The organism is Pseudidiomarina woesei (genome assembly GCF_001418345.1).
GTDB lineage: Bacteria > Pseudomonadota > Gammaproteobacteria > Enterobacterales > Alteromonadaceae > Pseudidiomarina > Pseudidiomarina woesei.
Window position 1 is genome coordinate 1 of sequence record NZ_LIPW01000002.1, and the last position, 115,343, is coordinate 115,343.

A 115,343-nucleotide genomic window follows, 5' to 3' on the forward strand; every position below is an offset into this window, starting at 1 on the left:
TTGGAGACTACAACGTTGATAGGCGGGGTGTGGAAGCGTAGTAATGCGTTGAGCTAACCCGTACTAATTGCCCGTGAGGCTTAACCATACAACACCGAAAGTGTTTAGGGCTAATGTAGCCCGGCGTTTGACGCCGGGGACGCAAGTTCGAGCTTCTATTAAAATACGTTCCTGTAGGGTGCGCATTCATACGAACAATCAGCGCGTTTATATTGTTTAACAGTTTATGCCTGGCGGCCATAGCGAAGTGGAACCACCTGATCCATTCCGAACTCAGCAGTGAAACGCTTCAGCGCCGATGGTAGTGTGGGAGTTCCCATGTGAGAGTAGGACACCGCCAGGCTTTAATTACGACGAGACCCCGAGCTAATGCTCGGGGTTTTTTCGTTTTTGGCTTTGAAAAGAGCGTTGTTCGTTATTGGTACGCTGCGCTGTTCGTACGCTGCGCTGTTGGTCACGCCCTCCGCCCCACTAATATCTAATATCCAACAGCTAATATCGCTTTTGCTCTTCAATTGGCTTCGGTTTTGTTGTTAAATCGGTAGATAATAAAAATAGAAGGGCGGTAATCATGCTTTTTCGAGTGCTTGGAACACTACTATTGTTAGCTTTAATGAGTGGTTGCACTACAATGGCTGAGCGCTCAATGCTCGATCGAATACACGACAAAAAAGCTCAATTGTCACAAGTATGGATGGGCTACGATGCGGAGCAAAGACGGATTGGCTTCATCGATTCAGAAAAGTTCATCTACTTAAAGGCACATGAATTACCTAACAACGGTTTTGATGAAGTAGAGAAAGAACTCTGGAAAAGCGAGAAGGCATATGCTCAGTTTAATGGCCTTTTTCATATCAACGCTCAAATCACGCCAGAAATTAGAGCAACTATTGTTGAAGCAGGGGCTCGAAAAAACTATTTAGCGCTAAGCGCATTGATTCTTCATGAAGATTTTCATGGCTTTCAACGCGATTATTTTGTGGATAATAGGTCGGATACCCTGGCTTACGCTGATATCGGTGAACTTCCCCCATATGAAGTCTTTGCTGCAGTGCGGTTCGAACGTAGGCTATTGCAAAGCATATTAGAACGATTTGATGAAACTGATGTTCGTAATGAACTCATCACGTCTTATGTCGCGCACCGAAACGTACGGAATCAATTGATGCCCAAAAGCTTTTCAATAAATGAAAATGCAATTGAACGTTCAGAGGGCACTGCGACCTGGTTTGAATTTTATGCCATGAAAGCACTCGGTTTTTTAGACGATGTTGTGCCGGTATTGATTCGTCGATTACAATCCAGTAGCGAAGAAAGAGGCGGAGATTTATCTGCTCGCCTTTATTCTCAACGCTTATACGGAACTGGCGCTGCAATTAGCGAAATAGCGCATCGTTTAAATATTCCTGATTGGCAGCAAGCAATCGAACTTGGAAAGTCACCCTTTGATATTCTAAATGAGCACTATGCTGTTAGCTCTGAGAAAGCATTGCAGATTTATCAGGTCTTACAAACAAGCCAAGCGTATCGAAATGAATTGATAGTTTCAAAGCGCTTTGAGGTTCCGATAGCTCCCCTGCAACGTTTAAAAGACATAGCTGATGAATATGCGTTCAAAGTCACGTTTGAGCTCGATAATACTTCCAGTGATGAATTTGATTATGGTTTTGCAGCTAAACAACTTGTTAGCCTTCCTGAAGGCCTTTTACTCCCTAATATACATCGATTCAACGCCAGTTCAGATAATGTGAGAATTAGTGTTGAGGGTGAAAATGTTCTATTGCATAAAACAGGGAACCAGTCGTCTGAAGTTGGGGTAAACAGATCAACCTTTGCGTTATTTGTGAACACGATAAAAATCCATGACAAACCTTTGAGCTTGGGAAGCTACAGTGCTCGCGCAGAAGATATAGAAGTAGTAGGCTGCCATTTTGAAGGGGATGCAACGATACGTATTACTGTCGATAAAGCAGACGTCGGACTTTCAACAATTAAAAATGAATCTGGAGATTAATTGTTAGGTCTTGAAGTGAAGTTCTGATTTTCTGCTGCGATAATCTCGTTGGGTTTTGAAGCGAAGAGCCTTATAATTATTCGATGAATCAAACTTACTTTTCAACTGACCTCAAACCATTACATAGCTTCCGTTTGCACGGCAAAGCGCATGAAGTTATTTCGTTAAAGCATATCTCACAGCTAAGCACTTTGCCTCAACAGGCATACGTACTTGGGGAGGGTTCAAATACAATTTTTCTTGATGACTTTGCTCCTCCTATTGTAAAAGTTGAACTCAAAGGACTCTCGATAAAAGAGACAGAAATACATTGGAAGGTTAGTGTTGGTGCTGGGGAAAACTGGCATAATTTGGTATCTGAACTTCTAAATCGAGGTATTTTTGGATTTGAAAACTTAGCTTTGATTCCTGGAACTGTTGGCGCAGCACCAGTACAGAACATTGGTGCCTATGGCCGTGAAGTATCAGAGTTTATCGAGATTGTGTATGCATGGGATAGGCAAGCAAATCGATTAGTTGAATTCACGAAGCAACAATGTAACTTTGCCTATCGTGACAGTATTTTTAAAAAAGATGCTGGTCGATGGCTAATTGTGGAAGTTAAGTTTGCTATTCCTAAGCAATGGCAGCCTGAAGTGAGCTATGGCGAACTACGAGCGTTAGGCTCGCCCGTTACCGCGCAGCAAATATTTGATGAAGTAATCGCTACTCGACGCCGTAAGCTACCAGACCCAGAAGAAATCCCTAACGCCGGAAGCTTTTTTAAAAACCCAATAGTCACTGTGGCTGAACTGCAAGAGTTATTAAAAAAATATCCGAAAATGCCAAATTTTGATCTTGGTGATAACAAGGTTAAGCTCGCAGCCGGTTGGTTAATTGACAACCTTGGGCTAAAAGGTTTTAGTACTGGGCAAGCAGCGGTACATAAGAACCAAGCTTTAGTGTTAGTTAATTTAGGTGAGGCAACGGCGGCAGATTTGCTTTTGTTAGCTAGAACAATTCGCGGCAAAGTAATAGAAGCATATGGCGTAGAACTTGAAGCCGAAGTGCGCTTACTCGGTCGACAAGGATTAATCACATTATGAAGCAGCATCGTCGCGAAAGGGTCATTACAGTTATAGAACAACTTAGTGATGGCCAATTTCATTCAGGTGAAACTATCGGTGAGTTATTAGGGGTTTCGCGCACGGCGGTAAGTCAGTATATACAAGATGTGCAGAAGCTTGGTATCGATGTGTTTCGGGTCACCGGGAAAGGTTACCGTCTACAAAGTCCACTTCAACTTATTGACCTTTCACGCATACTGTCAGATAGCGCGGACACAAGTTACGCAGCCGATTCAATTGATGTTGAGCGGGTAGTTGGCTCAACCAATGACGTAATCAAGCAACGCATGCAACACCATGCTCTGCCCAATGGCTATACCGTTTTTGCTGAAGCTCAAACAGAGGGGCGTGGCCGTCGTGGAAAGCGCTGGATATCGCCATTTGGAGCTAATTTATACATGAGTATTTACTGGCGCTTAGACCAAGGTATGTCGGCAGCGATGGGGTTGAGTCTTGCGCTTGGTACTGCCGTGGCTCAGGTTCTTAGCGATTTCGGCGTGCCAAACGTCGAATTGAAGTGGCCCAATGATCTTCTTGTTGATGGAAAAAAGATTTCCGGCATTTTGGTTGAGCTCGAAGGGCAAGCGTTAGGTGTTGCGCATGCAATTATAGGTATTGGGGTTAATTTGACCATGCCTTCGCAATTACAACAAGAAATCGACCAGCCTTGGACGGATATCAGCCATTATCTAGGAACTCATTTTTCGCGAAACCAATTAGCTGCAATGCTACTGACCAAATGTCGTGAATGTTTAGCTGAATATGAGTTAACGGGGCTAACAAATTTTATCGCTCGTTGGCAGCAATTTGATCGATTACAAGGTCAGCCGGTGCGCATTATTATGGGAAATAGAGAAATTGATGGTATTGCCGCCGGTATTGATGATACTGGGGCAATTCTTGTGACCAGAAATGGCACTACCGAACGATATCATGCTGGAGAGGTAAGCCTACGACATGGCACATAAATTATTGATTGATGCAGGTAATACTCGGGTAAAAGCGGCTCTAATGGATACAGAAGGGCATTTGGAACCATGGTTTAATGCTGATTATGAAGAATTAAATCATCATCCAATTACTATGGAGCTCGACGGCGTTTGGGTTGCTGTTGTAAGCGGTCAACAACAGAACGATAAGTTAGCAGCTTGGCTTTCAGCACATCAACAAAACAAGGTGTTTCGAGTAGAGTCGGAGAAGGCGGCTTTCGGTGTAACAAATGCTTATGAGAAGCCAACAAATCTTGGTGTTGATCGATGGTTAGCAATGGTTGGAGCTTATGACGAACAGCCAAAAGCGGCTGTGATTATAGATGCAGGTACTGCTATTACAGTCGACTGGATAGACGAACAGGGCCATCACCTAGGTGGATGGATTGCCCCAGGCGTCGAGCTTATGAAAAATTCAGTAACGCAACGCGCACCACATGTTTTTGATGATAGCCATGAGCAGTGGGGAAAGGCCCAACAATTAGGGCAAAGCACACCAGACTGTTTACTCAATGGTTGTGTGAACACTTTTGTCGGCCTTGTTCGCCAGGCTATGGCTGTATCTGAGACAGAATTGGATTGGTTTGATTATCGGATTTTATTAAGTGGTGGTTCTATTCCACTATTGCCGGTAGACATTAAGCGGCGCGGTGAAATTCGGACAGAACTCGTATTACAGGGGCTTGCCTGTTATGCCCGACAAGAAAAAAGCACAGCGTAAGGCTGTGCTTTTTCATTTCGGGTACAATGTACAATATAGAACTGAGTCCTAAGCTTAAGATAAGCGACCTCGAAAATCTTCGTAACTAAATTTACGAATAAGATCAAAAGTACCATCACGTCGCAAAATACCAATACTTGGGTGTTCAACGCCATTAAAGAATGAAGTTTTGACCATTGTATAATGCATCATATCTTCAAAAATAACGCGGTCTCCAGGTTTTAGCGGCTCTGCAAAACTATATAGACCAATAACGTCTCCGGCTAAACATGAGTTACCGCCTAGCTTATACGTATGAGGCAAAACCCCTGGCTCGCGAGCGCCTGTAATTGTCGGACGGTATGGCATCTCAAGCACGTCTGGCATATGGGCTGTGGCGGAAATATCCAGTAAAGCAATCTGCCCTTCGTTTTCGATGATATCCACAACTTCGGCAACCAATGGGCCTGTTTGCCAAGCAACGGCAGAACCCGGCTCCAAGATAACTTGTAGATTATAAGTTTCTTGCAAGCGCTTGAGTTGAGAAATTAAATGTTCCACATCATAACCCTGACGCGTCATAAGGTGGCCGCCACCAAGGTTGAGCCATTTCATTTGGTGTAATAGGTCGCCAAACTTGCTTTCTACAGCTTCTAATGTGCGTTCGAGTGCATAGGAGTCGCATTCACACAGATTATGAACGTGAAGCCCTTCAATGCCGGTTAAATCGACGCCGCTCAATTCGGCGGCGCGAATACCTAAGCGTGAACCAGGAGCACTCGGGTCATATAACTCGGTTTCAGCTTCTTGATGTTCTGGGTTAACCCTTAAACCAGCTGAAACTCCTGCAGTTAAAGTTTGCTCTCGGTACTTTTGCCACTGCGAGAGGCTATTGAAAGATATGTGGTGCACAATTGGTAATAATGCGTCGATATCGGTTTGCTTATATGCCGGAGCGTAGGCATGTACTTCGCGTCCAAATTCCTCAGCCGCTAACCGAGCCTCCCACACTGAGCTTGCGGTACAGCCGCGTAAATATTCTCGCACTAAAGGAAAGGTGCTCCACATAGAGAAACCCTTTAGCGCTAAAATAATATGGGCGCCACTTTCGTCTTGAACGCGCTTCATTAACTGTAAGTTACGCTCAAGCGCAGCCTCGTCACAAACGTAACAAGGCGATGGAACTGCGCTGTTTAAGTATGGATTTGCCATTTTTTTATCGCTTAAAAGGTGATTCAGTTTCGACCACTTTCCAAGGTAAACCGTATTGGTTTAAACGGTTCATGAATTCGTCTGGGTCAAATTGTTCCATATTCCAAACGCCTGGCTTCATCCAGTGCCCTTGAAGCATCATTGAAGCTGCAATCATGGCTGGTACCCCGGTGGTGTAAGACACTGCCTGAGCGCCAACTTCGGCATTACATACGGCGTGATCACAATTGTTGTAGATGAAAATGGTTTTTTCTTTGCCATCTTTCATACCAGTCACGTAAGTACCAATACAGGTCATGCCGGTATAGCCTTCAGCAAGTGAACCTGGATTCGGTAATACCGCTTTCAGAAATTCTAATGGCACGATTTTTTTGCCTTGGAATTCCACCGGTTGAATTGAAGTCATACCGACATTTTCAAGAACGCGAAGGTGCGTTAAATATTGCTCGCCGAAGGTCATCCAGAAACGTGCACGCTTCAATGTTGGGAAGTGCTTCACTAACGACTCTAGCTCTTCGTGGAATAACAAATAAGAAGCGCGAACACCGACACCTGGATAATCTAGGTCTTCGCGAACACTAATTGGGTCAGTTTCGTGCCATTCGCCATTTTCCCAGAACTTACCGCGCTGAGTAATCTCGCGAATATTGATTTCTGGGTTGAAGTTGGTGGCAAAAGCTTGGCCGTGATCGCCACCGTTACAGTCAACGATGTCGAGATAGTGAACTTCGTCAAAGTAATGTTTTGCTGCGTAAGCAGTAAATACGTTTGTCACGCCAGGGTCAAAGCCTGCACCTAGCAGAGCCATGATGCCTTTTTCTTTAAATTTGTCTTGGTAAGCCCACTGCCATGAGTATTCAAATTTAGCTTCGTCTTTTGGCTCGTAGTTAGCAGTATCAAGGTAGTGTACGCCGGTTTCTAAACAGGCATCCATAATAGGTAAATCTTGATAAGGCAAAGCAACGTTTATCACCAAGCTTGGCTCAACCTTGCGAATAAGTTCTGCAACTTCACTTGCGTTGTCTGCGTCTACAGAATAAACACCGACAACGCGGTCTTTGCCTGCTTCTTCTTGTAACTTTTCACATTTTGAAACTGTGCGGCTCGCCAAATGAATCTCAGAAAAATACTCTGGCAACATGGCACATTTCTTGACAACAACGCCGGCAACGCCGCCAGCACCAATAATTAATACTCGAGACATGGATAAACCCTTTTACTTTGGGAACTTAAAGGCTAAACAATAGCATACAAATGCTTTTTCAGCATATTTTGGTGCGGTATTTTACAGTGATTAACGTGTAAGTTCGAGGTATTCACGAGCTATTTGGCGCAACTGATTTTGCATGGTTTGTTGGCTGCTATAACCATAGCGTTGGGTAAGGCGTGCAAGATCTTCGGTTGCACTTAGAATTTGGCCTGGAATGGTTAATCCAGCAGTTTGTATGGGCATTTTCATGTCGCAAACGCTCCAAGCGAACTGAGCCTCAGTGAAGGGTAAATTACCATACGCGAAACCAGTGAGAATTCCTCGCGCTAATTTATGAATGTTGCTTGTAACGGCTACGGTAATATGGCGCTTCCAATCAAGTTCAGCATGAGCATATTCGTGAAGTGTTTTGACAAGCTCCTTACTATTTGAAGAAAATCCAAACGCAACAATTGCGTTTGGGTATCCGCTAGCCATGTTTAGCTTACGGCCCATTCGAATTAATTTGTAAGGGGTTTGAGACCAGAAATCGAGTACCTCAGGGCTAGCCCCAAAGCTCGAGCCGAGAGATTCAACTTTTGCCTCTTTGGCAATTTGGTTCAGGCGTTCTAGCAGGTTTAAACCTATCCCCTGGCGTCGCACACTATTGTGAACAGCAATTCGAGTGACGCGCCACCAGCACCAATTCAATACGTTTTGTTGTTGCAGATAGAAAGCAATGGCTTGGGGTAAAATATGACCATTAAGACGCCGTTTGCCTATTCGAATGTCTTCGTGCAATGAAGGTGGAAGCTCGCCTTCTATGGAATACCAAATGACGCCCACAAGAGTTTGTTGGCGCCTAGCAATTACAAGTCGTTGCTGATTATCATCCAACAGTAGGCGCAGATCATTTGGGCTACTTTGGTAGTGCGCTTCTAACAACAGTGTAATAACTGCTGCTAAATCGCTTTCGTTCAGCTCACTGGCGTGAAGGTGCTCATAAGTTAACGCTAAATTGGAATCAAACTGTAACAGGCTTTTATTATCGGAGCTTACTTGCATTAGCAGCAAATCGTTTAGCCAAGGCTCACAGGTGTCTTGTGCTGACCAGCGCACGGGCAGCGAAAGCTCATGCACTTTACAAATTCTTTGTTGTTGCACCCAGTCCAAGAAGCGCACTGCAAAGCCTCGACCACAGCCTTCGTAACCGTCGACGGTACTGGCTATTGCCCACACCGTAAACCGTTGAACTAATTGTTGCAGCACATGCATAGGCACGGCCGCGGCCTCATCAATAATAATACGTACACTTTGATCGGGGTATTCAGTCAATAACTTGTCCCATGGGACAAACCGTACTGAGCTTGCTGCATGCTCAAGTAATGTATACACCGAAGATGGCTTTGGCCCAGTAACAACAAGTTCTCGACCTCGGTAATGGCGAATCCAGGCTTGGCAGGCTAAGCCGAGCGTTGTACTTTTACCACGCCCACGATCAGCCATCAGCAGATGACAAGTCCCAGGCAAGTCGATCATGCTATCCACAATCGCCTTTTGGCTGGCTAAAGGTACACTAGGAGCATCATCTGGTAGCAAATGGCTTGCTAAAATTTGGCGAGTTAATTGTTTGAGATCGCTGTCAGGACGAATGATCTCAATGCGCTCGTAATTGGCTGTGCTCGAAATTATTCGTTGTTTGAAAGGTGTATCTTCGGTTGGTAAAAACACAAACAATATGCCACCACCGTTAACTGTTCCGGCTAGCGCAGCTAACGCGTCCGCGTGAATCACGTTGGCAAAATCGAGTAAAACAAAGTTATTATTCGAACCCAAATAATCTCGATAGCGGTGCACTGGAATCGCTTTATCGTCGTGATCAGATAGGTACAGGGTATTCTCATCGTTAGCGAAGATGGCATGTTTATGATATTGCAACCACGCTGGTGGGCCGTCGAACAAAAAGACCGCTCGTACTCGAGCAGTTTTTAAATGATGAGTAATTCGTCGTAGGCCCATAAGTTATAAAAACGAGTAGCCAAAAAATTTCGTTAGTACGGTATTAGTAAAGATCACTGCAAGAATTAATGGAATAAAAGTTCCAATAGCAAAACTAACGTACTTTTCTAACCAAGACGTTTGGTAATTTGCATTGCCTTCACTTAGCTCAGCAGTTAATTGTGCACGTTTCCAACGGAAGCGAACGAAGAGACAAATAAGCAACCCATTAAGCGGCAAAATGGTATCGTAAAATACGTCATAGATGACATCAAATACCGATTTGCTCGAACCTGCATAGTTTGTGAATTCGCTGAATAACGGTACCAAACCAAAAGAAGTTGCGGCTATTAACGTCAATACCGTTAGTGCGATACCCATATAAACAAGAGCTTGCTTGCGAGAGATATTTTTCTTTTCCATGAGTGACGACGTTGGTACTTCAATAATTGAAACCAGTGAGGTGATTGCAGCTACAAAAGCCAATAGGAAGAATATTGTTGCCGCCACACTGGCTGCGGCATAACCAATGGATTCTGAGAGGGCTAAAAAGATATTTGGAAAGAAAGAAAATATCATACTAACCGAAGAGTCACTTAATGACTCTGGATTAGTTTCTGGGTATATCGCAAAAATAGCAGGTAATGTCATTAAGCCTGCGATAAAGGCAACAGCTGTATCGGTAACTGCAACTAACTTACCTGACGTGACGATATCGTCACTGCGGCGGAAATAAGAACCATAAGTAATCAAAATACCCATGCCCAGCGACAACGAAAAGAAGGCTTGAGCCAAGGCTCCATTAATGACAGAGCCATTTATTTTGCTAAAGTCTGGTACTAAATAAAATTCGACGCCTGCCCAAGCGTTATCGAGTGTCAGCACGAAGGTGACGAGTAGCACTAGCATCAAGAATAATGTCGGCATTAATATTTTTGAAGCTCGTTCAATACCTTTGCGCACGCCACCAATCAGAATAAAATTAATGATAATAGTGACACCAACCAAGTACGCCACGAAGTTATAGTCGTTAACAAACTGGCCAAAGTATTCGGGGGTTGCTAGTTGGTCTAGGTTGCCAGCAAAAGACTGAATGAGATAACCAAAAATCCAAACGGTAATCACCATATAAAATACGGCAATCATAAATGGCGTAATAGTGGCTAGCCACCCGGCCATTCGCCAGCGCTTTAAACCTTGCCCTAGTTCAGCGTAGGCGCGATAGGGACTATGTTGGGCGCGTCGACCTAGGCCCATTTCGGCGAGCATAACGGGTAAACATATGAATAATACAAATGCAGCGTAGATGAGTAAGAATGCTCCGCCGCCGTTTTTTGTTGCGGCAACAGGGAAGCCGACCAAATTGCCTATACCAACTGCGGAACCGGCTGCTGCTAAAATAAAACCAATTTTTGAGCTGAAATGCTCGCGCTGTGCGCTCATAGGTAACCCTTGCGTTTCGTTATTATAGTGATTAGCAAATTGGCCAATCCTAGCGCAAGCGCTACATGCGAGCAAGTGATGCAGGGCAGTGAAGAAGACCAATCGCGCTTAAAACGCGACTGGTCCAATCAATTAAGCATTGTTACGAGAACCAACGAAGAAGCTTCTGCTTGAACGGGGTGTATGGCGGGTAACGAAAATTTGGATCCATTTTAAATGGTCGTGTCATTACCGACTTTAAATGACTAAATGTTTCAAAACCAAAGCGGCCGTGATATCGCCCCATACCGCTTGGACCAACGCCACCGAACGGTAACTCAGGGTTGAGCATAAACATTAAGGTATCATTATTGCATTGATTGCCTGCGTGGGTTTGCTCGGTAAGTTGCTGCAAGGCGCGCTGAGAACAACTAAAGCCATAAAGCGCAAGTGGCTTGTCACGCTCACGAATAAAGCTTACGGCACTGGCAAGATTCTTAATTTTTAAAACGGGTAAAATAGGACCAAATATTTCGTCTTGCATGACGTCGCTTTGCTCATCAACTTCGGTTAATACCGTTGGTGCAATGAAGCGCCCTCGCATATCATGTTGCCCGCCCGCTGCAATAGTTCCGTTATCTAGGTAACTGACTAAGCGCTCACAGTGTTGTTGATTGACAATACGGCCGTAGTCTTCAGAGGTGCTTGGGTCGGAACCAAAAAACTCATTGATCGCGGTTTTTAAAGCGCTAACAAGTTGGTCATGTACATTTTCGTGCACCAAAACATAGTCTGGTGCTATGCACGTTTGACCTGCGTTGAGCCATTTGCCCCAAGCAATGCGTCTTGCCGCTACGGATATGTCGGCGTCTTCGAGCACGACAGCTGGGCTTTTACCTCCAAGTTCCAACGTGACTGGTGTTAAAAACTCGGCTGCGGCTTTCATGACAATACGGCCGACACGGCCACCACCAGTGTACAAAATATGGTCAAAACGTTGCTGCAATAATTGGGTAGCAACCGCAGCATCGCCGGTGACCACCTGAACCGTTTCGGCAGATAAGTAGTCGGGGAGTAGGCGTTCGAGTAATTCGGCTGTTTTCGGTGCAAGTTCTGACGGTTTAACGACCACACAATTGCCAGCAGCTAAAGCTGCTACCATTGGGCTTAGTAATAACTGAAGTGGATAATTCCACGCGCCTATCACTAACACCACACCTAATGGCTCAGGATAACGGTAGCTACGCCCTGGCCAAGCCATTAGCGGTTGGCTGACACGTTGTGGGCGCATCCATTTTTTAAGGTGCTTAACGGTGTGTTTTATATCGCTATGCAAATAGCCCAACTCGGTTAACCAACCTTCGGCGGTTGACTTTCCAAGATCAGCATTTAATGCGCTCAGCAGTGCCGCCTCATGCTCATTAAGTAGTTGTTGCAGCTGTTTCAACTGGTTGATACGCCACGAAGCAGGGCGTGTTAAACCGCTGTCATAGGTGGCGCGCAAGCGTTGCACCGAGGATGCGATAGTTGTACTCATGAAAAGCCACCTAAGGTTATATTTTTGGTTTCTTGATATTCGGCCAAGCCATAGCGAGAGCCTTCACGACCTATGCCTGATTCTTTCACGCCACCAAATGCATTGTAAGCATGTGAAATGGCGCCAGAATTAATGCCTAACATACCACAGTCTAATTGTTCGCTGACGCGCTGAATACGTCGATAGTCTTGCGCACAAAAGTAGCCGGCCAAACCAAATGGTGTGGCGTTCGCTTGCTCAATGCCCTGCGCTTCATCGGCGAAGCGCTGGATAGCAATGACTGGGCCAAATATTTCTTCCTGCGCAATGCGCATGGAGGCGTTTACGTCGACAATTATGGTTGGCGCGTAAAACAACTCGCCGAGTTCAGTTAATACACGACCACCTTCGAGCACTGTAGCACCGTTTTGTTGAGCATCTTTGATAAGGTCGTTCACTTTATCAATGGCGTCTTGATTGATTAGAGGGCCGTAATCAACTTCTTCGGCGTCGCCAGCGGCTACCTTTAATGATTTGAGTTTGCCTTGCAGTTGCTCAACAAACTTATCGTGCACCGCGTCTTGAACGAGCACTCGGTTAGCACTGATGCAGGTTTGCCCGGCATTGCGAAACTTGCAAACCAACAGTTCTTGCACAGCAAGTTCAATATCGGCATCGTCGAACACAATAAAAGGAGCGTTGCCGCCAAGCTCTAACGAAACTTTCTTCATCGTGCCTGCGCACTGCTCCATAAGAGCCTTACCCACAGCGGTAGACCCCGTGAAGGTAAATTTACGCACTTTAGGGTGACTTGTGAAAACCTCGCCAACTGCTTTTGATTGTGTGGAGGGTACAATGTTAATCACACCATCTGGAATACCAACTTCACTGGCAAGCTGTGCCAGAGCCAAAGCTGATAGGGGCGTCAATTGTGGTGGCTTGACTACAATCGTACAGCCCGCGGCTAAGGCTGGTGCAACTTTACGAGTGATCATGGCGTTAGGAAAGTTCCAGGGGGTAATTGCGGCGCAGACACCTACGGGTTGTTTTATAATCCAACTACGCTTGTCATTTGCATTAACCGGTAGGATATCGCCATAAGACCGTTCGGCTTCGCCGGCAAACCAGTCGACAAAACTTGCGCCATATTCAATTTCGCCAACAGCTTCAGCAATCGGCTTGCCTTGTTCAAGACTCATTAATTCACCAAGTGCCTGTTTATTGTCAAGCATGGCTTGATACCACTTGCGCAACAAGTCGGCGCGTTGCTTCGCCGTTTTCTTTCCCCACATTGGCAGCGCTTTGTGAGCGGCCTCAATAGCGCGTTCAGCTAATGTCGCATCGCCGTCGGCCACTTCTGCAAGTACGTCTTGGTTAGCTGGGTTGGTCACCGCAAAACGATGTTCGCTAGGAACCCAATGCCCATCAATAAAGGCATTAGTTTGAATAAGCGAGCGCAGCGTGTGAGTCGGATGGGTTGGCATAAACGTTCCCCTTGGTTTGAGCTCATAAATCAATCATCTCGATTTATGCGCTTTATGTGTTTTGAGAATTCTCGTTCTCGAATATGTACTTAGAGTATTGTGGTTATACGCAAGAACTTCAATGGTAGATTACCTTGCTATTATTTAACATTTAGCGTATAGTTCGCGGCCTCAGGGTCATTACCGCTATTGATGGGAGCGGCTTTACCCCTGAATTTGCTGGGGTAAACAGCGCCTAATTTCCTGCCAGAGTGTTCATCGTGTTCTGTAGCTGGGCCTATACCCCCTTATATATGCTTTACAGAAACATGTGAGAAAAATATGTCTGAAGTAATGACTGGCCAATCGTTTGCCGATTTGGCCCTGCCTGCTGTTGTGCTTAAACAGCTAGAAAAAATGAATTTCACCCAACCAACTCCAATTCAATTGCAAGCCATTCCAGCTTTGCTTAACGGTAAAAACGTGCTTGGTGAAGCGCAAACCGGTACTGGTAAAACAGCTGCTTTTGGTTTGCCTGGCCTTGCCGCGATTGATGCTAAAGAGCGTAGCACGCAAATGTTGGTGGTTGCGCCAACACGTGAACTTGCCATTCAGGTAGCTGAAGCTGTCACTGAGTTTGGCCAGCAAATGCGTGGTTTAGAAGTGGCAACAGTTTATGGTGGTTCTGCGTTTGGTCCTCAAATTAAAGCCTTGCGCGGTGGCGCTCAGGTTGTTGTGGGTACGCCAGGACGTTTGCTTGATCTGTTGAAAAAAGGCGTTCTGAACTTAGCTTCATTGCGCTTAGCTGTGCTTGATGAAGCCGATGAAATGCTAAACATGGGCTTTATTGAAGATATCGAAACCATTATGGCAGCGGTGCCAAATACGGCTCAACGTGCGTTATTCTCTGCCACAATGCCGCCAGCGATTCGTAAGTTAGCCAAAACATTTTTGGTCAATGAAGCCGGTGAACAGCCACTTAACATTCAAATTGCCGCGCTTGAAAAAGCGAAAGCAACCATTCGCCAGCGTGCATGGTTAGTGCGTGGTTTAAACAAAATGCAGGCGCTAACTCGCTTGTTAGAAACCCTTGAATATCAACGTGTCCTTATTTTTGTACGTACTCGTTCAGACACCATGGATGTGACCGAGCAGTTGCAGGCGTCTGGCTTTAAAGCGTCGCCATTAAGTGGTGACTTGAACCAAGCCCAGCGTGAGCAAACTGTTGCCCAATTGCGTAGCGGTCGTATTGAAATCTTAGTTGCTACAGACGTGGTTGCGCGTGGTCTTGATGTACCTGAAATTACACACGTTGTGAATTATGACCTACCAGGTGATAGCGAGTCTTATGTACACCGCATTGGTCGTACTGGCCGTGCTGGGCGTAGTGGTGAAGCTATTTTGTTTTACCGTAATAAAGAAAAACATTTGTTGCGCACCTATGAGCGTTTAACCAATGGAACCATTGAATTCTTTGAAGTGCCAAATGCCAAAGAATTAAGCGCGCATCGTCAACAGAAATTACAGCAGCAACTGGTTGATACCGTGGCTGGTGGTGAATTTGCTGAGTTGAACGCGATTATTGCAAAAATGCAGGCTGATACTGGCTTATCAGCAGAGCAAATTGCTGCTGCATTGTTGGCGCAACAAAACTCACAGCGTCCGTTGATTGTTGCTGATGACCCAGCACCGCGTAAATTTGAAGAGCGTGCAGATCGTCGTGGTAAACGCGATGCGCGCGACGGTCGCGATAGCCGCGATGGTCGAGAGAAACGTAATTCACGTGATCGTCGTGACGCAAATGTTGAATTTGATACATACAAAATCAAAGTTGGTCGTGAGCACGGCGCTCGCCCACAAGATATTGTTGGTGCTATTGCAAACGAAGGTGATATTGATAGCCGCTTTATTGGCCAGATTCAGTTATTTGATGGTCATAGCTTGGTGGAATTACCAAAAGGTATGCCGACCAATGTGCTTCGTGTTTTACAGCGTGCGCGTGTTCGTCAACAGCAGATGGACATGGAACTTGCAAGTGGTGAGCAGATTACTCGCCGTCCACGTCCACCAGCTGGTGAGCGTCCAGCATTTAAAGGCGCGCAGCGCCGCCCTGAGCGAAGCCCTCGTGGTGCAGCTCAAGGCGAACGTCGTTCGCGTCGCCCGCAGTAACTAATTTGAACCGGCCGTATGATCAACACGAATCATACGGTCGGTTTCAAATCCCCAAGCCTTTGCTTTCGCTTTAATCTCTTCAATAGTTTCTTCTGCAATAGTCGGTGTTCTAGCAAGTAGCCAGAAATAGTCATGGCTATCGCTGGTGACTACTGATACTTGGTAATTACCTTGCTCATCTGTTTGTAACCAACTTACATAATAACCGCCGTCAAATGGCCAAAAGAAAGTAACTCGGTACATCGCATTATCTACGGGCACGGCGTGGCCGATGGCTGTTTGCCATTCACCATCAGCAACGTGATAACCGCGATTGGTTACCTCAATGCTGTTGTCTGCGTTTAAGCGGTATTCAGCGGAAACACTTTCAAGCCCGTCCTCAAATGAATGAGGAAGGCGTAGTATTTCATACCACTTGCCTAAGTAACGTTGCGCCTCAAAGTCGTTAACAACTGGTGCAACAGGCGTTGGTGTGCTGCTGCATGCGCCTAGTGTAAAGGCCCACGCTAAAACCCATATAAGTTTTTTCATAAGGTTGGTTCCCTAAAGCTTGTTGACATTTTCGATGTAAAATTTTGCTTGGGTGCGCAATGACTTTTTCTCAGATTCCGAACGCTGTTCCCATTGTTTAGTCATCAGAGCCATACGCGGATTGGTTTTTAATTTGTTAAAGTGCTGATCAATAAAGTTCCAGTATAGGCTATTAAACGGACAGGCACGCTCGCCTACCTTTTTGTCCACTTGATATGCGCAAGACTGGCAGTAATTGGACATTTTATTGATATAACTGCCGCTGGAAATATACGGTTTGGTTGCTAAAATGCCGCCATCTGCAAATTGGCTCATACCGCGCGTGTTAGGCAACTCTACCCATTCAATAGCATCATTATAAATACCCAAATACCAGCTATCGACAGTCGTGGGATTAACGCCCAATAGCAAGGCGAAATTTCCAGTGACCATTAGCCGTTGGATGTGATGCGCATAAGCAAATTCCAATGACTGTTTAACTGTATGCGAAAGACACGCCATTTGCGTTGCGCCGGTCCAATAAAAATCAGGCAGGGTATTGCTGTTATCAAAAAAGTTGAACTCTGCATAGGTTGGCATGCGCTGCCAATAAATTGCACGTATGAATTCACGCCAGCCGATAATTTGCCGGATAAAGCCTTCAATTTGCGCTCGATCTATAACGTCTTGGTGTTGTTGCCAGTAGCTTAAAGCGCGTTCGACCACCTCTCGCGGCGAGAGCATCTTGGTATTTAATGAAAATGAAATTCGCGCATGGTAGAGCGCCCAAAAGTCGGTATGCATGGCGTCTTGAAAACGTCCAAAATTTGGTAGTAAATATTGGATAAAGTAATCAAGTAATTGTCTTGATTCCGCACGGTTTATTGGCCAAAGGTAATTTTTTGCATCAACTGTACCTATGGTTTTGACCTGTTGTCGAGCAAGCATGGCAGCGAGTTCACTCACGTCGTGACCAAAGCAAAGTGGCGCGGGCGGAGTTTGCTCTTTGGGTAATTTATTACGATTTTCTTTGTCATAATTCCATTTACCGCCAAGCGGTTTGCCGCCGCGCATTAGATACCCCGTTGATTTGCGCATTCGGCGGTAAAAGGTCTCCATAACCACCTGTTTTTGCTGCCCAAACCAATCATCTAACACGCTTCGTTGGCAGAGAAAATGTTCAGTATCAAACCACTCAACCGCAATTGATTGCGCCGCCGAAAAATCTTGTAACTGTTTGTCTAGCCGATATTCGTCAGGTTGTTGTATCGAGAACTTTTCGAGCTGCGGCAATACTGTTGAGAGTGCTGTTAAATTACCGGTTATGTCTTGTTGGTTGCGCTTAGCATCTAGCGTGAAATAAAACACCTGATGGCCAGCGCTTGCTAATGCCTGAGCAAACTGCCGCATGGCCGCAAAAAAGCCGATAACTTTTTGAATATGGTGGGTGACATAGTCAGTTTCTTGTCTAATTTCCATGAGTACAAACAGGCGCTTTGTGTTCACGGCTTTGAACCAACTATGGCTAGCATTGAGTTGGTCGCCAAGTATCAACGCAACCTCAGAAATAGCTAGGTCGGCTAGTGCTGATAAATCAGTATGGCAGCGAGAAATATCGCCTACGGGTGTCGTCATAAGTTAAGATTTAGCTAAGTTGTCCGCTATAATAGCTAATTACGTGTTTTCACGTGGCGAGATCACCTAAAATTTGGCATTATGCAGCGTTAGATAGATAAACCTTCTAGGTAGGATACACATGCAACCAGTAAATATTATTTGTATTAAATGGGGCAAGAAATACGGCTCTGACTATGTGAACACTTTGTACTCAATGGTAAGCCGTAATATTTCGATTCCTTACCGCTTTGTGTGTTTTACAGATGACGCCGAAGGCATTCGCGACGAAGTTGAAGTGAAGCCAATTCCTGAAATTGGTTTTGAAGATTTTGACCAACGTAAGCCGTGGACATTTGCGCATGGTTGGTTGAAGTTAACCTGCTTTGCAGACCCTTTGTATGATTTGCAAGGGCAAACGTTATTCCTTGATCTTGATATCGTTATTGTTGGTAGCTTGGACGAGTTCTTTGAGCCTGAAGGTGACTTCTTAGTTATTAAAGAATGGGACAAGTCAGATGCGACCGGCAATACGTCGGTATTTCGCTTTAACATTGGCGCCCATGTTGATGCGCTTGAGCACCTTAAGGCTGACCCTGTGGGCTCACGCAAAGATGTACGCAACGAACAAGAGTTTATTACCCAGTTCGTTGCTCGCCAAGGCAAATTAAAATATTGGCCAGCACAGTGGTGTCGTAGCTTCAAGCGTCATTGTTTACGTCCATTCCCGTTAAGCTTCTTCCAACAGCCGCGTATTCCAGAAGGCGCGAAAGTAATTATTTTCCACGGGCGGCCGCATCCTGACGACGCAATGGCGGGGCGCAGTGGTAAATGGTATCGCAAAGTGTTACCAACCACGTGGATTAAAGAGTACTGGCGCTAAGTTTTTTATGACCTTCTGGTACCGACTGCTTATTCGTCTTGCTACGCCATTAGTGTTTGTTTATCTGTGGCTTCGTGGGGCGAAGGCGCCTGCCTACCGTCAGCGGTGGGCAGAGCGCTTAGCTAAGCAGCGTGTTCCAGTACAAGCGCGCGATGGCATTATTATTCATTGCGTTTCGGTGGGTGAAACAGTAGCGGCGCGAGGCCTCATTGAGGCTGTGTTAGCTGCTTATCCGCATTTACCAGTAACCCTTACCTCAATGACACCCACGGCATCTGATTTAGCACAAAAGCTCTTTGGTGAACGGGTTTTTCACACTTATTTGCCAATTGATACGCCCGGTGCAATGCGGCGATTTTTTAATAAATTTAACCCACGCATAATAATTATTTTAGAAACTGAGTTATGGCCATGCATGCTTGCGCAGGCAACCTTGCGTCAAATTCCCGTGATGCTTGTGAACGCGCGAATGTCTGAGCGCTCTGCTAAAGGCTATAAAAAATATGCGTGGTTGGTTGGGCCAATTTGGCAACAGGTGAGCTTTATTGCCGCACAAACGCAGGTTAGTGCAGATAACTTCAAGCAATTGGGGGTTGCACAAGAAAAACTAGCTGTTCGGGGTAACTTGAAACATGATATTCAGGTGCCGTTATCGACATTCGAACAAGCTGCGCAATGGCGTGAAAAGCTGAAACGTCCGATATTGTTGGCGGCCAGCACTCATCAAGGCGAAGACGAACAAATTCTGGATGCATTTAGGCAGATTTTAAACGATTACCCGACCGCACTTCTCATGATTGTTCCGCGTCACCCGGAGCGTTTCAACAGCGTTGCGCAGCTTATAGAGCAGGAACAGTTATGTTACACGCGGCGCAGTTTTGCAGAAGCAATACTGCCAAAGCATCAGGTTTTTCTTGCCGATACTATGGGTGAATTAATGCTCTGGTATGCGCTTGCTGACATTGCCTTTGTGGGCGGAAGTTTGATTGAACGAGGTGGGCATAATCCGTTAGAGCCCATTGCTACGAAAACGCCCGTAGTTTCAGGTCCGCATGTATTTAATTTTGAATCACTGTTTGCAAGACTTGAGCAATGCCAAGGGGTTCGTATTGCCGAAAATACACAGCAATTGGCAGATATTTGGCGTCAGCTTTTGGCACAGCGTGAATTAGCTGTAGCGCTCACAACCAAGGCCGAACAAGAGTTTAAAAACGACCAAGGCGCCACCGCTGCCATGCTAGATGATATTTTAACCGTATTGACGGCCCCAGATAACAGTGCGCAAAGGACAATGTTCATGATGAAAACCGAGAACCCAGACAAAAACACCACAATTTGGTTCGACCCAGATGTTTTAGCTGAATGCCCGAGCAGCTTCTTTGAGCCCGAATATTGGCAACAACAAAATAAAGTCAAAGGGTCTGCGACTGGCCGCAGTACTGCATTTTTTGTTGATGCAGGCGCGCACGGGTTATTATTGCGTCATTACTATCGTGGTGGCTTAGTTGGTAAATTTAATAAAGATCGCTTTAAGCGTGAAGCTATACCTCAAAGCCGTGCTATGGCAGAGTTCTCGTTGCTGCTAAAACTGCGCGAACTCAAATTACCGGTGCCACGCCCGGTTGCTGCTCGACACGTGAAAGCCTCTTTGTGGGGGTATCGCGCTGATATTTTGGTTGAAGTAATACCTAATGCACAAGATACATTTAAAGTTTTGCAGCAGCAGCAATTAAACGAACAAGAATGGTTCCATATTGGAAAAACAATTCGCCAGTTGCACGATGCCGGCGTATATCATTCCGACCTAAACTGTCACAATATTATGCTTGATGCAGATGGTGCGATATGGATTGTGGATTTCGACAAATGTGGATTCAAGCAGGCGGGAGAATGGCGCGAGGCTAACTTGCAACGTTTATTGCGCTCATTAAACAAAGAACTAAATAAAGCCAAAGAAGCCAACCGCGATTTTCATTTTGATGAAGCACGCGATTGGCCTTTATTAGAGCGCGGGTATCGCGCTAACTAAATGTCATTACTCGCGAATTTGGCCTGTGCCAGTCACGACAAATTTCTCCGTCGTTAGTGCTTGCAAGCCCATTGGGCCATACGCGTGTAGTTTACTGGTTGAAATGCCAATTTCAGCACCTAAGCCCAGTTGTCCACCATCACTGAAGCGTGAAGACGCATTCGCCATGGTTACTGCTGAGTCAACTTCACGAATGAATCGCTCTGCGGCATCTTTATTTTCGGTAACGATAACCTCGGTATGGCCGCTACCAAACTGATGAATGTGATCAAGCGCTTGGTCAAAATCAGCTACGGTACGCACGGCAATTTCAAGAGCCAAGTACTCTTCACCAAAGGCATCGTCCGCAATCACGTCGGCATTATCGAAGTATCCAGCTGATTTAGCATCGCTGTGAATAACCACACTTTTTTCAGCCAGCGCCTTAGCTACCTTAGGTAAAAACGTTGCCGCAATGTCTTGGTGCACCAGTAAACCTTCAAGTGCGTTGCAAACGCCTGTGCGTTGGGTTTTACCATTAAGCAAAATACTCAGTGCTTTGTCTAAATCAGCGTCTTTGTCGACATACAAGTGGCACACACCTTTATAGTGCTGAATGACAGGGATTTTACTGTTATCGCTGACGAAGTGAATCAAGCCTTCGCCGCCACGAGGAATAACCAAGTCGATGTACTTGTCCTGTTTGAGTAACTCATTCATGAGCTCGCGGTCAGGTGAAGGAACCACGGTGATCACATCTTCAGGTAAATCACTGTCACGCAGCGCCTGGTGCAATGCTTTAGCAATCGCTTTGCTGGTTTCTATTGCTTCGCGGCCACAACGTAAAATAACAGCGTTGCCAGATTTGAAACATAAGGCACCAGCGTCTGCTGTTACATTCGGGCGCGCCTCGTAAATCATGCAAATAACGCCTAGCGGAATACGCATTTTATCGACTTGAATGCCGTTAGGGCGTGTTTCAAAAGCTTTACGCTCACCGACTGGGTCAGCAAGTTCAATGATTTCTTCTATAGCGCTCGCCATACCTTCAACTCGCTCAGCATTGAGCTGCAAACGATCTAACATGGCGTCCGACAGGCCTTTTTCACGCCCAGCAATCATGTCTTGTTCGTTAACCTTCAGAATGTCGTCTTGAGCGGCGCGAATGGCATCGGCCATGCGCTGCAATACCTGGTTCTTTTTTGCTTCTGATAAGGTTGCTACTGCACGCGCAGCTACGGCTGCACGTTTTGAGATTTGTTCTGCTAACTGGGTACTCATTCGTCCTCCAGAATCATTAAATCGTTACTTTCGATGACTTCAGTGATTGGGCTGTAACCATAAGCTTCTGCGATATCGCTTACTTCTTGGCCCTTTATGTGCATCAATTCGTGCGAACTGTATTGGCAAATACCTTTGCCAATCGCTTCGGCATTGCTGCCACTGCGAATCACCACCGCGTCGCCGCGATTAAAGTCACCTTGAATATCAACAATACCGCTGGTGGTTAGGGCTTCACCTTTACCTAACGCGTCGGCTGCTATGTCATCAATAACCAGCTCGCCTTGAGCAATAAGCGTGTGGCGTAACCAGTGCTTCTTGTTACTCATAGGGTCTTGCTGGCGCTTAAACAGCGTGCCGGGGTTGTTGCCACGGAGCATGTGCTCAAACGTTGCACCCTTGCGGCCATTTACGATGTATGTGTCAATACCATGCGACGTTGCTTTTTCGGCGGCCTCGATTTTTGTACGCATACCGCCGGTCGCGATTTTATTTGTGGTGCCGCCGGCTAAAGCAAAAATTTCTTCGGTAATTTCATCAACTTGAGAAATCTTTTTGGCATCAGGTTTTACTCGCGGATCAGCATCAAACAAACCATCGATGTCTGAACAGATAATCAGAGCATCGGCATCCACTAGGGTTGCCACCATAGCCGCTAGGTTGTCATTGTCACCCACTTTCATTTCATCTGTTGCTAATGCGTCGTTTTCATTAACCACAGGTAATACATCGTGTTCTAACAATGTTTTTAAAGTGTTGCGAACACTCACGTAACGTGCGCGATCACGCAAATCACCATGGGTCATCAACACTTGAGCGCATGAGAAGTCGAAGAACCGTGACCAATTAGCCATCATGTCGTTTTGTCCCACGGCAGCCATCGCTTTTTTGACGGTGACGGGAATGGTTTCACCTTCGTAAGCAATATGCTTGCGACCGGCAGCAGCGCTGCCTGATGAAACTAAGACAATTTCTTGACCGCGTTCGCGACATTCAATAATAAAACGCGCGATCGCTAATAAGTATTTACTGCTCGTTCCTGTATCGTCTGGCGCAATCAACGCACTGCCTACTTTAAGTACAGCACGCTGCCAGGAAGGCATCTCCATAACTACTCCCTCTTGAAAAATTCATATGTAGTCTAACAAATTTTACGGTGTTTCTCTAGGTTCGCGTGATAATCAGAAGATATGGTGAATATAAACCAGATAAAAATAACGAATGAAGCACACTCTTTGCGGAAGTTTTACTGAATAGCAGGTATAAAAAACCCCGCGAGGCGGGGTTTAGAGGACTAATTACTTACTCGGAGGGGTGTAACCTTCAATATCAACCTCTTTTCCTTCAAAAAGGAAAGCTTTCATTTGCTCTTCAAGAAAACTGCGGGCGGTTGGGTCCATTAGGTTTAAACGCTTTTCATTAATCAGCATAGTCTGCTTCTTTTGCCACTGTGCCCATGCTTCTTTTGAAATGTTATTAAAAATCTTCTCGCCTAATTCGCCAGGATAAAACTGAAAATCAAGGCCCTCAGCCTCTTTTTTTAAATACTCACAATATACGGTACGACTCATGATGACCTCATGTCTAGAAGCTTCGAGGCTGCCATTTTACGGCGCATGAAGACAGCATTGCAAATTCATTACCATTACGAATTGCGCAACAGCTGTAATTGTGTATCAAGATATTTACGAATTGGCGCTGGTAATCCAACTTGATCAAGATCTTCGAGCGCAATACGTTTTAGCGATGTGTGATGTAGGCGTTCGGCCTTACTTTCTGAGCTTGCACTATATACCAGAGCCTTAAGCCGATAATGGGAAAAAACATGTTTGAATGAGCCATGTTCAGCAAAAATGCCAGACGCTTTTTTTAATTCGGGAAAGCTCCAAAGGCGCGGCCAAATGCCATCACCTGGACGTTGTTCAAGCAACAAGCCGGCATTAGTTAACGAAAACAAAAAATAGCCTTGCTTGGTTGGTATCTGCTTTTTTCGCTTTGCAGTTGGCAATGTGTCTACTCTGTTTGTCGCTAAAGCATTGCATGTTTCTTGTAGTGGACATTCGTCACAGTTTGGCTGACGCGGTTTACAAATGGTCGCCCCTAAATCTAAAAGGCCTTGAGCATAAGAGCGGTTGCTATGGTTTGGGGTATAGTTTTCAGCTAATTGCCATAGCTGTCTATTTATACTTGTTGTGGTTAAATCTCCGACGATGCCAAAGTAGCGAGCAAATAAACGTTTCACATTACCATCCACAATGGCTGCTGGCTTGTCGAATGCAAATGCGGTGATTGCACCGGCTGTATAGGGACCAACGCCGGGCACCTCGCGCAACAACTCTGGCAAGTCAGGAAGCTGCCCGTTACACTCAGCGACAACATATTGCGCTGCGCGATGCAGATTTCGCGCTCGCGAATAATAGCCAAGGCCTTGCCAAGCACTCAACACTTGATCTTCTTCGGCGTTTGCTAACGTATTGAAATCTGGGAATTTAGCAATCCAGTTGTGAAAATATGGAATAACGGTGCTGACTTGTGTCTGTTGTAACATCAACTCACTAACTAACACATGGTAGGGGTGATTGAGTTGTTGCCAAGGTAAGTCATGACGACCGTGTTGACGCTGCCAGCTAATCACTCGCTTGGCGAACTTATTTGGTGCCAATGGAATAGGCGAATTTGCGTTGTTTTTCTGTGTCATGACAATTTCGTAAGTAGGTTGTTAAAAAAATTGAAAATAAACTGTAAAGTAGTATGGATACAGGAATTTTTTTTGTATTTGATCTATACTATGTAAAAGTTTCAAGCATTACACCTTGAATCCGACAATGAGAAAATATAAGGAGCATCTCATGAAACGGTTATCTATTGTATCAGCAGCGGTACTTTCTGCGCTTGTTATCGCACCAAGTATGGCAAAAACAGGTAACGAACCCGGTAGTATTTACGTAGGACCTCGTATTGGTTTGTTTGGAACGGACTCTGATCGTCGAGTGATCGAAGACAATCGCATTCAGTCATTCGGTGGTGGCTTTGATTCGGCAATGGGCGGTATTGAAGCTGGTTTTCAATTCACTCCAGAGTGGGGATATCGAGTGTACTACGATTACCTGCGCGGTGATCTTGAAACATCTGGCTCTTCAACCTCAACGGGTAGTGCGTTGGGTATTGATTTACTTTACAACTTCACGCCAAAATTTTATGGCTCAATTGGTATCAACGGAACCGAGTTTAGCGATGTAAGCAACCGCTTCTTGCGTGTTGGTGCTGGTTATAAAGAATTTTTGAATGAAAACTGGGCTCTAAGTATTGAAGGTGCGGTTCAACAAAGCGACGGCGACTTGACTGAGTTTATGTTCATGACCGGTTTACGCTACTACTTTGGTGGTGCGCAGCAACCTACGTACACCAAGCCAGAGCCTGCGCCGGCACCAGTAGCCCCACCTAAGCCTGAGCCAGTTGACTCAGATGGTGATGGCGTTATGGACGATAAAGATAAGTGTCCGAACACGCAGCTAGGCTACAAAGTGGACGCTGATGGTTGTGTTATGTATGCCAACGAAACAGTGACTCGTGAACTTGTTGTAACCTTTGGTTTGAACTCAGCTGAAATTTCTGCTGATCAAAAGTCAGATATTCGCGAAACTGCCGAGTTCTTACGTGAATATCCACAGTTAGATATCGTTATCGAAGGTCATACCGACGACACTGGTGCTGCAACATATAACCAGCAACTGTCTGATCGCCGTGCTAAGTCAGTTGGTGACAGCTTGATTAACGACTTCGGTATTGCTGCGGAGCGTGTGAGTACTGTTGGTTACGGTGAGAGCCGTCCTAAGTACCCAAATAACTCGTCAGAGAACCGCGCGAAGAACCGTCGCATTGAAGCCGTCATGTCGGTTACTAAGCGTGTACCTATCGAAAACTAAGTTTATTCGGTAGTTAACGTCGAATAAAAAGACAGTGAATAAAGGCGTGCCAAACTTGCGTTTGGCGCGCCTTTTTGCATAATGAGCGCCGCAACCTAAATTCATAATCTATTTAAATAACGCACAGAGGCCGCATGAGTTCGGACAATCTAGAAAAAGCCCAAGCCGAAGGGAAATACATTCGCAAAATACGTAGTTTTGTGAAGCGAGAAGGGCGCCTTACTAAAGGCCAAGCTGCTGCGTTAGAACGTACTTGGCCACGTATGGGCTTAACTCACGAGCAAGGTTTTGTTGATCTTGAGACTGTATTTGGCCGACAAGCTCCAACTGTGCTTGAAATTGGTTTTGGCATGGGCAAATCGCTAGTAGCTATGGCTCAAGCTGCACCTGAAAAAAACTTTATTGGTATTGAAGTTCATCGCCCAGGCGTTGGTGCGTGCCTAATGGATGCGGAAGAAGCAAAGTTAACTAATTTGCGTGTATATGAACATGACGCAGTGGAAGTGCTACACGACTGTATTGCCGATAATAGTTTGGCGACAGTACAGGTGTTTTTTCCAGACCCATGGCATAAGAAACGCCACCACAAACGCCGACTCATTCAACCTGAGTTTGTTGAAGCTTTGCGTAAAAAGCTAGCGATTGGTGGTGTTTTGCACTTAGCAACAGACTGGGAAAACTATGCCGAGCATATGCTGGAAGTAATGAGTGCAGCGCCCAATTGGCGTAATCTTGCTGCCGACAATACCTATATTCCGCGGCCCCAAGAGCGTCCACTAACCAAGTTCGAACAGCGTGGAGAGCGCCTAGGACATGGCGTGTGGGACCTTAAATTTGAGCGCATCGCTTAAGCTTAATCAAGCAAGGTATCGAGTATAGAATTCAAATAACGACGCCCAAGCGCCGTAGTGCGCCAATGGGTGTCGCTTTCTTCGATTAACCCTTTTTGTTTGGCCGCAGCTAATAAACCCGAAGCATGTGAGCTTGAAATTCCCGTGAGTTGCTCAAAAGCTACTTTAGGAACCGTTTCAAAAAGGCGTAAATAGTTCATGAAAAATTCGAACGGTAACTCGTTCGCCGCGACATCCCAAGTGCGATACCGAAGCGGTCGAGTTAGGTCCAAATAGCCCTGCGGGTGTTTAATTTTCTCACACCGCAGAATGCGCTGCTCAGCGGGTAAGGTTATTTTACTATGAGCGCCGCAGCCAATGCCTAAATAATCACCAAAGGTCCAGTAATTACGGTTATGCGCACTTTGATGGCCAGGTTTGGCGTAAGCACTTACTTCGTATTGTTCATAGCCTGCCGCTATTAGCTTTTCGTGGCCACGTTCTTGAATGTCCCATAGCGATTCATCTTCGGGTAATTGCGGTGGTCGGCTGGCAAATGCGGTATTCGGCTCAATAGTTAATTGATACCAAGAAATATGCGGTGGGTTAAGAGCAATAATTCCGTCTAAATCGGCCATGGCTTGCTCGACCGACTGATCGGGTAGCCCATGCATCAAATCAAGATTAAAGCTACGCAGACCAAGCGTAGCAGCGTGAGCGGCAGCTGTACGAGCTTGTTCAGGGTCATGAATACGACCTAAACTTTGCAACTGTTCAGCTTGTAGGCTTTGAACTCCAATAGACAGTCGATTTACACCGGCCTTAACAAATCCAGCAAAACGTTCGGTTTCAAAAGTGCCGGGGTTTGCTTCAAGGGTAATTTCGCACTCAGGCGTTAGTGGTACAATATTTTCTATTCCACGTAATAACGCAGTAATCGCATCTGCGCTAAATAAGCTAGGCGTACCGCCACCGATAAAGATGCTACTTAATGGTCGCTGTTGGGCCCAACTCTTATCTGTACGGAGGTCGTCTAATAATCGCGCCACATATTCTTGCTCGGGTATGTCATGCTTGAGAGCGTGCGAATTAAAATCGCAATAAGGGCATTTTTGAATACACCAAGGTATATGTACATAGAGCGATAACGGTGGCTGTTGCATGATCATTTAGGGGCACGCAATTGTAGTTGTTGTACCAGACCACGTAAAGCTTGACCGCGATGACTTAGCTGGCGTTTTTGATCTGCCGACAACTGCGCCGCAGTACAATGCTCGCTGGGTACCCAAAAAATAGGATCATAACCAAAGCCACCTTCGCCTGCTGACTGTTCGGTGATTTGTCCGCGCCATTGTCCATGGCAAACAATTGGGGTTGGATCTTGCGCATGCGTTAGGTAAACCAAAACGCAGTGAAAACTCGCCTGGCGTTGCTCAGTTGGAATAGTCTTCATTGCGTCGAGCAGCTTTGCGATATTGTCTTGGTCGCTGCATTGAGGGCCTGCATAGCGCGCAGAATAAATACCCGGTGCACCTTGGAGAGCATCAACTGCTAGCCCAGAATCATCTGCTAAAGCAGGTAAACCGGTATGCGCTGCTGCATGGCGAGCTTTGATTATGGCATTTTCGATAAAGGTTAGGCCGGTTTCTTCGGCCTCTTCGAACTGCCATTCAGACTGTGCCCGAACATGCCATCCAAATGGTTGAAGTAAACCTTCAAGTTCAATTACTTTACCTTTGTTGCCGGTAGCGAGTACGAGTTCTTGCATGAAATTAGTCACCAATGTTTCATCATTGGCTGCTATTATACGGGCGTAACGCCGAGTCACCAAGGAGATAAATAGTTGGCGAGTATCAATGGAATAATGCTTTTAATGGGGTCGTTACTACTGATCAGTATATTAGCTGCAGTAGTTTCAAACCGTTTGGGCGCCCCTTTATTACTAACCTTTTTAGTGGTTGGCATGCTGGCTGGCGAAGAAGGCGTATTGGGTATTCAGTTCAGTAACCCTGAACTGGCATTTTTCATTGGCTCATTGGCGCTGGTCATTATTTTGTTTGATGGCGGCATGCGCACTCATAAGGAACGCTTTCGGGTAGCTTTATGGCCTGCAATAAGCTTAGCGACTATTGGTGTTGCTCTCACTTGTGCTTTGACTGCGGCTGGAGTGGTTTGGTTTTTCGACTTGCCATGGCCGACTGCGTTGCTTATTGGTGCGATTTTGAGTTCGACAGATGCTGCTGCAGTATTTGGTATATTTCAATCGCAGAATTTACGTATTAAACAACGTGTAGCCTCAACGCTGGAAATCGAATCGGGCACGAATGACCCGATGGCCATTATTCTCACCATGACATTAACCTCGATGATTGCTGCAGCGGATAGCTTTTCTTGGGGGTGGATGACTGTAGATGTGCTGCAGCAACTTGCTATTGGTTATCTTGCCGGTTGGGTTGGCGGTCGTTTCTTCGTATGGATGGCCCAAAAAATAACCGTGCAGTTTTCATTTTTCCCTTTGTTAGCTGCAGCTACTGCGGTGGTAATTTTTGCGTTAGCCAGTGCTATTGGCGGCAGTGGCTATTTGGCCGTGTATTTAATGGGTTATAAAATTGGTAACTCACGCTTGCCACAACTGCCACATATTTTGCAGGTACAAGACGGTTTAGCATGGCTAAGCCAAATCATGATGTTCTTAATTCTTGGGCTATTAGTCACGCCGTCACACTTGATGCAGCACTGGGCCTTGTCATTATCGGTCGCTGTGATGATGATATTTGTTGCGCGTCCACTAGCGGTGTTAATTAGTTTGGCACCGTTTTCGTTCCCGTGGAAAGAACAAGTATTCGTAGGTTGGGTAGGATTGCGCGGAGCGGTACCGATAATTCTTGCCCTGTATCCATGGCTAACAGGGTTACCTAATCAAGAGTTATATTTTGATATAGCGTTCATGGTGGTTATGGTTTCACTGATTGTGCAAGGTTGGTCATTGGCTCCCATGGCCCGTTGGCTTGGTTTGGAAATTCCAGCTCCGGCGGAGCCCGACCGACGTATGCCGCTTGACCGAGTTGGTAGTAAAGACCCTATGGAGTTATGGGCCTATCAAGTGACTGAACGCTCTCCTGCTTGTGATCACTATTGGCTAGAGCTACGTCTCGATGTACCGGCCGAATTCTTGGGCGTTATTCGTAACGGTGAGTGGTTATTGCCCAACCAACAACCACAGCTTTGTGAGGGCGATACTGCTTTGGTAGTGGCCAAAGTTGAGCATGTTGATGCTATTAGCAAGGTGCTGGCCGCAGGTGGCAAAACAACTGAACTTCAATCAAGCGAGTTCTTTGGTGACTTCAGTTTGCGAGGTGACTTAACCCTAGCAGAGGTCGCTAGTTTTTATACCTTAGGCGAATTGGAGGAAAGCATTCAAGCGCTAACCTTAAATGATTACTTTACGCAAAAATTCCATCGCCGAGTCGTGGTGGGCGACCATTTGCAACTGGGCACAGTGCGCTTGACCGCGCGCGAAGTTACTGATGATGGCTTCATTCAGCAAGTGGGTATTAAGTTAATGTCAGGTTCTGGCAAATAAAACAAAAATTAGGGCCACATTAATTGGCCCAAAATTCTTTGTGAAAGCGCAGTTCATGGCTTTCGTTGCCTTGCTTAATAGTAATAAAAAAGCGCAAAGTTTCTAGATTAGTAAAGCGTGTTTGCGTTAAGTAATAAACAGCGTCGCCTTCTACGACTTCTTTAAAGTCTAGACGAGTTTGTTGGCTTAATGGATTCATGACATATCCACTTACTTCAACGCGCTGAGCCGGCTTGTTTGGAAGGGTTGCGTCAAGCACAGAAATATTTAATGTTGCTAAAGTTTCACTACGCGAAAGCCCATATTGTGAGGCCATCTCGGCTCGCAATAGCGTTGAATTAAACGCATTATAATGTACTTCCCATGAGCCTAACCGCTTGCTTTGTTCGGCATAACTAGAGGGCGCAAAACCTGCAGTAGCAAACGTCAAAACAATAAAACCTAATAGCATCAGATTTTTCATGTAAACCTCGCTTAGAGCCCCATACCCATGCTAAATAAGTTATTAAGGAGAATGCGGGCAAACTGAATAGCTACAATCAGCACTAAAACTGACAAATCTAGCCCACCAATCGGCGGAATAAGACGACGAATGGGCGCTAAAAATGGCTCTGTTAGCTGAGCCATTAACGCAGTCATTGGGTGATAGCCAGTATTAAACCAACTCATAATGGCGCGAATGATCGTTATCCAGAATAGCAACGAAAGGAACTGAAATAGCACCACCGCTAACCCCATAATGATGATGTCGCTCACCATGGGTAGCATGCCAGCGGTTAAACTCGATAAGGCGATAATTTTGCCAATGCCGACCACATAAGCAAGCACGATGGATGCCAAATCCCAATGGCCAAGGGTCGGTAATATACGACGCAAAGGCAGTATCAGAGGGTTGGTGACCTTCACCACGAATTGACTCATAGGGTTGTAAAAATCAGCGCGCGAGGCCTGCAACCATATGCGCAGCAACACGGTGATCAAAAATAAGTCGAAAGCAATTTCAATGAGAAAATTTAAAGCATCCATCAGAGGTCTCTAACTTGTGAGTTTAAAATAGTTTGGCCATTTCTTGGTTACGCTGCACTGCCGCTTTCACAGCGTTTGCCGAAATATCGTCGATATCGGCGCCCTGGTAAACCTCAATGCCCTTGGCAGTAGAACCACCTTTACTGGTTACCTGCTTACGTAAATCTTCTAATTCAAGTTCGCTAGCAATGGCCATTTCAGCTGCACCGAGTGCGGTTTGTTGAACCATTTGACGTGCTTTTTCACGATCAAAGCCTAGTGCTGTTGCGGCTTTTTGCAAGCTGGCCATAAATTCAAAGAAGTAGGCTGGGCCACTACCGGCTACGGCACCTAGAATATCAAGCTCGTCTTCGTTCGCGACCCATAAAGTTGCGCCAACACCGTCAAAGGCTTCGGTAATGTACGAGCGGTCGTCTTCACTAACGCGGTCATCAGCGACCAAGCCAGACATGCCTTTACCTACTAAAGAAGGGGTGTTTGGCATGACGCGAATCATGCGAATGTCGTCACCGAGGTATTGGCGATATTTCTCAATGCGAATGCCAGCAGCAATAGTTACAATTAATTTATCTGCAAGGTTTGGTACTTCTGCACGCAGCGCGGCGCAGACATCCGCCATAAGTTGCGGCTTTACTGATAGTACAATGACATCCGCAGTAGCTGCTACTTCAGCGTTGTTATGGCTGGTATGTACGAGTAATTCACTGCTTAGCTTATCAAGTTTAGGTTGGCTTGGATTGCTCACGTATATGAGCTCGCTAGGGTAGCCACTTTTCACCATGCCTCCAACAATACTTTGGGTCATATTGCCTGCACCAATAAATGCTATTTTACGAGGCGATGTTGTCATGTTGCTTCTCCTGTTTTTTTGTTTTTTGGGCTAGTTGTTGCAATTGGCGCTTAAGGCGCAGTACGGCTGCCAAATATGGCGGTACCAATGCGCACCATGGTGGCACCGTGTGCCACCGCAATTGGCCAATCATTACTCATACCCATGGATAAAGTATCTACCTGTTTATATTGGGCTTGTAACTCAGAAAACAACCGTTGCATAGCAGCAAAGCTTGGCGCGCTGTTCGCGGCCTGCACATGAGCGGTTGGAATGGTCATTAAACCGCGTAGGGTTAACTGCGGCAGTTCACTTATAAGTGCAGCCAACTCCATCACCTGTTGCGGTTGCACCCCGGCTTTTGATTGCTCGTCGTCAATATTGACTTGAATGAGCACATTTAGCGGAGGCATGTCGGAAGGCCGCTGGTGCGCAAGGCGGGTTGCAGTTTTTGCGCGGTCAACGCTATGCACCCAAGTAAAATGTGTTGCGATATCGCGGGTTTTATTTGACTGAATTGGACCAATAAAATGCCAACAAATGTCGTTGTTAGGCAACGCTGCTGAAACTTGCACAATCTTTGCAATTGCTTCTTGTACATAGTTTTCACCAAAATCACGCTGTCCAGCAGTGTAAGCAGCAACAATATCTGTCGCAGGTTTAGTCTTGCTAACGGCAATCAATTGTACGCTTTCGGAAGGCATTTGGTGAGCATTTGCTACCTCAGTAATTTTACTACGGACTTCTTTTATGCGTTCAGCTATGCTATTCATCAATGAAATAACTCACTTACAAGAGGCTGTTACATGGATATCACTGAGTTACTCAGTTTTGCTGTTAAGCATAAATCATCAGACTTACATTTATCAGCAGACTCGCCTCCTATGATACGGGTAGACGGTGACGTTCGTAAAATAAATATCCCAGCGCTGAGCCATAAGCAGGTGCAAGAACTTGTTTACGACATTATGAACGATCGCCAACGCAAAGAATACGAACAAAATTTAGAGTGCGATTTTTCATTTGAAGTACCTGACTTGGCACGTTTCCGGGTTAACGCCTTTGTGCAAAACCGCGGTGCCGGCGCAGTATTCCGTACTATCCCGAGTGAAGTGTTAACACTTGAGCAGTTAGGGGCACCGGAAATTTTTAAAACCATTTCAGAAAATCCGCGTGGCCTAGTTTTGGTTACCGGGCCAACGGGTTCGGGTAAGTCAACAACCTTGGCGGCGATGATCGACTATATTAATGAAAGTAAGCATCATCACATTTTAACCATCGAAGATCCGATAGAATTTGTACACAAAAATAAGCGCAGCTTAATCAACCAACGGGAAGTACACCGCGATACCCACAGCTTTAGTAACGCGCTACGCTCGGCTCTGCGGGAAGACCCTGATGTTATTCTAGTGGGTGAGATGCGTGACCTAGAAACCATTCGCTTAGCGATGACTGCAGCGGAAACAGGTCACTTGGTGTTTGGTACTTTGCACACCACTTCAGCACCGAAAACCATTGACCGTATTGTGGATGTATTTCCTGGTGATGAGAAGCCAATGATTCGCTCAATGCTGTCAGAATCGCTGCGCGCCGTCATATCACAAACGCTGTTGAAGAAAGTAGGCGGCGGACGGGTTGCGGCTCATGAAATTATGATCGCCACATCAGCGATTAAAAACTTGATTCGCGAAGACAAAATTGCGCAAATGTATTCGTCAATTCAAACTGGGGCTGCGCATGGTATGCAAACCCTTGATCAATGCTTACAGAACTTATTAAACCAAGGTTTGGTTGGGCGTGCCGATGCCAAAGCCAAAGCTGCCAATAAGGATTCCTTCTAATTATGGTGTTAGATAAGCTACTGAAAATAATGGTTGAGCGGAACAGTTCAGATTTATTTATTTCTGCAGGGCTACCACCAAGCGCCAAAATTAATGGTGAGCTGACCCCGTTAACCGAACAAAAGCTTAGTGACAACGCAGCGCTGGCTATTGTGAAAGAAGCTTTAGGTGACAAACACCTCAAAGAATTTATGGACGAAAAAGAAGCTAATTTTGCAATTTTTCGTGAAGGTATAGGGCGCTTTCGGGTTAGTGCATTTTGGCAACGTCAGCGCGCCGGTATGGTGGTGCGTCGCATTGTCACCCAAATACCCACTGTAGAAGAGTTAAAGTTACCTGAAGTGTTGACCAAGCTGATCATGAATAAGCGTGGATTGATGTTAGTTGTTGGTGGTACCGGTACTGGTAAATCAACAACGTTGGCTGCGCTTATTGGTTATCGTAATCAGAACTCTAAGGGCCACATTTTAACCATTGAAGACCCCGTTGAATTTGTCCACGAGCATGCAAAATCAATGATTACGCAACGCGAAGTAGGGGCCGACACTGAATCTTTTGAGGCGGCATTGAAAAGCTCATTGCGCCAAGCACCAGACGTTATTCTAGTGGGTGAAATTCGCTCGCAAGAAACTATGGAGTATGCGCTAACTTTCGCTGAAACTGGCCATTTGTGTGTGGCGACGCTGCACGCGAACAACGCCAACCAAGCGATTGAACGCATTATGCATATGGTACCGAAAGAGAAAATTGGCAAACTCATGTTTGATTTGTCGCTAAACTTACGCGGCATTGTTGCACAGCAGTTAGTACCCACTATTGATGGCGGGCGTGCTGCGGCAATTGAAATTTTGCTGAATAGCCCAATTGTGGCCGAGAAAATTGCCACCAATGATATGGGCGAAATTAAAGAAATTATGGCGAAGTCTCGCGAGCTTGGCATGCAAACATTTGACCAAGCGTTGTTTGATTTGTACAAAGCTGGGCGCATTAGTTACGAAGAAGCATTGCGCCATGCTGATGCTCCAAATGACCTGCGCTTACGCATTAAACTAAGTGGTGATAGTAACGCTAATGACGACGATAGCGCGCTGCAAGGTGTCACTGTCGATCTCGACTGACTTTAGGTAAAAACTAAGCTAAACTGTGCGCCGTTTTTTCGTCCCAAAGTGAGAGAGTTATCATGCGTGTGCTAGGAATTGAAACATCCTGTGATGAAACGGGTATCGCGATTTATGATACCGAGCAGGGGTTATTGGCACATCAGCTTTATTCACAAGTTAAACTCCATGCGGATTATGGTGGTGTTGTGCCGGAGCTGGCATCGCGCGACCATGTGCTTAAAACCCTGCCGCTTATTCAAGCAGCGCTAAAGCAGGCGCAATTAACCGCGCAAGATATTGACGGCGTTGCCTATACGGCAGGCCCCGGTTTAGTTGGTGCTTTGCTCGTCGGTTCATGTATTGGGCGCAGTTTAGCGTTCGGTTGGAACGTACCAGCAATTGCCGTGCACCACATGGAAGGCCATTTGTTGGCGCCAATGCTTGAGGAGAATCCCCCCGAGTTTCCTTTCGTCGCGTTATTAGTGTCGGGCGGGCACACTCAGTTAGTGCGTGTTGATGGTATTGGCCGTTACCAGTTATTAGGTGAATCGGTGGACGATGCGGCCGGCGAAGCCTTCGATAAAACCGCTAAGTTAATGGGGCTAGATTACCCCGGTGGTCCACGCTTGGCTGCTATGGCTGAGAAGGGAAATGAGAGTACGCATCAGTTTCCGCGACCAATGACAGACCGACCAGGCTTAGATTTCTCATTTAGCGGGCTGAAGACCTTTGCGGCGAACACTATTTCTAGCTCGGACGGCTCAGCGCAAGCTCTTGCCGATATTGCCCGAGCATTTCAAGATGCTGTTGTAGATACCTTAGTTATAAAGTGTCGCCGAGCGCTTGAACAAACGGGTTTAAAGCGATTGGTCGTGGCTGGCGGAGTGAGCGCTAATAAACATTTACGAGCTCAGCTAACGGAATTTACTCAAGGCATTGGTGGACAAGCATATTTTCCACGGCCTGAATTTTGTACCGATAACGGAGCAATGATTGCGTTTGCTGGCGCGCAGCGTTTAGTTGCTGGGGAAACAACCGATATTCAGATTAAAACCTACCCACGTTGGCCGCTATCGGATCTGTTAGCGCCGCACGGATAATTGTTTGCAGGCATTTTTAATCTTGGCGCCGTGTGCGCTTTTCTTGGCCTGTGCGCAAACGCACGATATTTGACTGATGCCGCCACATGATGAGCACTGAAATCATGATAACCGGAACCGTATATTGAGGTTTTATCCAGTATGCGTAGAAGGGCGCTAAACTTACGGTCACAATTGCAGCTAAAGACGACACACGGCCCACGCGAAACACCAGTAACCATGTTGCAATAAGCAACAGAGCCATCTCCCATGCAACGGGGAACATGGCGCCTAAGGCGGTGGCGACAGCCTTGCCCCCGCGAAATTGAAAATATAGCGGGAAGATATGCCCCAAACAGGCTGCAACGGCAATAATACCTAAATAAAACGGCTCAATCCCAAGAAAATAAGAGCCCCAAACCGGAATCATGCCCTTCAAGACATCAAACCAAAGTGTGAGTGCAGCGGGAATCTTACCGCCGAGCCGATAAACGTTGGTGGCGCCAGGATTATTTGAGCCAGAAGTGCGTGGGTCAGGCAGGCCAAAAAGGCGGCAGATCAGCACAGCGCTGCTGATAGAGCCGAATAAATAGGCTGAAATGATGGCTAATACAATTAAAGCGCCCATATATGTGCGTTTGCTTCTGCTGTGCTTTCCGTTAATATGCAAAGCCCATAGCATAAGCGCTTTGCCGCTGAATTTCTATTAATACGGAAACGAGTATGGATAAAGTCTACGTCACAGGTCTAAAAGTTGATGCATTCATTGGCGTTTACGACTGGGAACATGAACAAACTCAACCTCTTATTCTTGACCTTGAAATGGACTGGGATAATCGCAAGGCGGCAGAATCAGCGCAACTTAACGACGCGCTTGATTATGATGCGTTGAGCAAAGCCGTGGTTCAGTTAATTCAGGCTCGCCCACGCGCGCTCATTGAAACGATAGCTGAAGAAGTAGCACAGTTAATATTACAAGAATTTAAGACACCGCGCGTTCGTGTGAAAGTAGCTAAACCACAGGCTGTGCCGGCGGCGCAATATACCGCGGTTGAGCTCGTACGTTCGCAGGCTCAATAATAATTATGAGTACAGTTTGGCTAGGTATTGGCAGTAACCGAGAGCGAGAACGCTATATTCGTGCTGGCATTCATGCATTACACCAAGAATTCGCCAGTGTTGCATATCCAATGTATGTCTCGCGTGTTTTTGAAAGTGACGCTGTGGGTTTCTCAGGGCGTCGCTTTTATAACTTAGTTGCGCGTGTTGATACCTCACTATCAATTAGTGAGGTAAGCGCCATTTGCAAACAAATCGAACGAGACCACGGGCATAGCTCAAATGCAGCCCGATTTAGCCCGCGCACGCTGGATATCGACTTGTTGATGTATAATGACACGGTTTGTGACAGCCCAGTGCAGTTGCCGCGTGGTGAAATTTTAGAAAATGCGTTTGTATTGTGGCCATTGGCAGAATTAGCTCCAACACTGCGGCACCCAATCACTGGGCAGACTTTTGCTCAGCATTGGCAAAATTATCATGGTCAGCAAGTGCTGGAACCCGTAGAATTTCAGTTTGAAAACCTACCATTTTTAAAAATTTATTCGACTCGTACAGGGAATGCACCGTTGTGAATACAATTGAATCAATAATTCTTGCTTTAATTCAAGGTTTTACCGAGTTCCTACCAATATCGAGCTCAGCTCACTTAATTTTGCCATCGCAGTTGTTAGGGTGGGAAGATCAAGGCTTAGCGTTTGATGTTGCGGTGCACGTGGGCACCTTACTAGCTGTGATGTTGTATTTTCGCCAGGAGGTTGGTCAGCTCACGGTGAATTGGTTCGCTAGTTTGCGGGGCAAACATAACGCTCACAGTCGGTTAGCTTGGTTGATTATTTGGGCGACCATACCAGCCGGACTAGCCGGTTTGTTTGGTAGCGACTTGGTTGAAAACGCTGCACGTTCGGCGTTGGTCATAGCTACCACAACTGTGGTTTTTGGTTTATTGCTTTGGTTTGCCGATGCTCGAGCATCTCAGCGCCAAGGGATTGAGCAACTGACACTGCGCCAAGCAATTTTTGTTGGTATTGCCCAAGCTTTAGCGTTAATTCCGGGCACATCGCGTTCTGGTATAACCATGACGGCGGGCATGATGCTTGGTTTAACTAAAACAGACGCAGCACGCTTTAGTTTCTTGCTTTCAATACCGATTATTATCATGGCTGGCGGCTATCAGGGGCTTAAACTAGTGCAAACGCCTGAGCCGGTAGCTTGGTTGCCGGTATTGGTTGGCATGGTTACGTCATTTGTTGCCGCATATGTGTGTATTCATGTGTTTCTTCAAGTTATTAGCCGTATGGGCATGCTACCCTTTGTGATTTATCGTTTAGCCTTAGGCGCATTGCTGTTTATCTGGTTTATTTAATACCATCAATGTCGTGCCAGTTAGCTTCAATGACGCGTTGCTGCTGCTGGCGAATGGCTTCGCCAATTGCGGGGCCAGCTAATTTCTGCTGGCGCTTAGCTGCATTTGCAATAACCTCCTGCGCACTCACCATCAGAGCTTGTTGATAAAGCGTCAACAACGCTTGGGCCGTATTCGCGGCCATTCCTAAAGCCTGCCACAGACCAACTAATTGCATAAACTGCGTTTTGCGTCGCCAACCGTCGGCTTTGCCAATAGCGTTGAATAACCACTGAGGGCTGAGCTCGTGCGTTGCTGAGTAACCTGTTTGAAATGCGCTGTGTGCAAGTTTTGCGTAGGTGTTCGGCAGTTTTAACGCAAAAGCCAGTTGCTCATGTTCCTCTGGTGTAAGGGTTAAACAGGTTAAAACCCAACGCATTTGCGCTAATTCTTCAGCCTTGAAATGATGCGGTAAGCGCTTCAGCTGTTCGCCAAGCAGCGAAATATCTAATTTGTTTGCAAGTGGTAAAAACCATGGAGACCATGCTTGGGCGTCAGCAATCACCTGCCAAAACACGTGCGCGTGATTGGTGTACAGCGCTTTTTCAGTTTCACGCCAAACACGTTCGGCGGCCAGCTCAGCAAGCTCACCGCTGGCGCTAATAGTTCGCATTAAGTCTAAAGTTTCAGGTGCAACCATGAAACCATCGCCGGCAAAGCGCGCGGCAAAGCGTGCAACGCGAAGCACTCGAAGTGGATCTTCGACAAAAGCACTCGATACATGGCGAAGTTGCCGAGCCTGAATATCGTCTAGGCCACCATAGGGGTCGATGAGCTCTCCAGTTTCGCTTTGTGCAATGGCATTTATGGTTAAATCGCGGCGCTGTAAGTCGGCTTCCAACGTCACATCAGGTGCTGCATAGACGGTGAAACCGGTATAGCCTTTAGCGGTTTTTCGTTCGGTGCGCGCAAGTGCATATTCTTCGCCCGTTTGTGGGTGCAAAAATACCGGAAAGTCTTTACCGACTTGTCGAAACCCGCGTTTTAGCATGTCCTCAACCGTACTGCCAACCACCACGAAATCACGTTCGTGCACTGGCTTATTCAGTAACGCATCGCGAACGGCGCCGCCGACTAAGTAAATTTCCACGCCAACTCCTATTAAAATTTTACTGATGATCGCGAATCACTAGCCCTGATGCAAGTGAGTCGTTACACTGTTCTGCACTATAACAATGCTTGCAGTGATTTTGCTATGTATCTGAACTACTTTGGTCTGCATACGGAACCGTTTTCAATTGCACCAGACCCGCAATTTTTATATTTAAGTGAGCGTCATCAAGAAGCGCTTGCTCACTTAAGCTATGGGCTGCAAGGCAGCGGCGGATTTATACTACTAACGGGTGAAGTAGGAACCGGAAAAACCACGGTGTCACGCGCGCTACTGGAGCAATTGCCTGAGCACACCCAAACCGCTTTTATTCTTAACCCAATGCTCAATGCTATCGAGCTGCTCGCAACCTTATGCGATGAGTTTGGTATTGATTATGAGGCACAAGGGGCTACGACCAAACAGCTAACCGACAAGCTAAGTCAATTTTTGCTAGCTGCACATGCTCAAAATCGTCAATGTGTGGTGCTCATTGATGAAGCACAGCACTTACAACCACAAGTGCTGGAGCAGTTGAGGTTGCTGACTAATTTAGAAACCAATCAGCATAAATTATTACGGGTAATTCTTATTGGCCAACCCGAATTGCAAGATTTATTGCGGCGTCGCGAGTTACGGCAGTTAGCACAGCGCATCACTGCGCGTTACCATTTATTACCGCTGCAGTTTGCCGATAGTGAGCGCTATATCAATTATCGGCTGCAAGTTGCAGGGGCACAGCGAGGGCTATTTGATGCCGGCGCCATTAAAAAGGTTCATCAAGCCAGTGAAGGTATTCCGCGGCGTTTGAACTTACTCTGTGACCGAGCGCTGTTAGCTGCCTATAACGATCAACAACCGGTTGTTGGTGCCAAACATATAAAAATGGCCGTGCAAGAGCTCGATGGTGGCGTTGGTCCAGCTTCAGCCTTGTCACACTCGTCATCGGGTTTGACCAGTTTCCTAAAACACGGGTTGTCGTTTGTTGTGGTTGCTGCCGTTGTTGCAACAACAGTTGCGGTTGCCACATGGTGGTGGCAGCAGCAAAATAGTCCCGTTACGACACCGATAGCCACACAAGTTGAGCCAGCTAAGCCAGCTGCCATAGAGGCCATAGCACACGCTTGGCAACTGCCAAGACCTCCCACCAACACTGACTTTTGCCGTTGGATAGAAAGCTTCGAGTTAATGTGTATAGCGGGCAGTGCGCGTTACGACCAAATTGTGAAAACGAACTTGCCGCATTTGTTGGTGCTAGCCGACAATAGTTATCAATTCGTCGGCAGTAACAATCAGCAGCCGGCTGATAATTGGACCGGAGAGTTTGTGTTAGTGGTTGCGCAACCACCAGGATACACCTCAGCTGAGGCCGAGGTTGAAGGATCTGTGTATCAGCAATGGTTGGCGAATCAATTGCGTCAACATTCTCTCCAAGCAAGCGTACCGTTAGCGCAACAGTTACAGCGTTTGCAGATAGCGAAAGGCTTAAGTGTGACGAGCAAACTTGATGCGTTAACCTTTGCATGGTTAATTTCACAAAGTGAGCTCGGTGGGCCAAAGCTTTCAGTAACCCCAGCTACAACAGAGGTGCACTAATGTCATCGGTGCTAAAAGCGTTAAAAAACCAATCGTCGCCTTTAGTACAAGGTTCATCGGAAGTGCGACTTCATTCGGCAAAAGTGACTAATTCAGGTACACCGCGCATATTGCTATGGTTGGTAGTTGTTGCGCTCGCCGGAGCATTAGGATGGTGGACCATGCGTGGGGTGACGAGTGAGCACGTGGAAGCCGCCGCTAATATTGATGCAGTAGAGCCTAATCAACAACGGCCATCTGTTGACGTTCAAAAGCAGTATCAGCTTGGTGACATAGCGGTAATAAAAACGCCTCAGTGGCCTGTAATAACCACCCCAAAAGACAATCTCGAAAGTTCCACGAGTCATCAAGCGAATGCTAGCGACGAACAGGTTGCTCAAAGCACGCGACAACAACCAAGCAATGAACAGCGAGATAACCCAAGCCCAGTCAATGACAATCAGGCGATTGATTTAAGTCAAATATCTCCTGAATTACTTAATGCCTTTGAAAGTGCGCTTGCTGAGGGTGAACAAGGTGGTAGCGCCGATAACTTAAATCGCAGCGTGGTGCCGACATTGGAGCAATTAGCCCCCGTATTTAAGCGCAGCATACCCAGCTTTAGTTATGACGGACACCAGTATTCATCGCGGCCGCAGGGACGTTGGATTGAGCTAAGTGGAGTGCGATTGTTTGAAGGGGAGCGCTTTGAAGGGTTGACAGTGCTGACCATCGCACCCGCGCACGTGGTGTTCGTGAAAGACAACCAAGCATTCTCGCAGCCGGCACTAGAAGACTGGACAAAGCCCTAGGTTATCTGATATTAAAACACCTGTTTAAATCCATTGTTTGATTTCGTGCGAAATTACTCCCAACGAAATCGCCGCAACTTAAAGAGGTGTTGTCATGGCGGACTATCGTGTTCCTCGCGAAGACATGCAGTTTGTGCTGCAAGACGTATTCCAAGTAGATAAAGACTGGGCGCAGTTTGGTGAATTGGCCGAACTGGATATGGAAACAGCCGTTGCCATTATTGATGAAGGCGCCAAGCTGGCCGAAACCCTCATTGCACCAAACGCGCGTGCCGCTGACGAAGAAGGCGTGCAATTTAACGATGGTGTTGTGACAACCCCTAAAGGTTACAAAGAAAACTTTAAACAGTTAGCAGAAGGGGGCTGGGTTGGTGTGACCGCAAACCCTGAATTTGGTGGTATGGGTTTACCCAAAAGTATCTCTGCGCAATACGAAGAAATGCTCTGTGCTGCTGACATCTCATTTTCGCTGTATTCTGGCTTAACTGCCGGCGCCATTATGACCATTGATCAACACGGCGATGACGCACTTAAAGCTACCTATCTTGAAAACATGATTAGCGGACAATGGACCGGCTCAATGTGTCTGACAGAACCGCATGCGGGTACAGACTTAGGTATTATTCGTTCGAAAGCCGTTCCTAACGATGACGGCAGTTTTGCCATCTCTGGTACCAAAATATTTATTACCGGTGGCGAACATGATCTCGCTGAAAACATTGTGCATTTGGTGTTAGCTAAACTGCCTGACGCACCGGCTGGCAGCAAGGGTATTAGTTTGTTCCTAGTACCTAAGTTTTTGGTTAACCAAGACGGTAGCTTAGGCGAACGTAATGGCGTCACTTGTGGTTCTATTGAACACAAAATGGGTATTCACGCGTCGGCCACTTGTGTATTAAATTTTGATGGCGCAACGGGCTGGCTTGTCGGTGAGCCTCACAAAGGCCTACCAGCCATGTTTACCATGATGAACTATGAACGTTTAGGTGTCGGTATTCAGGGCCTAGGCGCTGCCGCCCGCTCGTATCAAAATGCGCTTGAATACGCGCAAGACCGTATTCAGGGGCGTGGCGCTAAAGTGACTCGCGACCTGGCGAAAGAAGCGGATCCGTTAATTGTGCATGGCGATGTTCGTCGCATGTTGCTAACCATGAAGGCCTTTGTGGAAGGTGGACGCGCGTTCTCAACCTACGTCGGGCAGCAACTGGATATTGCCAAATACGCGCACGACCCAGCACAGAAAGCGCGTGCCGAGGCATTAGTGCAGTTGTTAACTCCGGTTGCTAAAGCGTTTTTAACAGACACCGGCTTCGAAGCAACCGTTATTGGCCAACAAGTGTTTGGCGGTCACGGGTTTATTCGTGAGTGGGGCCAAGAACAGTTAGTTCGTGACGCTCGAATTGCCCAAATTTACGAGGGTACCAACGGTATTCAAGCGTTAGACTTGCTAGGCCGTAAGGTCGCGGGCTCTCGTGGTGAAATGCTTAAGCCTTTGTTAGATGATATTCAGGCGTTGTTAGCACAACCGCAAGCTGGCTTAGAAAAAGAGTATCAGCAGCTTGCACAAGCAACGCAACTTGTTGCCGACGTTACCAAAAACGTTCTGACTAAAGTTGCTGATGATGAAAATATCATCAATAGCGTGGCGGTTGAGTACTTGTACTTGGTTGGTTATGTTGCTTTTGCATACATGTGGTTACGCATGGCAAAAGTTGCTGAACCACTGGTTGGTGAGCGCCCTTATTTAGCCAGTAAAATAAAGACTGCGAAGTTCTATATGGCGCGTATTTTGCCACGTATTCATGGCTTAGTAGGTGTTATTGAAGACGGTAGTGAAAGTTTATATATGCATGAAGTGGGCGAGTTTTAATCGCCCACACCATGTTTGTTTAGCACCTTGCTTGTTGTCGTTAGTCACCTAACGACAACAAGGTTGCGTTACCACCAACAGCGGTAATATTGTTGGTGCGAGTTTTCTCAGTCACAAAGCTAGTCAAGTAGTGAGGACCACCAGCTTTCGGGCCAGTACCCGACATACCACGGCCACCGAATGGCTGTACGCCAACCACAGCACCAATTTGGTTACGATTGATATACACGTTACCCACATCAATTCGACGCGCAATATCTGCTGCAAAGGTTTCGTTGCGACTATGAATACCGAAGGTTAAACCGAAACCGGTATCATTGATGCTTTGAATAACCGTGTCTAGCTCGCTCGTTTTGTAACGAATAACGTGCAGAATTGGGCCAAAGTTTTCTTTAACTAACTGGTTAATATTGTCAATTTCGATGGCTGTTGGTGCCACGAAAGTACCGCCGTTGGTGTATTCAGGCATGGGCGCGCGAGCAATTAAGCGACCCGCTTGCGTAATATCGTTTACATGCTGCTCAAGGTTACTTTTTGCCGCACCGTCAATTACCGGGCCAACATCGGTTTCATGCAGAATAGGGTCGCCCACTTTAAGTTCTGCCATAGCGCCTTTCAGCAAGTCGATAACGCGGTCGGCAATGTCGTCTTGCACAAACAAAACACGTAACGCCGAGCAACGCTGACCCGCACTCTTGAATGCGCTAGCCACAATATCAGTGACTGCTTGCTCAGGCAGGGCAGTTGAGTCGATCAACATAGCGTTCTGACCACCGGTTTCAGCAATCAGTGGCACAATTGCGCGAGTACGAGCTGCCAATGCACGGTTAATGGCTTGTGCTGTGTATGTTGAACCAGTGAAGCACACCCCGCCAATTTCTTCTTGAGACACCAAGAAGCTACCTATTTCAGCGCCGCTACCCGGCATAAAGTGCAATACATCGCCTGGAATTCCGGCTTCTAATGCAAGTTGCACCGCACGGAAAGCAATTAAGCCAGTTTGTTCGGCAGGTTTTGCAATAACACAGTTACCGGTCACCAAGGCAGCTGCTACTTGGCCTAAGAAAATGGCAAGTGGGAAGTTCCATGGGCTAATACAAATAAAGGTACCGCGGCCTTGCACGAACAGCTCGTTGGTTTCGCCGGTTGGGCCCGGTAAGGTAGTGCCTTCACCCATAAGCTCACGTGCTTGTTGCGCGTAATAACGGCAAAAATCAACGGCTTCGCGAATTTCGTCAATACCGTCTTGTAGGCTTTTGCCTGCTTCAACGCTACATAAAGCGATAAGTTCAATACGATTGGCTTCAAGCAAATCAGCAAGTTTTTCCAATGCGCTTGCACGTACTTCGACGTCGGTGTCACGCCAGCGACGGTAGGCGGCATTAGCGCTCTTCAATGCTTGCTCGGCTAACGCTTTGTCACCCCAACAAATAGTACCAATATGGTGGCTGGTGTTTTGCGGACTATGAATGGCCACTTTGTGATGCGCGTCCACTACGTCGCCATTAACAATCGGGCCACCTTGCCATTGCTTGTCGCGGTACTGGTGTACTGCATTAATAAAATCATCAGCTTGTGAGTGAATGTTCATATTCAGTCCTAACGAGTTTTTCCGATCGCCAAAAATTTGCGTCGGTAGTGGAATTTTATGGTTCGCGAAATGCTCATGTTTTAGCATTGTGTGTAGCGGGTGCTCGGTTAATTCCGCAACAGGTGTTTGTGGGTCAACCAGTTTGTGCACAAACGACGTATTTGCACCATTTTCGAGTAGACGGCGAACCAAATAAGGCAGTAGATCTTTATGGGCGCCCACCGGCGCGTAAATACGCACCGTAGTGTTTTCATCTTGCTCTAGCAAGGTGTCATATAAGTCATCACCCATACCATGCAAGCGCTGGAACTCAATACGGCGCTGGTAGGTTGCATTTAAATCGCGAATGGCTACCACAGTTTGCGCGTTGTGTGTGGCAAATTGCGGATAGATGGCACCGTCCGTCGCTGGGCTCATTAAGTAATGGGCACAGGCTAAGTACGACACATCGGTATTGGCTTTACGGGTGTAAACAGGGTAGCCAGACAAGCCATTTACTTGGCACAATTTAATTTCGGTATCCCAATACGCACCTTTAACCAAACGTACAGGAATTTCATCGCCGCATTCGCGCGCCAATGCGGTTACCCAGCACAATACGGGCAGCGCACGTTTTGAATACGCCTGAACCACCAAGCCAAAGCGTGGCCAACCTTTACAGACGCCACTGCGGTAGACTTTTTCGAACAACTCTAATGACAGCTCCAAGCGGTCCATTTCTTCGGCGTCAATACTCACGCCAACGTCAGCCTCTTTGGCAAGCTTCACTAACTCTGTCAAGCTTTGGGCTAGCTCAGTAAGTACTCGCTCATGGTTGGCTACTTCGTAACGTGGGTGCAACGCTGACAGTTTGATTGAGATGGTCGGTCGTGGTGCGTTCGGGTTATTAAAGTTCTCTTTGCCTACAACTTTAATTGAGTTGACATAATCAGCATGATAACGGCGTGCGTCAGCCATAGTTAAAGCTGCTTCGCCGAGCATGTCATAAGAATGCGTATAACCTTTGTCTCGGTTATTGCGACTGTTTTTCAGCGCTTCCTCAATGGTTCGGCCAAGTACGAACTGCGTACCCATAATACGCATCGCCGCGTACGTGGCTTTACGCACCACAGGCGAGCTTAAACGGCGTACCATTCGGCGAAATACACCGCGCGGCGTTTCCATTGGCTTGCCGGTTGGATTAATAACATTGTTGGTTAAGGCTAAACCCCAAGTACCGCTGTTGACTAACCAAGAGGCGCTTTGGCCCATATGTTTATGCCAGTCACCGCCCGACAAGCGGTCTTGAATAAGCGCGTCAGCAGTTGTGGCATCTGGAATACGCAGCAATGCTTCTGCCAAACACATCAGAATAATGCCTTCTTTGGTGTCAAGGCTGTATTCTTGCAAAAACGCATCTACGCCACCGCCATCAGCACGGTCGCGAACTTTATTCACTAAATTAGCTGCCGCTTGGGTTACGCGCTCAAGATTTTCATTGTCTTGAGGCACAAGGGGCAACAGCTCACGCAAATAAGCATCTTCATCGACTAAATAGTTGTCGGTGATGGCTTGTTGGAGTCGACCAAGGTCGGCGCCGGTATACTGAGCCGCAAGTACTTCACTCGCTTTAAACATAGCATCTCCTGTAGGACTCAGCCCAAGGCTGGCGGTGACATATTTCGGGCGCCAGTATATGACTTTTTGGGCGCGCGTAAAGCCTGTCTGATCACATTTTTTTGTTACTTCATCGAGACCGATTAATTGCGCCCACGGTGCATTTTTTGTGCAGCGCTGTCAAGCCCATTTCAGTTGACCCGTAAAGTTAGTGCGAGTACCGTATGAAGCAAGGAAAATCAACGCGTAAGAGAGAGCTCGTGAGCCAAGAAATTGAATTGAAATTACTTGTGGAACCGAACCAGCGTGAAGCGGTGTTGCGGTTATGCCAACAATTGGCCAAAGATAGCGACAGCAGCACCCTTGAATTAACCAATGCGTATTTCGATACCGATGACCTGCAGTTGCGTCAGCACGATATGGGGCTGCGTATCCGGCAGCGTGGTGATGAACGCGAGCAAACCATTAAATTAGCAGGGCAAGTGCTTGGTGGCATGCATTCGCGCCCTGAATATAATGCGGTTATTACCAGTGACACACCCGATTTAACCTTGTTTGAAGAAGATATTTGGCCTGATGAATTTCCGGTTTTTGATATTCAGCGTGAGCTGGTTGAGCTATTTCGCACCGACTTCACGCGCCACCGTTGGAAAATTCCAAGTGGCGAAGGCGTTATTGAGTTGGTGTTTGATGAAGGTCACATTGTGGCCAATGACCAATCGCGACCTATTTGCGAAATTGAACTTGAAGTGCAAGGTGGCATTGCCGCCGATGCTTATAAATTAGCACGCCGTTTTATTACTCGAGTCAATGCGCGAGTGGGTAGTTTAAGCAAAGCGGCTCGCGGCTATTTACTGGCACAAAAGTCAGTGCTTGAACCATTTAATCACGCGCATTTTGTGCATCAGCAGCCGCAAGATGACGTTGGAACGGGCTTATATCGTGCATTAGCCTACGCGTTGCAATATTGGCAGCATAATGATGCCTGCTTGGCTGAACAGCCGAATGTGCGAGCGGTTGCCGGAATTACGGACGGTATTCGTCTGTGCAAAGTCGTGCTGCAGCAATTGGCGCTGTTCGAAATTGATGTGAGCGACCACATTGCCCGGTTAGAGCAAATGCTTGGGCACTTAGGCTGGTTGAGCCGCTATGATGGGCTTAATGAACTGACCGCGGAAGACGGGGCGTATCATCGAGCGCTTGAGCAAAACCAAAAACTTTATGAGTTTATTGTTGAGCAACAAGAGCACTCGGTACAGCTCGAATTAGTGGTTAGTTTAAGTAAACGTGATGATTACCAACTGACATTATTTGAACTTGGCGAATTATGTTCTGAACAGCCACGCCATGAGCAACTTATGCAGGTGCCGTTAAAGCAATGGGCAACACAGCGATTGCGTGAAGACTGGCAACAAGTGCTCGAAGCTTTTACTAAGCATCAAGAGATGCGTGCTGATCATTACCTAAAACTGTTACCGCAGTTACAAAGCTCATTGCAATTAGGCTATTGCGTTGGCTATTTATTTGACGCCGATGACCGCGAGTTATTTAGAGCGCCTTGGCAAGACTTAATGCGCGGTATTCGAGAAATTATGGCACTGAAGCTGTTGCGTGAAGCCATTAAAGATACCGATGAAATAAATACTGAAAAGCTTTTAGGTTGGCAAGAGGTGCAACTAGAGTCGCTGCTTTATGCGCTTGAACGTTCACGTCGTGCGGCACTTAAACAAGAGCCTTACTGGATAGTGTAGCTATGGATGCACAGGGTAGAGTCTGTGAAATAAGCCAGTTTGTTGCACGGGTGATTGAGCAGCAGCCTAATGCAATTGAATGGCAGAACGAACAGGTGGTGTTGCCTGCGACAGATGCTTATGCAAATGCTGTGACTGAGTTACTTGCAAGCTGCGCCGATGAGCCTCAAGCGCAGCGTTCACTTAGGCGCTTGCGCCAACAATGGTATGCCATATTAGCCGCTGCCGATTTGTTACAACAAGTCAGCGTAACTGACATGCTTAAACACATTAGTGCAACCGCTGATGCGTTTATCAATGGAGCTCTAAATTGGCTGTACCCTCGCTATTGTGAACGCTTTGGTACGCCCCGAGATGAGCAAGGCCAAGCCATGCCATTGTTGGTGATTGGCATGGGTAAGCTGGGCGGTTATGAATTAAATTTTTCATCGGATATCGATTTGATTTTCTGTTACCCCGCCCAAGGCGAAACCGATCATGCACGTAAACCGATAGAAAACAGTGTGTTTTTTACACGCCTCGCCCAAGCATTAGTGAGCTTACTTGATCAAATCACGGCTGATGGTCGCGTGTTTCGCGTTGATTTGCGGCTGCGCCCGTTTGGTCAGTCAGGGCCCGTGGTTGCCAGTATCTCTGCACTTGAATATTACTACCAAGAGCAAGGGCGCGATTGGGAACGTTATGCCATGGTGAAAGCGCGGCTAATTGGCGGCACAAAAGCACACGAGGATGAACTGAAATCGTTATTGCGGCCCTTTGTTTATCGTCGCTATATTGATTTTTCGGCCATTGATGCGCTGCGCAAAATGAAAACCTTGATCACCCAAGAAACCCGCCGCAAAGGCCTGGAGCGTAATATAAAACTAGGCGCCGGCGGCATTCGCGAAATTGAGTTTATTGCGCAGGCGTTTCAGTTGATTCGTGGCGGCCAGCAACGGCAGTTACAAACCCAATCACTTTATGCTGCCTATCACGCGATTGCCGAGCTTAATATCTTGCCAGAAGCTACGGTTGACCAGCTTCTACAGTGCTATGAAAAGCTGCGCAAAATGGAACACGTGTTGCAGCAATTGAACGACGAGCAAACCCAAACACTACCCGACGATGCGCCGACTCAGCAGCGCATCAGCTTGGCATATGAGCAGCCTTGGCCTGACATTGAAGCCGATATTCGCGCGACCATGGCGACCGTGCATGAACAGTTTCAGCAGGTTATTGGTGACCCTGACGCCGAAGACGAAGAAGCCGGGCAGTTACAACTGCTTTGGCAAGACATGATTGAAGATGATACCGCCATTGACGTGTTACTTGATTTTGGCCTTGCCAAGTCGACTGCACAGCTTATTTGGCAGCAGGTTAATCAGTTACGTATGGATGTTCGTAAACGCGGCTCAGGGCCGCGTGGGCGTAAAGCTATGGCCAGATTAGTGCCATTACTGTTAGAGCGTATTGTCCAGTTTGCCGATGCTGACTCAGTGCTTGAACGCGTGCTGCAGGTGTTACGAAAAATTATGACCCGTACCGCCTATGTTGAATTACTCGTCGAGAACTCGGGCGCCCGTGAGCAGCTTATAAAACTGTGCCGCGCGAGCTCGTGGTTAACTTCGCAAATTGCCACCTATCCATTGCTGCTTGACGAGCTGATTGATCCGCAGCATTTGTATCGATTACCTGAGCTGAATGACTATCCGCGTTTATTAGACGAATTTTTACTACGAATTCCTGAGCAAGAAAACGACTTAGAAGCACAAATGGATGCACTGCGCCAGGCACGACAGGTGTTGCAGTTGAAGGTGGCGGCGGCCGATATCAGCGGTGCGCTTCCGCTTATGAAAGTGAGCGACCATTTAAGTTATTTGGCCGAAGCATTGATTGACAAAGTCGTTCGCTTAGCGTGGCACCAATTGGTAGAAAAGCATGGTGCTCCCCCCGAGCGAAGTGCTGACGATATGGGCTTTGCCGTGATGGCGTATGGCAAGTTGGGGGGGCTTGAGCTTGGGTATGGCTCTGACTTAGATCTTGTGTTTATCACCGACACTGACTATGACGGTGATACAGACGGCCCCAAATCGATTGGTATTCAACAGTTTTATTTGCGACTTGCACAACGCATATTGCATTTGTTTACCGCACGAACACTTGTTGGTTCCTTGTACGAGGTAGATATGCGGTTGCGGCCATCGGGTAAATCAGGATTGTTGGTAACCCGCCTCGATACCTTTGAAAGTTACCTACAAGAGGATGCCTGGACTTGGGAGTTACAAGCATTGGTGAGGGCTCGTCCGGTGTTTGGTTCGACAGCATTGCGAGAAAAACTAATCGCTTTGCGGCAACGGCAAATTTGCCAACGTCGCGATGAACAGCAACTACGCGAACAAGTATTAAGTATGCGCGAGAAAATGCGTGACCACTTAGCGGCGCGGGTAAGTGCTCAGCAGTTTGATGTGAAACAAGGGGCTGGGGGCATTACCGACCTTGAGTTTTTGGTGCAGTATTTAACTCTGCGTTTTGCTCATGAAATTCCGGCCTTAGCGGCGTTTACGGACAACATACGAATTCTTGAACAAGCTGAGCATAAGCACTTGTTAAGTCAACAAGAAAGCCAAGCGTTGATCACGGCCTATATTGCCGAACGAGAAGTACTGCATAAGCTTGCGCTTGATGACCGAGGCTCGGTGACGCATGAAAATCTAGAGAATTACCGCCATACGGTGATCACCGCATGGCAGCAGTGGTTGGGCAAGAATTGAGTTAACGCTTATAGAGATCTGGGTCAGTGTCATTAGGGCGAGTTTTAAAGCGCCGATGAATCCACATGTATTGCTCAGGACGCTGCTGAATTGCGAACTCAACCATTTTATTTACCCGCGTAACGTCGGCTAAGTCATCCCCTGTGGGGAAGTTCTCAAATTCAGGGTAAAACGTCATGTCATAACCCGTGCCGTCGTCTCTTCGAAAACATGTCACTGGCAATACAGCGCAGTTTGCGCCATGCGCAAATAGCAGCGTCCCTGTTGTGGTACTTGCCTTTTCCACCGCAAAAAGCGGCGCGAAAATGGTTTTTCGGCGGCCATAGTCTTGATCTGGTAGGTAACCAGCAATTTCACCTTGGTCTAAAGCTTGTAGCATGCTTTTTACGTCGCGCCGCTGAATCATGTATTTATTCGAACGACCGCGGCCAAGAGTCTGTAAATACTCCATAACAGCGTTGTTATGCGGACGATACAAACCAACGGCTGGCTTTACAAAACCGTGCAATCGTGCGTGAACTTCAAGGCTTAAAAAATGGAAGAGCAACAATAACACGCCGCGCCCGTCACGCTGCGCGGCATGCAGGTGTTCAACGCCATGCACATGCAACTTGTTGCGAATGCGCCAATCGGGCCACCACCAAGCCATACCTGTTTCAAAAAATGCGATTCCGGTATTTTCGAGGTTCTTGCGCACCAACGGCTCTATTTCATCGGCAGGCATATTGGGGAACGAAAGCTCAAGGTTTCGGCGTGCTATATCAGCCCGACGAGGTACAAAGCGATAAAACAGCCGGCCTAACACTCTTCCCATACCGAGCTGCCAGCGATATGGCAGCCACGATATAGCATAAAGAAAGCCAACACTTAGCCACGTTAACCAATATTTAGGTAATAGAAAACGTGGCTCAAAGCGGGGTTTTTCAATTATCTTCATTAATTAAGCTTGCGTTGATAGCTACTAAATCTTGCTCGCTAATTTGCCCTGATGCTTGTTTCAGAGCTAAGTATTGACGAATATAACCATAGCGCGCGCTCGATAGATTACGGCGGGCGTTATAAAGGTTACGAGTACTGTTTAATACATCAACGATAGTACGTGTACCCACTTCAAAACCGGTTTGCGTGGCTTTCAATGCGCTTTCAGCTGATACTACGGCCTGTTCAAACGCGCGAATAGTCGATAAAGCTGCAACAACGTCGTAGTAAGCGCTACGCACCTGACGTTCAACATTACGACGCACACCCTCAAGTTCTTGGCTTGCAGCAATGAAGTTTTCGCGCGCTTGGTCAACTTCTGATGATGTTCTGAAGCCCGTAAACAAAGGCACGTTCAGCGACAAACCAATTGAGTTTGAGTCCATGCGCGGCATGTTAGTTTTAATACCACCGGCGGTAGTTGAGGTGTCGTTAGTCGAATAGTCGGCACTCAATGATACCGTCGGCAAATGACCATTACGCGCCAAACTTATTTGCTCATCACTGATTTCCACAGCAACACGTTGCACTAATAATTGTAGATTTTTATCTTCTGCAATTTTCACCCACTGCTGTGCGTCACTTGGTGTTGGGGTTTCTGGCGAAAACGAGCTGGTATTTAATTGGGCTAAATCTTGATGATAACGGCCAGTAATTTCACGCAAAGATTCTTGCGCAACTTCAACCGCATTCTTGGCTTGAATTTCTGAAGCTATGGCGGTGTCGAACTGTGCTTGTGCTTCATGCACATCAGTGATTGCCGTTAAGCCTACCGAGAAACGCTGTTTTGTCTGCTCTAATTGACGTTCAATCGCTTTCTTTTCAGCTGTCGCGAACTCAAGATCATCCATCCGCTCAAGGACTGTAAAATACGCATTAACGACACGAATCATTAATTGTTGACGTGTACTTAAGTAGTTTACTTCTGCTTGATAAGCTTGTTTTTCACTAAGAGCTGCGCGATCCCAAACGTTCATGTCAAAAACGGTTTGCGAAAGACTAACGCCGGCATTCCAGCCACGACTTTCAGAGTCAAGAGTGACAAATTGCTGAGAAGTTGTGTCAAACTGAGCACGCTCCGACTCTGAGCGTGAATACCCAGCTGAGAAACTAACTTGTGGCCAAAATGCTGACTTCGTAATATCAATGCCTTTTTGCGCGGCGCGGCGCTGAGCATCAACTTGTTGTAGGGTTGGATCGTTTTGCAATGCGAGTTGAAAAACTTGAGCGAGGTCGTCAGCATAGGCAACACTTGATGTTGCGCTGATGGTTAAGCCGACTAAAACGGATAATACGTGCTTTTTCATGGGCTACGGTGTCCTAATTATCTGAAAGCATTATCTTGCCTAAAACTTGGCAGCTATTTTACATACACTCGTGAATGTTTACTAGTTTACTTTGAATCGTCATGAATAGCATTGCGCCAGTTGCAACAGAATGGGTTCAAGTGTAACTAATTATGTGCCAAAGCGGTGGTTATTTACAATTTTATTCAATCGCTTTCGCGATTAGATGAGTACTTATAACGGTAAGTAACAGACGCAACTAAAGTAACAAAGGTTTATTGTGCAAAAATTTTCTCAACAAGATGTCAGAATTATTCAAAAAGAACCGTTACGTGAAGGTTTTTTGAGTATTCATAAGTTACGCCTTCAACACAAACTGTTTGAAGGTGATTGGTCGCCTGTTTTTGAGCGTGAAGTGATGGACCGTGGTCATGCGGTGGTCGTATTACCCTATGACCCTAAGCGGGATGCTCTTGTTGTGCTTGAGCAATTTCGTATTGGAGCCTTGCTCGCTGCAGCAAATGAAAGGCAATCCCCTTGGTTGCTAGAATTTGTAGCCGGCATGTATGACGGTGACGAGTCAGCTGAGCAGGTCGCGCACCGTGAGTTATTTGAGGAAGCCGGCCTTACAACCGAGCGGTTGCATTTTGCACTAAGCTATTTGTCCACACCAGGTGGCTGTACCGAAGAGATATCTATTTATATTGCGGAGGTTGATAGCTCGCGAGCGCTCAGGCATGCTGGGCTTGCCAGTGAGCATGAAGATATTTGTGTGCATGTACTGCCATACATGGATGTGGTGCAACTGCTTGAACAGGGAAAAATTAACAATGCCGCCAGCGTGATTGGACTACAATGGTTGCAGTTACACAAACGTCGTTTTGAGGACTTATGACCACTGATGTAAAGTTACGCCGCTATAAATTTGATTTGGCCGCGCTGCAGCGATTGGCCGCATTAAATTATGCTGCGTTCAAGCCACTGGCTGAAAGTGTGCGTCAACACGGTGCTCAAGTGATTAAAATTGGTCAGCATTTACGCTTTGCACTCACGGTGCTTGAGTCTGCGCCATACACCACCGAAGTGCGCATTGAACAGCAGGCGCTTGTTACCCAATTACCGGGGTTGAAAGAAACGCAGCTTGATGTGCGGCTTTATCACGATGCGCAACTTGCTGAAGTTGTGCGTAGCCAAGGGGTAACCCGTTTGCAGCCAGCCTATGATGTGCCGAATCCACGTATGCATCATGCGAACGAAAAACACCAAGTGAATCATTTCTTGCAAGAGTGGCTGCAACTGATCAAGAGCCGAGGCTTACTACAGGAGAATTAGACATTGCTGTTGTACTTACATGGATTTGAAAGCTCTCCGGAAAGTTTAAAAATTATTCAAACTCGCGAGTTTATGAACTCGCACCAAGCCAGTTTGCCAGCGGCGGTAAACCAAGCGATTCAATTACTAGCGCCACAACAACCTTCGCGGATGGCTGCAATTCGCCAGATGCTTGACGAAGTAATTGCCACGCAACCACTGGCAGCGGTGATGGGCAGTAGTCTCGGTGGGTTTTGGACGCACTACGTGGTTAGCCAGTTACATAAGCGCGGACACACTGAGATTCGAGGGGTGTTGATAAACCCGGCCGTGCAACCTTACAACTGGATGCCCGACGAGACTGTTGACCGGGTACATCCCTATACCCAAGAAGCCTATCAATTAGACGCTAGTGACCGCCAGGTTCTCATTGAGGCAGAACAATGTTTTGTTGCAGATGTTGAGTTACTGGTGCTATTGCAAGCCGGTGATGAGCGCTTAGATTACCGCTTAGCGAGAGATTACTACCGTGATCAACGCATGGTAGTGGAACAAGGTGGCGACCACAGCTTTGCAGATTTTCCGCGATACCTACCCGCGGCGCTTGAGTTTCTACACGTCCTGTAACAGTATATGGGCATTCCTACAACAACAATTCCGTGCAACACGAGATAATAAAGCGCATGTCAGATTACAAAGCCGATGCGATAGAGGTCCTCAATGGCCTAGAACCGGTCCGTCGCAGACCGGGAATGTACACCGATACCACGCGCCCGAATCACTTAGGTCAAGAAGTCATTGATAACAGTGTCGATGAAGCACTTGCCGGCCACGCGCGTGAGTTGATTGTTATTTTACACCCTGACCAGTCTTTGGAAGTTCAAGATGACGGCCGCGGCATGCCGGTTGATGTTCACCCAGAAGAGGGGGTGCCCGGCGTTGAATTGATTATGACAAAGCTGCATGCGGGCGGTAAATTTTCAAATAAAAACTACCAATTTTCTGGCGGTCTTCATGGCGTCGGTATTTCCGTCGTGAACGCACTTTCTACACGTGTGAATGTAACCGTAAAACGCGATGGTCAAGTTTATGAAATGGCCTTTGAGAATGGCGATAAGGTGACTGACCTTGAAGTAACTGGCAGTGCAGGCAAACGCAATACCGGGACTAATATTCACTTTTGGCCGGACCCAAAATATTTTGATTCAGCAAAATTTTCTGCCCTAAAAATGACCCATTTGCTCCGAGCTAAAGCAGTGTTATGCCCGGGCTTAAAAATCACGTTTAAAAACTTGGTCGATAACGACGAACAGAGCTGGTATTACGAAGATGGTCTGCGTGACTATTTGGTTGAAGCCGTACGCGAATTGCCAACGTTGCCAGAAGAGCCGTTTATTGGTGCCATGGCTGGTAACGAAGAGGCTGTTGATTGGGCCGTTACATGGTTGCCCGAGGGTGGCGAAGGGGTTACCGAAAGCTATGTAAACCTGATTCCTACCCCGCAAGGTGGTACCCACGCAAATGGTTTACGCCAAGGTTTATTGGAGGCCATGCGTGAGTTTTGCGAGTTCCGTAACTTGCTGCCACGAGGCGTGCGCCTAACCCCCGAAGATATCTGGGACCGTTGCGCTTATATCTTGTCAGTCAAAATGCAAGATCCACAGTTTGCTGGCCAAACCAAAGAACGGCTGTCGTCACGTCAGTGTGCGGCATTTGTGTCTGGGGTGGTCAAAGACGCATTCAGCTTGTGGCTAAACGAGCACACTGAGCAAGCTGAGCAACTGGCCGAGCTATGTATCAACAATGCTCAACGGCGCATGCGCGCTAGTAAGAAAGTGATTCGTAAAAAAGTCACCCAAGGGCCAGCGCTACCGGGCAAGTTAACCGACTGTGCAACGCAAGACCCTGCGCGCAGTGAATTGTTTCTAGTGGAAGGGGACTCGGCAGGCGGCTCAGCAAAACAAGCACGAGATCGCGATTTTCAGGCCGTGATGCCACTGCGCGGAAAAATATTAAACACATGGGAAGTCGAATCGGACCAGATTCTTGGCTCACAAGAAATTCATGATATTTCCGTTGCGCTCGGGGTTGACCCAAACTCGGAAGACTTAGAGCAATTGCGTTATGGCAAAGTATGTATTTTGGCCGATGCCGACTCGGACGGATTGCACATTGCGACGCTGCTATGCGCATTATTTGTAAAGCATTTCCGCACTTTGGTTGATCACGGTCACGTGTATGTTGCCATGCCGCCGCTTTATAGAATTGACGTTGGCAAAGAGGTTTTCTATGCCCTTGATGAAGATGAAAAGCAGGGCATTTTAGATCGTATTGAAGCCGAGAAGAAAAAAGGCAAAGTCAACGTTCAACGGTTTAAAGGTTTGGGTGAAATGAACCCGCTACAATTGCGTGAAACCACCATGGACCCGAATACCCGTCGCCTTGTGCAACTAACGGTGGATGACTCGCAAGCAACCGAAGAGTTAATGGATATGTTGCTGGCGAAGAAACGCTCAGGCGATCGCCGTGATTGGTTAGAAAGTAAAGGCAATTTGGTCGATTTGGCTGAGTTGTAAGGAGCAGCAAAATTATGTCAACGGAAGTTTTAGAACAAATACCTCTGCGCCGCTTTACCGAAGATGCGTATTTGAATTATTCCATGTACGTGATCATGGATCGCGCCTTGCCACATATTGGCGATGGTTTAAAACCGGTTCAGCGCCGAATTATTTACGCCATGTCAGAGCTTGGCTTGTCAGCATTAGCGAAATATAAGAAATCAGCTCGTACGGTGGGTGACGTACTCGGTAAGTTTCATCCGCATGGCGATAGCGCGTGTTACGAAGCCATGGTGCTTATGGCGCAACCGTTTTCTTATCGCTACCCATTGGTAGACGGACAAGGGAACTGGGGTTCGCCAGATGATCCTAAGTCATTTGCGGCAATGCGTTATACCGAAGCTCGGTTATCGCGCTTTAGTGAAGTACTGCTTAGCGAACTAGGCCAAGGCACTGTAGATTGGACGCCAAACTTTGATGGCACCATGAAAGAGCCGCGCATGTTACCTGCGCGCTTACCACATATTTTGTTGAATGGTGTCACCGGCATCGCGGTGGGTATGGCAACCGATATTCCGCCACATAATGCACGTGAAGTGGCCAATGCGTGTGCGCTGTTGTTGGAAAAGCCTAGCGCAGATTTAAGCGAAATCATGGAACACATGCGCGGGCCTGATTATCCAACCGACGCTGAAGTGATTACGCCACACCAAGAAATTGTCAAAATTTACGAAACAGGCCGCGGCACGATTCGTATGCGGGCTAAATATTCGTTAGAAGACGGCGAAGTCGTGATTACGGCGCTGCCGCATCAAGCGTCTGGCGCGAAAGTGCTCGAGCAAATAGCGGCGCAAATGCAAGCCAAAAAGCTTCCAATGGTGAGTGACTTGCGTGACGAGTCAGACCATGAAAACCCGACGCGTTTAGTCATTGTACCGCGCTCCAACCGGGTTGATACTGAGCAAATGATGCAACACTTGTTTGCCACTACTGATCTTGAGAAAAACTACCGCGTGAACCTCAATATGCTTGGTTTGGATGGTCGCCCTCAGGTGAAGCCCATTCTCAATGTGCTCAAAGAGTGGCTAGTGTTCCGTCAAGACACGGTGACACGCCGTGTTCAATATCGTCTTGATAAAATATTGGCCCGCTTGCACATTTTAGAAGGCTTATTAATAGCCTATCTGAACATTGATGAAGTGATTGCCATTATTCGCCATGAAGACCACCCTAAGCCGGTGTTAATGGAGCGATTTGGGCTGACCGACACACAAGCAGAAGCTATTCTTGAATTAAAATTACGCCACTTAGCCAAGCTAGAAGAGTTTAAGTTAAAAGGCGAGCAAGAAGAGCTTGAAAAAGAGCGTCAGCAACTGGAATTGTTACTCGGTTCTGACCGCCGCATGAAGACGCTTATTCGCAAAGAGATTTTGGCAGACGCTGAAAAATATGGTGACGATCGCCGTTCACCGTTGGTTGAACGCCAAGAGGCCAAGGCACTGAGTGAGCGCGATTTAACCCCAGCTGAACCAGTAACCGTGGTGTTGTCGAAAAAGGGCTGGGTGCGTGCGGCCAAAGGCCATGACGTTGACGGCACTAACTTGGCTTACAAATCAGGTGATACTTTCTTGGCGCAAGCGCAAGGTAAGAGCAATCAACAGGTTGTGTTTTTAGATAGTTCGGGCAGAAGCTTCTCGTGTGAAGCGCACTTGTTACCGTCAGCTCGTACCCAAGGCGAGCCGCTGACTGGGCGGTTTAGTATGGTTGCCGGTGAAACGATTGACCAAGTATTAATGGCCAAAGACGAACAGCGCTATTTGTTGGCCTCAGATGCTGGTTACGGATTTATCTGCCAGTTTGGTGATTTAGTTAGTCGTAACAAAAACGGCAAAGCGATTTTAAATCTACCGACAGGTGCAAAAATTTTGCCACCAAGTGCGGTAAACGACCGTGAAAACGATTTGTTGGCTGTGGTTTCTAACGAAGGCCGTATGTTGTTGTTCCCTGTTCGCGATTTACCTGAGCTGTCAAAAGGCAAGGGTAACAAGATGATCAGTATTCCGACCTTGCGTGCACAGTCGCGGGAAGAGTATGTGGTGGCTGCAGCGACGGTACCGGCTGATGCGGCTATCACCTTGCTTGCCGGCAAGCGCAAATTAACGTTAAAACCATCGGATCTTGAGCATTATCGTGGTGAACGGGGTCGTCGTGGCAATAAATTACCGCGCGGATTGCAGCGCGTTGATGCAATTTTAGTGGAAAATACTGACTGATCGGACGTTTTTCGACGCCTAACAGGTTATACTAGCGGCCATTAAGCTTTAAGGAGATTACATGCTCGCTGTTGTACGTATTTTGCTGTTGGGCGTTTTTATTATCGTTGGCAGTACCTTATTACTTTTAATTTGTATTGTTCGGCCGTTTCACCGAAATAACACCGCGTTAGCTGCTCACTGGTATGGGCGCATGCACCGTTTATTTGGGGTGAAGCTTGATATTCGCATACCGGAATCACTGCGTAACAGTGGCCCTTATGTGTATATAGCGAACCATCAAAACAGTTATGACATTTTTACCCTTGCTCGCGCGATGCCGTTGGGCTCGGTGAGTATTGGTAAGAAAAGTTTGAAATGGATTCCGTTTTTTGGTCAGTTGTACTGGTTGGCGGGCAACATTCTGATTGATCGTAAAAACAAAGGTCGCGCTCACGGTACTATCGAGCAAGCCGCGACAGCGATTCGTAAGCGTAAGCTATCTATTTTATTGTTCCCTGAAGGCACTCGTAGTTATGGGCGCGGCTTATTGCCGTTCAAAACCGGTGCGTTTCGTACGGCTGTTCAAGCTGGGGTAGATATTGTACCTATTTGTGTGTCAAACCTTCATGGGCGCATTAAACTGAATCGCTGGAATAACGGTACCGTTATTATTGAAATGCTAAACCCAGTTAAAATTTCTGACTTTGGTGAAGATGCAGTGCGAGCTTTATCGGCCCATTGCCATCAATTGATGCAGTTAAAAATTAGTGAACTCGACCACCAGCTGGCGCAGGGGCAATAAGCGTATGGCAAATAACTTGAATGAACTCATTGCGCAAAGTGATGAAACAGTTGCAGCGTTATTGCAAGATGGCGCCAATGCAATGGATAAATTCACGATTGAACATCACCTTGTCAGTACTGACTTTACCAAGCTTGAGAAGGCGGCGGTGGAGCTGGTTAAAGCTGGCTACCATGTTGATGACGCTGACGAGTTTGAAACCGATGATGGCGCCCGAATATTTGCATTCGTTGCAGTAAGTGAAGTAAAACTAGATGCAGATATTTTGCGCATGCAGACGCAAGAAATCACAGAAGTTGCAAATATCACCGGCGTTGATTACGACGGCTGGGGCACCTACTTCGGCGAAAACGACGAAGAAGAATAAACAATGAAGCCCCGCTAAAACTAATAACAACAGGGGCTCACTTCATGATTGCGAATTTAGGTTTAATTGCCGGTTTGGGTTTATTAATCTGGCTGGCATTGCGTGGCGTTAATATCCTACTTGCGGTATTGGTTTCAATTTTTGTTATTGGTCTAAGTAACAGCATTCCCATAGCTGATATTTTTCTCAAGCACTTTCCGTTCGGAGCTTCAGGTGCTTTTAGTTTTGCCGGAAACTTTTTACTACTGTTTATCTGCGGTGGTATTTTCGGCCGTGTTATGGCGGCAAGTCACGCAGCTCAAGGCGTTGCCGTGGCAATAACACAGAAACTCGGACAGCAACGCGCACTTTGGATAGCCATGTTAGTTTGTGCGCTGCTTACCTATGGCGGTGTGGTGGTGTTTGTGGTGATGTTTACCATGTACCCCATCGGAGTGTCATTGATGCAGAGCGCTAATATTCCTCGGCGCCTGTATGCGGCAGCCATTGCTCTAGGTGCTGGTACCTTTACCATGACAGCATTGCCGGGTACCCCATCCATTCATAATGTGATTGCCGCACGTAATTTAGGTACCGATCTTTTTGCTGGTGGTTGGCTTGGGGTTATGGCCGGCGTAGTGATGGCGGTGCTAGGCATGTGGTATCTACAACGGCAATGGCGTCGCGCTAGTGCTAACGGCGAAAACTACCAAGCTAACGACAAAGATAAGCAAATGGCAGCGTTAGCGCCAGCAACCGATCAACGCCTACCAGGCTTAGTGAAATCGCTATTACCTATTGCTGCGGTATTGGCTACTATTGTTGCGCCACGTGCGCTACAAGCCTTTGGAATACAGTCACAGTGGCAACAGTTCGCTTTAGGCCAACCGGTGCTGTGGGCAAGCTTTGCACTGTTGGCTGGCAGTGTATTGTGTTTGGTCATGTTCGTGCCGGTACGCAAACGCTTTGTCACAGTCGCGGGGCAGGGGGTTGATGATGCCATGTTACCGTTGATCAATACCGCAGCGGTAATTGGCTTTGGTGGTGTCGTGATTCAAACAGCCGGTTTTCATGAGTTTGCTGCATGGCTGCTAGGCCTCGATATTCCCGCTTTATTGTCGGTGTTTATTTCTGCAAACCTGATATCTGGAATTACCGCATCAGCATCGGGTGGGTTACAGATATTTATGTCAAGCCTAGCGCCTGCTTATATTGAAGCTGGGGTTAGCCCAGACCTGCTGCACCGTATCGCTAATCTGGCTGCTGGCGGTCTCGATTCTCTACCACATTCGGGAGCTGTTATTGCGCTGTTAACCTTAATGGGGCTAACCCACAAAGACGCCTATAAAGACATCTTTGTGGTCACGGTGATTATTCCAATAATAGCTGCATTGCTTGCGGTATTGATTGCATTGGCGTTGTATTAATTACAACGCCGCAATTTTTTCCCGCTGTTGCTGCAGTTGGTGCAGGGTATCTTGAGCTTCTGCTTGTTTCGCACGTTCTTTTTCAATTACTTCCGTTGGCGCTTTGCTGACGAAGTTTTCGTTGCTTAATTTACGGGTAAACAAGTCGAATTCTTTCTGCGCTTTCTCAATAGCTTTATCAAGTCGCGCTAGCTCTGCTGCCGTATCAATTAAGCCAGCCATAGGAATGTTTATTTCCATGCGGCCCACAAGAGCTGTTGCGCTCGCAGGGGCTTCCTCGTCGGCTGCTAAGAAAGTAACTGATTCAAGCTTAGCCAAGGCACTTAAGAAGCTTTGGTTCTGCTCAAGCCGCGTTTGAGCGGTCGCATCGGCGTTCTTGAATAGCACCGGTAACGGCTTGCTTGGTGACAAGTTCATTTCGCCACGAATGTTACGTACGGCAACGATAACTTGTTTTAACCATTCCATATCGGCACTGGCTGTTGCAAAGCGCTGCGGTTGCACCTGTGGGTAGGCTTGTAACATGATGGTATCGGCATTGATACCTGCCAATGGTGCTACGCGCTGCCATATTTCTTCGGTAATAAATGGCAACAATGGGTGTAACAAGCGTAATAATTGCTCAAGTACGGTTACCAAGGTGTGGCGCGTGCCACGCAACTGCGCTTCGCTGCCATTAAATAGTACCGGCTTGGTGAGCTCAAGGTACCAGTCACAGAACTGGTTCCAGGTAAACTCATAGGCAATCGCGGCCGCTTGGTCAAAACGAAAGGTATCAAGTGCATGACGGAACTGCTTGGTGGTGTCATTGAGCTGTTCAATAATCCACTGGTCGGCTAATGACAATTCAAGTTCACTACTAGGTTTGCCATCGCGTACACCACAGTCTTGGTCTTCGGTGTTCATCAGCACATAGCGGCTAGCATTCCATAACTTGTTGCAGAAGTTACGGTAGCCCTCTAAGCGCTTCATGTCCCAGTTAATATCGCGACCGGTTGAAGCCAATGCAGCTAGGGTAAAACGCAATGCGTCAGTGCCGTGTGCGGCAATGCCCTCAGGGAACTGCTTTTCGGTGCGCTTCTTAATTTTAGCCTCTAGCTGCGGTTGCATCATATTGGCCGTGCGCTTATTCACCAAGGTATCGAGATCAATACCGTCAATCATGTCGAGCGGATCTAGTACGTTGCCCTTAGATTTCGACATTTTTTGACCTTCTTCATCACGAATCAAACCGGTGACGTAGACGGTTTTAAACGGCACTTGCGGTTTGCCGCTCTCGTCTTTTAAGAAGTGCATGGTCATCATGATCATGCGCGCAACCCAGAAGAAAATAATGTCAAAACCAGTCACCAACACGTCGGTTGGGTGGAAGGTTTTTAAGTCATCCGTGTTATCTGGCCAGCCTAACGTTGAGAACGTCCATAAAGCTGACGAGAACCAAGTATCTAAAACGTCGTCATCTTGGCGCAACGGCGTGTCACCAAGGTTGTTGTCACGGCGCACTTCGTCTTCATCACGGCCAACATAGACGTTGCCTTGGTCATCATACCAAGCAGGAATGCGGTGTCCCCACCAAAGCTGACGCGAAATACACCAGTCTTGAATGTCGCGCATCCAGGCGAAGTACATATTTTCATACTGCTTCGGCACAAACTGAATATCGCCGTCTTCGACGGCTTTTGTGGCAACTTCAGCCATTGGAGCTACGCGTACGTACCATTGGTCAGTCAAATGTGGCTCAATGGGCACGCCACCGCGGTCACCATAAGGAACCTTGTTGGTGTGTGCTTCGGTTTTATCAAGCAAACCAAGTGCGTCAAAATCAGCAATAATTTTCTTGCGTGCGGCAAAGCGCTCAAGCCCTTGGAAGTCGGCTGGTAAGGTACCGTCAAACCCGTCAATTTCAGGCAGTGACTCGCCGGTAGGCGTGTATAAACCAGCAACGTCACGAACATTAGCATGGTCGTCCAACACGGCAATCATGGGTAGGTTGTTACGCTTACCAACGTCATAGTCATTAAAGTCATGAGCGGGGGTGATCTTCACACAACCGGTGCCAAATTCTTTATCGACATAGGTGTCGGCAATGACTGGAATGCGGCGGCCAACAATGGGGAGCTCAACAAATTTGCCGACCAAGCTTTGGTAGCGCTCGTCGTCGGGGTGCACCGCAACACAAACATCACCGAGCATGGTTTCAGGGCGTGTGGTGGCAACCACTAAGTAGTCTTTACCGTCGGCGGTTTTGGCGCCGTCGGCAAGCGGGTAACGCAGGTGCCAAATGTGGCCTTGCTGTTCTTTATTTTCTACTTCTAAGTCAGAAATAGCGGTTTGTAATTTCGGGTCCCAGTTAACCAGGCGCTTCCCCCGATAAATCAGGTTTTCTTTATGCAAGCGCACAAATACTTCTTTGACGGCATTCGACAAACCGTCGTCCATAGTAAAGCGCTCGCGGTCCCAGTCAACCGAGTCGCCTAAACGGCGCATCTGCGAAGTAATGGTGCCGCCAGATTGTGCTTTCCAGTCCCAAATTTTATCGATAAATGCATCTCGGCCAAGCTCTTGGCGGGTTACGCCTTGTGCGGCTAATTGGCGTTCAACCACCATTTGGGTGGCAATACCGGCGTGGTCGCTACCGACTTGCCATAACGTGTTAAACCCATCCATACGCTTATAGCGGGTGAGGGTGTCCATGATGGTATGCTGAAACGCATGCCCCATGTGCAAGCTGCCCGTGACATTTGGCGGGGGGATCATGATGCAATAGGCATCGCCTTGACCCGACGGTTTAAAATAACCGCGCTCTTCCCAAGTTTTATAAAGGGCTTGCTCAATCGCTTGCGGGGAATACGTTTTATCCATAGAAATAGTCACTTCGTTCTATTGGGTGAATGAATTCATCTGTTCAGATGCTTTAACCGTTTGCAGCTCAACACGCTGCCCACGGTATAGTTTATAGCGTTCACGCGCCTGTTGGCGCGCATTTTCTTCACTGGGCACGCGTTCAATAATCATGCGTGCGCCTTGCCACTCGGGCATATCAGCCATTAAGTTTACCACCGCAGCGGTGCGGCGTTTAGCCACATTAGCTTGCGGCCAACACAACTCCACCGGTGCACCTTGAGAAGGCCCCTCACCGGCTAAATTATGTGGCACGAACGCGTCGCTCGGTGATTGCCACAAGGCTTCATCGAGTTTTTCGGCTTCCGCTTGATTGGCACACCAAACACGAACGCTTCGAAAATCGCGCCATGCTTGCGTAATACGCTCACAGAAGAACTGCAACTGTTGTTGCTCATCAAGCCCGTCGAGAACGTAAAAAATGCCTTGTGCCATAGGTTAAGCCTTAACTATTAGGTTTTATTCTTGCTCTGCCGAAGCGGTGCGGTTGAGCACGAATTGCGTCAGCAACGGTACCGGACGGCCTGTTGCGCCTTTCTTCGCGCCGCTGCGCCATGCTGTACCAGCTATATCTAAGTGCGCCCAGTGGTATTTCTTGGTAAAGCGCGACAAGAAACATGCTGCAGTAATGGTACCTGCATCGCGACCGCCTAGGTTAGACATATCAGCAAATGGGCTATCTAATGCGTCTTGATATTCATCCCACACCGGCAAGCGCCATGCACGATCGCCGCTTTGCTCTGAGGCTGATAACAACTCATGGGCAAGCGGGTTGTGGGTGCTCATTAAGCCGCTAGCGTGGTGGCCAAGGGCAATAATACAAGCCCCTGTTAGGGTGGCAACATCAACTACCGCTTCAGGTTCAAACCGCTCGACATAGGTTAAGGTGTCGCACAACACCAGACGACCTTCAGCATCCGTATTTAATACTTCAACGGTTTGTCCGCTCATGGTGGTAAGTACATCACCAGGGCGATAGGCTTTCCCATCTGGCATATTTTCACAGCCGGCAATGGCGCCAATAACGTTGATTGGCAGTTGCAGTTCAGCAATTGCTTGCATAGCACCTAAAACGGAGGCTGCACCGCCCATATCATATTTCATTTCATCCATGTTGGCCGATGGCTTAATTGAAATACCGCCGGCATCAAAGGTTAAGCCTTTGCCAACCAACACAATTGGTGCCTGGCTAGCATCGCCACCTTGGTAGTGCAATAAGCTTAATACCGATTCGTTTTCAGAACCACGGCCTACGGCTAAATAGGCGTTCATACCGAGCTCAGCCATTTCTTGTTCGGTGACTGCGGTAAATTTTAAATTGTCATGGTTATTTGCCATTTCTTCGCAGCGTTCTGCTAAATAGCGTGGCGTACAGATATTGGGTGGCATATTTGCCACGTCGCGGCATAGCGACATACCTTTAGAAACCGCTAAACCGTGCTGAATGGCTTTTTCGCTAAGTGGCAGCTCACGGCGCGTCGGTACATTAAATACCATTTTGCGCAGAGGCCGGCGAGGCTCTTCTTTACGAGTTTTTAATTGGTTAAAAGTATATAAACCGCCTTGTGCGGCTTCTACCGCTTGACGCACTTTCCAGTAAGTGTCGCGACCTTTAACGTGAAGCTCGCTGAGAAAACACACCGCTTCCATTGAACCAGTTTCGTTCAAAGTATGGATGGTTTTTTCAATAATTTGTTTATACTGACGTTCATCGAGCTCTCGTTCCTTGCCACAGCCAACTAGCAAAACGCGTTCGCTGAATACATTAGGAACGTTGTGTAGCAGCAGCATTTGCCCTGGTTTTCCTTCAAGGTCACCGCGGCGCAGCAGGTTACTGAGGTAGCCTTCGCTGACTTTATCAAGTTGTTCTGCTACACCGGATAGGCGGCGTGGTTCGTATACACCAACCACGACACAGGCAGATCGTTGTTTTTCCGGACTGCCACTTTTTACGCTGAACTCCATATGTGCTCCCGTTTGCTGCGGTTGACAGTGGATCGCTGTCGTAGAATAATTCTTGTTAAAATGACAAGTTTACTTAAAAATCGCAGTATTTCCAGTAAAAAGCAACGTTAAGAGTGGGCATCAGTGCGTATATTTCGCTATTTAATACGTGAAACATTTAAGTCGCAAATCGCTGTGTTAGTGGTTTTGATGACTATTTTTGTCAGTCAAAAGTTTGTTCGCGTGCTTGCTGATGCTTCTGCTGGAGAAATTCCAAGCAATATCGTTATTCAGTTACTCGGTTTAAATCTTCCCGCACTTGCAGCGCTCATTTTACCATTGAGTTTATTTCTCGGCATTTTGCTAGCGCATGGGCGTATATACGCGGACAACGAAATGACCGTTTTGCATGCTTGTGGTGTCAGTGAGTGGTACGTAACTCGGGTAACTCTGGTGTTATCAGTCATTTTAGCTGTTGGTACTGCGGCATTGACGCTGTATTTGGTGCCTTGGTCACTTGAGCAAGAGCGGGTGGTGGAAGAGCGAGCACGCAGTGAAACAGGGTTAAGCGTGATCATGCCGGGCCGCTTCCAACAAGCGAGTAACCAAAAAGCGGTGATTTATGTTCAAGGCTTAACTGAAAACGGCGACTTAGATGAAGTGTTTGTTGCCCAGTCATTACGCGACGAAAATAATCGTGTGATTGGCGGCAGCGTAGTTATGGCAGACAACGGCGCTGTCATTGCGGCCGCCACAGGAGCACAAACCTTAGTCTTGTCGAACGGCATGCGTTATGCGCAAAGTCTCGATGAAGGTGAGTTTCAAGTAATGCAGTTTGATAACTATCAACTGCAAATTAAAGAACAAGAGGGAAGCGAGTATATTCGCAAGCTTGAAGCCTACAGCACATTAGAGTTAATGAACGAACCGAATACAGAGGCTCAAGCAGAGCTTCAATGGCGCATTGCAATTCCGCTGGCAATGCCATTACTGACCCTCATTGCCGTGCCGTTAAGTCGAGTGAACCCGCGCCAAGGAAAGTTTGCACGTATGGCCCCAGCTTTGCTGATTTATTTGGGCTATTTTCTTATTCTGATGTCAGCTCGTTCTGCTGTTGCTGATGGCGCTATTCCAGCTAGTATCGGTTTGTGGTGGATTCATGTTTTGCTGCTTGTTTGCGGTGTTGCACTTATCGGCAAAGGCCGCCCTTGGGGGCTGAAAGTGCTATCAAAATTTAAGAGGGCGCGCTGATGTTTTCTATTCTTGATCGTTATATTGCGCGCTCTGTGTTGGTGACCTCGCTGCTTAGTTTGGCGGTTTTAAGTGGCCTGTCGAGTTTGATTCGATTTGTTGAACAGTTGAAATCGGTAGGTCGTGGCACCTACTCGGTAGCTGAAGCTGGGCTGTTCGTGCTATACAGCTTGCCCCGCGACATTGAAGTGTTTTTCCCTATGGCGGCCTTGTTAGGTGGTCTTATTGGCATGGGCATGTTGGCAAGCAACTCAGAACTTGTAGTGATGTTAGCCGCGGGTCGCTCGCGCTTAAACATTGTGGGCTCAGTGATGAAGGCAGCCGTAATCATGATGCTTGCCGTTATGGCGATGGGTGAGTGGGTAGCTCCAGAATTAGAATCGCACGGCCGTGAGCTTCGCGCCCGAGCAATTTCCGGCGGTAGCCTCATATCAGCGCAGCAGGGAATTTGGGCGCGCGACGGCATGAACTTTGTCAATATCGGCGAGGTAGAAAATACCGGCCGGTTGCGAGACATTACTGTCTATCATTTCGATGAAGGCAACGAGCTAAATTCTATTCTGCATGCAGCCAGCGCTGTATACAGCGCTGAGCGCTGGCGCTTGGCTGACGTAACACGCACCACCTATACGTTTGAAAAAATTCAGCAAGATCACCAAGAAACATACCTGTGGCAATCGTCGTTAACGCCAGACAAGCTTGGTGTGGTTACGGTAAAGCCGGAAAGTTTGTCTATTCGCGGTTTGATCGATTACCTAGACTACCTAGAAGCGAACCGTCAAGCGGCTGAGCGTTATGAGTTAGCCCTATGGCGCAAGCTGTTAGCGCCTGTGACGGTTGCGGTTATGTTGCTGGTGGCGTTGTCATTTATTTTTGGCCCATTGCGCTCAACCACCATGGGGGCGCGCATACTACTGGGTGTTATTACTGGTTTTGGTTTTCATGTGAGTAACGAAATTTTTGGGCCTATGGCTCAGGTTTATCAGTTGCCACCCGTGCTTGGTGCTTTGTTGCCAAGTTTACTGTTCGCTAGCTGGGCGCTATGGATGATGGGGCGCCGCGGCAGTTAGCGGCGCGCTACATTAAGTTCTTTTGGCTATAGTTCTTTTGGTTACAGTTCTTTCCAATAATACAGTTGGTTTGCTTCTTTCGACAAAGTGACCAACTCGGTTCCGGCCGCATAATCGTGCCAGGCTCTGCGGTTTTTAAAGTCCACCAGAACCCACAAATTACCAAGCCCAAAGGCACAGGTTAAAATACGAATAGCGGCTTGCTTTTTGGTGAGGCGTTGGCCATTGCGTTGTTGAACTTTTAAGCGCCAAGCTCGCATTCCAATAGTTTGCCCGCTGCGCCACCAGAACCAGCCGAAGAACACAGCTAATACACTCAATAAGTAAATACTATATAGCGGTGTTTGGTTTAGCCAATCAGCCGCGGTAAAACTGTCGCTTAATTGAATAATCCCACTGGTATTAAGCACAGCCGGCAATATCAGAGCTAAACCGCTGGCAAGCATCAAAATAGCAACGGCCACGAGTAAATCATAAATCATCGCCGCAATACGTCGTAAAAAGCCCGCGCTTGGGAAGCTGGCATGTATTTGAGCGGTAGTTTTTGGTGGACTATCTTCGACAGATGGCGCGTTAGTTGACGTTGTACTCATGATGAACCCGTGCTGAAAATTTTCGCTATAGTACCGAAAAAAGCTAAAGAAAAACCAATTTTTCAGGTTATTTGCTCATGAAATAAGCGATTGAATAATTCTGTCATAAAATGTCTTGATTGACTTCAACGGTTCAGTATAATGCGCAGCATACTTCAGTAAGCAAGACCCCCAGTGCCTGGGTGGCGAAATTGGTAGACGCAGCGGATTCAAAATCCGCCGGGATAAAACCCGTGTCGGTTCGAGTCCGACCCTAGGCACCACTTCTTTACAAAACCCCACTTTGAAAGCTATAACCTTGTGTATAACAACACACAGGGACCGAAATCTTGTCTTCATCTTCAACACCACAACGCACCTATCAAGCTTTTATCTCATATCGACACGCGGACAACACGCTCGAGGGGCGGCAATGGGCCACTTGGCTACATCAAGCCATTGAAACCTACCAAGTACCCGACGAATTAGTGGGCAAAAAAAATAGCCGCGGCGAAGAAATTCCAGAGCGTATTTTCCCAATATTTCGTGATGAAGATGAGCTACCCGCCGATGCTGACTTAGGTAATTCTATTGCCAATGCGCTGAAAGCGTCTCGGTTACTTGTGGTGGTGTGCTCACCTAACGCTGTCGCATCGACTTATGTTGCCGATGAAATTGACTACTTTAAACGCCTCGGGCACTCCGATCGCATTATTGCGATGATCATTGACGGTGAGCCCAATGTTAGCTGGGATACCAGCAAACATAAGCTAGGTTTTTCAGCTGAACAAGAGTGTTTTCCAGAACCCTTGCAATTTCGTTATGACGAAAATGGCAATCGCACTGAGCAAAGGGCTGAACCCATTGCGGCTGACTTTCGGGTATTCCATAACGGCCAACCCCAGCAAGCGTGGACTAGCCAAGCAGCTTACCGACAGCAGCTAAAGGCCGATGGGCAATTAACACCACAAGACATCGATAGCTTAGTCAAACGCTATGGTGAGCAGCAAAACCTCATGTTGCTCAAAATTATCGCAGGCATTTTAGGGGTGCCATTAGGTGAGTTGACACAACGCGATAAAGCCTACCAGTTGGCGTTAGCAAAACAACGCGCTAAGCGACTAAGGCAGTGGCTCGCTGCGGTGGGTGTATTGGCCATGGTGGCGATAGGCGCTGGTATTTGGGCTTATGTGCAACAACAAGTGGCAGAGCAACAGCGTGACACCGCGCTTGTGAGCCAAAGTCGATTCTTGCTGAATCAGGCGCAGTTGCGAGCCGAAGACGGTCGTTTTGATGAAGCTATTCTGCTTGGGCTAAACGCGCTACCGGGGGAGTACGGTGGTCAGCGGCCTTGGGTTAATGAATTGGCCGGTTTGCGTTTAGCCATGCAGCAGAACCAAAAAATACTAAGTTGGCGAGCGCCTCAGGCGGTAGCCTATGCAGCATTAATTCCGCACGTACCACGCTTAGCTGTAGGTTATAACAATGGTACTGTGGATATTCTGGAGGTAAATAGTGGTCAAGTTTTAGCAACATTGGCCCATCAAGCTCCTATCGACCAGTTTACTATAAGTCCGACCGGCCAATATATTGCGCTTAAAGGGCGTGACTCGAGATTAACGATTTGGAGCTTAGCCAACTTTGAAAAAATAAATGACATTTCGATGAAAGGGTGGTCCGAGTCGGTGCAATTCAATGCCGACGAGAGTGCGGTTTTTTCGTTGAATTACCCTGGTTTTATCGCCAAGTACCCAATCAATGACAATACTGCGTTGTATGAGACGGAGGTTGTTGAATCAGCAAACCGCCTCATTATCTCACCCAATAGTAAGTATCTGGCGACGGCAGATTTATTTGGCATGAACCCCCATGTTTTTGACGGTGAAACAGGTCAGTTAATCCGCTCGATTCCGGCCGAAGAAGGGGCTTATGCAGGGATAATTCTTGAACCTCAATTTAGTCCGCTGAATAATGAGATTCTTTTAGTCTATTCTCATCTTGGTACGCACAGTTATGTGGTGACTAGCGATGAAAAGTCGTTTGCCCCTGGCTACCATTTAATATTCGACCAAGCAGGTGAGGCCGGCTTGATGTTATCGACAGGGCAACGCATTGACTCAGGTAATGAAAACGCGGACGGACTAAATGCACTAAGCACTTCCCCCATGGTGGTTGATTTAAATAGTCGCAACTATGTAGCACTTGAGCACGGCATGATGGGGCCAGATTTTGTTCAGTTTGGCGCTAAAGAAACGATCTATTCTGGCAGTGGCGATAATATATATGTTTGGAATGAGAAAACCGGTGAGCAAACGTTTGTTATTAAAATTCCCGATTCAGAAAAAACCAGCATTGATGATCAGCAACAACTTATTTTAGCGTGGCAGCCCGGCGCACAAAATGTTGATTTGTACAGTTTACAGGGCAGTCAAGCCGCTGCTTTTATCGTCAACAACTTCCAAGCACTCGGACGTTCATTGAGCCCTTCAGGCAATTGGTTACTGGTTATCAATGACGATAATTCTATCGGTTGGCTGAATACGAAAACCAATACGGTAGAAGCTGTTATGCCTATACCATGTGAGCGTCTTTGGCGTGATGCTCAAGTGGTTTTCGCAGCAGATGAAACACGGGCAGCCATTCACTGTCAGCGTGACTCTTGGTTTGTCTCTCAACGTGACACGGCAAAAGCACTAACCTTTCAAGCGACTACGGTGGCCAACTCGGGCGAGCTTGCTGCAAAGGTAGTCGATGCCGGTGAGCAGATTGCTGCACAGGTATTTGATTGGCGTAACAATACTCCGGTTGCAGAAATAACTTTACCGGCTCAATCACGCTATGACATTGATGGCCTCACTATATCTGCTGGTGGCAACTATGTATTGGCCAATATTGATAGTAAAAATACGATTGTCGCAAACATTAAAAACAACACAGTGTATGTTGATATTCCACTTGCCGGTGAGGCTGTGTGGCTTTCTGAGCCGCAACTAACCGTGGTGAAGCAGGTTGATGCGATAACTTTTTGGAGGGCACAGCAAAAAGAGCCTATTTGGCGTTTTGCTGACGGTCGTAAGTACAATACGGTTCTACCGATTGCAAATGGACGTATGCTGTTAGTTCAAACCGCAGCCGACGAGTTGCTGTGGTTAGATGTTGCAAGTCAAAAGATCATCCAGACAGCTAAACTAAGTGGTTATTTACCAAGGGTTCGCGAGTATCCACAACAAGATATGTTTATTATTCATGGCTATCAATGGCAATCGTGGCGTATGTCTGACCATACACTTATTGATCGGTCGCCTACGTTTGGCCAAAGCCGCGACATTGCTTTTGATGCAACCACCGGTGCGTTAGTGCAGATCATTGATGAGCATCGCTATGTGCGTTATCCGGCTCTACTTGATCTTAGCGTAAAACAGGCTCGCGCCGCTTTACCTATTGGCAAAAACTGCTTATCGGAAGAACAAAGAGCGCGCTATTACTTGCCGCCGTTAACCCCCAAACAACGCCAGCAAAGAGGATGTGAATAAATGATGCCCTCATGGTTATTGCCGCTACTTAAGGTGCTCGGCATAAAGGAGCAAGACAACGCCAAGGTAATTCTTAGCAAAGCCGAAAAACTAGCCAATCAGTTAGCGCCGAATACTCGGCGTATGTACGCCTATATTCTTGTTGTTCAAGGCTTGGCTGTGTTGGCGCCGCTATTGTGGTTGTTAGTTACCCGCAGTGGGGTGAATGTAAGCTATGTCGGATATTTTAGTGCGGTATGCGCTATTTTGTTAGTGGCTGTATTATGGTGGGTGCGTTGGCGCGGTATGCAACATAATTGGGCTCGTGCGCGAGTGGTCGCAGAAATTGCGCGCTCACAATTAGCCTCTGCAAGCATTGACCCAGTCATTACCGCAAAGGCGCTAACGGCTGCACCAAGCCTTGCTGCTATTGCCGCATATTTACAGCGACCTGTTGCAGTTGATGAATTAAAAAATTCGAATGCAGCAGCGTTACAAACGGACTACTGTCAGCAACGCGTTGTTGATCAACTAAATTACTATCGGCAAAAGCGCCGATTGGCGCAGCAACAGCGACATCGCCTGAGTAAAACCGTAACTTTGTGTGTAGATGCTGCGTTGTTTTTGGCTGTAATGGGGCTGCTAATAGCGCTGCGCGACAACTCAAATTCTTGGTTGTTATGGTCTGGTTCAGACTATATTTTGGCCTTTATTGGTGCGTTATTGCCTTTGGTTGCTATTTTACTGCAGCTACGTGGCAACTACTTAGACCTAGACCGGCGGGTAGGGCGTTATGCTCAACAAATTGAGTTTCTTGAGCTACAGCAGCAACGGCTAGAAAGCAAGTTGTCGCCAGCGCAATTTAAACAGGTTGTGGTTGAAACCGAGGTTAGTTTGCTGAGTGAAGTTAGTGAGTGGTATTACCAAACCGAACACAACCAGCCTTACTATCGCGCCAATAATCAGGAAATTGACCAACGTGAATTGCAATTAATTAAAGCTAAGCCCGTTGGCTTTATGAGCAAACTTTCTAACGTGTTAGCAATTTCTGCAGGGTTTATCGGGCGGGTGCTGTTTGGTCGAGTACTAGTCGTTGGGCTATCGATTGTGGTAACGACAGCACTGATTCATTACAACAAAGCGCCGCAAGACCCCAACGTAGTCGCTAAATTAAGTAGTCAAGAAGGCGAGTTGCTGGTCGCAAACCAATCTAGCTACGCACTCTGGCAACCAAGCGATGCTGCGAAACAGCATGGACTCATTGTAGTTGCACACGGTCTGCGTGATGGCGTGCAACGAACAATTCCAGAAAATGTGAGTGACGCACATTGGATGACGCGCCTACAGCAAGCAATTAAACAGCAAACCAAGCATACACCGGAAATTATTTTGGTGAATTGGAGCCATGCAGCAAGGCCTTCAGCGGTACCCGTTGTAACCTTAGAAAATAAAATGCTTGATGCATTAGGGCTACCTAAAGACGCACAAAGCATGTTGAATGATTTATCAATGATTCGTCCGCAAGGTGAGCGCATTGGCGAATTAGTGGGTTTCAAACTTGCCCGAGAATATCGCTCTGGTGTGCTCGATAAAAATAAGCCATTACATTTAATTGGCCATAGCGCTGGTGGCTTTGTAGTGCTACATGCAGCGCTCGTATTAGACGAGTTGGGGCTGGCGCCGACAGATATGCGGGTGACAATGCTCGATACGCCAGTTCCCGTGGCTAGCGATATTGCCAAACTGACAGCGCACACCCCCGTTGATTTTTACGTTACATCGAGCCTTGCATTGGGTGTGCCCAAACATCAATTTAGTGCTGAATTCAATCGCTTTGATATCGCCGTACCAAGTGAAATTGACCCATACACCGGGGCGCATTCATATGCACATAGTTGGTTTATTGAGAGCGTAAACCAGCCCGAATTACAACAAGGTTTTGCGCGTTCAAGCTTCGCAAAACAACAGCGCTAACGGCAATTATCTGTTATGCTATAGGCATTCGACTGCTTGCAGTTTTGCGGTAGTTAACTATTGAGGAAATATGACAAAACACGACGATTCGTCAACATTAGAACAACCCGAATACGAGGTTGAAATTCCTTCACGCGACGATTTGCTCGCTGCCGTTGAAGCACGCCTAAAACCAACTAGTTTTGATGAACTGGTTGAAAAATTCAAACTAACAGATGAGCGACAGCAGGTTGGCTTGAAACGCCGTTTACGTGCTATGGAGCGCGATGGCCAACTTATCTACACCAAAGCCAATGCATATGGACTGCCTGAGCGTATGAGCCTGATTAAAGGGCGCATGATTGGCCACCGTGATGGCTTTGGTTTTTGTCGCCCCGACGAAGGCGGCGCCGATTTATTCATTCCGCATCATCAAATGTACAACGTGTTGCATGGTGACAAAGTACTGGTGCAGCAACAGGGCACCGAAAGCAAGGGCCGCAAAGAAGGTCGTATTGTGCGCGTTATTGAGCCGCGTAAGGGTGATATCGTCGGGCGTTATTTTGTCGAGCACAACATTGGTATTGTGGTGCCTGACGACAGCCGTATTTGCCAAGATATATTAATTCCAGAAGGCCAAACCAACGGCGCGCGGCATGGGCAAATTGTGGTGGTGGAAGTGACGCAACGGCCAACGCGCCGCAGTAGCCCCATTGGCACGGTAACCAAAGTACTCGGTGAGCATATGGCTCCGGGAATGGAAATTGAAATTGCGATTCGTGAACACGACATTCCAACGCAATGGTCAGCCGCGGTTGAGCAAGAATTAGCTCGTTACGGTGAAACTGTTCCGGCTGAGGCCTACGAAGGGCGCACCGATTTACGTAAATTACCGCTGATAACCATTGATGGTGATGACTCGCGCGACTTTGACGATGCTGTCTGTGCCGAGCCTAACGGCGATGGTTGGCGCTTGTGGGTGGCGATTGCAGATGTGAGTTATTACGTGCGCCCTAATACAGCGTTAGATAAAGACGCTCTTGAGCGCGGCAACTCTGTGTATTTCCCTAACTTTGTCGTGCCGATGCTACCAGAAAAGCTCAGCAACGGCTTATGCTCGTTAAATCCTGACGTAGACCGATTGTGTATGGTGGCAGAAATGACCATCAACAATAAAGGTAAACTCACAGGTTCTGAGTTTTACCCTGCCGTCATGAAGTCACATGCGCGATTAACCTACACCAAAGTGGCCGCCATTTTAGATGGCGACGCGAAGCTGAGAAAAGATTATGACCATGTGATGGGTAATATTGAAAACTTGCATGGCTTATACAAAGTGCTGAAAAAAGCGCGTCAACAACGTGCAGCTATCGAGTTTGAAACAACCGAAACGCGATTTATATTCAATGCACAACGCAAAATAGAATCGATTGAGCCAGTGCGTCGTAACGTGGCGCATACCATCATTGAAGAATGTATGATCATGGCTAACGTGGCCACTGCGCGGCTTATTGAAAGCCATGAAGAAGCGGGTGCATTGTTCCGAATTCATGAGCCACCAGCAGCCGAGCGTTTAACGTCGTTTCGTAGCTTTTTAGCCGAGCTTGGCATTACCATGAAAGGTGGTGATGATCCAAGCCCACAAGATTATAGCGATGTGCTGGCGCAAGTGGCTGAGCGGCCAGATGCCGAGCTTATTCAGACCATGCTGTTACGGTCTATGCAGCAAGCAGTTTATAGCCCTGACAACGCTGGGCACTTTGGCTTGGCGCTTGACGAATATTCGCATTTCACGTCGCCTATTCGTCGTTACCCTGACCTAATCTTACACCGTGCCATTAAAGCCTTGCTTAAAAAGCAGAAGGGGCCTTCGCCGGCACTGGAAGGGGCGTGGATGTACCCAGACGAACAGCTTGATGAGCTAGGTGCGCATTGTTCCATGACCGAGCGCCGTGCAGATGACGCCACGCGCCAAGTAGATGAATGGCTGAAATGCGAATACATGCGAGACCACGTGGGCTCTGAATTCTCAGGTGTTATTGCCGCCGTAACTAATTTTGGTTTATTTGTGCGCATTGATGACATGCAAATTGATGGCTTGGTGCACATTAGTAACCTTGATAACGACTACTATCAGTTTGATGGTGAACGGCAGTTATTGATTGGCGAAAATTCACGGCGAGTCTATCGGTTAGGTGATAAAGTACGCATTCGCGTGAAATCAGTGAATTTAGACGAGCGCAAAATTGACTTAGATTTACTGTCGGCAGAAAGCCCAACCGGCCAAGATCGTATGCTGGCGAAAGGCAAAAAGTTTGCCAAGGCCGAACAGCCGGCCAGTAAAAAACAGAAAAAACAGGCCACCAAAGCGCGTATTAAGTCGAAGCGTAAAGCCAAAGAGTCGGCCCGTAAAGGCAAAAAGCCGAAGGGCCAAAAATCGAAAGGCCCAAAACGGTCATAAGTATTCATTCTTGAGAGTTGTTGTTACATGAGCAAAAAAGTCATTATTTTCGGGATGCACTCAGTGCGTTCAGTGATGAGCCAGCACCCTGAACGCTTAGTGGAAGTGTTTGCCACGCGCGAGCGCCAAGACAAGCCCTTGCAAGAGCTAGTTAGCCAAGCGCAAAAGCTGGGTATGCGGGTGCAGTTTGTACCGAAAACCACGTTGGATAAAAAAGCTGAAGGTGGTAATCACCAGGGTGTTGTTATCACGGCGCTTGAAGCACCCCAGTTAACCGAAAATGATTTAGACGCACTGTGTGAAAAAGCCGGCAAAAAAGCGCTGTTCTTGGTACTTGACGGAGTAACTGACCCGCATAACTTAGGGGCCTGTTTACGCACCGCGGACGCCACTGGGGTTACCGCTATAATTGTTCCTAAAGATAAATCAGCATCAATTAACCCAACGGTTCGTAAGGTGGCAAGTGGTGCTGCAGAAGCAGTACCATTTGTACAAGTGACGAATTTGGCACGTACATTGCGACAGCTACAAGATAATCAGGTTTGGGTAGTCGGTACCGCGGGTGAAGCTACCAAGAATTTATATGAAGTTGACTACACCGGCCCGGTAGCCATTGTTATGGGGGCTGAAGGCGACGGTATGCGCCGTTTAACCCGCGAAACCTGCGATGAATTAATTAAAATACCTTTATTGGGCACAGTGAGTAGCCTAAACGTATCGGTTGCAACCGGTGTGAGCTTGTACGAAGTGGTGCGTCAACGTTATGGCAGCTAGACGCAGTTGGAAGCCGCTACTTATAGCGGCGTTGGTTATTGTTATGTTGGCATTGGCATGGTTACCAACCGGTGAGCTTGACCCCGAGCAACGCTCCAACAAACCGTTTTTACATGTCACATATACCATTGATGCAGCAAGTGACGGCAGTGCCAAAGGCTTTTTGGAAGATGTAGCTTTTGATATTCAGCAACGCATAGAGCAGCGTCACGAGTGGCGACTATCGGAAACAGCAGAGCCGCGCGCGTGGCAACTTACTGTCCAGGTGACAAGTGGCGCCATGCTGGTGCTTAGTGGCGAGCTCGAAGCGCCGGCCAGCAATAACACGCAAGCTTCTGTGCAACGTTTTAAAGTGCAAGGTCCTAAGGACAGTTATGCGGCCTTGCCTGAGCAATACGTAAAAATACTTATTCAACTTGTCGAAAACGGTCATAAAGCGCAATCAAGCTTGTGATTGCGGGCGTTATAGGCTAAAATCCCGCCGCTTAAATCAGTCTGAAGTATTTAATTCATTTAAAAAGCGTTCCTTGCTGCCAAGGGTGTGACTGAGCCAGTTGGTAGCTATGAACCATAAGGAGCAGAAATGCGTCATTATGAAATCGTATTCATGGTCCATCCAGACCAGAGCGAGCAAGTACCTGGCATGATCGAGCGTTACAGCGAGACCATCAAAGCAGGTAACGGTACCATTCATCGTTTGGAAGACTGGGGCCGTCGTCAATTGGCTTACCCAATCAACAAGTTGCACAAAGCACACTACGTGTTGATGAACATCGAAGCGACTGCTGAAGTTGTAGACGAGCTAGAAACAGCTTTCCGTTACAACGACGCTGTTTTACGCAACATGATCATGCGCAAGAAAGAAGCTGAAACTGAAGCTTCTGTATTGAGCAAGAAAGATGAGCCGCGTAAAGCTGACAGCCGCAACGAAGAGCAAGACGACAACGAAGCGGCATAAGCCAACACGTTGTGTCTACTACTGTGGAGCCTGTGCAGAATTTATATCAAGTCAGCGGTGCGGTCATTAAGCCGCCACAATTGACGCACAGCCCGGCTGGCATTAGCCATTTACGCTTTGTTCTGGAGCATTTGTCGGAACAAATTGAAGCCGGACTACCACGCCGCAGCTATGTTCGCATAGTGGTTGTAATTAGCGGTGATAGCGCAACACAGTGGGCCAAAGAATTAAACGTTGGAACTGCAGTACATGTCAGTGGTTTTTTGAATCGAACAGAAGATAAAAACGGTATTGGCAAATTGGTACTACACGCCCAGCAACTTGTGAAGATTTGAGGAGACCATCATGGCTCGTTTTTTCCGTCGCCGTAAATTCTGCCGTTTTAAGGCTGAAGGCGTTAAAGAAATTGATTACAAAGATATCGCTACTCTGAAAAACTACATCACTGAGAGTGGCAAAATCGTTCCTAGCCGTATCACTGGCACTTCTGCGAAGTACCAGCGTCAATTGGCGCGTGCCATCAAACGTGCACGTTACTTATCGTTGCTGCCTTACACTGATTCACATCAGTAAGCCGGCATCGGAACGATCTCAGAAACTCAGAGGTAGCGGACAATGGAAATTATTCTATTAGACAAAATTGCCAACTTAGGTAGCTTGGGTGACCAAGTTTCAGTTAAGTCTGGCTATGCACGTAACTTTTTGTTCCCACAAGGTAAAGCAGTTCCTGCAACCGAAGCGAACATTAAAGTATTTGAAGAGCGTCGTGCTGAACTTGAAGCTAAATTGGCTGAAGAGTTAGCAGCTGCGCAAGCTCGTGCAGAAAAAATCAATGCACTTGACCCAGTAGTTATCGGCTCTAAAGCTGGTGACGAAGGTAAATTGTTTGGTTCAATTGGTACTCGCGACATCGCTGATGCAGTTACTGCAGCTGGCGTTGAAGTGGTTAAAGCCGAAGTATTGTTGCCAAACGGTACCTTGCGTGAAGTTGGCGAATACGACATTGAGTTGCACTTGCACTCAGACGTATTTGCAACGGTTAAATTGCAAGTTGTTGCTGCTGACTAATTTAGTCGCTGCAAGCAAATCAAAAAAGCTGTCCATTTGGGCAGCTTTTTTTTTGGTTTTTTTCACCCTCTGTAAACCTTGCACACAGAAGTTGCGACATACTAGGTAAGTAAAAGTTGATAGCCATACATTAAACGCTGTAATAACTGCCGAAATAGGAAACCCAGTGACAGCTCAAATTTTAACGACAAACTATTTTGATGACCCGGATGTAAAGCTTGCTCAGCGGGCTGGTGATGGTGATTTGACTGCGTTTCGCCAGTTATATGACAGCCATCATCGACGCGTATATGGCCTAGTTTTGCGCTTAGCCGGAGATTTTGACACTGCCAATGATGTTACCCAAGAGGTATTTATTCAGCTGTGGAAGCATTTAGCGACGTTTAAGGCGCAAAGTAAATTCACCACTTGGTTGCATACTGTAGCAACTCGCGTAGCGATTACTGAGTTGCGTAAGCAAACGAAACGATTGCAAAAAATACATTTAGCCGGTGACGAGCAGTCTGTTTTTGAGCAGCAGCTAAAACATGAAGATTCGGCGGATTTAGGACGTTTAGACCAATTAATACAGCGCTTGCCGCCACAAACCCGCTGGGTTTTTGTACTGCATTGCATAGAAGGCATGCGTCATGAAGATGTTGCGGAAGAGCTTGGAATTGCCGTAGGTACGAGTAAAGCACAAGTGCATCGAGCACGAACGTTATTAGAGGAGTGGCTGAGCCATGAAGACACCGAATAATTCAACAACAAAGAATGCCGCTGAGCAATTAGACGCTTTGTTGCGTGATGCGGTGCAACAAGGTGGCGAAATTCACCCGCCCAAAGACTTGTGGCGAGGTATTGAAGCGAGCATTAGTCGCGACCAACTGCGCGATAAATTGCCTAATTCAAAATCACCCTGGGCATGGTTTAGTGGTGTAGCGGCCGCAGCATTCGTTGGTTTCGGTGTATTGATGGGCACCTTAATGCATACGCCTGCTTCGAATCAAAATGATACTCTGCACTCGTCGGCAAACTTACTTGCGATGGTTAATACTCAGCACCAACAGCAGCGTGATATTTTGCTAGCTAATTATGAAGCAGCAGGGTTAACTCCCACGTTCAGTGAGCTTGAATTGGAGCTAAAACAATTGCGTGATGCAGCTATACAAGTCACGCAGCAATTACAAAGCGAACCTAACAATGCCGAGCTTTGGCAGTTTTTACAGTGGTTACATCAGCAAGAGCTTGATCTACTTAAAACCATGTATTTACAAACACCGAGTTACCAACAGATTTAGTTTTAATGATAATTTATTAAACAAGGAATAAGACCATGAATAAGACAATGATCACCGCCGTAGCCGCGCTTTTCATGTTAGCGCCGAATTTGGCAGATGCGAAAGCGCAAGAAATTAATCAGCAATTAGAGATCCCTGCTAATGCGCGTGTTGTCATCGACACCATGCGTGGTGAAGTTGATATATTGGGGGCGGATACTAATCTAGCCAAAGTAACAGGAAAGCTGGATGTAAATGCTGAAGGATTTATTTTTGAGCTTGCAGGCGACACCTTAACGATTAAAGTCAAAATGCCCAAACGCGGCAATTTCTCAGACAATGATGGTAATGATCTCGTGATCACCTTACCAAAGTCAGTTCGTGTTGACGCGCAAAGTGTGTCTGCCGATTTTGATGTGGAAAACTTCGCCGGTAACATGAATATTCGCACAGTTAGCGGTGATGTTGATGCCAAAGCGCTTAGCGGCGCCGTTGCCATTGAAACCGTTAGCGGTGATATTGAGGCTGACAAACTGGCCGGTGAGATTATGTTGAAAAGCGTTAGTGGCGATGTCTCCGATGATGGTAGTGACAGCCCGCGTGCAACCTACTCGACAGTAAGCGGCGATATCGAAGCTAAAACTAATGCGCTAGTGGTGCGTGCAGAAGCTGTATCTGGTGATGTGAAATTAGTGCTGGCTAGCGTCGACTCGCTGCATGTAAATAGCGTTAGCGGCGATGTAGAGTTACACACTGCGTTGAACAAGCAAGCTCGAGTGAATATTGAAACGGTCAGTGGCTCAATGCAGATGAAACTAGCTGGCGCATTGCACGCAGATATTAATGCAAACGCTAACGCGGGGGGAAAAATCATAAACCGTCTGAATGACGTGACGTCAACAAAGCCTAAATATGGCCCAGGTGAAAGTCTGTCATTGCAACTGGGCGAACGCAGCGGTTCAATGCGCCTAAGCACCGTTAGCGGGGATATAGAACTTTCCCAACAAAAATAGCTTGGCCTACAAGACAGTACTTTAGCGAATCAGTAAATTTATACTGATTCGCTTTCTTCATGCCGCATGATTTTGTATAGTTTCGCTTGGCTATTCGACATTAACTCACTGAGACATTCATGGCAGAGAAGCGCACGACCAAGCAAGCATGGCAAGGACAGCAAAAACCCAAAGATGCCAAACTTGATGCGATAAAAACACCTCCACATTCGATTGAAGCAGAGCAGTCGGTGTTAGGTGGCCTCATGCTAGATAATCAGGCATGGGATACTATTGCAGGTGAGTTAATTGCCGATGATTTTTATCATCGTGGGCACCGGCTAATTTTTCGGGCCATGCATCATTTGTCAGAGCGCACTCAACCAATAGACTTGGTAACTGTGTCTGAAGTTTTAGAGGCTTCTGGCGAGCTGCAAGACGTTGGCGGATTTGCCTATTTAGGCGAAATTGCAAAAAACACCCCTAGTGCCGCGAATATTCGTGCCTATGCACAAATAGTGCGCGAGCGAGCAATTCTTCGTGAAATGATTGCCGCGGCCAATGAAATTGCAGAGTCAGGCTTTGACACGCAGAACCGTACCTCAAGTGAGCTGTTAGATATTGCGGAAAGCAAAGTCTTTCAGATTGCCGAAAAGCGAACTAGCGCCAATGAAGGGCCGCAGCCAATTTCCCCGATTTTGCAAAAGACAATTGATCGAATCGACGAATTGAGCCGCAGTAAAAATCACAATGGCATTACCGGTGCGTCTACAGGTTTTTATGATCTTGACCAAATGACTGCTGGTTTACAGCCTTCCGACTTAATTATTGTGGCGGCGCGTCCGTCGATGGGTAAAACCACGTTCGCCATGAACTTATGTGAAAACGTGGCAATGCGCAAAGACAAGCCAGTACTGGTGTTTAGTCTTGAGATGCCGTCGGAGCAAATTATGATGCGTATGTTGGCGTCGCTAAGTCATGTTGATCAAACACGTATTCGTACTGGCCGCCTTGAAGAAGATGAATGGTCGCGTATAGCATCAACGATCAATATTCTAAAAGACAAGAACAATATCTTTATCGATGATTCATCGGGATTAACACCAACCGAAGTGCGCTCGCGCGCGCGCCGTGTTTATCGCGAGAGTGGTGGTCTGTCGATGATTATGGTCGATTATCTTCAGTTAATGACTGTGCCTGGCATGGCAGAAAATCGAACCCTCGAAATTGCGGAGATTTCACGCTCTCTAAAAGCGCTAGCGAAAGAACTTGAAGTGCCCGTGGTGGCCTTGTCACAGCTTAACCGGTCACTCGAACAACGTACCAATAAACGGCCGGTGAACTCTGACTTACGTGAATCGGGATCAATAGAGCAAGACGCCGACGTGATTATGTTTATTTACCGCGATGAAGTTTATCACCCAGAAACCGAAGAAAAAGGTGTTGCAGAAGTCATTATTGGTAAGCAGCGTAACGGCCCTATCGGTAGCGTTAAACTGAAATTCCAAGGGCATTACTCGAAGTTTGATAACTTGGCTAAAATTGATTTGCCGGACGGGCCAGATTATTAGGCCCGTTAATTTTACTAAAGCGAATAACTAAAACGATTAACGACAGTCTTTACATCGGCCATGGGCTTCTATCGTTTGCGTTGCCACACTAAACCCTTGGCCTTCAGCCTGCTTGCGCAGCGCATCGTAAACACCATCTGACTGAATTTCTTGTACCGAACCGCACTGTTCGCATATCAGCATCTGTACTGGATGCTGATGGTCGAAATGACTACACAATACGTAGCTATTTGATGACGTAATTTTGTGCACAAACCCTTGTTCTTGCAAAAAGTCTAACGCACGATAAATGGTCGGCGGTTTCGCATTTGGCACTGCACCTTTTAACTTATCAAGTAAGTCATACGCGCCAATCGCACCTTCTTGTTCAGCCAAGATCTCAAACACTTCGCGGCGCGCCGGTGTTAACCGCGCACCCCGTTGTTCGCATAATTTTTCGGCCTTGTTAACAAGACGCTGGGTTTCTAATGTGCTCATGGCCGAAGTTTATCACGCAGGTTTTGCGTAAGGAAGATGAATTGAACCGCATAGTTCGATATATTAACTGTTTTGCAACAGGGGGGTTTTATGAAAGCAAAGTTTATAGTGCCATGGATGATTATAGGAACTTGTTTGACTTTATTTACTGCACCTACGCGAGCTGAATTACCGGAATACTTCACTGATGCCAGCAGTAAAGAATACCGTGATCTGCTTTATCACCTTCGTGCATTACTTCCCCCTGATACTGTGCCAAAAGACAATCCGTTGGCGTACTCGTTCTTTATAATGCCATATGCGCCGCTTGATGTTAGGCCAACTAAATTCACCAACCCTGAATATCGTGCAAAGTTTGCAAACTTCAACTTTGGTGCAATTGGCGCAATGTACATTGATGCACCGCAATACGTTAAAAACCTAGCAGCAGTGGTGTTGTGCCAAAATGACGCTTGTCACCGTGAAAAAGCAGAAAATGTGGCAGCTTTTATTCAAGTAGCGGAAGCGGAGTTGAAACGACTTGCTAACAGTGAACAATTAACGCTTGTACAACAGTCAAACGACAAGCTTTTTCGTATCAATAATGCCTTTTTTGCTGGGCCTAGTGTAACCGTCTATGAACCATCAGCAATAGCTGGCTTTGTGCCTTCGGCTCGTATGACTCAATTTGAACGAATTGAGCAGGCGCCTTCGGAAATTGCGCAGTTGCCTGCACTTTCTATGCCGTTGCGAAAGCTCATGGGCGCACATAATATTGCTGCTATTGAGCGGCATAATGATGGCAAGTTAAATATCATCGTTGCAGGGTTTGCCGATAACCAATATGGCGCCGTTTGGAAAAACTCGGGCATTACATTGCCGAGTACGGGTGATACAAATAGTGCTGGGTTTGAGTATCAAAAACTTTTGCCGATAAGCGCTAAAGCTTTTTATTATCAAACTAACTAGCCGTTACCAAACAAGCTAGCAACCGAGGTTAGTCAGGGCTCTTAATTCAGGCTATAATACGCGCCCGAAAATACTTTGATGGGTCGTAGCTCGTTGTGACAATACCAAATAAACCTGAACACAATGTCGATGAGTCGCTTACGTTTGATCGTAAGCTGTCAATCGCGCCAATGCTGGATTGGACCGATCGTCATTGTCGTTATTTTCATCGTTTGCTGACGCAGCATACTGTTCTTTATACCGAAATGGTGACAACCGGTGCAATTATTCACGGCAAAATGGACTTTCTGCAATTTGACCCAGCGGAACAGCCCGTGGTTTTGCAACTTGGTGGTAGTGACCCCGCAGCGATGGCCGAATGCACAGTTCGGGCGGCTGAACGAGGTTATCACGAAGTAAATATCAACGTGGGTTGCCCTTCGGACCGCGTTCAAAACGGCAGTTTTGGTGCTTGTTTAATGGCTGAGCCACATACGGTGGCAGCCTGCGTTAAAGCCATGAAAGAAGCAGCACCTAACACCGTTGTTTCGGTAAAAACGCGCTTAGGGATTGATGAGCACGACAGCGATGAATATTTACAGCGGTTTCTAGAACCAGTAATGGATGCTGGCTGCGAGCATTTTACCCTGCATGCGCGCAATGCTTGGCTGCAAGGCTTGAGCCCGAAACAGAACCGCGATATTCCACCGCTACGCTATGACCGTGTGTATCGCATGAAGCAGCGTTACCCCAATTTACACATCACTATTAACGGCGGAATAAAAACCATTGCCGAAATTCATCAACATCTGGAGCATGTCGATGGCGTAATGATTGGTCGTGAGGCTTATCAGAACCCCATACTGTTAACAGCGTTTGATGCCATTTACGGTGCCGCAAAGCAGGTCGATGTGGCTCATGTTTTGGAACAGATGATTTTGTACATGGAGCGGCACGTGGCACAGGGCGGGCGACCATGGCATGTGGCACGCCATATGATTGGGCTATTTCAAGGCGGTCCTGGTGCCAAGAAATGGCGTCAATTACTTAGTCAAAATGGCCCAACGGCGACCGATGCGCGTGAACTGATTGAGTCCGCTTATGCAGAAGTGACGACTGCGCGTGCGCGGTTTGACCAACATTTAGCCGAACTAGCTATGCGGCAGGAAACCTCAAATAGTTGAGGTAAGATTGTTTTTAATGTAAATATTCTATATAAATCAATAGCATAAGATTAACGGTGTTTTTCCATTTGAAATTGGCACAAGCTTTGCATTACTCCTGTTGACTAAATTGGCATGTTGCCAAATTCAATAGGAGAATCCCAATGAAAACCACTATCGCTACTGTTGTATTTGTTTCAAGTTTACTGAGTTGTCCTGTAATTGCTCAAGAGTCAGCACCAAAAGATGTTCTTGAGTCATCGTTATCGCGCAGTATTCATCACGATGTGAGTGCCGTACAGCAAGAAGTAAAGAACGATAATACACTTGATTTGATGCAGTATGTTTCTGAATTTAAATTTGCGCTTAATCCATCTTCGATTATGGCAACAATCAAAGAAACAGCCGCCGACATACTCAGTTACCCTGAGGAATAAGCCATGTGGTTACAACCTGCTTTGTTGGTCGCTATGATGGCTGCACCGGTATTGGGAACAGTGGTTGCCGGTGCGGTCGTTATCGCGACTAACGCGATGAGTGTCGACAAATCCGAGTGATTGGCCTGTGAACATGTGGTACGCTGACTTCCATCTATACCAACAACAATAGAGGAAGTATAAGCGTGAATAAGCCGCTCATTTTGGGTTTGGTTGGCGCCTTGAGTCTAACCACTGCTGCCGTTGCGCAGGAATACACAGCTTCTGAGAGAGCGCACCGCATTGCGCAAGATAATTTAATTATCGATACCCATATCGACGTTCCGTATCGCTTAAACAAAGACTGGGAAGACGTTACTCGCGCCACCAAACGTGGTGACTTTGACTATCCGCGTGCCAAGCAAGGCGGGTTGAACGTACCCTTCATGTCAGTTTACATTCCTGCTCAGCTAGAACAAACGCCGGGAGCAAGTTATCAATTAGCTCATCAGCTCATTGATAGTATGGAAGCTTTAGCCTGGCGTGCACCGCAAAAATTTGCCATGGCATACAGCGTTGACCAAGTGATGCAGCAGCAAGAACGTGGCGTTATTTCTATCGCGCTGGGTATGGAAAACGGCTCGCCAATTGAAGGCGACATTAACAATCTATATGAATTCTATAATCGTGGTATTCGTTATATTACGCTAGCACACAGCCAGTCGAACCATATTTCAGATTCATCTTACGACGTGCGCCGTCAGTGGAATGGTTTAAGCCCATTCGGCAAAGAATTAGTCAAAGAAATGAATAATGTAGGCGTCATGATCGATATCTCACATGTATCTGACGAAGCATTCTGGCAAGCGGTCGAGATTTCAAAGGTACCGGTTATTGCCTCGCACTCTTCGCTACGTCGCTACACCCCAGGCTTTGAGCGCAACATGAGCGATGAAATGATTAAAGGCTTAGCTAAAAATGGCGGTGTGATTATGATTAACTTCGGCAGCTCGTTTGTGACTCAGCAGGCAAACCGTTACGGTGATATTGTTCGCAAGCAAATTGCGGCAATTAACGAGCAATACGGTGAAGGCTCAGAAGAAGCTGAAAAACGCATAGCTGAAGTGCGAGCTAAAAATCCGTTCCCATTCGCAACCCTCGAAGAAGTGCTGAACCATATTGATCATGTGAAGAATTTAGTCGGTATCGAATACATTGGTATTGGTTCTGATTATGATGGTGTGGGTGACTCACTGCCAGTTGGCTTAAAAGATGTCTCAACCTATCCGAACTTGGTTCAAGGTCTTCTTGACCGCGGCTACAGCGAAGAAGAAATTGAGAAGATTCTGTATAAGAACTTTGTTCGTGTATGGCGCGAAGTAGAAACCTACGCCGCGAAACATTAAAATCAAGAGCGCTATTAGCTATTAGATATTGGATATTAGATTGCAATATCAAACCGCGGTTAATAGCGCACTTTTCTAACTTTCAATTATCTATTCCAACCCCGCTAATATCTAATATCCAACAGCTAATATCTTCCTTGCTTTTCACCATCAAAAGTGTATAATTCGCGGCCACAGTTGATGAACTCCTTGGAGCTCTCGCGGCTGTAATTGGTTGCCACAGCAGTCCCGATAGGGGATTGAATGGATTTTTCGTTGAAAATGCCACGCCCGGTATGCTGCCAGGGTGTCGGTTTTTTTCTGTGCTCTTTTTTAAATGCTCTTTAATTGAGGCTTTGATTTTTTATGGCTAATCAAAGAATTCGGATTCGCTTGAAAGCGTTCGATCATCGTCTGATTGACCAGTCGACTGCAGAAATCGTTGAGACTGCAAAACGCACTGGTGCTCAGGTACGTGGTCCAATCCCACTACCTACACGCAAAGAACGTTTCACTGTGTTGATTTCTCCGCACGTGAACAAAGATGCGCGTGACCAGTACGAGATCCGTACCCACAAGCGTTTGATCGACATCATGGACCCAACTGACAAGACTGTAGACGCATTGATGCGTTTAGACCTTGCGGCGGGTGTTGATGTACAGATCAGCCTGGGCTAAGCGGGCAGTAATAGGATTACACACGAGAGGTTTTAACAATGGCTATTGGTCTAGTCGGTCGTAAAGTAGGAATGACTCGCGTCTTCCAAGAAGACGGCGCTTCTGTACCTGTTACTGTGATCGAAGTGACAGCAAACCGTGTGACTCAGGTAAAAACTGAGGAAACTGACGGTTACCGCGCGCTTCAAGTGACTGCAGGTACTAAAAAAGCAAACCGCGTTACTAAACCACTTGCTGGTCACTTCGCGAAAGCGGGTGTTGAAGCAGGTCGCGGTCTCTGGGAATTCCGCCTAGAGAACGGTGAAGGTGAAGACTACGCAGTGGGTTCAGAAATCACTGTAGAAATTTTCGCAGACACCAAAAAAGTAGACGTTACCGGTACCTCAAAAGGTAAAGGTTTCCAAGGTGCTGTTAAGCGCTGGAATTTCCGTACTCAGGACGCTACCCATGGTAACTCGTTGTCGCATCGTGCGCCGGGTTCTATCGGTCAGAACCAGTCTCCTGGTCGGGTATTCAAAGGCAAAAAGATGGCAGGTCAGATGGGTAACAAGCAAATTACCGTGCAAACGCTTGACGTAGTACGTGTAGACGCAGAGCGTGGCTTGTTGTTGATCCGTGGCGCTGTCCCTGGTGCTATTGGCGGCGATGTAATCGTTAAGCCAGCAGTCAAGGCTAAGGCGTAACGTCTGAGGAGAATGGTGATGGAATTAACATTAAAAGACGCAAAAGGCGCTCTTGAAGTTTCCGAAGCTACCTTTGGACGTGAGTTCAACGAAGCTCTGATTCATCAGGTAGTCGTTGCTTATGCTGCAGGCGCTCGTCAGGGCACTAAAGCACAAAAGACGCGTTCTGAAGTATCTGGCGGTGGCAAAAAGCCATGGCGTCAGAAGGGTACTGGCCGCGCTCGCGCAGGTACTATCCGTAGCCCAATTTGGCGCTCTGGTGGTACTACGTTTGCAGCGAAACCACGCAGCCACGACCAAAAAGTAAACAAGAAAATGTACCGCGGTGCAATGAAAAGCATTTTGTCTGAACTTGTTCGTCAAGATCGCTTAATCGTGGTAGAGAAGTTTGGTGTTGAAGCACCAAAAACTAAAGCTTTAGCTGCACAACTTAAGTCTATGGATTTGAACGACGTTCTTATCGTGACTAAAGAAGTGGACGAGAACTTGTTCTTAGCGGCGCGCAACTTGCACAAAGTTGACGTACGTGACGTTCAAGGCCTTGACCCAGTTAGCTTGATTGCTTTTGAAAAAGTTTTGATGACTGCTGACGCAGTGAAGCAAATCGAGGAGGTATTATCATGATGCGCGAAGAACGTTTGCTGACTGTAATTCTGGCTCCTCACGTTTCTGAAAAGTCTACTACGACTGCAGAAACTGCTAACACTGTCGTGTTCAAAGTAGCGAAAGACGCAACTAAACCACAAATCAAAGCAGCAGTAGAAAAGCTGTTTGAAGTTGAGGTTGAAGGCGTTCGCACTGTGAACGTAAAAGGCAAAACCAAACGTACCGGCGCTCGCTTCGGTAAGCGTAGTGACTGGAAAAAAGCGTATGTCACACTGAAAGAAGGTGCGGACATCGACTTCGTCGGCGGCGCTGAGTAACAGGAGGAATTCACATGGCATTAGTTAAGTGTAAGCCTACGTCTCCAGGTCGTCGCCACGTTGTTAAAGTGGTTAACGAAGACCTGTACAAAGGTAAGCCTTACGCCCCATTGTTGGATAAAAACAACAAAAAAGGTGGTCGTAACAATAATGGTCGTATTACTGTTCGTCACATCGGCGGTGGTCACAAGCATCACTATCGCATGGTCGACTTTAAACGCGACAAAGACGGTATCCCAGCGAAAGTTGAGCGTTTGGAATATGATCCAAACCGTTCAGCGAACATCGCTTTGGTTCTGTATGCAGACGGCGAGCGTCGCTACATTCTTGCCCCTAAAGGCATGAAAGCTGGCGATCAAGTTCAGTCTGGTTCAGATGCACCGATTAAGAGCGGTAACGCATTACCTCTGCGTAATATTCCAGTAGGTTCTGTTATTCACGCTATCGAAATGAAGCCTGGCAAAGGTGCTCAGTTGGCTCGTTCAGCTGGTGCGTCTGTGCAGCTTCTAGCTCGTGACGGCGCGTACGTAACTGTACGTCTTCGTTCTGGCGAGATGCGTCGCATCCAGTCGGATTGCCGTGCAACCATCGGTGAAGTTGGTAACGCAGAACACATGCTGCGTCAATTGGGTAAAGCTGGTGCAACGCGCTGGCGTGGTGTTCGTCCTACCGTTCGTGGTGTGGCGATGAACCCAGTTGATCACCCACACGGTGGTGGTGAAGGTCGTACTTCTGGTGGCCGTCATCCGGTTACTCCATGGGGTACTCCGACTAAGGGTTATAAGACCCGTAAGAACAAGCGTACTGATAAATTCATCGTACGTCGTCGCAACAAATAAGAGTTGAGGATTAGACATGCCACGTTCTCTTAAAAAAGGTCCATTTATCGACCTTCACCTACTGAACAAGGTGGAGAAAGCGTTGGAAGCCGGGGACAAGAAGCCAATTAAAACTTGGTCCCGTCGTTCAATGATTATCCCTGATATGATCGGCCTAACTATCGCTGTTCATAACGGTCGCCAGCACGTGCCAGTATTCGTTTCTGACGAAATGATTGGTCACAAGCTTGGTGAATTCGCACCAACCCGCACTTATCGTGGCCACGCCGCTGATAAGAAAGCGAAGAAACGCTAAGGGAGACATGAGATGGAAGCTATTGCTATTCACAAGTTTGCCAAGCTTTCTGCGCAAAAAGGGCGTTTGGTAGCGGATCAGATTCGCGGTTTACCAGTTGCGAAAGCACTGGATATTCTGAACTACAGCCCTAAAGACGCAGCTGTGCTGCTGAAAAAGGTGTTGGAGTCAGCTATCGCGAATGCTGAACACAACGAAGGTGCCGACATCGACGAGCTAAAAGTTGCAAAAGTAATGGTTGACGAAGGTCCTACCATGAAACGCATCAAGCCTCGTGCGAAAGGTCGTGCTGATCGTATCTTTAAGCGTACCAGCCACATTACTGTGGTTGTATCAGATAGCTAGGAGATAAATTATGGGTCAGAAAGTTCATCCTAATGGTATTCGCCTAGGTATCACCAGACCATGGAATTCAACCTGGTTCGCGAATACAAAAGATTTTGCTGATAACCTGCACAGCGACCATTTGGTACGTAAGATGCTGAACAAGCAACTGGCAAGTGCGTCAGTTTCTCGCATCGTCATCGAGCGTCCAGCGAAGAGCATCCGCGTTACTATCCACACTGCACGTCCAGGTGTTGTGATTGGTAAGAAAGGCGAAGACGTTGAGAAATTGCGTCAAGCAGTTTCTAAACTGACTGGTGTTCCTGCGCAAATCAACATCTCAGAAGTGCGTAAGCCTGAGCTTGACGCGCAACTAGTTGCTGAAAACATCGCTGGCCAGTTAGAGCGCCGTGTTATGTTCCGTCGTGCTATGAAGCGTGCGGTACAGAACGCAATGCGTCTTGGCGCCAAAGGTATCAAAGTAGAAGTAAGCGGCCGTTTAGGCGGCGCGGAAATCGCACGTACCGAATGGTACCGCGAAGGTCGTGTTCCATTGCACACATTGCGTGCGGACATCGATTATTCAACCGCTGAAGCTAGCACTACTTACGGTATCATTGGTATCAAAGTATGGATCTTCAAAGGCGAAGTTCTAGGCGGTATGCCAGTTGCTGAAGAAAAACCAGCAGCTCCAGCAAAACGCCCTAAAGGCCGTAAGTAAGGAGATACGAAATGTTACAACCAAAGCGTACGAAATTCCGTAAGGTACACAAGGGCCGTAACCGCGGCTTGGCGCAATCAGGTAACAAAGTTAGCTTCGGTACTTTCGGTTTGAAATCGGTTGAGCGCGGTCGTATGACTGCTCGCCAAATCGAAGCAGCTCGTCGTGCCATGACGCGTCACGTGAAACGTCAAGGTAAGATCTGGATCCGCGTATTCCCTGATAAGCCAATTACTCAGAAGCCTCTAGAAGTGCGTATGGGTAAAGGTAAAGGTAGCGTGGAATACTGGGTAGCACAGATTCAGCCAGGTCGTGTCCTGTATGAAATGGACGGTGTTTCGGAAGAACTAGCGCGTGAAGCGTTTGAACTTGCGGCACGTAAGCTACCATTCAAAACCACCTTTGTGACTCGGACGGTGATGTAATGAAAGCGAACGAACTGAAAGAAAAAACCGTTGAGCAGCTGAACGAAGAGTTGTTAGGTTTGCGTCGTGAGCAGTTTAACCTGCGCATGCAAGCAGCCACTGGTCAGCTGAATCAAACTCACATGTTGAAGCAAGTGCGTCGTGATATCGCACGTGTTAAAACTATCTTGAATCAGAAGGCAGGTGCGTAATGGCTGAAGAAAAACGCGTCCGTACTGTGCAAGGTCGTGTTACCAGCGACAAGATGGACAAGTCTATCACTGTTGCAGTAACCCGCCGTGTAAAACACCCGGTATATGGTAAGTACATTACCCGTACCACTAAATTACACGCACACGACGAAAACAACGAGTGCAAAACTGGCGATACCGTGATTATTCGCGAAACCCGTCCAGTTTCTAAGACCAAGTCTTGGGCATTAGTTGAGATTGTGGAGCGCGCAGTAGTTATTTAAGGTTTCTAATCGCTTTGCGATTGTGATACCACATAGCGTGATGATAAAACGGCTTCCGAAGGGAGGCCGTTTTTTTTGCAGTTGATAAGGAAAAGCTTCTGGCTTTAACTATACTAAGTGAAACTTTTGTAAGTTAGCCAAGGAGATACAATGACTGCGAATAGAACACCAGCCAAACTTAATCCACCAGTTTTTTATAGTGCAGCCGGTTTAATCGTAATTATTCTTACTTTCGCTGCGTTAGCTCCCTCTACAGCTGACACTTGGTTTCAAACTATTCAGTCAGCCATTATTACCAATGCTAGTTGGTTCTATGTATTAGCTGTTGCGATCATTTTAATTAGTGTTTTATACCTTGGCTTCTCGCGGATGGGCAGCATCAAATTGGGTCCTGATCACTCGGAGCCCGACTATTCTCGATTAAGCTGGTTTTCCATGCTTTTTTCCGCTGGCATGGGTATTGGTTTAATGTTTTTTGGTGTGGCAGAACCGGTTATGCATTTTTTAGCCCCGCCAGTTGCTGAAGCGGGTTCTGTAGAAGCAGCTCGGGAAGCCATGAAGATTACCTTTTTCCACTGGGGGCTTCATGCTTGGGCAATTTACGCCATTGTCGCGCTTATTTTAGCGTTTTTTGCTTATCGTCACGGCTTGCCCTTAACGTTGCGGTCGGCCCTGTACCCAATGATTGGCGACCGAATATATGGGCCTATCGGCCATGTCGTGGATGTGTTTGCCGTGATCGGTACGGTATTCGGTGTTGCTACGTCACTAGGGTATGGGGTGACGCAAATCAACGCAGGTATTAACTATCTGTTTGATATTCCGGTGTCAGATACAGTGCAAGTTGTTCTTATTGTTGGGGTAACGTTACTTGCGGTTATTTCGGTAACAACTGGCTTAGATAAAGGCATACGTCGTTTGTCTGAACTAAATATGATACTGGCTGTGTTGCTGTTGGTCTTTGTATTGCTATTGGGACCCACAGTATTTCTGTTGCAAGCCTTTGTACAAAATACCGGTGCTTATGTTTCCGAGATTGTGGGTAACACATTCAACTTGTTTGCCTATGAAAAAACGGACTGGATTGGCGGTTGGACCGTATTTTATTGGGGCTGGTGGTTAAGTTGGGCGCCGTTTGTTGGTTTGTTTATTGCGCGTGTATCACGGGGCCGGACCATTCGCGAATTTGTATTAGGCGTTTTGCTGGTACCAGCCGGTTTCACGTTAATGTGGATGACGTTTTTCGGCAACTCCGCTATCGAGTTAATTCTTAACCAAGGCGTAACTTCGTTGGGTGAAATGGTACAGAATGACGTACCTATTGCTTTGTTTGCATTCTTGGAGCAATTCCCTTGGAGTAGCTTCTTAAGCGTGGTCGCTACTTTAATGGTGGTCGTGTTTTTTGTAACCTCATCAGACTCTGGTTCTATGGTGGTCGACATGCTTTGCTCGAATGGCCGCGACGATACTCCGATTTGGCAGCGTATTTTCTGGGCGAGCGGAGAGGGCTTGGTGGCAATTATTCTATTGCTAGCGGGTGGACTTGGCGCTCTGCAAACCATGACCATTGCAAGTGCTCTGCCGTTTACCATTATTCTGATGATTGCAACTTATGGTTTGATCCGAGCGCTGCGCGTTGACGTTCATAAGAAAGACACTTTACAGAATAACTATTTAACGGCGTCATCTTCTAGTAATAAGAACTGGCGTGAACGCCTACATAATATTATTGATTTTCCGAGTAAGTCGGTGGGTCAACGTTTCTTGTTGCAAGTAGTACAGCCAGCGTTTGATGATGTTGCCGAAGAAATGCGACGCAGCGGGTTAACGGTTAATTTGGAAGTCGACGATAAAGACAAAAAGACCTTCCGTGTTATTCATGGTGACGAAATAGACTTTATATACCAAGTGCACTTGGGGTCACACATTCAGCCTGCGTTTATTCATGCAGATGCTGAGACGACAGACGCGCCAGAGGAGCAAAAATACTACCGCGCCGAAGTGCACCTGCGTGAAGGCGGACAAGACTACGATATTCTCGGTTGGTCACGTGACGCGGTTATTGGCGACATTATCGACCATTACCACAAGCATATGCATTTTCTGCACGTATTGCGTTAAGGAGAACTGAATATGGTGAAGTTAACTCTGGTAGCAGCCGCGGTGGCAGCAAGCTTAACAGTGTTGCCTGCCTACGGCCAAGATGAGACAACTACTGAGCAAGAGCTGAAGATGTTGTTGGAACAGGTGGAAGCACTGAAGCAACGTATTGTTGATCTTGAAAAGAAAATTGCCGATAAGCCGGCCGCACAAACGCAAGTGTCCGCCCAAGCCTCTGAACCGAGCGAGGATATTGCTCCTCGCCGACAGGTGAAAGGGCAAGCCTTAGCTGCTCGCGTTGAACGCTTAGAAGAAGATGTGCAGGAAGCCAAAAACGACCCCATTCGCATTGGCGGAGCAGTGCGTACACAGTACGTTTGGGAAGATTATAACGACCCACTAAAAGATCGCGGCGGTGATTTTGACTTTGATTTAGTTCGTATTGATTACAGTGGTCAAATTGGCGATGTGATTTTATCGGCGCAGTATCGCTGGTTCCAATATATGGATGTGGTTCAGCATGCTTGGGTAGGGTACAACTTCACTGAGAACTGGCAAGGTCAGCTCGGGGTAACTAAGGTACCCTTTGGTAACACGCCTTATAACTCGAATAGTTACTTTTTTAGCTCAAATTTTTACGTTGGGCTTGAGGACGACCACGATCTTGGCGCAAAAATGCGGTACCGAGACGAAAATTGGGACTTTGATGTCGCGTTCTTTAAATCTGACGAGCTCGGTGGCGCCGACAGCTTAGCTAGCAGCAAAGCTGATCGATATGCTTACGATGCTGTGGGCGTGCGTTTAACCGGGGAAGGTTTATACGACACTCCGGTTGCATTAGCCGCAGAAACCAACAGTTGGGCATTGCGTGGCGCGCGCAAATGGACAATCAATGATTACAGCTCAGCGGAGCTAGGCGCAAGTTTGCAGTGGGGCGACATGAATGACGGAGTTGATACCGTTGGAGACCGCACTGCATGGGCCGTACATGGTTTGTATAACTATGACCAATGGACCTTTATGGGGCAGGTGACTGAATATGACTACAATCTAGACCTTGCCAACCAAGGCCTAGTGGTAGGAGCTTATGCGTATTACGATACAATACCAACCAAAGCCCGTTTGTACTCGGCCAACATTGCCTACAGCATGCCGGTTAAAATTGGGCCAATTACTAATTTAACCTTCTACAATGACTTCAGCTTGATGACCGATAAGCGTTTGTATGACGAAGAGACATTGATGAATGTTTTGGGTGTGGCTGTGTCGGCAGGTGGCTTGTACACCTATTTTGATTGGGTTACGGCGCGTAACCAACCATTTGTTGGCGGCTCTATGAGCGGCGAAGCGAAAGACACCAACACGCGGTTTAACATCAATATTGGCTATTATTTTTAAGCAAAAATGAGTACAGTGACCTTATTCAAACAGTTGTTTAAGTTGAGGTCACTGTGTCGACAAATTATCAGCATTTATTTCAGCCGCTCGATTTAGGTTTTACACAACTAAAAAACCGCGTACTTATGGGCTCCATGCATACCGGTTTGGAAGAAGAAAAGAACGGCTTTGATAAACTGGCCGCCTTTTACGCGCAGCGCGCAAAAGGCGGCGTTGGTTTAATTGTTACCGGCGGCATTAGCCCGAATTTTCGTGGCCGGGTCAGTCCATTTGGCAGCGAGCTAAGTAAACCTTGGCACGTGAGTAAGCACCGTAAAGTAACCGATGCTGTGCACCGTGAAGGCGGCAAAATATGTATGCAAATTTTGCATACGGGCCGCTATGCTTACCATCCGTTTTCGGTTGCACCGAGCAAAATAAAAGCACCGATAAATCCGTTCGCACCTTCGGCAATGAGCGAACGCCAAATTTTAACCACCATCAAACACTTCGCGCGCGCCGCTAAACTCGCGCAAAAAGCCGGTTATGACGGGGTTGAAGTGATGGGTTCGGAAGGCTATCTAATTAACCAATTTATTTGCCCCCGTACTAATCATCGCACCGACAGGTGGGGTGGTTCGTTTGAAAACCGAAGCCGCTTTGCTATTGAAATTATCAAAGCCATTCGTGAAGCGGTTGGCGAAAAATTTATTATTGTGTACCGCTTGTCAATGCTCGACCTAGTGCCTGATGGCAATACCTTTGATGAAGTGATTGAACTTGGAAAAGCGTTAGAGAAAGCGGGCGTAACCATTATTAACAGTGGTATCGGTTGGCATGAAGCGCGCGTACCAACTATCGTTACTTCGGTACCGCGAGGAGCATTTAGCTGGATTACTGCGCGAGTTCGGCAAGAGCTCTCGATTCCGGTGGTGGCAGTAAACCGCATTAATACACCAGAAGTGGCCGAAAAAATATTGGCCGACGGCGAAGCCGACATGGTGTCTATGGCGCGTCCATTACTTGCCGATCCTTACTTTGTAGAGAAAGCAGCAGCTAACCAAGCGGATCGAATAAATACCTGCATTGCGTGTAACCAAGCGTGCTTAGATCATGTGTTTGAAAACAAGCGAGCCAGTTGCTTGGTCAACCCCCAAGCATGTTACGAAAGTGAGCTGGTATTTACTGCAACGACACAATCGAAAAAAGTCGCGGTTATTGGAGCCGGCCCTGCTGGCCTGGAGTTTGCGTGTCGGGCTGCCGAGCGGGGCCATAACGTGCACCTGTTTGATGGCGCTAGCGATATTGGTGGCCAGTTTAATTACGCCAAACAAATTCCAGGCAAAGAAGAGTTTCACGAAACTATTCGTTACTTTAAAAACCGCCTAGCAGATACCGGCGTTCAGGTGCATTTAAACAGTCGCCAAACTGCAGCAAGCTTAGCCGCAGAGAAATTTGACGAGGTGGTGTTGGCGACGGGTGTGGTGCCACGTCAACTAGATTTGCCGGGAATTGATTCGGACAAAGTCTTGGGCTATTTAGACGTATTACGTGACCATAAACCGGTCGGGCGCAAGGTAGCGTTAATTGGCGCCGGTGGTATTGGCTTTGACTTGGCCGAATACTTAACGACCGATAAGTCGCCAACGTTAGAGATTCAAGAATGGTCTGAGATTTGGGGGGTGGATAAACAATATCAAACGCGCGGTGGCCTGAAGCCGCCGGCGAAAGATGAAGCTACCCGTGAAATTTGGCTGTTGCAGCGAAAAACCTCAAAAGTAGGTGCAGGGCTTGGTAAAACCTCAGGTTGGGTACACCGTGCGACCCTGAAGAAAAAGGGTGTGGAAATGCTCGCCGGAGTTACCTACAAGCGTGTAACTGACGAAGGCCTGTGGATTGAAATAGATGGCCAAGAGAAATTGCTTGAAGTTGATAACATAGTGATTTGTGCCGGCCAAGTGCCACAGCGCGAGTTGCAGGCCGAGCTTATCGAACTTGGCATGTCAGTACACTTAATTGGTGGTGCAGATGTTGCCGCCGAACTGGATGCGAAGCGGGCAATACGTCAAGGCGCAGAGCTTGCCGCACGAATATAATATGACTGCGAGTTACGATTTACATTGTCATAGTCATTTTTCAGATGGCGTGCTTAGCCCGCAAGAATTGGTGCAGCGGGCGGTTGAAAATGGCGTTACCCATTTAGCGCTTACTGATCATGACTCAGTTGCGGGGCTTGAGCATGCGCAAGCGGCCATCGCCGCTGAAAACTTGCCGTTAACACTCATCAACGGAACGGAAATAACCTGTAGTTGGGAGCAGTTTGAAATTCATGTTGTCGGCCTCAACTTTGATTACCAAGCAGTGGCTATTCAAAATCTGTTGAAGTCACAGCAACAACAGCGCCGCGCGCGTTATCAGGCCATGGTTGAAAAGCTGCATAAAGCCGGCATAACAGTTCAGCCACCACTGGCGCAGGAAATGACCATGCCAACCCGCAAACATTTGGCCGATGCATTAGTTAGTGAGGGCTGGGTGCGCGACATTGAAACAGCGTTTCGGCGTTATTTAGGCAAAGGTCAGCAAGCCTATGTTGCCACCCAATGGGCTAATTTTGCTGAAGTTGCGGCTGCGGTGAAGGCCGCTGGTGGGGTTACTGTCATCGCTCATCCTCACGCTTACCAACTTAGCAACAAATGGTTACGACGGTTACTAAGTGAAGCTAAAATAGATGGCATTGATGGCGTTGAGGTAGCTATTGGCGCACAGGCGCCGGGTGATCGTGCGGCGCTTGCGACTTTTGCTCAAGAACTTGGCCTTTATGCCTCTGTGGGTTCTGATTTTCACTTGCCAGGGCGGTGGCGCGAGTTGGGCAAAAACCTTTGTTTACCTGAGCGCTGTGTGCCAATATGGTCGCAGTGGTGAGTTGAACCAGCAAAATAACTTTTAAGCCAATATGAAGAGTTTATGAGCCAATATTTTAGTGTGCATTCGGAAACCCCTCAAAAACGCCTTATTCAACAGGCGGCCGATATTATTTTGCAGGGCGGCGTGGTGGTTTATCCGACAGACTCGGGCTATGCCATTGGTTGTCGCATAGGTGAAAAAAATGCGATGGAGCGCATTTGCCGAATTCGTAACATTGATAAAGACCATAATTTCACGCTGATGTGCCGCGATTTATCGGAGTTATCGACGTACGCGCGGGTAGACAATCAAGCTTTTCGGCTGTTAAAAAATAACACCCCAGGTGCGTATACCTTTATTTTAAAAGGAACCAAAGAAGTTCCGAAACGCTTGTTGAACCCCAAGCGTAAAACTATCGGTATTCGTGTTTCAGACGACCCAATAGTCATGGCGCTACTCGAAGCCTTAGGTGAACCGTTGATGTCGACCAGTTTAATTCTGGACGATAACGACTTTGCCGAGTCAGACCCGCATGAAATTCGCGAGCGATTAGAGCGGCAAGTTGACTTGATTATTGATGGTGATCATCGTGGCGAAGAACAAACCACGGTGATTGATCTTGCCGATGACGAAGTGCGTGTTGCACGCCCAGGTGCGGGTGATATTTCGCCTTTTGTGGACTATTAAATAGCGATGAGTACGGCTGAGTCAGCTCCGCAGCAGCAATCCTTACCGCTAGGCTTTGTGCGTGGCGAGCCGGTTATTGATAAACCTGAAGATCTCTACATTCCGCCTGATGCCCTTGAGTTAATTCTCGAGAGTTTTTCGGGGCCGATGGACTTGTTGTTGTATCTTATTCGCCGCCAAAAAATGGAAATTGTTGACCTACCCATATTGCCGATAACCAAGCAATACATGGAATACGTCGACATGATGAAAGACTTAAAGCTAGAACTTGCCGCCGATTACTTAGTAATGGCAGCCATGTTAGCGGAAATAAAAAGCCGCATGTTGTTGCCACGCCCACCCGCCGAAGATGACGAAGAAGAAGACCCGCGCGCTGAGTTAGTACGTCGCTTGCAAGAGTACGAGGCTATTCGTCAAGGCGCTCAACACCTTGACGAACTGCCACAAACAGGGCGAGATAATTTTATTGGCCATGCGCAAACCGACGCTTTGCAGTGGGTTGAACAGCAATTGCCAGAAGTTGCCTTGGCAGACTTAGCTCTTGCCTTTAGCCAAGCATTAGCCCAGGCCAAGCTACAAAACCATCACCAAGTGCAACGCGAAAAGCTTTCTACCCGTGAACGAATGAGCCGTATTTTGGACTTATTACAACATCAGCAGCGTCTGCGATTTGCCGATTTATTTGACCCCAATGAAGGTCGGCCAGGTGTGGTGGTGAGTTTTCTAGCCATACTCGAGTTAGTGAAAGAAGCGTTAGTTGAAGTAGTTCAAGTTGATGCTTTTAGCGAAATTCATGTGATGCAACGTGAGCCTATTTATGCAGAATCAACAACTTAAACAAGCCGTCGAGGCACTACTTTTCGTTGCCGAACAACCGTTGAGCGAGGCGCAGCTGCTTGAGCACTTTACTAACGAAAGTATAAGCCGCAAGCAACTCAAGGACATCTTAACGGAGCTGCAAAAAGACTATCAAGAGCGCGGTGTGCAACTGACACGTGTAGCATCAGGGTATCGTTTTCAGACGCGCGCTGAATTGGGTGGTATAATAAGCCGATTGTGGCAAGAGAAGCCGCCGCGATATTCGCAGGCCATGCTTGAAACCCTCGCACTGATTGCCTATAGACAGCCAATTACCCGTGGCGATATTGAAGATATTCGCGGTGTAAGTGTAAGCTCGCAGATTATGAAAACGCTGCAAGAGCGAGGCTGGGTAAAGGTGGTTGGGCATCGTGAAGTACCCGGTCGGCCGCAGTTATATGCCACAACAGCTGAGTTTTTAGATTATTTTAGTTTAAGCGATTTATCCGAGTTACCTGCTATTCCAGAACCTGCTGAAAAGGCGTCGAATACAGGGCAAACCATAACCGCTGAGACAGCGACAAATGAGAGCCATGCCCATGAGTGAAAAGTTACAAAAAGTATTAGCCCGATCAGGTCACGGTTCGCGCCGTGAATTGGAAGCCATGATTGCCGCTGGCCGTGTCAGCGTCAATGGCCAAGTAGCCACATTAGGTGAGCGCATAGAATCGAACGCGACGGTTCGTATTGATGGCCGCGAAGTGAGTATCAAGCAGCCAGAAGACGTGGTGTGTCGCGTACTGATGTATCACAAGCCTGAGGGCGAACTCTGTACTCGTAAAGACCCAGAAGGGCGCCCGACCGTTTATGACCGCTTACCTCGTGTGCAGGGCACCCGTTGGGTTGCTGTGGGGCGTCTAGATGTGAACACCTCAGGGCTACTGTTGTTTACCACAGACGGTGAATTAGCGAATCGTTTGATGCACCCAGGCCACGAAATTGAGCGTGAATATTCGGTGCGCGTGTTTGGTGAAGTAACCGATGCCATGATGCGTAAACTCAAGCAGGGCGTGCAATTAGAAGACGGCCCAGCAAACTTCAAGGAAATAAAACGCGGTGGCGGTGAAGGCATGAACCAATGGTTTCGTGTGGTGCTTACCGAAGGCCGTAATCGCGAAGTTCGTCGCTTATGGGAATCTCAAGGCGTGCAAGTAAGCCGCTTGATTCGTGTGCGATATGGCAACATCAAATTAGAGCAAGGCTTGCCACAAAGCGGTTGGGGCGAATTGTCGTTAAAGGACATTAACTACCTGCGCGCTTTAGTTGAGTTACCAGAAGAAACACGTACCTTTATTGACCCGCGCCAAGGCGAATCTCGTCAGAAACGCTACTCGCGTGCGCGCCGAGCTCATGCACAAAAATTGCAACAGCGTGGTCAAGCTCCTACACATCGCCAAGAGTCCGCTACCGAAGCCAAGCCTACAGCAGGTAGCAAAGGTAAAGAGCGCAGAGGTAGTGGCCGAAATGTTCGAAATATCGATGCTGAGATTGAAAACAAGCCTCGCAAGCCGAAGCCTAAACAACGTATTGCGACTGGGAAAAAACGCACACGGCAATGAGTCTGTTAGCTGATTGGCAATTATCCGGCCCGCTACTAGCTTTATGGCCATTTCGCGATGATGTATGGCGCGATAATGGCCGTCCTGCTCAGCAGCAATTAGTGGCGCTAGCAGCTCGGTTGCAAGACAACACGAGCGATCAACAGCTGCTATTTGGCGTTCACCCCAATATTTCATGCGAACCTGTCAGCCAGCAACCCTTGCTGCAAATACGTTACAACGATGCCTGGCCGCGCGACATTGGGCCACTATGGGTGCGTGAAAATAACCGCGTGGTTGGCCATGGTTTTAAGTTTTCTGCATGGCATGGCTTGTACCCTGACACGCAGGACGATCAAGCTTTTGCTGCGCAACTTTGTCAGCAGTTGGGCGTTGCCTTTAGAGCACACCCGAATTTAGTGCTTGAAGGGGGCGCGATAAGCACCGATGGTGCTGGTGTGGCGGTTGTTCACGGCGTTAGTGTTATGCGCAATAATCCGCAATGGACACGCAGTGACATTGAAACATATTTAATTCAGCACTTGAAATTAAGCCATGTGTATTGGCTAGACTTTGCGCACCCTGCCGACGAAACAGGCGGGCATACTGACAATCAGGTACAATTTTTAGCTGAAGATATCGTCGCCTGTGCTATGCCCAGTTCCAGTAGTGCGCTATTTGAACACTACCAACGCCAACTTAATGCCATAAAGTCATGGCGCAATGCCAACGGCCAGCCTTACAACATTGTTGTGTTGCCTCAGCCTGAAGCTTTAACGCCCATTGCGTCGGAGTACCAGAGTGTGCGCGCAGTGCCAGGAGTATTTCCGCGTGGCCAGCGAGCATTGCTGGCAAGTTATGTGAATTTAGTGCGTGGAGCTAACTATGTGTTATTGCCACAATTTGAGCTTGCCGAAGACGCTGAAGCTTTAGCAACGCTGCGCGCAGCATTGCCGTCAGTCACGGTTATTCCAGTGCTCGCGAATGAGTTTATTAAAGCCGGTGGCGCCATACACTGTATGACGCTGAGCTTACCGGCTACAGATTATTGCGGCGCGATAGCATAAGTTAAAGCCACTTGCGCGCGAATGGCTTGAGTACCAGGTAAACTAACTTGGTCGGCCTGCCGAAAACGTGCCGACTCTAATGCGAATGCTTTAGGCGCCTGACTAATTTCTTGTATTTGTGCCACAGCGACAATTTTTACCCCTGCAGCGGCCGCCAACAGCTCAGCTTTGGTGCGCGCATTTTTTACGGCTTGTTGCAGAACGTCATTGTAGAGCAGGTCGGGCTCGCTGACTAAAAACTGAACTTGGCTAATTTCGGTTACGCCAGAGGCGAGAGCATGATCAAGAATAATGTCGTAAATAGCCAACTCTGTTAGCTGAATTTGAATAGTGCGCGACACGTTAAAACCACGCTGAATTCGCTTTCCTTCTTGGTAATCATAAATCGGCGCTGCGCTAAGACGGTATGAGGTTATTGCCTGCTCCGGAATGTCTTGTTCGCGCAAGAACATAATCACTTCAGAGGTTTGTTGATCAACGCGAGCTTTCAGGGCGACCAGATCATCACCAGACTGACTTACGTTGAGTGTTAATTGAGCTTGGTCTGGTTGGTGAAATGTTTCGGCTTCAGCTTGCACAGTGATTGTATTGGGTGTGTTGGTGGCCGGTTGGCAAGCTGCTAACATGGTGAACGACATGACAGCAATCAATGTAAAGCGATAAAACATAACGATTCCTTTTAATGATCGATAATTACAGGCAAGTATAGACGCTATGAAACCGTCCATTGACCAGACCGACGAGCAAAGTGACGATCGCAGTAATGACGCCCAACAAGCCGAAGAAGTGTTAGTTCGGCTTATGGCGCGCCGCGAGCACTCTGCCCAAGAGCTCAGACAAAAGCTTAAGCAACGAGGGTTCGACCACAATGTTGTCGAGTTAGTTCTAGAAAAAGCACAGCAGCAAGGTTGGCAATCGGACCAACGCTTTGCCCAAGTATGGGTGCGAACCTGTATTGCTCGTGGTGACGGGGCTCGTAAAATTAATGCACAAGCGCAACAAAAAGGCTTGTCGAGTGAACTCATTCAGCAAGCGCTTGCTGCTGAGCAGCCGAATTGGAGCGATGCTTGTTTTGAACGCTTACTGCGCAAATTTGGTGAACAGCCGCCACAGGATCAAAAACAACGCGATAAAATCATGCGCCATTTGTTGCAGCGCGGGTTTTCGTTCGACGAAATAAAACGCGCACTTGAACGCCAACGACAAGGTGATGCAGACTAGTCGCAGCGATTCATTCGTGGTAGCATTTTGCGCTATCTTTAGTCAAAAATTGACATCTATTAATTCCAAATTGTCACAGGAAGTAGTCCATGCAAATGACCAGTGCGGAAATTCGTGAAGCGTTTCTCGCGTTCTTCGCTGATAAAGGCCATCAACGTGTCCCATCAGCTTCGTTAATTCCAGGAAACGACCCAACGCTGCTATTTACGAACGCCGGTATGGTGCCGTTTAAAGATGTATTCTTAGGCGACGAACATCGTGATTATAACCGAGCTACGTCAGCGCAACGTTGTCTACGCGCAGGGGGTAAGCATAACGATTTGGAAAACGTGGGTTACACGGCTCGCCACCATACATTTTTTGAAATGCTCGGTAATTTTAGCTTTGGTGACTATTTTAAGCGTGAAGCCATTCAATATGCGTGGGAGTTTTTAACCGGCGTATTGAAGCTACCGAAAGAAAAACTCTGGGTAACCGTATTCACCGAAGACGACGAAGCCTACAACATTTGGGCCAACGAAATTGGCGTACCTACCGATCGTATTTCCCGCATTGGCGAGAAGGATAACTTCTGGGCAATGGGCGACACCGGACCCTGTGGCCCATGTTCAGAAATTTTCTTTGATCACGGCGACGACGTTTGGGGTGGACCTCCTGGTACACCGGAAGAAGACGGTGACCGTTACATTGAAATTTGGAACTTGGTATTCATGCAGTACAACCGTCAAGCCGACGGTACCTTGCAACCATTACCAAAGCCGTCAGTAGATACCGGCATGGGCTTAGAGCGTATTGCAGCAGTGATGCAACACGTACATAGCAACTATGAAATCGATCTGTTCCAAGCGCTTATTCACGATGCTGCAAAAATTATTGGCACCGATGAACTAAACAATAAATCATTGCGCGTTATTGCCGACCACATTCGTTCATGTAGCTTTCTCATTGCCGACGGGGTGCAGCCATCTAACGAAGGTCGCGGGTACGTGCTACGTCGCATTATTCGTCGCGCGGTGCGCCATGGCAGCATGCTTGGCGCCAAAGGCACGTTTTTTTATAAGCTAGTTGCTAGCTTAGTGGCTCAAATGGGTGCCGCTTACCCAGAACTAAAAGCTAAGCAGCAAGTTATCGAGCAAGCCTTGCAACGCGAAGAAGAGCAGTTCGGCAAAACTCTAGAGCGCGGTTTAAGCATTTTGAATGATGCGCTGGCCGAGCTAAAAGGGGATGTGTTGCCAGGTGAATTAGTGTTTAAACTTTACGACACCTATGGTTTCCCCATGGACTTAACCGCCGATATGGCGCGTGAAAAAGGCCTGACAATTGACGAAGCAGGCTTCCAGCAAGCGATGGATGCACAGCGTCAACGGGCACAGCAGGCATCTAATTTCGGTGTCGACTACAACGAACGCTTAAAGTCTGCGCAAAAATCTAAGTTTTTAGGGTATACCGACGTGTCTGCAACCGCTGAGGTTGTTGAGTTGTTCGTTGACGGTGAACGTGTGCAAGAACTGCCGGCAGGCGCTAAAGGCATTGTGGTTCTCTCTGAAACGCCGTTTTATGCAGAAAGCGGTGGGCAGATTGGTGATACCGGTACCTTGGTAGCTAATGGCAACGAATTTACCGTCGTTGACACCCAGTATATTGGTAAAGCCATAGCGCATCATGGTACGGCTGCAAATGCATTAAAAGTTGGTGATAAGGTTGCTGCACATGTTGATGCACAGCGTCGTGAAGCTGTAAAACGTAACCACTCAGCAACGCATTTATTGCATGCTGCACTGCGAAACCTACTTGGTGAACATGTCACGCAGAAAGGCTCGTTGGTAACCGCTGAACGTCTGCGTTTTGACTTTTCTCATTTTGAGGCGGTAAGCGCAGAGCAACTTGATGCCATTGAACGTCAAGTCAACGAAGAGATTTATCAAAACCATACCGTTGAAGCCGCGGTCATGCCGATTGAAAAAGCCAAAGAAGCGGGCGCGATGGCATTGTTCGGCGAGAAATATGACGATGACGTACGTGTATTGCGTATGGGCGACTTTTCCATGGAGTTATGTGGCGGAACTCACGTAAACCAAACTGGCGACATTGGTATGTTCCGAATTGTTTCAGAAGCTGGCATTGCCTCTGGCGTTCGCCGTATTGAAGCGGTTACCGCCGCCGGTGCCGTACAGTTTACTCTGCAACAGCAACAGCAATTGCGTAAAGCTGCGGGCATGTTAAAAACAGATACCGCGCATGTGGCTGAAAGATTACAGCAGCAGATTGATCGTAGTCGTCAACTTGAACGTACTATTGATGACTTAAATCAGCAAATGGCTGCGCAAGCTGGTTCAAGCTTAGTTGATAGTGCGATAACTATTGCTGACACCAAGGTGATTATTGCGCAGGTGAGTAATGTTGAGTCTAAAGCATTACGTACCATGGTGGACGACTTGAAGAACCAGTTGCAGTCAGGCATTGTGATACTAGGTTTAGCTGTTGAAGATAAAGTAAGTTTGATTGTTGGGGTCACGAAGGACCTAACAGGGCGTGTTAAAGCTGGCGACGTGGTAAACGCAGCTGCTGCCGAAGTTGGTGGCAAGGGCGGCGGTCGTCCCGATTTGGCGCAAGCAGGCGGTAACGACGCTAGTAAGCTTGATAAGGCATTGCAAGCGGCACAAGCCAAGCTTGAATTATTGCTTGGATGAAAGATACGCTAAAAAATTGCGGTAGACTGCATAATGGTGCAGTTAAGAGAGCAAACTAGGCGGCTGTGTTAGCATGAATTCCTTGCTAGAATAACCGTTTACTTGCAAAACACGATGAATAGCTATGCAAAGAGTCGTGACTCTTATAACAATTGTGATATATTCACTGTGTACTAAAAAAACAGGCTGATGGTGCGGTGATGTTCTATACTGAACCGCATGGGAAACGGAAGTAGGGAAGGAGTAGGCTCATGTTGATCTTAACCCGCAGAGTGGGTGAGACCTTAATGATAGGTGATGAGGTCACAGTCACAGTATTGGGTGTTAAAGGAAACCAGGTGCGTATTGGGGTGAACGCACCAAAGAATGTTTCTGTACACCGTGAAGAAATTTATATGCGTATTCAAGCTGAGCATCAAGACAGCGAGAAGCCAGAGAACGACAATTAATCTTACTTAAAAGCTGATCTTTTTAGGTCGGCTTTTTTGTTTATTTGAAGTCGTTATAAATTTCAATTTAATAGAAAATAGCGGTTTATGCCGGATTTTTGCTCGAGATGTTCAAAATTCCCACAAACGAACTGTTATTTCTAAAAAATCGTTTGACATATTTCTCAAGGTCGCTAGAATTCAACGCCACAAGTAAGCGGTGAGGTGGCCGAGAGGCTGAAGGCGCTCCCCTGCTAAGGGAGTATAGGGTTTGTAGCTCTATCGAGGGTTCGAATCCCTCCCTCACCGCCATTTGTCAACAACGCACTCGTAGCTCAACTGGATAGAGTACTCGGCTACGAACCGAGCGGTTGGAGGTTCGAGTCCTCCCGAGTGCGCCATTTGTTGACAAGCCAAACTCAAAAACGCACTCGTAGCTCAACTGGATAGAGTACTCGGCTACGAACCGAGCGGTTGGAGGTTCGAGTCCTCCCGAGTGCGCCATATCTCTGAAAGTCGAAAACGATATTAGCTATTAGATATTAGATATTAGCTAAAACCTAAATACCCGCGACATCTAGCCAATATCGTTCTAGCCCTTTTCCTAGTATCCAATATCCAATATCCAATATCCAATATCCAATAGCTAATATCGCTCTTGATTTTTAATATCGCTCTTGCTTATACCCGTAACAGTCCGTTTTTGAAGATGTTGTGTTATGCTGATAAACAACTCAAATTAAATAACAAACGGATGGACGTGGACCTGTTATGAATGGGCTAATATCTGAAGCATTTGCAATTATGGTTACCGGGATGGTGACAGTATTTGTTTTTCTTACGATTTTGATCGGCGCAATGAATGTATTACGTATCATTGCTGATAAGCCTGACGCTGATGGCGAGCCAGGCTCAGCTGCTGCATCAAGCCCGACTGCGCAACAGCTAGCAGCAATCACTGCAGCTGTGCACCAGCATCGTCGTGCCACGAATCCGCAAAACAACAAGTAAGGAGCGCTTAAATGTCGAACCCGTTAAAACTAACAGAACTGGTATTTCGTGATGCGCATCAGTCATTGCTCGCTACACGTTTTCGTCTCGACGATATGCTACCAATGGCAGAGAAGCTGGATAATATGGGTTATTGGTCCATGGAGTCGTGGGGCGGAGCTACATTTGATGCCTGTATTCGTTATTTAGGTGAAGACCCTTGGGAACGTATTCGCGAAATTAAAAAGGCCATGCCGAAAACGCCACAGCAGATGTTGTTGCGCGGTCAAAACTTGTTAGGTTACCGACATTATGCAGACGACGTCGTGCGCCGTTTTGTTGAGCGCGCCCGTGAAAATGGCGTGGATGTGTTTCGTATTTTCGATGCGATGAACGATGTACGCAATTTAGAAACGGCTATCAAAGCAGCAAAAGACGTTGATGGCCATGCGCAAGGCACGATGTCGTATACGGTTAGCCCTGTTCATACATTAGAAAAATGGCTTGAAATGGCGAAGCAACTTGAGCAAATGGGTTGTGATTCGCTATGTATTAAAGATATGGCTGGTTTGCTGCGTCCTGAGCCGGCGTTCGAGTTAATTTCAGCACTGAAGAAAACCGTTGATATTCCAATCGCCATGCAATGTCACGCCACAACAGGGTTAAGCACTGCAACCTATCAGAAAGCCATTGATGCCGGCATTGATATGTTGGATACCGCTATTTCGTCAATGAGTATGACTTACGGGCACTCGGCCACAGAAACCATTGTCGCAATGACCGAGGGTACCTCACGTGATACCGGCTTACGGTTAGATAAGCTCGAAGAAGTGGCTAGTTACTTCCGTGATGTACGCAAAAAATATGCGCAATTTGAAGGGTCATTAAAAGGTATTGACGCTCGTATTTTATTAGCGCAAGTACCTGGTGGCATGTTGACCAACATGGAAAATCAACTGCGTGAGCAGGGTGCGATAGACAAGTTTGAGGCGGTACTCGAGGAAATTCCACGGGTACGAGAAGACCTTGGTTTTATTCCGCTGGTAACACCTACGTCACAAATTGTTGGCACACAAGCCGTGTTAAACGTGCTCAGTGGTGAGCGTTATAAATCGATTTCGAAAGAAACGCGTGGTGTATTACGTGGTGAATATGGTGCTACTGCAGCCCCTGTAAACAAAGAATTGCAGCAGCAGGTGCTTGAAGGCGATGAGCCTATTACAGTTCGCCCGGCTGACTTAATTGACGATGAGCTAGAAAAACTTACTCAAGAATTGCAGGCTAAAGCCAAAGAAGATGGCATTAAGCTGGCAGAGGCAGAAATTGACGATGTGCTGACGTATGCGTTATTTCCACAAATTGGTCTGAAGTTTTTGAAGAACCGTGGTAACCCAGATGCGTTTGAGCCGGCTCCATCTGCAGGTAGCGCTGTAAGCAATGATCAAACTTCAACAAACCCTTCAGCAGGCTCTGCGCCAAGTAACGGCGAGGCGGCGGTTTACGACGTTAAAGTTGACGGCAAAGTATTTACCGTTGAAGTAGCGCCGTCAGGGCAAATTGTTTCGGCAGCGCCGGCGACCACATCAACCGCAACGCCAACAAATGCTGAAAGCCGTGACGTGAAAGCGCCGCTTGCAGGCAACGTGTTCAAAGTTCAAGTCAAGCAAGGGCAACAAGTAAAAGCCGGCGATGTATTGATCATTCTTGAAGCCATGAAAATGGAAACCGACATCAAGGCTGAGCATGATGGTACCGTCGCGCATATCCAAACCAAGGAAGGCGACAGTGTTGCGGTTGGTGATGTTCTGTTGACTTTGGAGTAACCGCATGGAGCGCTTATTAACGTTATGGGATAGCACCGCTATTGCCGCCTTTACTTGGGGTGAAGGCGTGATGATGCTGGTTGGTGCGTTGTTGCTGTACCTTGCTATTCACAAAAAATTTGAACCACTACTGTTATTGCCGATCGGTTTTGGTGCCATATTAGCGAATATTCCGCAAGCTGGGTTTACCGATCCCGGTGGTTTGCTGTATTACGTTTATTACGTAGGTATTGAAACCGGCGTATTCCCGCTGCTGATTTTTATGGGGGTTGGTGCGATGACGGATTTCGGTCCGTTATTGGCTAATCCGCGTACCTTGTTGCTTGGTGCGGCTGCTCAATTTGGTATTTTTGCAACATTACTGGGGGCCATTGCGTTAAATGGCTTACCAGGGTTTGACTTTACCTTAGCGGATGCCTCGGCCATTGCAATTATTGGTGGTGCAGATGGCCCAACGGCCATATTTTTGGCGTCACGGTTAAGTCCTGATTTGCTTGGGGCAATAGCGGTTGCGGCTTATTCATACATGGCTTTGGTACCAATTATTCAGCCGCCAATTATGAAATTACTGACTACCGAAGCCGAGCGTAAAATTCAAATGAAACAGTTGCGGCCGGTAGCGCGTAAAGAAAAAATACTTTTTCCATTGGCGGTGCTGTTGCTCACCTTATTGTTTTTACCAACGGCGACGCCACTAGTGGGTATGTTCTGTTTGGGTAACTTAATGCGCGAAGCGGGTGTTGTTGACCGGCTGAGTAAAACAGCACAAAACGAGCTCATTAATATTGTTACTATCTTTCTTGGTTTGGCCGTGGGCTCTAAGCTCTCCGCTTCTGAGTTTTTGTCACTACAAACCTTAGGTATTTTAGCTTTGGGTGCTGTGGCGTTCGGTGTTGGTACAGCTTCTGGAGTATTGATGGCGAAAGTACTGGCTAAGCTTAGTAAGCAACCGATTAATCCGTTGATAGGTGCCGCTGGCGTTTCTGCCGTACCGATGGCTGCGCGCGTCGTCAATAAAGTTGGGCTAGAGGCCAACCCCCAAAACTTCCTACTCATGCACGCAATGGGGCCAAATGTGGCGGGTGTACTTGGCAGTGCTGTCGCTGCGGGTATTTTGCTGGCGTTGGTTGGTTAACCTTTGTTAGAACCATAAAATGCGCTCTGGGCACTGGTTTTACGAGTGCTCAGAGCTCTTGGGTTTAACGGCCTGTAAGCCACAGTAGCAAACTATAAATGACAGCGATAAACCCACTAAAAATAGCAATATAAATAAAGCCTTTTAAACCCTGCTTTAGGCTCCAACCGTTTATTCGTAAGTAAATTAGCCAAATGACACTTAACAATAGTGGAATGAGAAATAGAAATCGTGTCATGAGCGTTTTCCTGTTATTTGCTGACGTTTATGCCATAAAACCAAGTCAGTTACAGATTGATGTGCTTGTTCTAGTAACGGATCAAGTTGCGTAATGTGATCGGCCACTTCACCAATTTCACCAGCAGCCATACTTTTTTCCAGTTTTGCCGCGACGCTTGAGAGTTTTACGAAGCCCAGGTTGGCGGCGGCTCCTTTTAGAGAATGGAAAAATCGCTTCGCTTGTTCGTGTTGGCCTTTTGAAAGAAACTCAACCACTTTTTGGGGCGCCTGTTGGTACTCGCTATATAGCCGATCAACAAGACTTTGATAAAGCCCCATGTTGTGCCCTAAACGCTCAAGCGCAGCGTTAAACTCAATGCCTTGGCGACTTGGATAAACAATACTTGGCGTTACTTTCTCGACCACTTCTTGCGTCGTCGATGCCTCGTAGTCACCTCGCAAACACCATTTTTCGAGCGCCTGATGTAACACCTTCTCGTCTATAGGCTTGCTAATGTGATCTTGCATACCAGCAGCTAGCGAACGTTCAATATCTTCACTGCTACTATTTGCTGTCATCGCAATGATAGGCAGTTGTTGATATGAAAAATAGCTACGAATTTTTTCCGCAGCAGTAAGCCCATCCATAACCGGCATTTGAATATCCATAAGCACCAGCGCGTACTGCCGGTTTTGCACCATGGATATGGCTTCTTCTCCATGTCGAGCAATGTCTACCTGCAGCCCAGCATGCTCTAGCATTTCGCGAGCTATTAATTGGTTAATATCATTGTCTTCAACCAGCAACACAGGCGCGCTACAAATTTCGTGTAAACGATTATCAATAGTCGCTGGGCGTTGTTCGTTACTTATCGCTAAGGCTGAACATAGAACGCGCAACAGTCCAGAGCTGGTGTATGGTTTGACAATATATTCCGCCACACCTAAGCGTTTACTTTGTTCAATCATATCTTGGGCATGATAATTGGTGGCCAAAATGAGCTTAGGTGTTTCTTCATGACATTCACTAAGTACTTCCTCACAAAACTCAAGCCCGCTCATGCCCGGTAATTGCCAGTCAACGATAACAGCATCGTAGTTGTGTTGTTGAAGTAACTGTAGTGCCTCTTCAGCGCTGCGGCAGGTACTTATTTGCACATTGTAGCTGCGTAATAGCTCGGTAAGCATTTCTCGAGTTGTTAGGTTGTCTTCTATCGCAAGAACGCTCTTGTTTTGCAGGCGCTGAATTAAGGTATCGCGATTGGAAAGATCTTGAGTTTGTTGAATAGGAAGTCGCAATTCAAGAAAAAATGTCGAACCCTGACCAACACTACTGGTAACCCCTAAGCCGTGCTGGTTTATCAGTTTGACAATACGTTGGCTAATTGCCAAACCAAGACCAGTTCCACCAAACCGACGCGTAGTTGAGCTGTCGGCTTGGGTGAATGCATCAAAGAGCCGTGCGCGCTGAGCTTCGTCCATGCCTATTCCAGTATCGGTCACCGAGATACGCAAATAAACCTCATCAGAATTCATGTCGAGCAGAGTAACAGCCAC

Annotated in this window: 104 protein-coding genes, 4 tRNA genes, 2 rRNA genes and 1 pseudogene (1 of these 111 running past the window's edge); 80 read left to right on the forward strand and 31 right to left on the reverse strand. The window is 47.2% G+C overall.

The genetic code is table 11. The annotated features are described in order from the left end of the window. From ASC40_RS04145 to ASC40_RS04170, 6 genes are all read left to right on the forward strand, one after another. A 23S ribosomal RNA gene (locus ASC40_RS04145) occupies positions 1-88 on the forward strand; the annotation flags it as partial. A 141-nt stretch (positions 89-229) separates the two neighbouring features. After that, a 5S ribosomal RNA gene (gene rrf, locus ASC40_RS04150) occupies positions 230-343 on the forward strand. 228 nt (positions 344-571) lie between these two features. Further along, entirely contained in the window at positions 572-2,014 is a 1,443-nt protein-coding gene (locus ASC40_RS04155) for a hypothetical protein (protein WP_055438538.1), read from the forward strand. 83 nt (positions 2,015-2,097) lie between these two features. Then, positions 2,098-3,099, forward strand: a complete 1,002-nt coding sequence (gene murB, locus ASC40_RS04160) for a UDP-N-acetylmuramate dehydrogenase (RefSeq protein ID WP_055438539.1) — start codon at positions 2,098-2,100, stop codon at positions 3,097-3,099. After that, entirely contained in the window at positions 3,096-4,088 is a 993-nt protein-coding gene (birA, locus tag ASC40_RS04165; RefSeq protein WP_055438540.1) for a bifunctional biotin--[acetyl-CoA-carboxylase] ligase/biotin operon repressor BirA, read from the forward strand. Before murB ends, birA begins: the two co-directional genes overlap by 4 nt. Then, on the forward strand, positions 4,078-4,830 hold the full coding sequence (locus tag ASC40_RS04170) for a type III pantothenate kinase (RefSeq protein ID WP_055438541.1): 753 nt from the start codon (positions 4,078-4,080) through the stop codon (positions 4,828-4,830). Before birA ends, ASC40_RS04170 begins: the two co-directional genes overlap by 11 nt. 54 nt (positions 4,831-4,884) lie before the next feature. Here ASC40_RS04170 and nspC read toward each other — a convergent pair whose 3' ends face one another. The 6 genes from nspC to ASC40_RS04200 form a co-directional block, all read right to left on the reverse strand. After that, positions 4,885-6,021 (reverse strand): carboxynorspermidine decarboxylase, encoded by a 1,137-nt coding sequence (gene nspC / locus ASC40_RS04175; protein ID WP_055438542.1) that lies wholly within the window; start codon positions 6,019-6,021, stop codon positions 4,885-4,887. A gap of 4 nt (positions 6,022-6,025) precedes the next feature. After that, the gene (locus tag ASC40_RS04180) at positions 6,026-7,225 is read right to left on the reverse strand and encodes a saccharopine dehydrogenase family protein (protein ID WP_055438543.1); all 1,200 of its coding nucleotides are present in this window, start codon (positions 7,223-7,225) and stop codon (positions 6,026-6,028) included. A 90-nt stretch (positions 7,226-7,315) separates the two neighbouring features. Next, a complete protein-coding gene (locus ASC40_RS04185; protein ID WP_082432443.1) occupies positions 7,316-9,229 on the reverse strand; it encodes a tRNA(Met) cytidine acetyltransferase TmcA in 1,914 nt (637 codons plus the stop codon). A 3-nt stretch (positions 9,230-9,232) separates the two neighbouring features. Continuing rightward, positions 9,233-10,651: a sodium-dependent transporter gene (locus ASC40_RS04190; protein WP_055438545.1), complete on the reverse strand. Its 1,419-nt coding sequence runs from the start codon at positions 10,649-10,651 to the stop codon at positions 9,233-9,235. 142 nt (positions 10,652-10,793) lie between these two features. Beyond that, complete coding sequence (locus tag ASC40_RS04195; RefSeq protein ID WP_055438546.1) at positions 10,794-12,167, reverse strand: aldehyde dehydrogenase family protein; 1,374 nt, start codon at positions 12,165-12,167, stop codon at positions 10,794-10,796. Next, positions 12,164-13,630 (reverse strand): NAD-dependent succinate-semialdehyde dehydrogenase, encoded by a 1,467-nt coding sequence (locus ASC40_RS04200; RefSeq protein ID WP_055438547.1) that lies wholly within the window; start codon positions 13,628-13,630, stop codon positions 12,164-12,166. Before ASC40_RS04200 ends, ASC40_RS04195 begins: the two co-directional genes overlap by 4 nt. Positions 13,631-13,951: 321 nt before the next feature. Here ASC40_RS04200 and ASC40_RS04205 point away from each other — a divergent pair, with 321 nt between their 5' ends. After that, complete coding sequence (locus tag ASC40_RS04205; RefSeq protein ID WP_055438548.1) at positions 13,952-15,778, forward strand: DEAD/DEAH box helicase; 1,827 nt, start codon at positions 13,952-13,954, stop codon at positions 15,776-15,778. Here the strand turns inward: ASC40_RS04205 and ASC40_RS04210 are convergent, their stop codons facing one another. Together ASC40_RS04210 and ASC40_RS04215 are read right to left on the reverse strand one after the other, a co-directional pair. Next, positions 15,779-16,312, reverse strand: a complete 534-nt coding sequence (locus tag ASC40_RS04210) for a lipocalin family protein (RefSeq protein ID WP_055438549.1) — start codon at positions 16,310-16,312, stop codon at positions 15,779-15,781. It abuts the gene before it with no gap. 12 nt (positions 16,313-16,324) lie between these two features. Next, positions 16,325-17,926 (reverse strand): cryptochrome/photolyase family protein, encoded by a 1,602-nt coding sequence (locus ASC40_RS04215; RefSeq protein ID WP_082432444.1) that lies wholly within the window; start codon positions 17,924-17,926, stop codon positions 16,325-16,327. Positions 17,927-18,047: 121 nt separating this feature from the next. Between ASC40_RS04215 and ASC40_RS04220 the strand changes: the two genes are divergently transcribed. Next, positions 18,048-18,788, forward strand: a complete 741-nt coding sequence (locus tag ASC40_RS04220) for a hypothetical protein (protein WP_055438550.1) — start codon at positions 18,048-18,050, stop codon at positions 18,786-18,788. Positions 18,789-18,795: 7 nt separating this feature from the next. After that, positions 18,796-20,817, forward strand: coding sequence for a lipid IV(A) 3-deoxy-D-manno-octulosonic acid transferase (waaA, locus tag ASC40_RS04225; protein WP_055438551.1), 2,022 nt, complete (start codon positions 18,796-18,798; stop codon positions 20,815-20,817). Between the two features lie 6 nt (positions 20,818-20,823). On the opposite strand, the gene ASC40_RS04230 is transcribed toward waaA, so the two are convergent. From ASC40_RS04230 to mutY, 4 genes are all read right to left on the reverse strand, one after another. Continuing rightward, a complete protein-coding gene (locus tag ASC40_RS04230; protein WP_055438552.1) occupies positions 20,824-22,077 on the reverse strand; it encodes a glutamate-5-semialdehyde dehydrogenase in 1,254 nt (417 codons plus the stop codon). Next, positions 22,074-23,186: a glutamate 5-kinase gene (proB, locus tag ASC40_RS04235; RefSeq protein WP_055438553.1), complete on the reverse strand. Its 1,113-nt coding sequence runs from the start codon at positions 23,184-23,186 to the stop codon at positions 22,074-22,076. The genes ASC40_RS04230 and proB overlap by 4 nt, the downstream gene beginning before the upstream one ends. Before the next feature lie 189 nt (positions 23,187-23,375). Continuing rightward, positions 23,376-23,648, reverse strand: coding sequence for an oxidative damage protection protein (locus tag ASC40_RS04240; RefSeq protein WP_055438554.1), 273 nt, complete (start codon positions 23,646-23,648; stop codon positions 23,376-23,378). Between the two features lie 74 nt (positions 23,649-23,722). Beyond that, positions 23,723-24,775, reverse strand: a complete 1,053-nt coding sequence (gene mutY, locus ASC40_RS04245) for an A/G-specific adenine glycosylase (protein ID WP_055438555.1) — start codon at positions 24,773-24,775, stop codon at positions 23,723-23,725. Positions 24,776-24,926: 151 nt separating this feature from the next. Between mutY and ASC40_RS04250 the strand changes: the two genes are divergently transcribed. Together ASC40_RS04250 and trmB are read left to right on the forward strand one after the other, a co-directional pair. Continuing rightward, positions 24,927-26,003 (forward strand): OmpA family protein, encoded by a 1,077-nt coding sequence (locus ASC40_RS04250; protein WP_055438556.1) that lies wholly within the window; start codon positions 24,927-24,929, stop codon positions 26,001-26,003. A gap of 134 nt (positions 26,004-26,137) precedes the next feature. Continuing rightward, positions 26,138-26,854, forward strand: coding sequence for a tRNA (guanosine(46)-N7)-methyltransferase TrmB (gene trmB / locus ASC40_RS04255; protein WP_055438557.1), 717 nt, complete (start codon positions 26,138-26,140; stop codon positions 26,852-26,854). A gap of 2 nt (positions 26,855-26,856) precedes the next feature. Here trmB and hemW read toward each other — a convergent pair whose 3' ends face one another. After that, a complete protein-coding gene (gene hemW / locus ASC40_RS04260; protein WP_211256858.1) occupies positions 26,857-28,002 on the reverse strand; it encodes a radical SAM family heme chaperone HemW in 1,146 nt (381 codons plus the stop codon). Then, a complete protein-coding gene (rdgB, locus tag ASC40_RS04265; RefSeq protein WP_055438558.1) occupies positions 27,999-28,601 on the reverse strand; it encodes an RdgB/HAM1 family non-canonical purine NTP pyrophosphatase in 603 nt (200 codons plus the stop codon). The genes hemW and rdgB overlap by 4 nt, the downstream gene beginning before the upstream one ends. 75 nt (positions 28,602-28,676) lie before the next feature. On the opposite strand from rdgB, the gene ASC40_RS04270 reads away from it, so the two are divergent. Next, positions 28,677-30,416, forward strand: a complete 1,740-nt coding sequence (locus ASC40_RS04270) for a potassium/proton antiporter (protein ID WP_055438559.1) — start codon at positions 28,677-28,679, stop codon at positions 30,414-30,416. A 19-nt stretch (positions 30,417-30,435) separates the two neighbouring features. On the opposite strand, the gene ASC40_RS04275 is transcribed toward ASC40_RS04270, so the two are convergent. From ASC40_RS04275 to ASC40_RS04290, 4 genes are read right to left on the reverse strand one after another with little or no spacing between them, the layout of a single operon-like run. Next, positions 30,436-30,879: a DUF4426 domain-containing protein gene (locus ASC40_RS04275; protein WP_072243375.1), complete on the reverse strand. Its 444-nt coding sequence runs from the start codon at positions 30,877-30,879 to the stop codon at positions 30,436-30,438. 11 nt (positions 30,880-30,890) lie between these two features. Continuing rightward, a complete protein-coding gene (locus tag ASC40_RS04280; protein ID WP_055438560.1) occupies positions 30,891-31,442 on the reverse strand; it encodes a YggT family protein in 552 nt (183 codons plus the stop codon). 22 nt (positions 31,443-31,464) lie between these two features. Then, a complete protein-coding gene (proC, locus tag ASC40_RS04285) occupies positions 31,465-32,292 on the reverse strand; it encodes a pyrroline-5-carboxylate reductase (protein WP_055438561.1) in 828 nt (275 codons plus the stop codon). Between the two features lie 50 nt (positions 32,293-32,342). Beyond that, positions 32,343-33,044 (reverse strand): YggS family pyridoxal phosphate-dependent enzyme, encoded by a 702-nt coding sequence (locus tag ASC40_RS04290; protein WP_055438562.1) that lies wholly within the window; start codon positions 33,042-33,044, stop codon positions 32,343-32,345. Positions 33,045-33,077: 33 nt separating this feature from the next. Between ASC40_RS04290 and ASC40_RS04295 the strand changes: the two genes are divergently transcribed. From ASC40_RS04295 to tsaD, 3 genes are all read left to right on the forward strand, one after another. Next, positions 33,078-34,112, forward strand: coding sequence for a type IV pilus twitching motility protein PilT (locus ASC40_RS04295; protein ID WP_055438563.1), 1,035 nt, complete (start codon positions 33,078-33,080; stop codon positions 34,110-34,112). Between the two features lie 2 nt (positions 34,113-34,114). Beyond that, positions 34,115-35,230, forward strand: coding sequence for a PilT/PilU family type 4a pilus ATPase (locus tag ASC40_RS04300; RefSeq protein WP_055438564.1), 1,116 nt, complete (start codon positions 34,115-34,117; stop codon positions 35,228-35,230). Between the two features lie 62 nt (positions 35,231-35,292). Further along, complete coding sequence (gene tsaD, locus ASC40_RS04305; RefSeq protein ID WP_055438565.1) at positions 35,293-36,312, forward strand: tRNA (adenosine(37)-N6)-threonylcarbamoyltransferase complex transferase subunit TsaD; 1,020 nt, start codon at positions 35,293-35,295, stop codon at positions 36,310-36,312. A 16-nt stretch (positions 36,313-36,328) separates the two neighbouring features. Here tsaD and plsY read toward each other — a convergent pair whose 3' ends face one another. Continuing rightward, complete coding sequence (plsY, locus tag ASC40_RS04310; RefSeq protein WP_055438566.1) at positions 36,329-36,919, reverse strand: glycerol-3-phosphate 1-O-acyltransferase PlsY; 591 nt, start codon at positions 36,917-36,919, stop codon at positions 36,329-36,331. Between the two features lie 95 nt (positions 36,920-37,014). Between plsY and folB the strand changes: the two genes are divergently transcribed. From folB to ASC40_RS04325, 3 genes are read left to right on the forward strand one after another with little or no spacing between them, the layout of a single operon-like run. Continuing rightward, positions 37,015-37,371 carry a dihydroneopterin aldolase gene (folB, locus tag ASC40_RS04315; protein ID WP_055438567.1) on the forward strand — a complete coding sequence of 119 codons (357 nt, stop codon included), beginning with the start codon at positions 37,015-37,017 and terminating at the stop codon, positions 37,369-37,371. A 5-nt stretch (positions 37,372-37,376) separates the two neighbouring features. Then, the gene (folK, locus tag ASC40_RS04320) at positions 37,377-37,925 is read left to right on the forward strand and encodes a 2-amino-4-hydroxy-6-hydroxymethyldihydropteridine diphosphokinase (protein WP_055438568.1); all 549 of its coding nucleotides are present in this window, start codon (positions 37,377-37,379) and stop codon (positions 37,923-37,925) included. Then, complete coding sequence (locus ASC40_RS04325; protein WP_055438569.1) at positions 37,922-38,716, forward strand: undecaprenyl-diphosphate phosphatase; 795 nt, start codon at positions 37,922-37,924, stop codon at positions 38,714-38,716. Before folK ends, ASC40_RS04325 begins: the two co-directional genes overlap by 4 nt. Here the strand turns inward: ASC40_RS04325 and ASC40_RS11735 are convergent. After that, a complete protein-coding gene (locus ASC40_RS11735) occupies positions 38,709-39,845 on the reverse strand; it encodes a tRNA nucleotidyltransferase/poly(A) polymerase-related protein (RefSeq protein WP_072243376.1) in 1,137 nt (378 codons plus the stop codon). The genes ASC40_RS04325 and ASC40_RS11735 overlap by 8 nt on opposite strands. Before the next feature lie 105 nt (positions 39,846-39,950). Here ASC40_RS11735 and ASC40_RS04335 point away from each other — a divergent pair, with 105 nt between their 5' ends. The 3 genes from ASC40_RS04335 to ASC40_RS04345 all read left to right on the forward strand — a co-directional run bounded on the left by ASC40_RS04335 (position 39,951) and on the right by ASC40_RS04345 (position 44,102). Beyond that, a complete protein-coding gene (locus ASC40_RS04335; RefSeq protein WP_055438834.1) occupies positions 39,951-41,441 on the forward strand; it encodes an ExeA family protein in 1,491 nt (496 codons plus the stop codon). After that, on the forward strand, positions 41,441-42,232 hold the full coding sequence (locus tag ASC40_RS04340; RefSeq protein WP_055438570.1) for a general secretion pathway protein GspB: 792 nt from the start codon (positions 41,441-41,443) through the stop codon (positions 42,230-42,232). Before ASC40_RS04335 ends, ASC40_RS04340 begins: the two co-directional genes overlap by 1 nt. A gap of 94 nt (positions 42,233-42,326) precedes the next feature. Further along, a complete protein-coding gene (locus tag ASC40_RS04345; RefSeq protein WP_055438571.1) occupies positions 42,327-44,102 on the forward strand; it encodes an acyl-CoA dehydrogenase C-terminal domain-containing protein in 1,776 nt (591 codons plus the stop codon). Positions 44,103-44,142: 40 nt separating this feature from the next. Here the strand turns inward: ASC40_RS04345 and putA are convergent, their stop codons facing one another. Then, entirely contained in the window at positions 44,143-47,310 is a 3,168-nt protein-coding gene (gene putA / locus ASC40_RS04350) for a bifunctional proline dehydrogenase/L-glutamate gamma-semialdehyde dehydrogenase PutA (protein WP_055438572.1), read from the reverse strand. 239 nt (positions 47,311-47,549) lie between these two features. Between putA and ASC40_RS04355 the strand changes: the two genes are divergently transcribed. Further along, positions 47,550-49,040 (forward strand): CYTH domain-containing protein, encoded by a 1,491-nt coding sequence (locus ASC40_RS04355; RefSeq protein WP_055438573.1) that lies wholly within the window; start codon positions 47,550-47,552, stop codon positions 49,038-49,040. A gap of 17 nt (positions 49,041-49,057) precedes the next feature. After that, positions 49,058-51,790, forward strand: a pseudogene (gene glnE, locus ASC40_RS04360) (bifunctional [glutamate--ammonia ligase]-adenylyl-L-tyrosine phosphorylase/[glutamate--ammonia-ligase] adenylyltransferase); the annotation flags it as partial. 1 nt (position 51,791) lies between these two features. Here the strand turns inward: glnE and lpxL are convergent. Further along, positions 51,792-52,721 (reverse strand): LpxL/LpxP family Kdo(2)-lipid IV(A) lauroyl/palmitoleoyl acyltransferase, encoded by a 930-nt coding sequence (lpxL, locus tag ASC40_RS04365; RefSeq protein ID WP_055438835.1) that lies wholly within the window; start codon positions 52,719-52,721, stop codon positions 51,792-51,794. Continuing rightward, positions 52,714-54,075: an outer membrane channel protein TolC gene (gene tolC, locus ASC40_RS04370; RefSeq protein WP_055438574.1), complete on the reverse strand. Its 1,362-nt coding sequence runs from the start codon at positions 54,073-54,075 to the stop codon at positions 52,714-52,716. Before tolC ends, lpxL begins: the two co-directional genes overlap by 8 nt. 259 nt (positions 54,076-54,334) lie before the next feature. Between tolC and ASC40_RS04375 the strand changes: the two genes are divergently transcribed. The 8 genes from ASC40_RS04375 to ASC40_RS04410 all read left to right on the forward strand — a co-directional run bounded on the left by ASC40_RS04375 (position 54,335) and on the right by ASC40_RS04410 (position 62,753). Continuing rightward, positions 54,335-54,949, forward strand: a complete 615-nt coding sequence (locus tag ASC40_RS04375) for an NUDIX domain-containing protein (RefSeq protein WP_072243378.1) — start codon at positions 54,335-54,337, stop codon at positions 54,947-54,949. Further along, complete coding sequence (locus ASC40_RS04380) at positions 54,946-55,386, forward strand: DUF1249 domain-containing protein (protein ID WP_055438576.1); 441 nt, start codon at positions 54,946-54,948, stop codon at positions 55,384-55,386. The genes ASC40_RS04375 and ASC40_RS04380 overlap by 4 nt, the downstream gene beginning before the upstream one ends. Before the next feature lie 3 nt (positions 55,387-55,389). After that, positions 55,390-55,992, forward strand: coding sequence for a YqiA/YcfP family alpha/beta fold hydrolase (locus ASC40_RS04385; RefSeq protein ID WP_055438577.1), 603 nt, complete (start codon positions 55,390-55,392; stop codon positions 55,990-55,992). Between the two features lie 56 nt (positions 55,993-56,048). After that, positions 56,049-57,941 (forward strand): DNA topoisomerase IV subunit B, encoded by a 1,893-nt coding sequence (gene parE / locus ASC40_RS04390; RefSeq protein WP_055438578.1) that lies wholly within the window; start codon positions 56,049-56,051, stop codon positions 57,939-57,941. A 14-nt stretch (positions 57,942-57,955) separates the two neighbouring features. Further along, entirely contained in the window at positions 57,956-60,196 is a 2,241-nt protein-coding gene (gene parC / locus ASC40_RS04395; protein ID WP_055438579.1) for a DNA topoisomerase IV subunit A, read from the forward strand. Between the two features lie 61 nt (positions 60,197-60,257). After that, on the forward strand, positions 60,258-60,980 hold the full coding sequence (locus ASC40_RS04400; RefSeq protein ID WP_055438580.1) for a 1-acylglycerol-3-phosphate O-acyltransferase: 723 nt from the start codon (positions 60,258-60,260) through the stop codon (positions 60,978-60,980). Positions 60,981-60,984: 4 nt separating this feature from the next. Next, positions 60,985-61,347, forward strand: a complete 363-nt coding sequence (gene rraB / locus ASC40_RS04405; protein WP_055438581.1) for a ribonuclease E inhibitor RraB — start codon at positions 60,985-60,987, stop codon at positions 61,345-61,347. A 44-nt stretch (positions 61,348-61,391) separates the two neighbouring features. Continuing rightward, positions 61,392-62,753, forward strand: a complete 1,362-nt coding sequence (locus tag ASC40_RS04410) for a GntP family permease (RefSeq protein WP_055438582.1) — start codon at positions 61,392-61,394, stop codon at positions 62,751-62,753. Here the strand turns inward: ASC40_RS04410 and ASC40_RS04415 are convergent, their stop codons facing one another. The 3 genes from ASC40_RS04415 to pepA are packed head-to-tail and all read right to left on the reverse strand — an operon-like array spanning position 62,754 to position 67,619. Further along, positions 62,754-65,615 (reverse strand): valine--tRNA ligase, encoded by a 2,862-nt coding sequence (locus ASC40_RS04415; protein WP_055438583.1) that lies wholly within the window; start codon positions 65,613-65,615, stop codon positions 62,754-62,756. 18 nt (positions 65,616-65,633) lie between these two features. Continuing rightward, positions 65,634-66,089, reverse strand: a complete 456-nt coding sequence (locus ASC40_RS04420) for a DNA polymerase III subunit chi (RefSeq protein WP_055438584.1) — start codon at positions 66,087-66,089, stop codon at positions 65,634-65,636. Between the two features lie 24 nt (positions 66,090-66,113). Continuing rightward, positions 66,114-67,619, reverse strand: a complete 1,506-nt coding sequence (gene pepA, locus ASC40_RS04425) for a leucyl aminopeptidase (protein ID WP_055438585.1) — start codon at positions 67,617-67,619, stop codon at positions 66,114-66,116. Between the two features lie 123 nt (positions 67,620-67,742). On the opposite strand from pepA, the gene lptF reads away from it, so the two are divergent. Together lptF and lptG are read left to right on the forward strand one after the other, a co-directional pair. Continuing rightward, entirely contained in the window at positions 67,743-68,849 is a 1,107-nt protein-coding gene (gene lptF / locus ASC40_RS04430; RefSeq protein ID WP_072243379.1) for an LPS export ABC transporter permease LptF, read from the forward strand. Then, positions 68,849-69,919 carry an LPS export ABC transporter permease LptG gene (gene lptG, locus ASC40_RS04435; protein WP_055438586.1) on the forward strand — a complete coding sequence of 357 codons (1,071 nt, stop codon included), beginning with the start codon at positions 68,849-68,851 and terminating at the stop codon, positions 69,917-69,919. Before lptF ends, lptG begins: the two co-directional genes overlap by 1 nt. A 41-nt stretch (positions 69,920-69,960) precedes the next feature. Here the strand turns inward: lptG and ASC40_RS04440 are convergent, their stop codons facing one another. Then, on the reverse strand, positions 69,961-70,512 hold the full coding sequence (locus ASC40_RS04440) for an RDD family protein (RefSeq protein ID WP_055438587.1): 552 nt from the start codon (positions 70,510-70,512) through the stop codon (positions 69,961-69,963). Positions 70,513-70,688: 176 nt separating this feature from the next. Between ASC40_RS04440 and ASC40_RS04445 the strand changes: the two genes are divergently transcribed. The 14 genes from ASC40_RS04445 (at position 70,689) to dnaB (ending at position 85,039) form a co-directional block, all read left to right on the forward strand. Beyond that, positions 70,689-70,775: transfer RNA gene (locus tag ASC40_RS04445), tRNA-Leu, on the forward strand. Positions 70,776-70,841: 66 nt separating this feature from the next. After that, on the forward strand, positions 70,842-74,024 hold the full coding sequence (locus ASC40_RS04450) for a toll/interleukin-1 receptor domain-containing protein (RefSeq protein ID WP_055438588.1): 3,183 nt from the start codon (positions 70,842-70,844) through the stop codon (positions 74,022-74,024). Next, positions 74,025-75,977 (forward strand): hypothetical protein, encoded by a 1,953-nt coding sequence (locus tag ASC40_RS04455; RefSeq protein WP_055438589.1) that lies wholly within the window; start codon positions 74,025-74,027, stop codon positions 75,975-75,977. Positions 75,978-76,047: 70 nt separating this feature from the next. Beyond that, positions 76,048-78,417: a ribonuclease R gene (gene rnr / locus ASC40_RS04460; protein WP_055438590.1), complete on the forward strand. Its 2,370-nt coding sequence runs from the start codon at positions 76,048-76,050 to the stop codon at positions 78,415-78,417. Between the two features lie 27 nt (positions 78,418-78,444). Next, positions 78,445-79,191 carry a 23S rRNA (guanosine(2251)-2'-O)-methyltransferase RlmB gene (rlmB, locus tag ASC40_RS04465; RefSeq protein WP_055438591.1) on the forward strand — a complete coding sequence of 249 codons (747 nt, stop codon included), beginning with the start codon at positions 78,445-78,447 and terminating at the stop codon, positions 79,189-79,191. Further along, positions 79,181-79,645 carry a hypothetical protein gene (locus tag ASC40_RS04470; RefSeq protein ID WP_055438592.1) on the forward strand — a complete coding sequence of 155 codons (465 nt, stop codon included), beginning with the start codon at positions 79,181-79,183 and terminating at the stop codon, positions 79,643-79,645. Before rlmB ends, ASC40_RS04470 begins: the two co-directional genes overlap by 11 nt. 129 nt (positions 79,646-79,774) lie before the next feature. After that, positions 79,775-80,149, forward strand: coding sequence for a 30S ribosomal protein S6 (gene rpsF / locus ASC40_RS04475; RefSeq protein ID WP_055438593.1), 375 nt, complete (start codon positions 79,775-79,777; stop codon positions 80,147-80,149). A gap of 32 nt (positions 80,150-80,181) precedes the next feature. After that, complete coding sequence (gene priB, locus ASC40_RS04480) at positions 80,182-80,484, forward strand: primosomal replication protein N (protein WP_245622207.1); 303 nt, start codon at positions 80,182-80,184, stop codon at positions 80,482-80,484. A gap of 10 nt (positions 80,485-80,494) precedes the next feature. Then, a complete protein-coding gene (gene rpsR, locus ASC40_RS04485) occupies positions 80,495-80,722 on the forward strand; it encodes a 30S ribosomal protein S18 (protein WP_006956988.1) in 228 nt (75 codons plus the stop codon). A gap of 42 nt (positions 80,723-80,764) precedes the next feature. Beyond that, a complete protein-coding gene (gene rplI / locus ASC40_RS04490; protein ID WP_055438595.1) occupies positions 80,765-81,217 on the forward strand; it encodes a 50S ribosomal protein L9 in 453 nt (150 codons plus the stop codon). Between the two features lie 166 nt (positions 81,218-81,383). Continuing rightward, complete coding sequence (locus ASC40_RS04495) at positions 81,384-81,956, forward strand: RNA polymerase sigma factor (RefSeq protein ID WP_245622208.1); 573 nt, start codon at positions 81,384-81,386, stop codon at positions 81,954-81,956. Next, positions 81,940-82,497 carry a hypothetical protein gene (locus ASC40_RS04500; RefSeq protein ID WP_055438596.1) on the forward strand — a complete coding sequence of 186 codons (558 nt, stop codon included), beginning with the start codon at positions 81,940-81,942 and terminating at the stop codon, positions 82,495-82,497. Before ASC40_RS04495 ends, ASC40_RS04500 begins: the two co-directional genes overlap by 17 nt. Before the next feature lie 35 nt (positions 82,498-82,532). Further along, on the forward strand, positions 82,533-83,489 hold the full coding sequence (locus ASC40_RS04505) for a DUF4097 family beta strand repeat-containing protein (RefSeq protein ID WP_055438597.1): 957 nt from the start codon (positions 82,533-82,535) through the stop codon (positions 83,487-83,489). Between the two features lie 119 nt (positions 83,490-83,608). Then, positions 83,609-85,039, forward strand: coding sequence for a replicative DNA helicase (dnaB, locus tag ASC40_RS04510; RefSeq protein ID WP_055438598.1), 1,431 nt, complete (start codon positions 83,609-83,611; stop codon positions 85,037-85,039). 36 nt (positions 85,040-85,075) lie between these two features. On the opposite strand, the gene zur is transcribed toward dnaB, so the two are convergent. After that, positions 85,076-85,516 carry a zinc uptake transcriptional repressor Zur gene (zur, locus tag ASC40_RS04515; protein WP_055438599.1) on the reverse strand — a complete coding sequence of 147 codons (441 nt, stop codon included), beginning with the start codon at positions 85,514-85,516 and terminating at the stop codon, positions 85,076-85,078. A gap of 90 nt (positions 85,517-85,606) precedes the next feature. On the opposite strand from zur, the gene ASC40_RS04520 reads away from it, so the two are divergent. The 24 genes from ASC40_RS04520 (at position 85,607) to ASC40_RS04635 (ending at position 105,280) form a co-directional block, all read left to right on the forward strand. Continuing rightward, complete coding sequence (locus tag ASC40_RS04520; protein WP_055438600.1) at positions 85,607-86,464, forward strand: hypothetical protein; 858 nt, start codon at positions 85,607-85,609, stop codon at positions 86,462-86,464. A gap of 95 nt (positions 86,465-86,559) precedes the next feature. Continuing rightward, positions 86,560-87,627, forward strand: a complete 1,068-nt coding sequence (dusA, locus tag ASC40_RS04525; protein WP_425415056.1) for a tRNA dihydrouridine(20/20a) synthase DusA — start codon at positions 86,560-86,562, stop codon at positions 87,625-87,627. A gap of 143 nt (positions 87,628-87,770) precedes the next feature. Then, positions 87,771-88,043 carry a hypothetical protein gene (locus tag ASC40_RS04530; RefSeq protein ID WP_055438601.1) on the forward strand — a complete coding sequence of 91 codons (273 nt, stop codon included), beginning with the start codon at positions 87,771-87,773 and terminating at the stop codon, positions 88,041-88,043. 185 nt (positions 88,044-88,228) lie between these two features. Beyond that, complete coding sequence (locus tag ASC40_RS04535) at positions 88,229-89,428, forward strand: dipeptidase (RefSeq protein ID WP_082432447.1); 1,200 nt, start codon at positions 88,229-88,231, stop codon at positions 89,426-89,428. 345 nt (positions 89,429-89,773) lie between these two features. Next, on the forward strand, positions 89,774-90,085 hold the full coding sequence (rpsJ, locus tag ASC40_RS04540; RefSeq protein WP_008488677.1) for a 30S ribosomal protein S10: 312 nt from the start codon (positions 89,774-89,776) through the stop codon (positions 90,083-90,085). Positions 90,086-90,123: 38 nt separating this feature from the next. Then, entirely contained in the window at positions 90,124-90,768 is a 645-nt protein-coding gene (rplC, locus tag ASC40_RS04545) for a 50S ribosomal protein L3 (RefSeq protein WP_055438602.1), read from the forward strand. Positions 90,769-90,786: 18 nt separating this feature from the next. Next, entirely contained in the window at positions 90,787-91,392 is a 606-nt protein-coding gene (gene rplD / locus ASC40_RS04550; protein ID WP_055438603.1) for a 50S ribosomal protein L4, read from the forward strand. Continuing rightward, positions 91,389-91,691, forward strand: coding sequence for a 50S ribosomal protein L23 (rplW, locus tag ASC40_RS04555; RefSeq protein WP_055438604.1), 303 nt, complete (start codon positions 91,389-91,391; stop codon positions 91,689-91,691). Before rplD ends, rplW begins: the two co-directional genes overlap by 4 nt. A gap of 14 nt (positions 91,692-91,705) precedes the next feature. Beyond that, positions 91,706-92,530, forward strand: coding sequence for a 50S ribosomal protein L2 (gene rplB, locus ASC40_RS04560; RefSeq protein ID WP_055438605.1), 825 nt, complete (start codon positions 91,706-91,708; stop codon positions 92,528-92,530). Between the two features lie 16 nt (positions 92,531-92,546). Continuing rightward, complete coding sequence (gene rpsS, locus ASC40_RS04565; protein ID WP_026860408.1) at positions 92,547-92,825, forward strand: 30S ribosomal protein S19; 279 nt, start codon at positions 92,547-92,549, stop codon at positions 92,823-92,825. A 12-nt stretch (positions 92,826-92,837) separates the two neighbouring features. Further along, complete coding sequence (rplV, locus tag ASC40_RS04570; protein WP_055438606.1) at positions 92,838-93,170, forward strand: 50S ribosomal protein L22; 333 nt, start codon at positions 92,838-92,840, stop codon at positions 93,168-93,170. A 10-nt stretch (positions 93,171-93,180) separates the two neighbouring features. Further along, positions 93,181-93,870, forward strand: coding sequence for a 30S ribosomal protein S3 (gene rpsC, locus ASC40_RS04575; RefSeq protein WP_055438607.1), 690 nt, complete (start codon positions 93,181-93,183; stop codon positions 93,868-93,870). 11 nt (positions 93,871-93,881) lie between these two features. Then, positions 93,882-94,295 (forward strand): 50S ribosomal protein L16, encoded by a 414-nt coding sequence (gene rplP, locus ASC40_RS04580; RefSeq protein WP_055438608.1) that lies wholly within the window; start codon positions 93,882-93,884, stop codon positions 94,293-94,295. Then, complete coding sequence (gene rpmC, locus ASC40_RS04585; RefSeq protein ID WP_055438609.1) at positions 94,295-94,486, forward strand: 50S ribosomal protein L29; 192 nt, start codon at positions 94,295-94,297, stop codon at positions 94,484-94,486. The genes rplP and rpmC overlap by 1 nt, the downstream gene beginning before the upstream one ends. Further along, the gene (gene rpsQ, locus ASC40_RS04590) at positions 94,486-94,749 is read left to right on the forward strand and encodes a 30S ribosomal protein S17 (RefSeq protein ID WP_055438610.1); all 264 of its coding nucleotides are present in this window, start codon (positions 94,486-94,488) and stop codon (positions 94,747-94,749) included. The genes rpmC and rpsQ overlap by 1 nt, the downstream gene beginning before the upstream one ends. Before the next feature lie 150 nt (positions 94,750-94,899). Beyond that, complete coding sequence (locus tag ASC40_RS04595) at positions 94,900-96,870, forward strand: BCCT family transporter (RefSeq protein ID WP_055438611.1); 1,971 nt, start codon at positions 94,900-94,902, stop codon at positions 96,868-96,870. Positions 96,871-96,882: 12 nt separating this feature from the next. Beyond that, entirely contained in the window at positions 96,883-98,247 is a 1,365-nt protein-coding gene (locus ASC40_RS04600; protein WP_072243380.1) for a hypothetical protein, read from the forward strand. Positions 98,248-98,300: 53 nt separating this feature from the next. Then, entirely contained in the window at positions 98,301-100,322 is a 2,022-nt protein-coding gene (locus ASC40_RS04605; protein WP_055438612.1) for an NADPH-dependent 2,4-dienoyl-CoA reductase, read from the forward strand. 1 nt (position 100,323) lies between these two features. Next, the gene (locus ASC40_RS04610; RefSeq protein WP_055438613.1) at positions 100,324-101,148 is read left to right on the forward strand and encodes a PHP domain-containing protein; all 825 of its coding nucleotides are present in this window, start codon (positions 100,324-100,326) and stop codon (positions 101,146-101,148) included. 42 nt (positions 101,149-101,190) lie between these two features. Then, the gene (locus tag ASC40_RS04615) at positions 101,191-101,817 is read left to right on the forward strand and encodes an L-threonylcarbamoyladenylate synthase (protein WP_055438614.1); all 627 of its coding nucleotides are present in this window, start codon (positions 101,191-101,193) and stop codon (positions 101,815-101,817) included. Positions 101,818-101,823: 6 nt separating this feature from the next. Beyond that, complete coding sequence (locus ASC40_RS04620; protein WP_055438615.1) at positions 101,824-102,654, forward strand: segregation and condensation protein A; 831 nt, start codon at positions 101,824-101,826, stop codon at positions 102,652-102,654. Further along, complete coding sequence (gene scpB, locus ASC40_RS04625) at positions 102,635-103,222, forward strand: SMC-Scp complex subunit ScpB (RefSeq protein ID WP_055438616.1); 588 nt, start codon at positions 102,635-102,637, stop codon at positions 103,220-103,222. Before ASC40_RS04620 ends, scpB begins: the two co-directional genes overlap by 20 nt. Next, on the forward strand, positions 103,215-104,234 hold the full coding sequence (gene rluB / locus ASC40_RS04630) for a 23S rRNA pseudouridine(2605) synthase RluB (protein ID WP_072243381.1): 1,020 nt from the start codon (positions 103,215-103,217) through the stop codon (positions 104,232-104,234). Before scpB ends, rluB begins: the two co-directional genes overlap by 8 nt. Then, the gene (locus tag ASC40_RS04635) at positions 104,231-105,280 is read left to right on the forward strand and encodes an agmatine deiminase family protein (RefSeq protein ID WP_055438617.1); all 1,050 of its coding nucleotides are present in this window, start codon (positions 104,231-104,233) and stop codon (positions 105,278-105,280) included. The genes rluB and ASC40_RS04635 overlap by 4 nt, the downstream gene beginning before the upstream one ends. On the opposite strand, the gene ASC40_RS04640 is transcribed toward ASC40_RS04635, so the two are convergent. Beyond that, complete coding sequence (locus ASC40_RS04640; protein WP_055438618.1) at positions 105,259-105,948, reverse strand: SIMPL domain-containing protein; 690 nt, start codon at positions 105,946-105,948, stop codon at positions 105,259-105,261. The two genes, ASC40_RS04635 and ASC40_RS04640, sit on opposite strands and share 22 nt — an antisense overlap. A 46-nt stretch (positions 105,949-105,994) precedes the next feature. Here ASC40_RS04640 and ASC40_RS04645 point away from each other — a divergent pair, with 46 nt between their 5' ends. The 9 genes from ASC40_RS04645 (at position 105,995) to ASC40_RS04685 (ending at position 113,567) form a co-directional block, all read left to right on the forward strand. Continuing rightward, positions 105,995-106,501: a regulatory protein RecX gene (locus tag ASC40_RS04645; protein WP_055438619.1), complete on the forward strand. Its 507-nt coding sequence runs from the start codon at positions 105,995-105,997 to the stop codon at positions 106,499-106,501. Between the two features lie 89 nt (positions 106,502-106,590). Beyond that, a complete protein-coding gene (gene alaS / locus ASC40_RS04650) occupies positions 106,591-109,191 on the forward strand; it encodes an alanine--tRNA ligase (RefSeq protein WP_055438620.1) in 2,601 nt (866 codons plus the stop codon). 251 nt (positions 109,192-109,442) lie between these two features. After that, the gene (csrA, locus tag ASC40_RS04655; RefSeq protein ID WP_055438621.1) at positions 109,443-109,640 is read left to right on the forward strand and encodes a carbon storage regulator CsrA; all 198 of its coding nucleotides are present in this window, start codon (positions 109,443-109,445) and stop codon (positions 109,638-109,640) included. A 198-nt stretch (positions 109,641-109,838) separates the two neighbouring features. Further along, a tRNA-Ser gene (locus tag ASC40_RS04660) sits at positions 109,839-109,931 on the forward strand. Positions 109,932-109,943: 12 nt separating this feature from the next. Further along, positions 109,944-110,020: transfer RNA gene (locus tag ASC40_RS04665), tRNA-Arg, on the forward strand. A 26-nt stretch (positions 110,021-110,046) separates the two neighbouring features. Then, positions 110,047-110,123: transfer RNA gene (locus ASC40_RS04670), tRNA-Arg, on the forward strand. A 267-nt stretch (positions 110,124-110,390) separates the two neighbouring features. Continuing rightward, complete coding sequence (locus tag ASC40_RS04675) at positions 110,391-110,630, forward strand: OadG family protein (RefSeq protein ID WP_055438622.1); 240 nt, start codon at positions 110,391-110,393, stop codon at positions 110,628-110,630. Positions 110,631-110,641: 11 nt separating this feature from the next. Then, a complete protein-coding gene (gene oadA, locus ASC40_RS04680) occupies positions 110,642-112,432 on the forward strand; it encodes a sodium-extruding oxaloacetate decarboxylase subunit alpha (protein WP_055438623.1) in 1,791 nt (596 codons plus the stop codon). Positions 112,433-112,436: 4 nt separating this feature from the next. Continuing rightward, positions 112,437-113,567: a sodium ion-translocating decarboxylase subunit beta gene (locus ASC40_RS04685; protein WP_055438624.1), complete on the forward strand. Its 1,131-nt coding sequence runs from the start codon at positions 112,437-112,439 to the stop codon at positions 113,565-113,567. Positions 113,568-113,631: 64 nt separating this feature from the next. Here the strand turns inward: ASC40_RS04685 and ASC40_RS11920 are convergent, their stop codons facing one another. Beyond that, positions 113,632-113,805: a hypothetical protein gene (locus ASC40_RS11920; RefSeq protein ID WP_169782084.1), complete on the reverse strand. Its 174-nt coding sequence runs from the start codon at positions 113,803-113,805 to the stop codon at positions 113,632-113,634. Beyond that, positions 113,802-115,343: the 3' portion of a response regulator gene (locus tag ASC40_RS04690; protein WP_055438625.1), read on the reverse strand. Its footprint extends 576 nt past the window's final position; 1,542 of the gene's 2,118 nt are visible here — the last part of the coding sequence; the start codon falls outside the window, past its right edge; it ends in the stop codon at positions 113,802-113,804. Before ASC40_RS04690 ends, ASC40_RS11920 begins: the two co-directional genes overlap by 4 nt.

What these genes read in the sequence shown, in the direction of transcription:
- ASC40_RS04155 (WP_055438538.1), top strand. Translation starts at nt 572, where the DNA reads ATGCTTTTTCGAGTGCTTGGAACACTACTATTGTTAGCTTTAATGAGT.
- murB (WP_055438539.1), top strand. Translation starts at nt 2,098, where the DNA reads ATGAATCAAACTTACTTTTCAACTGACCTCAAACCATTACATAGCTTC.
- birA (WP_055438540.1), top strand. Translation starts at nt 3,096, where the DNA reads ATGAAGCAGCATCGTCGCGAAAGGGTCATTACAGTTATAGAACAACTT.
- ASC40_RS04170 (WP_055438541.1), top strand. Translation starts at nt 4,078, where the DNA reads ATGGCACATAAATTATTGATTGATGCAGGTAATACTCGGGTAAAAGCG.
- nspC (WP_055438542.1), bottom strand. Translation starts at nt 6,021, where the DNA reads ATGGCAAATCCATACTTAAACAGCGCAGTTCCATCGCCTTGTTACGTT.
- ASC40_RS04180 (WP_055438543.1), bottom strand. Translation starts at nt 7,225, where the DNA reads ATGTCTCGAGTATTAATTATTGGTGCTGGCGGCGTTGCCGGCGTTGTT.
- ASC40_RS04185 (WP_082432443.1), bottom strand. Translation starts at nt 9,229, where the DNA reads ATGGGCCTACGACGAATTACTCATCATTTAAAAACTGCTCGAGTACGA.
- ASC40_RS04190 (WP_055438545.1), bottom strand. Translation starts at nt 10,651, where the DNA reads ATGAGCGCACAGCGCGAGCATTTCAGCTCAAAAATTGGTTTTATTTTA.
- ASC40_RS04195 (WP_055438546.1), bottom strand. Translation starts at nt 12,167, where the DNA reads ATGAGTACAACTATCGCATCCTCGGTGCAACGCTTGCGCGCCACCTAT.
- ASC40_RS04200 (WP_055438547.1), bottom strand. Translation starts at nt 13,630, where the DNA reads ATGCCAACCCATCCGACTCACACGCTGCGCTCGCTTATTCAAACTAAT.
- ASC40_RS04205 (WP_055438548.1), top strand. Translation starts at nt 13,952, where the DNA reads ATGTCTGAAGTAATGACTGGCCAATCGTTTGCCGATTTGGCCCTGCCT.
- ASC40_RS04210 (WP_055438549.1), bottom strand. Translation starts at nt 16,312, where the DNA reads ATGAAAAAACTTATATGGGTTTTAGCGTGGGCCTTTACACTAGGCGCA.
- ASC40_RS04215 (WP_082432444.1), bottom strand. Translation starts at nt 17,926, where the DNA reads ATGACGACACCCGTAGGCGATATTTCTCGCTGCCATACTGATTTATCA.
- ASC40_RS04220 (WP_055438550.1), top strand. Translation starts at nt 18,048, where the DNA reads ATGCAACCAGTAAATATTATTTGTATTAAATGGGGCAAGAAATACGGC.
- waaA (WP_055438551.1), top strand. Translation starts at nt 18,796, where the DNA reads ATGACCTTCTGGTACCGACTGCTTATTCGTCTTGCTACGCCATTAGTG.
- ASC40_RS04230 (WP_055438552.1), bottom strand. Translation starts at nt 22,077, where the DNA reads ATGAGTACCCAGTTAGCAGAACAAATCTCAAAACGTGCAGCCGTAGCT.
- proB (WP_055438553.1), bottom strand. Translation starts at nt 23,186, where the DNA reads ATGGAGATGCCTTCCTGGCAGCGTGCTGTACTTAAAGTAGGCAGTGCG.
- ASC40_RS04240 (WP_055438554.1), bottom strand. Translation starts at nt 23,648, where the DNA reads ATGAGTCGTACCGTATATTGTGAGTATTTAAAAAAAGAGGCTGAGGGC.
- mutY (WP_055438555.1), bottom strand. Translation starts at nt 24,775, where the DNA reads ATGACACAGAAAAACAACGCAAATTCGCCTATTCCATTGGCACCAAAT.
- ASC40_RS04250 (WP_055438556.1), top strand. Translation starts at nt 24,927, where the DNA reads ATGAAACGGTTATCTATTGTATCAGCAGCGGTACTTTCTGCGCTTGTT.
- trmB (WP_055438557.1), top strand. Translation starts at nt 26,138, where the DNA reads ATGAGTTCGGACAATCTAGAAAAAGCCCAAGCCGAAGGGAAATACATT.
- hemW (WP_211256858.1), bottom strand. Translation starts at nt 28,002, where the DNA reads ATGATCATGCAACAGCCACCGTTATCGCTCTATGTACATATACCTTGG.
- rdgB (WP_055438558.1), bottom strand. Translation starts at nt 28,601, where the DNA reads ATGCAAGAACTCGTACTCGCTACCGGCAACAAAGGTAAAGTAATTGAA.
- ASC40_RS04275 (WP_072243375.1), bottom strand. Translation starts at nt 30,879, where the DNA reads ATGAAAAATCTGATGCTATTAGGTTTTATTGTTTTGACGTTTGCTACT.
- ASC40_RS04280 (WP_055438560.1), bottom strand. Translation starts at nt 31,442, where the DNA reads ATGGATGCTTTAAATTTTCTCATTGAAATTGCTTTCGACTTATTTTTG.
- proC (WP_055438561.1), bottom strand. Translation starts at nt 32,292, where the DNA reads ATGACAACATCGCCTCGTAAAATAGCATTTATTGGTGCAGGCAATATG.
- ASC40_RS04290 (WP_055438562.1), bottom strand. Translation starts at nt 33,044, where the DNA reads ATGAATAGCATAGCTGAACGCATAAAAGAAGTCCGTAGTAAAATTACT.
- ASC40_RS04295 (WP_055438563.1), top strand. Translation starts at nt 33,078, where the DNA reads ATGGATATCACTGAGTTACTCAGTTTTGCTGTTAAGCATAAATCATCA.
- ASC40_RS04300 (WP_055438564.1), top strand. Translation starts at nt 34,115, where the DNA reads ATGGTGTTAGATAAGCTACTGAAAATAATGGTTGAGCGGAACAGTTCA.
- tsaD (WP_055438565.1), top strand. Translation starts at nt 35,293, where the DNA reads ATGCGTGTGCTAGGAATTGAAACATCCTGTGATGAAACGGGTATCGCG.
- plsY (WP_055438566.1), bottom strand. Translation starts at nt 36,919, where the DNA reads ATGGGCGCTTTAATTGTATTAGCCATCATTTCAGCCTATTTATTCGGC.
- folB (WP_055438567.1), top strand. Translation starts at nt 37,015, where the DNA reads ATGGATAAAGTCTACGTCACAGGTCTAAAAGTTGATGCATTCATTGGC.
- folK (WP_055438568.1), top strand. Translation starts at nt 37,377, where the DNA reads ATGAGTACAGTTTGGCTAGGTATTGGCAGTAACCGAGAGCGAGAACGC.
- ASC40_RS04335 (WP_055438834.1), top strand. Translation starts at nt 39,951, where the DNA reads ATGTATCTGAACTACTTTGGTCTGCATACGGAACCGTTTTCAATTGCA.
- ASC40_RS04340 (WP_055438570.1), top strand. Translation starts at nt 41,441, where the DNA reads ATGTCATCGGTGCTAAAAGCGTTAAAAAACCAATCGTCGCCTTTAGTA.
- ASC40_RS04345 (WP_055438571.1), top strand. Translation starts at nt 42,327, where the DNA reads ATGGCGGACTATCGTGTTCCTCGCGAAGACATGCAGTTTGTGCTGCAA.
- putA (WP_055438572.1), bottom strand. Translation starts at nt 47,310, where the DNA reads ATGTTTAAAGCGAGTGAAGTACTTGCGGCTCAGTATACCGGCGCCGAC.
- tolC (WP_055438574.1), bottom strand. Translation starts at nt 54,075, where the DNA reads ATGAAAAAGCACGTATTATCCGTTTTAGTCGGCTTAACCATCAGCGCA.
- ASC40_RS04380 (WP_055438576.1), top strand. Translation starts at nt 54,946, where the DNA reads ATGACCACTGATGTAAAGTTACGCCGCTATAAATTTGATTTGGCCGCG.
- parE (WP_055438578.1), top strand. Translation starts at nt 56,049, where the DNA reads ATGTCAGATTACAAAGCCGATGCGATAGAGGTCCTCAATGGCCTAGAA.
- parC (WP_055438579.1), top strand. Translation starts at nt 57,956, where the DNA reads ATGTCAACGGAAGTTTTAGAACAAATACCTCTGCGCCGCTTTACCGAA.
- ASC40_RS04400 (WP_055438580.1), top strand. Translation starts at nt 60,258, where the DNA reads ATGCTCGCTGTTGTACGTATTTTGCTGTTGGGCGTTTTTATTATCGTT.
- rraB (WP_055438581.1), top strand. Translation starts at nt 60,985, where the DNA reads ATGGCAAATAACTTGAATGAACTCATTGCGCAAAGTGATGAAACAGTT.
- ASC40_RS04410 (WP_055438582.1), top strand. Translation starts at nt 61,392, where the DNA reads ATGATTGCGAATTTAGGTTTAATTGCCGGTTTGGGTTTATTAATCTGG.
- ASC40_RS04415 (WP_055438583.1), bottom strand. Translation starts at nt 65,615, where the DNA reads ATGGATAAAACGTATTCCCCGCAAGCGATTGAGCAAGCCCTTTATAAA.
- ASC40_RS04420 (WP_055438584.1), bottom strand. Translation starts at nt 66,089, where the DNA reads ATGGCACAAGGCATTTTTTACGTTCTCGACGGGCTTGATGAGCAACAA.
- pepA (WP_055438585.1), bottom strand. Translation starts at nt 67,619, where the DNA reads ATGGAGTTCAGCGTAAAAAGTGGCAGTCCGGAAAAACAACGATCTGCC.
- lptG (WP_055438586.1), top strand. Translation starts at nt 68,849, where the DNA reads ATGTTTTCTATTCTTGATCGTTATATTGCGCGCTCTGTGTTGGTGACC.
- ASC40_RS04440 (WP_055438587.1), bottom strand. Translation starts at nt 70,512, where the DNA reads ATGAGTACAACGTCAACTAACGCGCCATCTGTCGAAGATAGTCCACCA.
- ASC40_RS04455 (WP_055438589.1), top strand. Translation starts at nt 74,025, where the DNA reads ATGATGCCCTCATGGTTATTGCCGCTACTTAAGGTGCTCGGCATAAAG.
- rnr (WP_055438590.1), top strand. Translation starts at nt 76,048, where the DNA reads ATGACAAAACACGACGATTCGTCAACATTAGAACAACCCGAATACGAG.
- rlmB (WP_055438591.1), top strand. Translation starts at nt 78,445, where the DNA reads ATGAGCAAAAAAGTCATTATTTTCGGGATGCACTCAGTGCGTTCAGTG.
- ASC40_RS04470 (WP_055438592.1), top strand. Translation starts at nt 79,181, where the DNA reads ATGGCAGCTAGACGCAGTTGGAAGCCGCTACTTATAGCGGCGTTGGTT.
- rpsF (WP_055438593.1), top strand. Translation starts at nt 79,775, where the DNA reads ATGCGTCATTATGAAATCGTATTCATGGTCCATCCAGACCAGAGCGAG.
- rpsR (WP_006956988.1), top strand. Translation starts at nt 80,495, where the DNA reads ATGGCTCGTTTTTTCCGTCGCCGTAAATTCTGCCGTTTTAAGGCTGAA.
- rplI (WP_055438595.1), top strand. Translation starts at nt 80,765, where the DNA reads ATGGAAATTATTCTATTAGACAAAATTGCCAACTTAGGTAGCTTGGGT.
- ASC40_RS04500 (WP_055438596.1), top strand. Translation starts at nt 81,940, where the DNA reads ATGAAGACACCGAATAATTCAACAACAAAGAATGCCGCTGAGCAATTA.
- ASC40_RS04505 (WP_055438597.1), top strand. Translation starts at nt 82,533, where the DNA reads ATGAATAAGACAATGATCACCGCCGTAGCCGCGCTTTTCATGTTAGCG.
- dnaB (WP_055438598.1), top strand. Translation starts at nt 83,609, where the DNA reads ATGGCAGAGAAGCGCACGACCAAGCAAGCATGGCAAGGACAGCAAAAA.
- zur (WP_055438599.1), bottom strand. Translation starts at nt 85,516, where the DNA reads ATGAGCACATTAGAAACCCAGCGTCTTGTTAACAAGGCCGAAAAATTA.
- ASC40_RS04520 (WP_055438600.1), top strand. Translation starts at nt 85,607, where the DNA reads ATGAAAGCAAAGTTTATAGTGCCATGGATGATTATAGGAACTTGTTTG.
- ASC40_RS04530 (WP_055438601.1), top strand. Translation starts at nt 87,771, where the DNA reads ATGAAAACCACTATCGCTACTGTTGTATTTGTTTCAAGTTTACTGAGT.
- rpsJ (WP_008488677.1), top strand. Translation starts at nt 89,774, where the DNA reads ATGGCTAATCAAAGAATTCGGATTCGCTTGAAAGCGTTCGATCATCGT.
- rplC (WP_055438602.1), top strand. Translation starts at nt 90,124, where the DNA reads ATGGCTATTGGTCTAGTCGGTCGTAAAGTAGGAATGACTCGCGTCTTC.
- rplD (WP_055438603.1), top strand. Translation starts at nt 90,787, where the DNA reads ATGGAATTAACATTAAAAGACGCAAAAGGCGCTCTTGAAGTTTCCGAA.
- rplW (WP_055438604.1), top strand. Translation starts at nt 91,389, where the DNA reads ATGATGCGCGAAGAACGTTTGCTGACTGTAATTCTGGCTCCTCACGTT.
- rplB (WP_055438605.1), top strand. Translation starts at nt 91,706, where the DNA reads ATGGCATTAGTTAAGTGTAAGCCTACGTCTCCAGGTCGTCGCCACGTT.
- rpsS (WP_026860408.1), top strand. Translation starts at nt 92,547, where the DNA reads ATGCCACGTTCTCTTAAAAAAGGTCCATTTATCGACCTTCACCTACTG.
- rplV (WP_055438606.1), top strand. Translation starts at nt 92,838, where the DNA reads ATGGAAGCTATTGCTATTCACAAGTTTGCCAAGCTTTCTGCGCAAAAA.
- rpsC (WP_055438607.1), top strand. Translation starts at nt 93,181, where the DNA reads ATGGGTCAGAAAGTTCATCCTAATGGTATTCGCCTAGGTATCACCAGA.
- rplP (WP_055438608.1), top strand. Translation starts at nt 93,882, where the DNA reads ATGTTACAACCAAAGCGTACGAAATTCCGTAAGGTACACAAGGGCCGT.
- rpmC (WP_055438609.1), top strand. Translation starts at nt 94,295, where the DNA reads ATGAAAGCGAACGAACTGAAAGAAAAAACCGTTGAGCAGCTGAACGAA.
- rpsQ (WP_055438610.1), top strand. Translation starts at nt 94,486, where the DNA reads ATGGCTGAAGAAAAACGCGTCCGTACTGTGCAAGGTCGTGTTACCAGC.
- ASC40_RS04595 (WP_055438611.1), top strand. Translation starts at nt 94,900, where the DNA reads ATGACTGCGAATAGAACACCAGCCAAACTTAATCCACCAGTTTTTTAT.
- ASC40_RS04600 (WP_072243380.1), top strand. Translation starts at nt 96,883, where the DNA reads ATGGTGAAGTTAACTCTGGTAGCAGCCGCGGTGGCAGCAAGCTTAACA.
- ASC40_RS04610 (WP_055438613.1), top strand. Translation starts at nt 100,324, where the DNA reads ATGACTGCGAGTTACGATTTACATTGTCATAGTCATTTTTCAGATGGC.
- ASC40_RS04615 (WP_055438614.1), top strand. Translation starts at nt 101,191, where the DNA reads ATGAGCCAATATTTTAGTGTGCATTCGGAAACCCCTCAAAAACGCCTT.
- ASC40_RS04620 (WP_055438615.1), top strand. Translation starts at nt 101,824, where the DNA reads ATGAGTACGGCTGAGTCAGCTCCGCAGCAGCAATCCTTACCGCTAGGC.
- scpB (WP_055438616.1), top strand. Translation starts at nt 102,635, where the DNA reads ATGCAGAATCAACAACTTAAACAAGCCGTCGAGGCACTACTTTTCGTT.
- rluB (WP_072243381.1), top strand. Translation starts at nt 103,215, where the DNA reads ATGAGTGAAAAGTTACAAAAAGTATTAGCCCGATCAGGTCACGGTTCG.
- ASC40_RS04635 (WP_055438617.1), top strand. Translation starts at nt 104,231, where the DNA reads ATGAGTCTGTTAGCTGATTGGCAATTATCCGGCCCGCTACTAGCTTTA.
- ASC40_RS04640 (WP_055438618.1), bottom strand. Translation starts at nt 105,948, where the DNA reads ATGTTTTATCGCTTTACATTGATTGCTGTCATGTCGTTCACCATGTTA.
- ASC40_RS04645 (WP_055438619.1), top strand. Translation starts at nt 105,995, where the DNA reads ATGAAACCGTCCATTGACCAGACCGACGAGCAAAGTGACGATCGCAGT.
- alaS (WP_055438620.1), top strand. Translation starts at nt 106,591, where the DNA reads ATGCAAATGACCAGTGCGGAAATTCGTGAAGCGTTTCTCGCGTTCTTC.
- csrA (WP_055438621.1), top strand. Translation starts at nt 109,443, where the DNA reads ATGTTGATCTTAACCCGCAGAGTGGGTGAGACCTTAATGATAGGTGAT.
- ASC40_RS04675 (WP_055438622.1), top strand. Translation starts at nt 110,391, where the DNA reads ATGAATGGGCTAATATCTGAAGCATTTGCAATTATGGTTACCGGGATG.
- oadA (WP_055438623.1), top strand. Translation starts at nt 110,642, where the DNA reads ATGTCGAACCCGTTAAAACTAACAGAACTGGTATTTCGTGATGCGCAT.
- ASC40_RS04685 (WP_055438624.1), top strand. Translation starts at nt 112,437, where the DNA reads ATGGAGCGCTTATTAACGTTATGGGATAGCACCGCTATTGCCGCCTTT.
- ASC40_RS11920 (WP_169782084.1), bottom strand. Translation starts at nt 113,805, where the DNA reads ATGACACGATTTCTATTTCTCATTCCACTATTGTTAAGTGTCATTTGG.